Raw genomic sequence first — 115,343 nt, forward strand, 5'->3', positions numbered from 1 at the left:
GTGAGAGCGCGAAGAAGGACCAGATCCAGAAGATCAGCGCGAAACCAGCGATCAGGAAATAGCTGTGCTGGAAGCCGATCCGGTCATAGCTGATGCCGACGATCGGCGAGAGGATCGCCAGCCCCAGCGAATGGCCGAAGCTGACGCCGACCATATAGACGGTCGACGCGAAGCGCGCCTCGAAGTGGAAGGCGATATAGCGGAACAGCGAGACGGCGAGGATCGGCAGTTCGATCGCATGCGCCATCTTGCACATCGAGATGGTGACAGGGCCGATCGCCAGCCCCGATCCGGCGATGCGCAGGATCATGATCATCGCCGCCAGCAGCAGCCCGCGCGTCGCGCCGATCCGGCGGACGATCAGTGGCGCGACGAACATCCCCGCCGCCTCGACGAAGATCTGCGCGGCGTTGAGATAGCCGAACATCGCATTGCCCCGCTCGGGCGTCGGAAACAGCGACGAGAAATAGAAGGGGAATTGCTGGTCGTAGACGAGGTAGAGGTTGGTCACCCCCAGGATCAGGATCATGAAGCGCCAGAAGGCAGGTTGCGTCAGCAGCGCCAGCGTGTCGCGCGGCGTCAGCCGGTCGGCGGCGGCCTGCGCATCCGGGTCGGGCTCGATCATCGTCAGCCGGATCAGCGGCAGCAGCAGCAGCCCCGCCGCGCTGGCGAGGAAGAAGTTGATCGCCGGATCCAGGTTGTAGAGCCGGCCCGAAAAGGCCGCGGCGCTCGCGAAACCGATCGATCCCCACAGCCGCACCCGGCTATATTCGAAACCATATCTGCGGCCGACGCGATCGACATAGCTTTCCAGCGCATAGCTGCCGGCCATGAAGGTGAAGCCGAGATAGAGGCCCCCGGCGATGGCGCCGAGCGGCAGGCTCCAGCGCAGCAGCGGCGCGTAGACATAGAGGAAGAAGGGGCCGGCGAGGATGACGAGCGAAGCGATCGCGGTGGGGACGACCTTGCGGAAGCCCATCCGGTCCGAGATGAAGCCATAGGCCGGCTGCGCCAGCATCGCCCCCACCGAATTGACCGCGAACACGGTGCCGGCCTGCGTACCGTTCAGGTGCAACGATCGCGTGAGCCAGATCGACAGCAGCGAAATCGCCATCGCCTGCGCGAAAAAGAAGCAGAACATGAAGGCGCTGAGCGCGGTGTAGTTGCGCGTCCGGAGAGAGGCCACGACATCCTCGATATCTGTTATCGATATCACATATGAAGTGCCAAAAGCGGCTTGGCAAGCGCATTCGGTTGACAGCGCCGCGCGACGGGATATCGATATCAGCCGACAGAGCCCGGTCGGGCGAGAGGAGTGGAACGACGATGGATGAGGATGACACGCCGGCGGACGCCGCCAAGAGCGCGCACCGCCCCGTCGTGACCATCCACGATGTGGCGCGCCACGCCGGCGTGTCCTCGATGACGGTATCGCGGGTGATGACCGGCAAGCGCCATGTCAGCGAAGCGATGCGCCAGCGCGTCAATGCCGCGATCGCGGAGCTCGATTATTCGCCCAACCTCACCGCACGCAGTTTTTCCAGCGCGGTGCGGGTTGGGGCGATCTATTCCAACCCCGCGTCCTCCAACCTCGGCACCTTCCTGATGGGTGCGTTCCGCCAGAGCGGCGAGAGCGGTTGCCAGTTCCTGATCGAGCCGGGGCGGACGGAGGAGGAAGCGCTCGCCGGCCTCCACCGGCTGATCGAGGCACGCATCGGCGGGGTGATCCTGCCGCCGCCCTTGTGCGATTCGGAAGCGGTGCTGAAGCTCGCGGCGAAGTCGGACGTGATCCCGCTGGCCTTCGCCACCGCGATCCCGCGTGAGGGCGTCTCCGCGATCATCATCGATGACTATAAGGGCGCGTTCGACATGACGCGCTATCTGATCGGCCTTGGCCATCGCGCGATCGGCTTCGTCCAGGGCGATCCCAAACATTCGCCGTCGCAGCGGCGCGAACAGGGCTATCGCGCGGCGATGGCGGGCGCATCGCTGATGATCCGCGACGAATGGATCGCCCCCGGCCTGTTCACCTATCGCTCCGGCCTCGACGCGGCCGAACGGCTGCTCAAATCCGACCAGCGGCCGACCGCGATCTTCGCCAGCAATGACGATATGGCAGCGGCGATCACCGCGGTCGCGCACGGCATGGGGCTGAAGATCCCCACCGATCTCAGCGTCGCCGGGTTCGACGATGCCCAGATCGCCGCCACCATCTGGCCGGAACTGACGACGATCCGGCAGCCGATATCCGACATGGCCTCGCGCGCGGTCGCGCTGCTCAGCGATCAGGTGCGTGAGGCGCGCACCGGCAGCACGCCGGCGGTGAAGCATATCCGCGAGATGCTGACGCTCGTCGAGCGCGCGTCGACCGGCCCGCGACCGCCGGCCTGAGCGGCACGCGCGACACAATCTTCGGGAGAGTGACCATGACCCTGTTCGGCGCCATCGAAGCGGGCGGCACCAAATTCGTGTGCGGCATCGGCGACGCGCGCGGCGGCTCGATCGAGACCGCGGTGGTTTCCACCCGCGATCCCGATAGCACCTTCGCTGAAGTGGCCGAATTCTTCGCGCAGGCGACGCGCCAAGGCCCGATCGGCGGCATCGGCATCGCCAGCTTCGGCCCGGTCGAACTCAACCCCGCCGCGCCGCGCTTCGGACAGATCCTCGCCACGCCCAAAGCGCATTGGCAAGGGGCGGACATGCTGGCGCGCACCCGCGCGATCCTCGACGTACCGATGGTGATCGAGACGGACGTCAACGCGGCCGCGCTCGCCGAGGCCGCCGCGGCTGGCCCGGGTGTGAAGCAGCTCGCCTATGTCACCGTCGGCACCGGCATCGGCGTCGGGCTGATGAGCGAGGGGCACCCGGTGCACGGCCTCGGCCATCCCGAAGCGGGCCATATCCTACCGCGCCGCCATCCGCTGCATGACGGGTTTGCGGGCATCTGCCCCTTCCACGGCGATTGCCTGGAAGGGCTGGCGAGCGGCCCCGCGATCGCCGCAGCGTGGGGCAGTGCCGCGCAGGATCTGCCCGATGATCATCCGTTCCGCGCGGTCGAGGCCGATTATCTCTCCCAGCTCTGCATGACATTGTTCCTGATGATGGCGCCCGAGCGGATCGTGCTGGGCGGCGGCGTGATGAAGCAGGACAAGCTATTCCCGATGATCCACGCCTGCACCGCCGAGCTCCTGGGGGGCTATTTCGGCGGCGCGACCACCGCCGAGGATATGGCGGCGCGGATCGTGCCCCCGGCCTGCACCGAGCCCTCGGGCCTGATCGGCGCCTATCTGCTGGCGGAAAAAGCGGCGCGCGACGCGGCCTGATGCGCCGCGCCGCCGATCATCCGATCGGCTCGAACAGGATCGCCTGACCACCCGACGGTGCGAGGTTCAATACCATCGGCTCGCCCCGCACGACATCTTGCCGGGTGACGACCACCGGCGTACGCCGCGCCTCAGCATGCGGCGCGCCATCGGCGAAGATCGTCGCCTGCCAGCGCCCCCCGCCCAGGAAATCGGTCATGAGCTCGATGCGGCGGGCCTGCTCATTGGTCATCGCACCGAGAAACCAGCGCGCACCGCTGCGGCGCGCGACCACGATATGTTCGCCGGGTGCGCCCGAAAGCGCACAGGTTTCGTCCCAGCTTGTCGGACATTCGTCGAACCAGCGCAGCGCCGGCCACGATCCGACCGCATATTTGGCTGGCTCATCATACCAGTAGAGGAAGGTCAGCGGATTGTAATAGACCGCCGCCATCGCAAGCTGGTGCGCGTTGGTCGTCTGGTTCTTATAATGATCGTAGCAGATCGTGTAATCGATCGGCCCCGAGATCGCGCGCGTGAACGGCAAGGTCACGTTGTGCCGCGCGGTCGGGAACTGCTCATTACCGCGAACGCCTTCGAGCGCGACATAGTTGGGCAAGGTTCGTTCGAGCCCGGCGGGGCGCAGATTGTCGTGCAGGTTCACCAGCAGGCGGTTCTCGCCGCAGGTCTTCACCAGACCGTGGATGAAGTCGACATCCTCCTGCCGTCCCTCCCAGATGAAGCCGAACTTGATCCCCGCCACGCCCCAGCGGCGATAGGTGGCGACGATTTCCCGAAGCTGTCGCATCGCCGGCACGCGATCGACATAGAGGATCGTGCCGAGCCCTTTCGCGCGCGCCGCGGCGATGATGCCGGGCATGTCGAGCCCGTCGATCGGGCGCGTGGCATCGCTGGGATCGGTGCCGTCGCCATACCAGTGCGCGTCGAACTCGACATAATCGAGCCTGCGCGCGGCGGCGAAGGCGATGCCCGCTTCCGCACCGGCATTGCTGTAGGGCTTGCGGATGCGGAAAGCGCGGCCGGGCTTGATCCAGCCGCTGTCGCCAAGCTGGTTGGGCGTCGCGAGCGTCGCCACGAGCCCCGCCTTTTCCAGCAGCCTGGCGGGTTCGCGCGCGACGAGGATCAGGCGCCATGGCGTGGTGAACGGCGTATCGATCGAAAACACCGGCGCGGGGTGCGTTTCGCCCGGCCCCGAATAGCCGGTGGCGCGGCCGGGGAAGCGCATCAGATGAGTGGTGGCGGTCTGCGGATCGCTGCCGGGCGCGAACATCAGCCGCGGATAATGCAGCCGATCGGACTCGCAGACCGACAGCGCCAGCCCCTGCGGAGTCATCGCGAGCAGCGGCGTGTCGGCAAGCGGCCCCTTGTCGGTGCTGTTGGTCAATTCGGGATGCGGCGGCGGGCCGATCCGGCCTGGCGCGGAGCGGACATATTCGCCCTCGTCGCGGCTGCTCCACACCTCGGTCCCCACGGGAAAGCGGAAGTCGCACGCCTCGCCGCCCAGCATGACCTGCTTGCGGCCGCTGAGCAGCACGAAGCGCACCGCGATACCGTCGTCATGCGCCAGCAGCCGGATCGCAAAATCGATCCCCGCCTTGCGGTCGCGAAAGCGCGCCTCGATCTGGTTGGCGGTGCCGTTGTAGCGGGCGGCAATGCCATAGGGCGGCGTCCAGTCGCCATCGATCCGGCTGGTGGCATGATCGATCAAGCGCGCCTTCGCGCCGAGCAGCCTGCCGTCGCCGAGCATAAGCGCCAGCCGCGACGGTTCGAGGATCGGCGCCTCGCCGTCGCGGGCGGACCAGCGGGGCAGGGGGTTGGCGGCATCCGGCAGATGCAGGCGCACATCGATCCGGCCATTGGGCGATCGCACCGACAGGGTCTGGCCGTCCTTCGCAGCCGCGGTGGCGCGCGTGGTGGTCAGCGTCGTCGCGGCGAGGCCAAGGCCGCCCAGCATCTGGCGGCGGGTGCTCTGCATGATGATGATCGTCCCCTCCGGTCTGGCGCGGACGATCGGCGTCGTCCGTCGCGCAAGATCTTGCACGATCTTGTGATATCGATAACACGCGGCTAACACAACCCAAGGAAGAGGAGAGAGCGATGCGTCGGCGATCGGGCGGAATGAGGCTGGCAAAAGCGGGCGTGGCCGCATTGGCATTGTCTGCCGGGTCTGCCGCGCTGGCTGAGGACGGCCGCTGGTTCGCCGATCAGGGTGACGGTACCTATCGTAACCCTGTGCTGATCGGCGATTATTCCGATCCCGATGCCATCCGCGTCGGCGAGGATTATTATCTGACCGCATCCTCCTTCACCGACGTGCCGGGGCTGCCGATCCTCCATTCCCGCGATCTGGTGAACTGGACGCTGATCGGCCACGCGCTCACCCATGTGCCGCCCGAGGCGCATTATGCCACGCCGCGGCGCGGCGGCGGGGTGTGGGCACCGGCGATCCGCCATCATGGCGGCCGCTTCCTGATCTATTATCCCGATCCCGACCGCGGCATTTTCCTCACCACCGCCAGCGATCCGCGCGGGCCGTGGAGCACGCCGGTGCTGGTCGAAGGGACCACCGGCGTCATCGATCCGGCACCTTTCTGGGAGGAGGACGGCACCGGCTGGCTGATCTATGGCTATGCCCGCAGCCGTGCCGGCAAGGCCAATATCATCGGCCTCAAGCGGCTGAATGCGGATGGCACCGCGACCGAGGGCGCCGAACGGATTATCGTCGATGGCGATGCGCAGCCGCCGGTGATGTCCAGCCTGGGTCCGCGCCCGTGGCAGACGACCGAGGGCCCCAAGCTCTACAAGCGCGGCGGCTGGTATTATGTGTTCGTGCCCAGCGGCAGCGTGAAGGGCGGCTGGCAGGGCGTGTTCCGCAGCCGGTCGATCACCGGCCCCTATGAGGGCCGCGACGTGATGGACCAGGGCGCGACCGAAACCAACGGCCCGCACCAGGGCGCCTGGGTGACCAGCGCTGCCGGAGAGGACTGGTTCCTGCACTTCCAGGATCGCGACAGCTACGGCCGCATCGTCCACCTCCAGCCGATGCGCTGGCGCAAGGGCTGGCCCGTGATCGGCGCCGACCCCGATGGTGACGGGCGCGGCACGCCGGTTGCGGGCGGGCGCAAACCCGTTGCCGGCCAGCCGCGCACCGCGCCGGTGGCGGACGATGATTTCGACACCGCGCCCAACCTCGCCTGGCAGTTCGGCAGCAATCCGTCGGCGGACTGGATGACGGTCAAGGACGGGCATCTGCGCCTGAAATCGATCAGCGGCTCCCGCGATTTCTATGAGAATGGCGCGATCCTCTCGCAGAAACTGCCGGCACTCGCCTTCACCGCCACCACCCGCATGGCCTTCGCACCGCTTCGCACAGGGGAACGCGCGGGGTTGACCGTACATGGTGCCAGCTTCGCCTGGATCGGCGTGGAGAAGCAGGGCGATGGCTTGCATATCGTGCGCGAGGACAAGGCCGAAACGCGGCCCGGCGCCCCGATCACGACGCTCAACGGGCCACGGCTGGAAGGCGGCGCGGTCTGGCTGCGGCTGACCGCCCGCCCCACCACGATCACCGTCCCGCCCCCCGATTCCACCCCCTATTGGCCCTCGATGCTCCGCGAAACGCACATGCTGGTGTCGTTCAGCTACAGCCTCGACGGCACGAACTTCACTCCGCTCGGCAACGCGTTCGAGACGCGGCCGGGGCGCTGGGTAGGCACGCAGATCGGGCTCTTCGCACAGGCCGCCTCGGGCACGTCGGCGGCCGCCGCGACGACGGTCGGCCATGCCGATTTCGACTGGTTCAGGATCGAAAAATGATCCGCACCTCCGCGTTCGTGCTCGCGGCCGCGCTCGCCGCCGCCACCAGCCATGCCCAGCTTGTCATCTATGATCCGCCACCGGGCAAGGCGCTCTACACCCATCATAATGATGATTTTACCGTGCGCGTCCGCACACCCGGCGGCACATGGCAGGATCTCTACGAATATCGTGTGATGGTCGATCTCGATGCGCCGCAACGCGCCTCCATGGTCAGCTTCGCGATGCGCGGCCCCGTCGAAGTGGCGGTGAAGAAGAATAATGGCGACGTCCGCCGGGCCGAGGTCCGCCCTGGCGCAAAGCAGGTGGCGGCGCGACTGGAGGGGCGCACCGCCACCTTCATGCTGACCAAGCCCACCAATCTCTCGATCGAGTTCGACGGCGACCGGCTGCACAACCTCCACCTCTTCGCCAATCCGATCGCCGAGGCCCCGCCCGCGAAGGATGATCCGGACAGCATCTATTTCGGCCCGGGCATCCATGTGCTGCCCGAAGGCCAGACCAAATTCGCGATCGGATCGAACAAGACGGTCACCATCGCCGGCGGCGCGATCGTGCAGGGCCAGATCGACATCAGCAACGCGCATGACGTCCGCGTGATCGGCCACGGAATCCTCGAAGGCGGGAAGGAGGGGCTGACCGTGCTGTTCTCCAGCAACGTCACGATCGACGGCCCCGTCGTGCTCAACCCCCAGCATTACACGCTGATGTGCGGCCAATCGACCGGCCTCGCCATCCGCAACCTCAAAAGCTTCAGCGCCGGAAGCTGGACCGACGGGCTCGACCTGATGAGCTGTTCGGACGTCGCCATCGACAATGTCTTCCTGCGCACATCGGACGACGCCATCGCCATCTATGGCGATCGCTGGGATTATCATGGCGATGCGCGCAACTATCGCATCACCAATTCGACGCTGTGGGCAGATGTCGCGCACCCGATCAATATCGGCCTGCACGGCAGCAAGGATCAGCCGCGCACCATCGAGAAGCTGCTGTTCCGCAACATCGACATCCTCGGCCATGACGAGGACGACCGCGATTATCAGGGTGCGCTGGCGATCACCGCTGGCGACAACAACCTCGTCCGCGACGTGACCTTCGAGGACATCCGCATCGACGATATCGAAGAAGGGATGGTGTTCAACTTCCGCACTGTCTTCAACGGGAAATACAGCCTCGCGCCGGGGCGCGGCATCGAGAAGGTGGTGCTGCGCAACGTCCGCTTCCGCGGCGGCGACATCAACCGTCCGGTGCTCGCGGGCTACGCCGCAGACCGCCAGGTGCGCGACATACGCATCGAGGATGTCCGCATCGGCGACATGCCACTGCGCCACGCCGACATCGATATCGGCCGCTTCGTCACGGACATCTCCGTCACCCGCTGACACTGCCGCAACCGCAGCTCCGCGCCGCCCAGAAAAGAGTTGCGCGGCATTTCTGTTATCGATATCTGAACTGCTATCGATAACAACTCGATTCACGGCCGGGGTGCATACGCCTCGCCGGAAAGCTGATCGTGGAGGGGAAAAATGCGCTACATCCAGTTGACCGCCGCCCTGCTTGCAACCTGCGCACCGGCGCCCCTCCTTGCACAGGCAGCGCCCGAGCCTGAACAGGCACCGGTCGACGAGGAAGCGACGCAGGACATAGTCGTGACCGGCCTCAGGGCCAGCCTCAAGAACAGCGCGCAAATCAAGAAAAACACGATGGAAATCGTGGACTCGATCACCGCGGACGATATCGGCAAGCTGCCCGATCCCAACGTCGCCGAAACGCTCACCCGCGTACCGGGCGTGCAGGCCTATCGCTTCGGCGGAGAGGCGTCGTCGCCGGTCGGCAACGGCTCGGGCCTCACCATCCGCGGCCTCACCGGGCAGACCGGCTCGCGCGTCGACGGCCGCGCCTATTTCACCGCCGGCAGCCGCGAATTCAACGTCGAGGGCGCTAGCCCCGGCATGGTCGCCGGGCTCGACGTCTACAAGAATCCCTCGGCCGACCATATCGAGGGTGCGATCGGCGGCCTCGTCAACATCCGCACCCGCAAGCCCTTCGACTTCAAGGATATGGCGATCTCCGCCGCGGTCGGCGGGCGCTACAATGATCTCGGCAAGAAGCTTACGCCCGAATATTTCGGCATGCTTTCCAAGCGCTGGGATGTCGGCGATGGCGGCGAACTGGGCGTGCTCGTCGCGGGCAGCTACGCGCAGAGCTTCAACCGGGGTGACAATACGCCGTCGGTGGGCGGCACCCAATTCCGCCGTGCAATCCGTGCCGACAGCGCCGAATATGCTGCCAATGTCGGCAGCGGACTCAACCTCAACCCCGCCTTCCTCGGCCGCAACGACGTCACCTATCTGGCGGACGTCAACCCGGCGAGCCTCCCCGAAAGCCAGCGCGCCGCGCTGCTGTCATCGGCGGGCGTCCAGAACAATATCTCGCAGGAAGATTATCGGCGCACGCGCAAGGGGCTGAGCGGCGCGATCCAGTGGAAGCCGAGCCCGACGCTCGAATTCTACGCCGAGGGCAACTACAACTATTATCTCTACCACCAGAACTACCGCTTCCTGAATGCCAGCGACAGCCGCTACGCACAGGGCCTCGCCACGGAAGCCTTCACGCTCGATGAGCAACTGGCGAACCGCAACGCGAATGGCGGCGCCAACGAACTGCTTTCCGGCCAGCACATCGTCGGCGGCACCTTCCTCAACTCCACCTTCACCACCACCGGCGGCGACGAGCATCGCGAGTACAAGACCTTCGTGCTCGCCGGTGGCGTCAAGTGGCAGCCGACCGAGCGGCTCGAGGTGAAGTTCGACTTCTCCTATGTGAAGGCCGACCAGTATCAGGACAATCGCTCGGTCGTCCTCTCCTCCGCCGCCGGCCTCGCCTGGAACATCAGCCGCGATCTCGGCACTCCGCAGCGCGTCTCGATCACTGGCCCCGATCTCGCCTCGCCGAGCAGTTGGGTGTTCAACAATTATGCGAACGGCACCAATCAGGTTTGGGACGATGACGGCATCGCCGCCGCGCTCGATCTCAAATATGCCTTCGACGACTCCTTCCTGCAGGCGATCAGGGTCGGCGGCCGCTACGCGACGCAGAAGGATCGCTACAGCAATTTCAGCTTCGCCGGCCGCAACCTGACGACCAACGGGCTCGCGCTCGCGGCGGACCGGTCGAACGCGATCCCCGTCACCGCGAACGCGGATCTCGTCGAAGGATCGCCGACCAACTTCCTCGACGGCAAGGCCGGCTATAGCGGCGGCTTCCTCGTCTTCTCGCCCGATGCGCTGCTGGGTGACACTGTCCGCGGCCGCTTCCCGCTCGCCGGCATCAACCCGGAGGATGCGCTGACCGAGCTGATCCTCAACCGGCGCTATTTCAGCGAGAAGAGCTATGCCGGCTATGCGGTCGCCGATTTCGGCTTCTTCGACAATCGCCTGCGGGGCAATGCCGGCATCCGCGTGGTGAAGACGGACACCTTCGTCCGCGCGCAGATCACGCAGCCGGGCACCACCAACATCATCCCCAATGAGAGCGCTTCCTCCTACACCTATGCGCTGCCCAGCTTCAATCTGACGGGCTATATCACCCCCGACACGCTGGTGCGCTTCGGCTATGGCAAGGGGATCACCCGGCCCGATCTCGCAGCGCTCAACCCCACGCTGGTGCTCGACACCAATCTGGGCAATGGCAGCCGCGGCAATCCCGACCTGCGCCCGCAAAAGGCCGACAGCTTCGATCTCGGCATCGAGCATTATTTCTCGTCGGTGAACTATGTCTCGGCCGCGCTCTTCTACAAGAAGATCGACGGCTTCTTCAGCGGCATCTCATCCTGCCAGGCGATCGATGGCGCGCCCGCGCCGACGACCAACCAGAACTGCTCGGGCAGCCAATATTTCATCACCCAGACGGTCAATGCCGAAAAGGGCACCGCCAAGGGCATCGAGCTCGCCGCGCAGACCTTCTTCGACTATCCCTTCATGCCCGACATCCTCCACCATTTCGGTGTCGTCGGCTCCTTCACCTATGTCGAGACCAAGAACCCGCTGACGCTCAACGGCCAGCGCGTCGACACGATGCAGCCGCTGACCTCCAAATATGCCTATTCTGTCGCTGGCCTCTATGAGGATGATCTGGTCTCCGCGCGCGTCGTCTATACGTGGCGGTCGAAGGCGGTGCTGTTCGGCGTCGCCGCCAACCCGATGGACGGCCGCTACATCCGTTCGTTCGGGCTGCTCGACGCCTCGCTGAACTTCAAGCTGCCGCACAATTTCTCGCTGTCGCTGACCGCCTCCAACCTCACCAACGAGGCCGCGGACCGCTTCATCGGAGAGCCCGGCCTCGAAACCGGCATCGAGCGCCAGCACTTCGTCAACGGCCGCAACTTCGGCGCGACCCTGCGCTACAGCTTCGGCAGCTGAACGCTGCCCGAAGGGCAGAATGATTGCCGCCATCCTGTATGCCCTCCTGCTGAACTGATCGGGTCGCCATCAAAGGCCACCCGATCCCGATGTTGACCCGGTGATCATCGCTATTTCAGCCGCGCGATCGCCACGCCATGCGCGCGGACGTTGCCTTCCTGCCAGTCGCCACCCGCGGGTTCTGCCCCCGCAGGCAGCGTCACGGCATGCGCAACGTCGCCATGATTGATGATGATCAGCACGCGCTTGCCTGCGCCCGCGCGCTCGGCGATCTCCAGGTCCGGGTGGGCCCCGGCGATGACCGGCTTGATCCCGGCATCGTCGAGCAGGCGTGTCGCCAGCGCGGAAAGCGCTGCGGGCTCCAGCCAGGCGCCGACATAGGTAATGCTGCCGCGGCCTAGGCTGCGGGTGACGATCGCCGGCTTGCCGTCCAGCCAGCCGCCGGGATCCTGATAGGTCGCGATGGCCTTCGCGCCGCTGGTACCGGGGGCAAGCGCTTCCGCCCAGACATTGACCTTGCCGCTGACCGCCCCCGTCACTGCGACGGGGGCGTCGAGCGCATAATATTGCTCGACCGTCGCGCCGAGCAGCTCGGCGAGGGGTCCGGGCTGGCGCTGAGGCCACAACGCATTGTCGCCATCCTTCATGCCCGAACGCGGCCCGAGCACCAGCCGACCGCCGCTGCGGACAAAGGCTTCCAGCCGCTTGGCATCCTCGGCGGTCAGCACGTTGAGTGACGGGGCCACGACCAGCTTGTAGGCACTCAGGTCGGCACCGGGCGACAGCACATGCACGCCCTGCGACTGAACGCGGAAGGGCCGGTAGAAATCGGTGAACTCGCGGATCGGGTCGAAGTCGCGATGGTGACGCTGGAGGTCGATCGCCCAGCGGCTGTCGTAGGAAAAGAGCATCGCCATCTTTGCGGCGGGGCCGGTATCCGCGAGCAGCGGCGCGAAGCGCGTCATGTCCTGCGCGACCGCACCGATCTCTCCCGCGACCGGGTTGGGCTTGCCGTCCTGGCCAAGCACCGCGCCATGGTAGGTTTCCTGACCATTCCGGCCAGGCCGCCATTGCCAATAAAGCACGCCATCGGCGCCATGCGCGATCGACTGCCATGCGAGTTCACGCACCTGGCCGGGGTCCAGCGCGCGGTTGACCGGCACCCAGTCGACCCGGCCCGGCTGGGTTTCCATCAGCCAGAAATTGCGCTGCTTGTAGCCGCGGACGAGATCATGATTGGCACCGTTCGCCACCCAATCCGGCCGACCGTCGGGAATGTAGTTGTCCCAGCTTGCGATATCGAGATTCCGGTGCATCACGAAGTGATCGAAGCCCGCGTTCCAGAACATGGTGTTGGTCGTGATGAACGCGCGGGCGTCGATCAGCGGGCGGATCGCGCGGACCTGATCCTCGACATAATCCGTCCAGGTCGCGGTGGTGAAATGGCGGAAATCGAGCAAAAGCCCCGGATTCTGCTGGCCGGTCTGGCGCAGCGGCACCTGCTCGAATTCATTGTAGGATTGGCTCCAATATTGCGTCGTCCACCGTGCATTGAGCGCATCGATCGTGCCGTAGCGCTGTTCGAGGAACGCGTGCCAGCGCGCGACCGATTCGGTATCGAACGAGGGCGGGCCGACTTCATTGTCGATCTGCCAACCCACGACATCGGGATGCCTGCCATAGCGCTCGGCCATCTTGGCGGCGATCCGACGCGCGAAGTCGCGATAGCGTGCGCTGCCGAACGAGAAGTGGCGGCGACCGCCATGCGTCGCCTGCGCGCCATTCTCGTCGACGCGCAAAGTGTCGGGATATTTCTGGGTCAGCCAGGCGGGCGGGGCGGCGGTGGGGGTGCCGATGACGATCATAAAGCCGCGCTTGGCCGCCGCGTCGATCGCGCGATCGAGCCAGGCGAAGTCGAACTTACCTTCTTCCGGCTCCATCCGCGCCCAGGCGAATTCGGCCACGCGCACGGTGTTGAAGCCCATCGCCTTCATCATGTCGAGGTCGGTCGCCCAGCGTTCCTCGGCCCATTGCTCGGGATACCAGGCGACGCCGACTGCCATCGCGGGGCGTTCGGCAAAGGCAGTCGCGCGCTGCGGAAAGGGTGGTTTACGGGGAGTTTGCGCTGTGATCGGCATCGCCGATGCCAACAAACCGAGCGCCAAAGCCCAACCCAATGCACGCGATCTTGCCGGCATTCCGCTCCCCTTGTTATTCGTACTATGATATGTGTAATGTGCTCATGAAGGCCGGGCAAGGCACAGTTGCGAATTCAGGACGAGGGCAATGAAAGCGATCCACAATCACGACCTTTCGCGGCGCGGTTTCTTCCAGTGCGCTGCCTGCGCGGCGGCGGCGCTGGGTGCCGCTGCCGCGCCGGGCGGGGCCTGGGCGGCGGCTGCCGCCCGCGGCGCGGGGCGGGGTGCGGAGGCGGTCCACGAGTTCCCCTATGGCGCTGTCAAGCTGACCGGCGGCCGGATCAAGGATCAGTATGACCGGGTCCAGGCGCATTATCTGGCGCTGGACAATGATCGCGTGCTCAAGGTGTTCCGCCAGGCGGCCGGCCTGCCCGCGCCCGGTCCGGACATGGGCGGCTGGTATGATGCGGACGGCTTCGTTCCCGGGCTCGCCTTCGGCCAATATGTATCCGGCCTCGCACGGATCGGCGCGGCGACTGGCGACAAGGCGGCACACGCCAAGGTCGCCACGCTGGTCGACGGGTTCGGCGCGTTCCTCAAGAATGTGAAGAACCCCTATGCGGGCAAGAAAGCGCAGGATCAGTGGGCCGCCTATACGATGGACAAATATGTCGTCGGACTGGTCGACGCCTATCGGCTGAGCGGGGTGGAGCAGGCGCGCAGCCTGCTGCCGATGGTGATCGAAAAGTGCATGCCCTATATCTCGCCGGTCTCGCGCGACCGGGTGGGCAAGAAGGATCCGCCCTATGACGAGACCTACGTCATCTCGGAAAACCTGTTCCACGTCGCCGAGATTACCGGTGACGACAAGTATCGCGCGATGGCGGTGCATTATCTGCTGAACAAGGAATGGTTCGATCCGCTGGCGGCGGGGCAGGACGTGCTGCCGACCAAGCATGCCTACAGCCACACCATCGCGCTCTCCTCCGGCGCGCAGGCCTATCTAAACCTCGGCGACGCCAAATATGTCCGCGCACTGGAGAATGCCTGGAAGTTCATGGAGCCGCAGCGCTTCGCTTCGGGCGGCTGGGGGCCGGAGGAGCAGTTCGTCCATCTCGACCAGGGGCTGCTGGCGGCGAGCCTCGCCTCGTCGAAGGCCCATTTTGAAACACCGTGCGGCAGCTTCGCCGACATGAAGCTGGCCCGCTACCTGATCCGCTTCACAGGCCGGCCCGAATATGGCGACGGGCTGGAGCGCACGCTCTACAACACGATGCTCGCCACTCGCTTTCCGGACAGCGATGGCGGCTATCCCTATTATTCGAACTATGGCGCAGTCGCCGAGAAGAAATATTACCACCAGCAATGGCCGTGCTGCTCGGGCACCCTGGTGCAGGGCGTCGCCGACTATGTCCTCAATCTCTATTTCCATGATGATGACGCGCTGCTCGTCAACATGTTCGCATCGTCGGAAGTGCGATGGGACCGGCCGGGTGGGCCGGTCGAGGTGGTGCAGCACACCAACTATCCGGCGACCGACGCGGTGCGCCTGACCGTGCGCCAGCCCGGCAATGGCCGCTTCGCGATGAAGCTGCGCATTCCGGCGTGGACGCGCGACGCACGACTGACCGTCAACGGCGTTGCACAGCCGGTGCAGCCGGGCACGCTTGCGACCATCCAGCGGAGGTGGAAGGCGGGTGATACGATCGACCTTGTCGTGCCGCAGCCGCTGCGCACCCTGCCGATCGACAATCGCAACCCCAATCTTGCGGCGGTGATGCGCGGCGGGGTTATGTATGTCGGCCTCAACCCGTGGGATGGCATCGAGAAGCAGGCGATCGACCTGCCCGGCGCGCTCACCCCGATGCCAGGCCAGGATGAAGCGTATCGGACGACGGTCGATGGCCGCAACCTCGTGTTCGTGCCCTATTTCGCGGTCGATATGGAACGCTACAACACCTATTTCCGGACGGCCTGAGCATGACCGACAGGGTCTACGCGACCTACCGCGTCGAAACCGCCTTCCCGCTTACGCAAGCGGCGGAAACGATGGCCGGCGAGCAATCGACGGGCACCTTCGTGCGCGTGCCGGGCGAGACCGACGAGCTGCGCGAGGCGCATGCCGCGCGCGTCGAATCGATCGAGGAACTGGGGGAAGCGGAGCGGCCCTCGCTGCCCGGATCGGGCCTGCCGAGGCAGGGCGGCGATGGCCGTCGACGTATCGCGAAGGTGGTACTGTCGTGGCCGGTGCATAATTTCGGCCCGTCGCTGCCCAATCTCCTGGCGACGGTCGCAGGCAATCTCTCCGAATTGAAGGCTTTCTCCGCGCTCAAGCTGCTCGATCTGACGCTGCCGCCGGTGTTCCTTGACCGCTATCAGGGACCGCAATTCGGCGTTGCCGGCACGCGGCGACTGGCGGGGGTGGTAAGCCGGCCGATGATCGGCACGATCATCAAGCCCAGCGTCGGTCTCGGTCCCGAGGCAACCGCCGCGCAGGTAGCCGGGCTGCTCGGCGCTGGCATCGACTTCATCAAGGATGACGAGCTTCAGGCCAACGGCCCGGCCTGTCCGTTCACGGCGCGGGTGAGCGCGGTGATGCGCGTGATCAATGCGCATGCCGACCGCACCGGCAAGAAGGTGATGTACGCCGCCAACCTCACCGGCGACATCGACGAGATGCTGGAGCGTCATGACCATGTGCTCGCCGAGGGCGGCACCTGCATCATGGCGAGCATGAACTCGATCGGCCTGCCGGCGATGAAGGTGCTGCGCGCGCATTCCCAGCTTCCGATCCACGGCCACCGCAATGGTTGGGGCATGCTCGGCCGCTCGCCGGCGATCGGCATGGAATATGTCGCGTTTCAGAAATTGTGGCGGGTGGCGGGGATCGACCACACCCACGTCAACGGCATCGACAACAAGTTCTGCGAGACCAACGAGAGCGTGATCGCCTCGGCCCGCGAATGCCTGACGCCGATGTTCCCGGCACCCGTGCCGGGGTGCGAGGTGATGCCGGTCTTCTCGTCCGGCCAGTCGGCGCGGCAGGTGCACGCCACCTATGCGGCGCTGGGATCGACCGACCTGATCTTCGCGGCGGGCGGCGGCATCCTTGCGCATCCGGGCGGCCCGGCCGCCGGCGTCACCGCGCTGCGTCAGGCGTGGGACGCGGCCGTGGCTGGCGTTCCCCTGGAACAGGCGGCGAACGATGCGCCGGAACTGCGCGCGGCCGTAGGGGCGTTCGGCGGGTGAGACCGCTCTACGCCTATTATGGCGATGATTTCACCGGCTCCACCGACGTGCTTGAGCAACTCGCCGAAGGCGGTGTGGCCGCCATCCTGTTCCTCCGCCAGCCCGACGCGGCGCTGCGCGCGCGCTTCGCCGACGTGCGGGCGATCGGCCTCGCCGGCGACAGCCGCAGCCGTGCGCCGGACTGGATGGACGCGCATCTGCCCGCCGCGTTCGACGCGATCGGCGATGCCGACATCCTCCACTACAAGACCTGCTCGACCTTCGATTCCTCGCCCAAGGTCGGCTCGATCGGCCGCGCGATGGAGATCGGCGCACGGCGGCATGGTGGCGTCGTCCCCATTCTCGTCGGCGCGCCGCACCTGCGCCGCTATGTGCTGTTCGGCAATCTGTTCGCGGCGGCAGGCGCCGATACATTCCGCATCGACCGCCACCCGACGATGGCGCGCCACCCGGTCACGCCGATGCACGAGGCGGACCTGCGCCGCCACCTCGCCCCGCAGACTGACATGGTGATCGGCTCGATCGCGATCGACCGCCTCCAGGCGGGCGCGGCGGAGGCCGACTATGTGGGCGCGACCGGGGACGCTGTGCTGTTCGACGGTCTCGACGAGACCAGCCTGCTGGCTGCCGGGCAGGTGGTGCTGCGCCATGAAGCGCGCTTCGCCGTCGGCAGCTCGGGCGTCACCCGAGCCCTGGTGCTGGCATGGCAGGCCGCCGGGCTCGTGACCCCGCCCGAGGCACTGGCACCGGCGCTTCCGACCGACCGGCTGCTGGTGGTCAGCGGAAGCTGCTCGCCGGTGACAGCAGCGCAAATCGGCCACGCGCGAGGCGCGGGCTATGCCGGCGTTCGTGTCGATGTGCCAGCGGTCTTGCGGGGCGAGAGCCCCGAGGAGGCCCGCATCATCAAAGCCGCGGTCACTGCGCTGGAAACGGACGGGCGCTGCCTGATCTTCTCGGCGGAAGGCCCTCTCGACGAACAGGGGCAGGCAGCGGGCGACCGGCTGGGCAGTGCATTGGGCCGCATCACGCGCGCGGCGATCGAGCGCAGCGGCATCGGCCGCGTTCTGTTCGCGGGCGGCGATACGTCGAGCCATGGCGTCGCGCAGCTCGGCATCGATGCACTGTCCTGGGCGGCCCCGCTGGAACGCGGCGCCCCGCTGGTGCGGGCGCACGCCGCGTCGGCACCGATCGACGGGCTGGAACTGGTTCTGAAGGGCGGCCAGGTAGGGGCTAAGGACTTCTTCGAGACGGTGCGGCTAGGGCGCGCGCCCTCATTTCTCGACCGTGCGGAGTAGGCATCGAAGGGATGAGCCGAGAACCGAGGCAGCCTCGGGCGACCGAGATGGAGATGGACGGCCGTACTATCTGACCTTATCCACTATCCGATCCTATACCGCCCGCGCCCCCGCCACGTCCGCCTTGTGATCCAGCCCCTTCGAGCAATCCGTCAGCGCGAAGAGCCCCGCCGCGATCAGCACCATCACCGCCACGCCCTGCACCGGCAGATTATAGTTCCCGGTCCCCGCGATGACATAACCGATCACCACGGTGCACACGAAGCCGCCAAGATTGCCCGCGGTGTTCATCACGCCGCTCGCGGTGCCGCCGAAGCGACCGCCGATCGCCATGCACATCGCCCAGGCGGCGGGCAGCATCAGGTCCATCACAGCAAAGGCCGCGCCGGCGAGCACGACGATTGCCGCCTTGCCGCTGGCGAGGCTCATCGCCACTAGCAGCACGGCGGTGATCGTCAGGCAGGTGCTGGTGATCAGGCTGTAGGCGCGGCGGGCGCCGATGCGCTCCGCCAGTCGGTCGGACAATACGCCGCCGGCGAGGTTGCTGACGATGCCGAGCAGGAAGGGGATCGATCCGTAAAGCCCCATCTCCGTCACGGTGAACCCCGCGCCGTTGACCATCCAGGTCGGGAACCAGTTGAAGAAGAACCAGCTTCCGAAGGCATAGAAGCAATAGGCAAGCGCGATCAGCCAGAGCTGGGGCAGCGCCATCAGCCGCCGCCACGGCGTGCCGAGATGGCCGGCACCATCGTCGCCGCCGATCTCCGCAACCTCCTCGGCGCTGATGCCGGGTTGGTCGGCGGGACGATCCCGATACCAGCTCCGCCAGACGATCGCCCAGCCAAGGCCGACAATGCCAAGCGCCACGAACACCGCCTGCCAGCCGAAGCGCGCTTGCAGCGGCACCAGCAGCAGCGGCGCCATCGCCCCGCCGAGCCGGCTCGCAGCCCAGACGATGCCTTGGCCCCGCGCACGCTCGCGCGCCGGCAGCCAGCGATAGAGCACGCCGGTCATATTGGGATAGGCGCCGGCGGCGCCCAGCCCGAACAGGAAGCGTGCAGCGGTCAACTGATAGACGTTGCGGCACACCGCGGTGATCGCGGTGAAGAAGGACCACCAGATCGTGATCCGGGTCAGTTCCTTGCGATAGCCATGCCGATCGCCGAGCGCACCGGAGGGCACCTCGAACACCGCATAGGCGATGACATAGGCGCCAAGCACCCAGCCCCACTGGTCCGGCGTGATCGCAAGGTCGCGCTGGATCGACGGGCCGGTAACCGCGATCGCCATGCGATCGAGGAAAGTGATGACCGAAAGGGCCCCAAGCAGGCCCAGCACGGCATGGCGTTTCTTCACTTGGCGAGACCGGCCAGCACGTCGCGGGCGCGGGTCACGCCCAGTTCCGGGCTGGAAAACACCGGGGCAGCCACTGCCCCCTCTGGCAGGGTCGCCAGCACGCGCGCCATCGAGGCCTGCGCGAGCACGATCGCGTCGACGCCGTTCATCGCCTCGGTCAGCGCCTCGCCGACGATGCGGTCATGCGTCACGCCGTCGCCTGCCATCACCGCTTCGAACGCGCCTTCGCAGAGATGCTCGACGATCTCGATCGCCTTGCCCTGATCGGCCGCGACGGTGCGGACGAGGTCGGCGGTCGGCTTCAACGTCGTCCGCAGGGTCGCCATCACGCCGATGCGGCTGCCGATCGAAAGCGCCTTTTCCGCCATCGGCCGGTCCACGCGCAGCACGGGCTGGTCGTAAAGCTGCGCGGCGATGTCGATTGCTGGGCCGATCGAGGAACAGGTGACGAGCGCGACATCCGCGCCGGCATCGAAGGAGGAGCCGATGAGTTGGATCACCCGGCGCATCGTCGGCCGCTCCAGCCTGCCGGCGGCGATCGTGTTCTTGATCAGGCTTTCGTCCACGAAGTGCAGCACCCGCACGCCCGGCACGAGGCGCTGGGTGAGCTCGTTGAACAGGGGGCTGAGCGTGGGAGAAGTGTGGACGAGGGCGAGGGTCTGCATGGTCATGTCCCGGGTTAGACGGTGAAGCGATAGTCGCCCGATCCGACCTCGAACCGGGTGAGGGCGCCGTCACGGCGCAGGTTACGGATGTCGGGATGGCCGGCGAGGCCGCGGCGGCCTTCGCGCCAGCCGGTGCCGCCGGGCAGTTCGACCTCGGCGACGCAATTGGCGGGCACGGTCAGCGTCAGGCTGGTCAGCCCCTGGGCATTGCCGTCCACCTCGGTCGCGATCGTGCCGACCGCGCTCGCGTAACGTGCCGAGACCTTCCCCACCGCCGGCAACCATAAGGGGCGGACGGCAATGCGGCGGAAGCCGGGGGCAGCGGGGGCGATGCCGGCAAGGCGCCGGTAAAAGAAGCCGACCACCGCGCCCAGCGCATAGTGATTGTAGCTGTTCATCGCGATGTCGCCGACATCGCCGTTCCACCGCTCCCAAACCGTTGTCGCGCCCTTGACCGGCATATAGCCCCACGACGGGTAGCGCGTCTGGAGCAGCAAGCCGGTGACGGTCTCGATTTCCCCCGCGTCGGCGAGCACGTCGAGCAGATAGGGCGTGCCCAGGAAGCCGGTCGACAAGGTCATGTTGCGCCTGGCGATGTCGGCGGCAAGCAACCGGGCGGCGGCGGGGCGCTCGCTATCGGGCGTAAGCCCGCAATGAAGCGCCAGCACCTGGCTGGTCTGGCTGCCATTGCCCGCCTTGCCGTTCCCGCCGAGCAACTCACGCCGCGCCGCCGCGATGATCGTGCGGTTGAGCGCGGTGTAGCGCGTGGCGTCCGCATCGCGGCCGGTGGCCTTTGCCATGTCCGCCATCAATTGCGCCGACCACGCCCAATAGGCGGTGGCGCACAGGATGCGCGGCGTGGTCTCGTCATCGGGCTTGACGGCGTCCACGGACAGCCAGTCCCCCAGATCCAGCCCGCGTTCGTTACGCCAGATATGGTCGGGGTTGGTGCGGGCGACGAAAGCCATCCACGCCTCCATCGCCGCCCAATTTTCGTCGATCACCGCGGTGTCGCCGTAACGCTGCCAGAGCTGCCAGGGCAGGATGATGCCCGCCTCGCTCCAGCCCGCGGTGACGACATCCGGGAAGGACAGAGGCTGCGGCACGACGATCGGATAGGCGCCGTCTGCCCGCTGCGCAGCGCGCGCCTCGCCCAGGAAGCGGCGGATGAACGGATCCACCTCCATATTGAATGCCGCGGCGTCGAGAAACACCTGGATGTCACCCATCCAGCCCATCCGTTCGTCGCGCTGCGGGCAATCCGTCGGCACCGCGAAGAAGTTGGAGCGCTGGCTCCATTCGGCATTCTGCCAGATCTTCTGCAGCAGCGGCGCCGCGAAGCGCATCTCGCCGGTGGTGCGGCAGGCCGAATGAAGGATCACGCCTTCCACATCGGCCGGGGTCGGCCGCCCAGGGAACCCTTCGACCTGCACGTAGCGGAAGCCGAAATAGGTGAAGTGCGGCTCGAACGTCTCGCCCGCGGCATCGCCGCGCAACGTCACCCGGTGGGTCGCGCGGGCCAGCCGCAAGTTGGTCTGGTCGGCGATGCCAGTCTTGTCGAGCAGTTCGGCGAACCGCAACGTGACCGTCGTGCCCGCCGCGCCCCGCGCCTTCAGCTTCACCCAGCCCGCGAAATTCTGGCCGAAGTCGAACACGAACACGCCCGGCCGCGGTTCGGTGACGCTGGCGGCGCGACGGGTGCCCATGCGCTCGATCTGCGGCGAGGCCTGCGCGACAAGCTTGGTTTCAGGCGCCGCACCGGGTTTGGCGCGCGCCCAGCGCGAGGCATCGAAGCCCGGCATATCCCAGCCGGCGATGCGCAGCCGTGCGTCGAACGTCTCGCCATCATAGATTTCGGACATGAGGATCGGAGAGCGCGCGATCTGCCAGTCCGGCCCCGTCGTCACCCATTGCTGGCTGCCATCGGCATAATCGAGCCGCAACTGCGCACGGAAACGGCGCGGTGACGGACCGAAGCCGAAGCGCTCGAGTCGCCAGCCGAAGGGGCTGGCGTACCAGCCGTCACCCACCACCACACCGAACGCATTGTCGCCGTCGCGGATCAGGCTGGTGACGTCGTAAGTCTGGTAGAGGACATGGTCCTTCGCGACGCTGATCTCCGGCGCGAGCACCGCCTTGGCGACGCGTTCGCCATTGATGCGCGCATCATAGGCACCGAGTGCTGTGGCGTAGAGCCGGGCGGCCACGACCTTGGCGCGCGGCCGGAAGCCGGTGCGCAGCAGCACCGCCGGCTCGGAGGGTCGCGGATCGCCATGCGCGTTGGAGGTGCTGGGCACGGCGCGCTGCCAGCCGCCGGCGTCGAAGCCGGCCATGTGCCAGCCCGCAGGTGGCCCGGCGATCACCCGCCATTGCGGGCCGCTGACGATGCGATCGATCACCCCGCCGCGGCGGTGAAGACGGATCAACGCCGCAAAGGCACCGCCATCGACCGGGAAGAAGGCCTGGGTCTCCGCCTCTACCAGCGCGCAGACGCTGTTGCGGCCGGGGCGGATCGGGCCCTCGAACGGCAGCAGGGTGCCCCAGAAGGGCAGCATCGTATCCCAGCCGAGGTTGAGCGGCAGCGCATCCGGCGTGCGCGCTTCGCCGTTGATCCAAACGCCGCGCATATGATCCTTGCCGGCGAGCAGGATCTCGGCGCGTTCGATGTCGGCCGGCGCATCGAAGTCGAGCCGGAAGGCATGCGGGCGGCTGTCCAGCGCCTTCGCCGTCCAGATCCAGCCGAGACCGGCAGCGCGATCGGCGGCGGCGTCCGCATCCTCCGCCTCGATCCAGTCGGCGCGCCAGTCCGAGGGGGTGAGCAATCCGGTTTCGAACCATGAAGGTGCCGAGCGGGCGGCCCGGCCGGCGGCGTCTGTCACCTCGACCGTCCAGTGTACGCGCTGCATCGCCGCGAGCGGCTTGCCGCCCCATGCGATGTCGAACGTCACGTCCGAGGTCACCATGCCGCTGTCCCACAGGTCGGCGGCGCCCGGCTTCGATCCGGCGCGGATGCGATAGCTTTGCTGGCGCGTGCCGCGTGTCGGCGCCTCGATCCGCCACGACAGACGCGGCTTTCGCGCCTCGGTGCCGAGCAGATCGACGCTGTGCTCGGCGCGCAGGTCGACGACGGCGAGGGCGGGCGTTGCGGCGCGGGCCGGCAGGGGCGCGACCGCGGCGGCCGCCACTGCGCTGGTCGCGAGGAATTCGCGGCGGGTCGCGCTCATTTCCGGAAGCTGAGCTTGAGCGCGTAGGGCATGCCGCCGCTTGTGTCGGCGGGCAAGGTGACCGCGAGCCCCTTCCGCGTCTGTTCCCATTTTACCGCGCCGCTGCCGAGCAGTTCGATGCCGGCGATCGGATGCTCGAGATAGGGCGTGCCCTGATAGAGCGTCTTGACCAGCACTGCGCCATCCTGCGGCCGTTCGAGCCCGAGCACATAGAGCGTATCGCCCTTGGTGGTGAAGCGGATGTCCTGCGTGGTGAAGCCCTTGCGTGCGGATTCCTCGACCTGCCCGCCGACGCGGACCTGGCCGGAAAGGGTGGGGCCTTCGCCGAAATATTTGAACGGCCGCGTATCGTAGATCGCCTCGCCATTCACCTTCAGCCACGCGCCCATGCCGCGCAGCACCGTCGCGATCTCGTCGGGGATGGTGCCATCCGCTCTGGGGCCGACGTTGAGCAGCAGATTGCCGTTCTTGCTGACGATGTCGATCAGGTCGGCGGTCAGCGACTTGGGCGTCCGATAAGTGTCGTCCTTGGCATAGCCCCAGCTGTGCACGCTCACCGATGTGTCCGACTGCCACGGCGTCAGCCGCAGCGCGTCCGTCTTGCCGCGCTCCATGTCGAACAGCGCGCTGCCTTCGGCAAATTGCGAGCCCTTGTAGGCGATGATACCAGGCGCATTCTTCGCCGCCGAACGATTGTAGTAATAAGCGGCGGTGTCGCGCATCAGCGGCTCGAATTCGGGCGCCGAGGTCCACCAGTCGAAATAGATCAGCTCGGGGCTGTATTTGTCGATCAGTTCGGAGGTACGCGCCATCCAGTCGTTGAGGAACTGCTTGTTCGGCGGCATCCAGTTCTGGAGCTGGCCACTGTCTGGCCAGTTGTTCGGCTTCTCGGCGGGCAGGCCAGTCGGCGCGGCCGGGCCGTAAAGGCCGGCAAATTTCGGATCGTTGACGTCGCTGTCATAGGCGCGGCCGGCATGATACCACCACCAATGTTCGGCGCGGTGCGAGGACAGGCCGAAATGCATCCCCTGCGCACGCGCCGCCTTCGCGATCTCGCCCACCACGTCGCGCTTCGGCCCCATCTCGGACGCGTCCCAGCGGGTCACGTCGGACGCGTACATCGCGAAGCCGTCGCAATGCTCGGCCACCGGCACGACGTAGCGCGCGCCGGCTTCATCGAACAGTTTCAGCCAAGCGGCGGGATCGAACTTCTCCGCCTTGAATAGCGGAATGAAATCCTTGTAGCCGAACTTGGATTGCGGCCCATAGGTCTTCACATGATGCTCATAGGCCTTGTTGCCCGGCACATACATGTTCCGCGAATACCATTCATTGGCATAGGCCGGCACTGAATAGGGGCCCCAATGGATGAAGATGCCGAACTTGGCATCGCGAAACCACTCGGGCGTGCGGAAGCCGCGCAACGAGTCCCAGTCCGGCTTGAACGGTCCTTCGGTCACGCCCTGCTTCACCTTGGCGAGCTGCGCCTCGACCTTGGCGGGCTGATAGTCCATCGGCCATGCCTTCGCCGTGTCCGGGCTTTGCGCTGAAGCCGGCGCGGCACAGAAGGATGCCAGCGCGAGTGCGGTGGTGGCAGCGAATTTGATCTTCATTTCCTGCTCCTGCGCTGAAGAACGGCGACGCCCTGCGTGCCGAGCGTCACCGTGCTGACGGTGCCGCCTTCCAAGATGTCGGTCATGGGTTCGGGAAGCGTGACGACGCGGCTTTCGCGCGTGTGATTGATGAGGATGGAGATCGCACGGCCCTCGCCCTCGCGCGTCATCAACTCGACGCCCTTCGGCACGGCGAATGCACGCGACACGCCGGCACCGGTCATCGCCTGGTCGATCAGCGCGCCCATCACCTTGTCGTCGACGAGCGCGCCGACATAGGTGATCCGGCCCTTGCCGACGTTGCGGGAAATGACCGCTGGCTTGCCGTCCAGCCAGCCATTGGCCTTGCCGTAGCGCAGCACCACCTGCGTGTCGGGCGCGCTGGTCGAGAGATCCTCGGCCCAGATCGTCGCCTCGCCATCGCCCACCTTCACGCTTTCATCGAGCGCGTAGAATTGCTCCACACGGCCGCCGAGCAGATCGGTGAGGGGCCCCGGCTGACGTTCGGTATGGAGGCGGTTGAACCCGTCCTTCATGCCCGATCGAGGCCCCAGGATCAGATGGCCGCCGCCGCGGACATAGGCGGAAAGCCGTGTCGCCATTTCCGGCGTGATGACGTTGAGGCTGGGTGCCACGATCAGCTTGTAGGGCTCCAGCGGCGCGGCCGCCGCCTCGACGATGTCGACCGCGCCCAGTGCGTCCTTCAACGGCCGGTAATAGTCGAGCAGCACCTCGATCTGGTCATAGTCGCGATGATGCTTCTGGAAGTCGATCGCCCAGCGACTGGGATAGTCCTGCAGGATCGCGACCGGCGCCACCGGATGGGTGCCCGCGATCAGCGGGGTCGCCTTGGCCATCTCGCGGCCGATGCGGGCCGCCTCGGCATAGATCGGCAGCGGCTTGCCATCCGGCCCGATCAGCGATCCGTGCATCGTTTCCTGACCGTTCAGCGCGTTGCGCCATTGCCAGTAGAGGATGCCGTCCGCGCCATGGCCGATCGCCTGCCACGCCATCGCGCGGGTCTCGCCCGGATAGAGCATGTTGCTGACGCCGGCCCAGTTCACGAAGCCGGGCTGGATTTCCATCACCCAGAAATTCTTGCGCTTCCAGCCGCGCACCAGATCGTGCGTCGCGCCGTTGCGGTAGGGCTGGAGGTGGCCCGATCCGACATAATTGTCCCAGGAGGCGAAATCGAGATCGCGGTTGATCGCGTAGCGATCGAAGCGGTTCGCCCAGCCAAGTCCGCCGAGATTGGTGGTGACGAACTGCGATGCCGGCACATGCGCGCGCAGCACATCCGCCTGGTTCTTCTGGAACGACACCCACTGGTCGGTGATGAAGCGCTTGAGTTCAAGCATCCAGCCGGGGTTGGCGGGCTTGTCGTTGAACGGCACCTGCGACCAGTCCGAATAGACCTGCGACCAATATTGCGTCGCCCAGGCATCGTTCAGCACGTCGAGCGTGCCATAGCGCTGCTTCAGCCACGCCACCCACGCCGCACGGGCATCGGGATCATAGCTCTCGTCAGTATATTCATTGCCGATCTGCCAGCCGATGACGTTGGGCTCCCTGCCCAGCGCCTCGGCCATCTTGGTGACGATCCGGCGCGAGAAATCGCGGTAGCGCGCCGAGGAGATGGAGAATTGCCGGCGGCCGCCGTGGCCCAGCCGCTTGCCGTCCCCGTTGATCAGCAGGATGTCGGGATATCTCTCGCTCATCCACGCGGGCGGCGTGTCCGTCGGGGTCCCGACGACGACCTTGATGCCATGCTTCGCCGCCGCGCGGGTCGCGCGAACCAGCCAGTCCATGTCATAGGCGCCCTCGGTCGGCTCCATCCGCGCCCAGGCATACTCCCCGATCCGCACGACATTGGCGCCATGCGCCTTCATCAGCCGCAGATCCTCGTCCCAGCTCGCTTCCGGCCATTGCTCGGGATACCAGGCCGAGCCGAGCCAGAGCGCGTCAAACTGCACCTGGCCCTTGGGCGCGACGGTATCGGCCGCGGCCGGCTGCGCGGTGGCGAGCAGCGCGGCGCCCGTCATCGCGATCGCCAGCAGCGGCGCGCGCAGGATGGCCATCGCCCTCTTTGCCTTCCCCTCGATCACATCATCCCCTTTTGCATCATCGTCTATTCCACCGGAATCGGAGTCATCGGCTGCGTTGCCGAGCGGTAGGCCGCTTCGACCAGCGCCATCGTCTTCCAGGCATCGTCCACCCGCGTCGCCAGCACCGCATCCTCGCCGGCGGCGAAGCGCTGGAGATTGGCCATCGGCCCGACGAACGCATCGGGAAACCAGCGGCCCTCCAGCGCCACCTGCGCCCATTCGCCACCCTTTCGGACCAGCCACAGCTCGTCGGGCTCGCCGGTGGGATAGTCGAGGAGCAGGCCCAGCTTCACCTGCGCGGCGCCCTCGGTTCCTTCCACCCGGAACGAGGCATCCTGAAAGCGCCGGCCGAAATCATGATGATGGTTGATCGAGAGCGTCGCGCGCAGCACCTCGCCATAGTCGAGCAGCGCGGTGGTGCGGGTATCCGCCAGCGCGCTCGCCGGGTGGCCGAAGCTGCGCGCGAACACGCCGCGCGGATCGCCGGCCAAGGCGCGGATCGTATCGAGATAATGGATGGAGTGGGATACGATCTCGACGCGTGGGTTGGTCGCGAGATGCGGGAACAGGTGCCACGGCGTGACGAGGTTGAGATGCACCTCGATCTCGACCAGATCCCCCAACAGGCCGCGGTGGATCGCGTCGGCGAGCGCGAGCATCATCGGCGAATAACGGAGTTGGAAGTTCACCGAGGCGATGAGACGCCGTTCGTGGCAGAGCGTACGTATCTCCCGCGCGGCCTCGAGGTCGAGCCCCATCGGCTTCTGCAGCAACACCGTCGCGCCTTCGGGCAGCGCGCGCAATATGTCGGCATGGACCGCGGCGGGGGCGGCAACGTCGAACACCGCATCTGCCGCCGCGGCGTCGGCCAGGGTCGGGTATACTGTAGCGATGCCCCATTCCGCTGCCAGCGCGCGAGCACGATCCTGATCCACATCGTAGAGGCCGGCGACGGTAAAGCCCGCCTTGCGATAGGCCGGCAGATGCGCATCCTTCACGATGCCGCCGGTGCCGAGGATGGCGATCGGGCGCGGCCTGGCGGGCAGCGGCCAATGCTGTCGCAACTCGCTCATCCCAGCGCCTCCGCACGGCGCTGCGCCTCGGCGAGCAGATCGGCGGTCGTGCGATCGGTGGTGACGGCGGCAGTCATCAGATCGTCGACGACGTGCGAGATTTCGGCGAGCTGCGGGGTCAGCGGCAATTCACGGGCATGGTCGTGCAGCCAGTCGAGCCGGTGATAATAGGGGATCTGCGCGTTGATCTCCGCATCTGCCCAGGTCGAACGGCGCACGCCGATCGCGCCTTCCTGCGTGGTGATGCGATCCATCGGCGCGGTGGCGCAGTGGCGCAGAAAATCCCAGGCGAGCGCCTTGCGCGTCGAGCCCGCGCCGATCGCCAGCACCCAGAACACGTTGAGCGACACGCTGGCGCCGCCTTCTCCCGCCGGCAACGGCGCCACATCAATCAGCCCGCGCACCCGGCTCGACGGATCGCTGTCCGCGAAGGCGGCGAAGCCGAACCAGTTGGCCATCAACGCCACCTTGCCCTCGGCGAACAGCAATCCCGATTTCACGCTGTCCAATGTCCGCGCATCCGGCGCCATCGCGCTGGCATCACCTGCGAGCAGGCGGAGGAAATCGAGCGCATCATGCGCCTGGGGGGAACGGAACGCGGGGCGGCCTTCACCATCGAAGGGCTCGCCGCCGCGTGACCAGATATGGATGCAGAAGTCGTAGAAGCTGTTGTGGCCGTCAGGGAACAGCGCGAGCACCGTGCCGAAGCGCTCTTCCTGCGGCGCGTGGAGCGCGCGGGCGGCCGCGTGGAATTCCACCCAGGTCCTGGGCACGGCGATGCCCGCCGCGTCCAGCAGGTCGCGGCGATAGATCAGGCATTCGGGGCCGTCATGATAGGGCATGCCCCAGAAGCCCCCGGCGAAGCGCTGCATCGTCGTGAGCGACGGGCTCCACCCATCCGGGAAATCGGCAATGGGCGCGCGGGCGAGGTGGGGCGCAAGATCTTCGAGCAGCCCCGCACCCTGCGCTTCTGCCAGCCAGTCGGTCGCCATGAAGGCGATGTCCCAGTCGCCATTGGCGAGGCCACGATCGCCGATCAGCGTCTGGTGGAGCGGGTTGAGATCCATCATCTCCGTCACGAGGCTCGCGTCGGTGCCGGTGGTCGCGACGAAATCGGCGAACTGGCGATGGATGGCGCGCTCGAACGGATCGAAGCGGCGGACGGCGATGCGCAACGTTTCGGTCACGCGGCGGCCTCCCGAGGAGCAGCGGCGGGGGCGGGCATGGGTTTCCTGCGGCGGCGATCGGCGCCCACCGTGTAGATCGCGGCTGCTGCGACGACGACGATGCCCTCGATCAGCCCCTGATAACTCGCGCCGAGGTTGAGGATGTTGAAGCCGTTGGTCAGCGTGAACAGCAGCAGCGCGCCGACGACCGTTTTCACTACACTGCCCGCACCGCCGAACAGGGACGTGCCGCCGAGGATGGCGGCGGCGATCACGGTGAGTTCGGCGCCCTGAAGCGCGGTGGGGTTGATCGCGCCCAGCCGGCTGGCGAACAGGATGCCGGCAAAACCGGCAGCCACGCTGGACAGCACGAAGGCGCCCAGCCGATAGGCGTGGACGTTGATGCCCGAAAGCCGCGCCGCTTCCGCATTGCCGCCGACCGCATAGAGCCGCCGCCCGACGATGGTGAAGCGCAGCACGAACCACATCGCCAATGTGAACAGCGCGAGATAGATGACCGGCGCTGCCACGTCGAAGCCGGGCCCCATCAGCAGCATCGCCGCGCTGACCAGCCCGCCGCCCACCGCCATCACCGGTCGCCGGCGGACGATGCCGAAGCCGAGCAGCGCGAGGCCAAGCGCGATCAGCGGCCAGAACAAGGGCACGCGGCTGCTTTCGAAGGCCAGCATCTGCGCCAGCGCCGCGGGCTGTTCGACCATCAGCGAGCGCCCGTCGGTGAGGATCAGGACGAGCCCACGCACCGCGGTCAGCGTGCCCAAGGTGACGATGAAGGCGTTGATGCCGACGAACTGGACGATCGCGCCGTTGAGCAGCCCGATCGCGGCGGCAGTGCACAGCGCGGCGCCGGCGGCGGGGACGAAGCCGATCTGGCCGGCGAGGCCGATCAGCACTGTGGCGGCCAGTGCCGCGACCGACGCCACCGAAAGATCGAAGGCGCCGGTGATCAGCATCACCGTCATCGCCACGCCCATGATGCCGACCAGCGAGGCCTGGTAGGCGATGTTGCCGAGGTTCTGGCCGGACAGATAGGGCGGCAGCCCGCGCGAAGCCGCCAGCGCGGCGAGCACGGCAAGCAGCAGCAGGAAGGCATAGAAAACGCCCGCCTCGCGCAGGCTGAATGCGTGTCGCCAGTCGGTCATGCAGCTTCCTCGATCGGCGCGCGTCCGCCACCGGCCAAAATGATGAGATCGCTTTCGCTGGTCGTCTCAGGATTGACCTCGGCCACGTCGCGTCCATCGCGCAGCACGAGGATCCGGTCGCAGACCGCAAGCAGTTCGGAGAATTCGGAGGATATGAGGATCACCGGCAGGCCCTGATCGGCGAGTTCGCCGATCAGCCGAAGGATGTCGGTGCGCGCGCCGATGTCGATGCCGGCGGTCGGCTCGTCGAGCAGCAGCACGCGGGTTTCGGGACGCAGCCATTTGGCGATCACCACCTTCTGGGCGTTGCCGCCGGAAAGTTCGCTCGGCAGCGCATCGGGGCCCGGCGCCTTGATCGCCAGCCGGATAATCGCCGCGCGCGCCGCCTCATGCTCGCTGTCTGCATCGAACAGCAGGCGCGGGGCGTGCGGCAGCGCGATATTCTCGGCGAGGGTGAGGCTGGGCGCATAGCCCTGCGCGGCACGGTCCTCCGGCACCAGCGCGATGCCGGCCGCCACCGCCTCGTCGGTCCAGCGGCCGACCGGCCGGCCGTCGAGCAGCACCGTGCCTGTTGCCTGCGGGTTGGCGCCGAAGATCGCGTGCAGCAATTCGCTGCGCCCCGACCCCAGCACGCCGGCGACGCCGAGGATCTCGCCCGCCTTGAGGTCGAACCCCAGCGGCGCGAGCTTGCCCGGCGAAGCGAGGTCACGCACCGAGAGCACCACCTCTCCCGGCGGGTGCGGACGCCGCCGGCGCTCGAGCGCGGCAACGGCACGGCCGGCGATGGCGGCGGCGATGCGCGCCTCGTCCAGATCCCTGGTTTCGGCGTGGAGCACCGCGCGGCCGTCACGCAGCACCGTCACCTCGTCGGTCAGTGCGACGATCTCGTCGATGAAGTGGGAGACGAACAGCACCGCCTTGCCGCGCCGCGCCAGATCCCGGATCACCTCATAGACCCGCCCGCGCTCGTTGCCGGCGAGCGAGGCGGTCGGCTCGTCCATCACCACCACATCGGCGCCCGAGGCCAGCGCCTGGGTGATCGCGACCATCTGCCGCGCGCCAATCGGCAGGTCGGCGACCAGCGCATCGAGCGGGAAAGGATGACCGAGCGACGCCACGAGATCGGCGATGCGCGCACGATGCGCGTGGCGCCACCAGCCGCCCTCGTCGAGCAGGATATTCTCGATCGCACTCAACGTCGGCACCAGCGGTACATGCTGATAAATCGTCGCGACCCCGGCCGCCTTGGCATCGCGCGGGCGGGTCCATACGGCGGGTAGGCCGTCACGCAGGATCCGCCCGCCGCTGGGTGGCAGCGCACCGGCGAGGATCTTGATCAAGGTCGATTTGCCCGCGCCATTCGCGCCGAGCAGGCCGTGGACGCGGCCCGGCCGCAGCACCAGATCGACGCCGCGCAGCGCGACGGTGCCGTTCGGATAGACCTTCTCGACGGCCTCGAGGATCAGCGTCACCATTGGCCGACACACGCGTCGACATTGGCGCGGGTCACCGCGGGGATCGGGTAAGTGCGGAAACGCGCGCCGTCGCTACCGCCGTCCAGCGCCTCGAAAGCGAGCGCGCCCAGCGCCTCGGGCTTGAAGCAGACGGTGCCGTCGACCGCGCCGGCCTTGATCGAGGCGACCGCGAGCTTCGATCCGCCGACGCCGATCAGCCGCGCCTGCGACGCGGCGGCGCGCACCGCACGCGCGCAGCCGATCACCATGTCGTCCGCCTCGTTGAAGAACAGATCGATATCGGGATGCGCGGCGAGGATGTTCTGGCAGGCGGTCTCGCCGCCCTGTGGCGTCCAGTTGCCGGGCTGCGAAGCAATGATCGCATAGCGGACGCCTGCCGCGTCGAGGCCTTCGCGAAAGCCGCGCGCGCGCTGCTCCACCTCGGGAAAGCCCGCCGCGCCCTCGATGACCGCGATACGCGCGGTGCGGCCCGGCGGGAGCAGCTTCCCGGCGAGCGTACCGGCGACCCGGCCGGCGGTCACCTCATCCTGCGATGCGAGCGCGACGAGGCCGGGATAGACATCCGTCACCGCGCGCGTGCGCGGATCGCCGACCAGCGCCGCGACCGCCGCCACCGGCACGCCGGCGCGGCGCGCACGACCGACCCAGCCTTGTGCCACTACCGAATCGAGCGGCATGATCGCGATGCCGTTCACCCGCTGGGCAACGAGATCGTCGATGTCATTGGCCTGTTTCTGGACATTGCCTTGCGCGTCGAGGATCAGGGCGACCGCGCCAGCCTTGGCGGCGGCATCACTGAACCCCTTGGCGATCGCCGCGGCGAACGGATAGCTCAGCCCCACCGTCGAGAGCCCGTAGCGCGGCGCGCCGGGCGATGGCGCGGCGGGCCCCGCCACCGCCATGTCCATCCGCCCCAGTCGCACGCCGACCAGCGAGGCGATCGCGACCGCGATCACCAGCGCCGCGAAGGCGAGGGGCAGGGGACGCCAGCGCATCGTCAGGCGATCGGATCGCGGCGAACGACGAGGTAAAGATGCTCGCAGGCGAGCACCGTCTCGCCATGCTGGTTGCGGATGTCGACCGCCTCGGTGACCACGCCATGGCTGGTGCGCTTGGGATGGTCGCGCTTGTCGGCGATGCGGGTCAGCGTGGTGATGGTGTCGCCGATATGGACCGGGCGGATGAAGCGCAGCCGATCATAGCCATAGGACATCGCATGCGGGTTGATCGTCGTCGCGGTCAGGCCGATGCCGATCGAGAAGATCAAGGTGCCATGCGCAATCCGTTGGCCGAAATCCTGCGTCGCGCACCACGCGGCATCCATATGGTGCGGGAAGAAATCGCCGGTGTGGCCGGCATGGACGACGAAGTCGGTCTCGGTGATCGTGCGGCCGAAGCTGGTCCGCTCCGATCCGACGACATACTCCTCGAAATAGGTCTCGACGATCATGCGGCATCCTCCAGGATCGCGCTGTCCGCACCCAGCCGCGGCGCGGGGCGCGGGTTTTTGAGGACCGCGCCGTCGATGCGGATCGGGCAGCGGGTGAGGGTGAGCGTCTCGCCGCCGGGTGCGCGCACCTGCTGCGTCGCATCGAGCGCGGCGAAGGCGGGATCGGCGGTGAAGGCCGGCCAGTCATTGACCGGCGCCGCCCAGATCCCGGCCGGCTCCAGCCGGTCGAGCCAGTGGCGGCTGGTCTCAGTCGCGAGATGGGCGCGCAACGCCGCCTTGATCGCGTCGCGATCAGCGAACCAGCGCTCCGCCGGAACGGTGGTCAGCGGCGTGCAGTCGATCACAGCGCCCAGTCGGTCGACCGGGCACATCGCGATCGCGACATGGCCGTCGGCGGTGGCGTAGATACCATAGGGCGCCGCCAGATAGAGATTGGCATTGGCCACCGCGCTGCGCTCCGGCATCGCGCCGCCGCGGTTGAGATAGACGGCGAGATGCTCGAATTGCAGGTCGATCGCGGTCTCGATCAAGCTGACATCGACACGGCCGCCGCGCCCGGTCACGCCGCGCCGCACGAGCAGCGCGAGAATGCCCTGCGCAAGCTGCGCGCCCGCCATCATGTCAGTGATTGAAAGACCGGTGGGGGTCGGCGCGCCGCCGGCGTCGCCGGAAAGCCAGGCAATACCCGACAGCGACTGGACGAGCAGATCCTGCCCCGGCCGATCCCGCCACGGCCCGTCGGGGCCGTAGCCGCTGACCCCGGCATAGACGAGGCGCGGGTTGAGGCTGCTGACCGCATCCCAGCCCAGCCCTAGCCGCTCCATGATGCCCGGGCGGAAATTGTGGATCAGCACGTCCGCCCGCTCGATCAGGCTGCGGACGCGGGCCATGTCGTCGGGCGATTTGAGATCGGCGGCGACCGAAAGCTTGCCGCGGTTGATCGCGTGGAACAGCGCGCTGTCCTGATCGAACGGCAGATCCGCGAGGAACAGGTTGCGGCCCGCATCGCCGCCATCGGGCCGCTCGACCTTGATCACCCGGGCGCCGAGATCGCCAAGCCGCAGCGCGCAGGACGGGCCTGCAAGAAATTGACTGAGATCGAGGACAACCGCGCCGGCCAGCGGTAGCATCGCCTCGTCGATTTGGCCCGCCGCGGTCATTCGCTGCCGATCCCCTCAATTAGTATGTTTATATGATATTTCCTTGCTTCTGCTATTCGCCGTGCCTAGGCCTGTCAACCGGGAACGACCGGGAGAGCGACGACAGTGCGGGGCATGACCTGGAACCATCCGCGCGGCTATGAACCTCTTGAGGCAGCGACGCGCCTCTGGGTGGAGCGCGGCTTTGAGGATATCGACTGGGATCGCCGCTCGCTGCAGGACTTCGAGAGCGTGCCGGTCGAGGAACTCGCCCGGCGATATGATCTGATCATTATCGATCACCCGCATGTGGGCGAGATTGCCGATTCAGGTTGCCTCGTGCCGTTCGACGCTCCCGATACGGCAGCGGCGCTCGCCGCCCTCGCCGCCGGATCGGTCGGCGGATCCTATGAAAGCTACACCTGGCGCGATCGCCAATGGGCGCTGCCGGTGGATGCCGCGGCACAGGTGCAGGCGTGGGTGCCGACGCGGATCGAGGCGCCGGCGGACAATTGGCCGCTACTGATGGCGATCGCGCGGGAGAAACGCGTGGCGCTGCCGCTGCGGCCGCCGCATTCGCTGATGTCGCTGTTCACATTGTGCGGACTTATCGGCGTTCGCCTTGATCCGGCCGCCGAGGCGCTGTTCCCGCAAGCGGCGGAGCAGGCCTATGAGCGGCTGGCGGCGCTCGCCGCGCTGGTCGATCCGGCATCCTATGAAGCCGATCCGATCACTGTGCTCGAGGAGATGGCACGCGCCGATTCGCGGCTGGCGGTGGCGCCGCTGATCTATGGCTATGTCAGCTATGCGCTGGACGGGTTCCGGCCGGCGCGCATCGCCTTCGGCAATCTGCCTGCCGCCGATCCGCGCGGCTCCGCGCTGGGCGGCACCGGCATCGCCGTCTCCGCCTTCGGCACCAATCCGCAGGCGGCGCGCGACTTCGCGCTGTGGGTCGCTTCCGGCCCGGTTCAGCGAGAACTCTATGCGATGAGCGGCGGCCAGCCGGGCCATGCCGAGGCATGGGACGACGCGGCGGTCAACGCGCCGGTCGCGGACTTCTACCGCGCGACGCGCGCGACGCTCGACCGCGCGTGGCTGCGGCCCCGGCATCACGGCTATATGGCGTTCCAACACGCGGCATCGGTGCGGCTGAACGAAGCGCTGTTGTCGAACGAGCCCGCCGCATCGGCGATCGCCGCGCTCAACGCGCTCGATCGGAGGCATCGTTGACCGGCACCACCGGGCCGCTCGACGGCCTGCTCGTCATCGACATGGCGCAGTTTCTCTCCGGTCCGTCGGCAGCTTTGCGGCTGCTCGATCTCGGCGCGCGGGTGATCAAGGTGGAGCGCCCCGGCATCGGCGACATCTGCCGCACGCTCTACTTGTCAGACACGGTGCTCGACGACGCCTCGACATTGTTCCACGCGATCAACCGCGGCAAGCAGGGCATCGCGATCGACTTCAAGACCGATGCCGGGCGCGAGGCGCTGTTGCGGCTGGCCGAACAGGCAGATGTCGTGATCCAGAACTTCCGGCCCGGCGTCGCCGACCGGCTCGGCGTCGGCCCGGCGGCGCTGCGCGCGCGCAACCCGCGCCTCGTGGTCGGCACGATCAGCGGCTATGGCGAGGACGGCCCCTGGGTGGACCTGCCCGGGCAGGATCTGCTCGCGCAGGCGCTGTCCGGCGTGATGTGGCTGACCGGCGATGCCGATCATGGCCCGGTGCCGGTGGGGCTTTCGGTGGGCGACATGCTCGCCGGCCATATCCTGGTCGAGGGCATTCTCGCGGCGCTGGTCCGCCGCGGCATCGGCGGTGGCGGCACGACGGTCGAGACCAGCCTGCTGGAAGCGCTCGTCGATTTCCAGTTCGAGGTGCTGACCACCCATCTCAACGATGGCGGCCGCGCGCCGCGCCGTGCGCAGCAGCGCAACGCCCACGCCTATCTGTCCGCACCCTATGGCGTCTACCGCACCGCCGATGGCTGGATGGCGTTGGCGATGACGCCGCTCGCCAAGCTTGCGCCGCTGCTCGAAACCGAGTTGCCGGGCGACCCCTTCGTCGATCGCGACGCTTTGAAGACGCGCATTGCCGACGTCGTGGCGACGCGCCCGACCGAAGCGTGGATGGCGCGGCTGCGCGCCGAGGATGTGTGGTGCGCCCCGGTGCTCGACTGGCCGCAATTGCTGGCGACCGAGGCATTTCGCCGGCTCGACATGATCCAGCGCGGCGATGGTTTCGCGACGACGCGTGGCCCGGCGCGGATCGATGGCGCCCGTCCGCCGGGCACGGCCCGCGCGCCGGCGATCGACCAGCATGGCGATGCGATCAGAGACGAATTCGCACTGCGATAAGAATTAGGGAGAGAATGATGGCGGGTTTCACGCGATGGACGGCGGGTTGCGCGCTGCTGGCGCTGGCGGCCGGATCGGCGCCGGCCCAGCAGGCGAAGGATGGGCCGGATGCGGAGGCTTTCCGCAACCCGCCCGCCGAGGCGCGGCCGCACACGCTCTATTTTTGGATGAACGGCAATGTGACCGCGGAGGGGATCGACGCCGATTTCGCCGCAATCAAGGATGCCGGCATGGGCGGCGTGCTGATGTTCGACGGCAGCAGCGACGTGCCCAAGGGGCCGATCGACTATCTCAGCCCGCAATGGCTCGGGCTGATCGGCCATATGGCGGAAAAGGCGGACACGCTGGGGCTCAAGGTCGGGCTGCACAATGCGCCGGGCTGGTCGTCCAGCGGGGGGCCCTGGATCGCGCCCGAACGCTCGATGCAGCAGCTTGTCTGGACGGAGACGACGGTCGCCGGTGGCAAGCCGCTGACGGTGAAGCTGGCCAAACCCTATGCCAAGCTGGACTATTATCGCGACGCGAAGCTGATCGCCTTCCCGGCCTCCAATGGCGACGACGCGGCCTATATCGGCGCGGTCTCGGCGATGCAGGCGGCTGGCCCGGTGCCCGCGGACACGCTCACGGATCGCGACCTGCACTCCAGCGTGGCCGTCTCGAAGGAGGCGCCGCTGGTCGTGTCGATGCGGCAGCCCTTCACCGCGCAGGCGATCACCCTCTATGCCGAGAAGGAGGTGCCGCCCTTTTCCGCAACGCTCGAAGCCTCGGACGACGGACAGACCTGGCGGCGGATCGGCAAGGTCGCGGTGGGCGTCGAACGCGGCATTGAATCGCCCGGCGTGCTCAATTTCGATGCGGTCACCGCGCGCTATTTCCGCGTGACGCCGCCGACGACGGTGAAGCTCGCGGAGGCGATCCTCCACGCCACACCGCGCATCGACCAATGGGGGCTGAAGGCCGAGCACAGCTTCGAACTGCTGCCGGCCAAGCCGCCGGTGCGCACGGAAAGCTGGGCGCGATACGGCATCGCGCCCGCCGGCGTCGTCGACATTTCCGACAAGCTCTCCGCGGACGGCGTGCTGCGCTGGACCCCACCGGCCGGACGCTGGACGATCATGCGCTTCGGCCAGACGACGACGGGCAAGCTCAATGTCGCCGCGTCCGATTCCGGGCGCGGGCTCGAGGTGGATAAGCTCAGCACCAGCGCGGTCGATTTCCAGTTCGACAGCACGGTGGGCCGCGTCGCCAAGGCCGCCGGCGTTCATGCCGGCAAGGCGTTCGACATGGTCGAGATCGACAGTTTCGAAGCCGGCATGCAGAATTGGACGGCGGAGCTTCCCGCCGCGTTCGAGAAACGCAACGGCTATGCGATCACGCCCTGGCTGCCCGCGCTGACCGGTCGGATCGTCGGTGACCGCGAGGCATCGGACCGCTTCCTGTTCGATTTCCGCCGCACGCTCGCCGATCTGATGGCGGACAATTATTATGGCCGCATGCAGCACCGCGCCAATCAGGCCGGGCTGAAGCTGCATGTCGAGGGCTATGGCCCCGGCGCGTTCGATGCGCTGCAGGTTTCGGGCCGCGCGCAGGTGCCAATGACCGAGTTCTGGACGCGCACGCCCTGGACCGACAACCGCACCGTCAAGATGGTCGCCTCCGCCGCGCACGTCTATGGCAAGAACATCGTCGCCGCCGAAGCCTTTACCGGCGAGGCGCAGACCAGCCGCTGGCTCGACTATCCCTATGCGCTGAAGACATTGGGCGACCAGATGTTCGCACAGGGCTTCAACCAGATCTTCTTCCACCGCTATGCGCACCAGCCTAACACGCAGGCCGTGCCGGGGATGACGATGGGGCCGTGGGGCTTCAACATCGATCGCACCAACACCTGGTTCGCGCAGTCCAGGCCTTGGATGGAGTATCTGTCTCGCGCGCAATATATGCTGCGGCAAGGCGTGAATGTATCCGACGTGCTGTACTTCGTCGGGGAGGACAGCCCAAACCCGTCCGAGGCGATCCGCCCTCAGGTCTCCCCCGATGCGAATCCCAAAATCGGGCTGATCTTCGATCCGCAGGTGCCCGCCGGCTATAGCTTCGATCACGTCAATGCCGAGGTTCTGCTGAAATATGCGCGGGTGGTGGGCGGCCGCATACGCCTGCCCAACGGCGCCGAATATCGCCTGCTGGTGATCCCTGAAGGCGTGAAGGGCATGACGCCCGAACTGGCCGCTCGCGTCCGCAGCCTCGTCGATCAGGGCATGGCGGTGTTGGGCGACAAGCCGGGCAAGGCGCTGACCCGCGCCGGCAGCACCGACGAAGCACAATGGCGCGTCGACATCGATGCGCTGTGGTCCGGCGGCACCGAGAAGGATCGCTCCGTCGGCAAAGGTCGGGTGTTCGCCGGCCTGAGCGTGGGCGACGCGCTGGGCGCGCTCGGCGTCACGCCCGATGTGCGCTGCCGCACCGCGACGCCCGATGGCCAGGTCGATTGGCTCCACCGCACGCTGGAGGGGGGCGACATTTATTTCATCGCCAACCGCCAGCGCCGCGCCGAAACGGTCACCTGTCGCTTCCGCACGCCCAATGCGGCTCCTTCGCTCTGGGATGCCGAGACCGGCACGATCACGCGCCCAATGCTCTATAATGGCGACAATGAGGGCACCGATGTGCGCTTCCAGCTCAGTCCGGCGGGTTCGACCTTCGTCAAGCTCGATCGCCAGCCCGACGTGCCGGACGGCGTAACCTGGATCGCGCGCGACGGCACCCGCTTCGCAGATCTCGCCGCGGTCACGCCGGCAGTGAAGGCGCCGGCAGACAGCTTCACGATCAGCCTGTGGGCAAAGCCGGACATCGACCTGCGGCTGATGCCGGTCGAAGCGACCAAGGGGCGGATCAACGAAACCGGCAAGAATTATCTGGTCGAGGCACGTTCGGGCCGCGACATATATGGCGACGGCACGGCGGTCGCCGGCCTCGCGCTGGGCCGCAACGGCGCCTTCGTGATTGAACGGGTCTCGCCGGACGAGGCGCCGGCGGTGCTCGTCAGCGACACGCCGATTTCGGGCTGGACGCATGTCGCCCTGGTTTATGATCGGGGCACGCCGAAGCTCTACCTCGATGGCAAGCTGGTCCGCACCGGCAAGAAGAGCGGGCGGACGGTCCACGCCGGTGGCGAAGATGCGCCTGCTGCTTTGGGCGTCACCTATTTCTTCGAGGGCAATGCGACGCCGCAACGCACCGTTGCGCGCGCCCTCTCCGCATCCGAGGTCGCGGCCGAAGCCGCGTCGGGGCCGCCCGCGCCGCAGGCGGCAGCCGTGCCGGCCGAACTCTCGCGCGATGCCGATGGCGGTGTGAAGGCATTGGTGTGGGAAAGCGGACGCTACACCACCAGCGGCAAGCAGGGCTTCACCGCCAAAGTGCCGGCGCCGTTGACCATCAAGGGGGGATGGGATGTGACGTTCCAGCCCGGCCGCGGTGCGCCGGCCAGCATCCGGCTGAACCGATTGGTCTCGCTCAGCCGCCATGCCGATGCGGGCGTCCGCCACTTTTCCGGCACCGCGACTTACAGCCGGACGATCGACGTGCCTCGCTCGCTGATCCGCAAGGGCCGGCGGATCTACCTCGATCTCGGCCGCGTCGAGGTGCTGTCGAGTGTCAAGGTCAACGGCCAAGACCTTGGCGTGGTGTGGAAAGAGCCCTATCGCGTCGACATCACCGACGTCGTGAAGCCCGGTGCCAACCAAGTCTCGCTGGCGGTGACCAACCTCTGGGCCAACCGCATGATCGCCGACGCCGCGCTCCCCGAGGAAGGCAAATATGTCGAAGGCGACTGGGCGATCGGCGAGGACTGGTCCGCCGACGACAACCGCCGCACTCCGGTGATGGCCCGCAAGATCGCCGAACTGCCGGACTGGTACAAGGCCGGCGAGGCGAAGCCCGAAGGCGGGCGCGTTACCTTCTCGACGTGGAATTTCTACCGCGCGAACGAACCGCTGCTGGATTCAGGGCTGCTGGGCCCTGTGCGGCTGGTGTTCGCCGACGAAATGGCGGTGAAATGAAGTGAGCTTGCCCGCCTCTTCAGAGGAGGGGGCGGGGTGGCGCCGAGCGCAGCGAGCTTCCGGCAACGCCGGAACGGGCGCCGCCATCCCGCCGCAAAAGGGCAGGCTCATTCGCTCTCGACTGCATCAAGCAGCAGCACCCAGTCATCCCCGGCCGCCGGCGGCGTAAAGAGCCGTTCGCCGTTGTTGGCGAAGCTACCGAACGCTTCGCTCGCCCCGGTGCGCGGATCGAACCACGCCGCACGCACCTGCGCGCCCGCCAATATCCCCAACCGCATCCGGAACGGCCGACCACTATAGGCATAGGCCATCGCATAGCGCGCGCCGCGCGTCGCCAGCACGCGATCATGCCCTATCCCCGGATCGATAATCATCGACGGATCAGGCACGCGGTCGAAGAACGGGCGCGACAGCATCAGTTTCTTCAGATGCACCATCTGCGTCGCGGCCGGCGCTGTCAGCGCCGCGTCCCAGCGCAGCCGGGCATCATAGGCGCCGCGCTTGTAGCGCTCGGGCGCATGCATCTGCATCACGCTGTTCTCGCCATAAGTATGGCCGAAGGCGCCGGCGAACACCGCCCAATAGGCATAGCGGCGCGCATCGTCCGCGCCCCAGCGCGGGCCGTCATGATCGTCGAGGCCGTGCGGAATATTCTCGTAGGATGGTTCGCCGTCGATCGTCGGCTTGCGTGGCACCCGCGCCAGATCCTCCGCCACGAAACGCCAATTGTCCTCGTTGCGATAACCGGGCTGCGCAGAGCTGCGATGGCCTGATTGGAACATGTTGAAGTCCAGCCAGCGCGCGTCATGGAAGGTCCAGGCGGAATCGGTGCGGCCGATCGGGTGGAAGGTCATGAGTTGATCGGGCGCGCCGGCCTTGATCGTGCTGCCGAGCTCTTCCCACACCGCAGTCTTCCTGTGGCCGAACGTGTCGCCGCCATTCAGCCAGATGATGTTGCTGCGCTTGCCATAGCGTTCGGCGAGGAAGCGGCCATAGGTCGGCGCATTGGCCTCGGTGAGATCGCCGTGGTTGGCGAGCGAGCCCCAGGCCGGCACCAGCGCCAGATAGAGCCCGTGCGCAGCGGCGCGATCGACGACCCAGTCGAGATGGTCCCAATAATCATATTGGCCCGCCTGCGCCGGATCGCCGCCGGGCGTCGTCCGCGGGCGCGCCGGATCGCCGTCGACCAGTGCGGGCGCATCGTAGCGGTTGGTCATGCGGGCGTGATGGAGGATCATCACCTGGATCACGGTGAAGCCCTGTTCGGCGCGGGTGCGCAGATAATGTTCGGTCTCGTCACGGTCGAGCCGGCCGAGGAGCAGCCAACCGGTATCGCCCAGCCAGAAGAAGGGCTTGCCCTCCGCCGACAGATAGCGGCCGCCCTGATGTACGGTGAGCCGCGGCAACTGCCCGGCCGCGGGGCTGATGCCGGCCAGCAGTGCAGCGAGGACGACCAGCGTCCGCTTCACGCCTGTGCCTCCAGCCGGTCGCGGCCCGATCCCACCAGCAACACACTCTCTCCCGTCACCTTCCGCACAGCCCGCGCTTGCGCCAGTTAATCAGGTCGTCGGCTTCAGCCAGTTCGGTCTGGTAGCCCATCCCGGCATAGCCATAATGCGCCATGTAGAAGCGGTCGCGGCCGCGAAAAACGAGCGGCGCATTGACGAACTCGGAATCGAACGCTCTCGCTCCCCCGAATTTCTCGAGGATCGGGCGACCGAGCTTGTGCGGGGTGCGATAGGACTCCGCGTTTTCGGCATGCGCAGCGGCCGGCAGGAGCGTTGCGATTCCCGTGGCGAGCCCTGCCTGGATGATGTCACGCCGTGATGGAAAGAAAGTCCCCGCGGCAGCACCGCGGGGACCAGGGGGGAGGTCGTCAGAGCGTGAAGCGGACACCGGCCAGGACCTGGATGTCATCCTGCTCAAGATTGCCGCGCCGGGTGGGCACGGTGTAGTAAGTGTCGGTCTTCGCGCGGGTCAGGTTCTGGCCTTCGAGCGTCAGCGTGATCTGGTCGGTCACGTCGACGTTGATCGAAGCATCGAGCCAGCCATAGGCCTTGCGATAGACAGGGCTGTTGAGCGCGATCGCGCCGCTGGAATAAAGGCCGGAATAGAAGCGGTCGCGCCAGTTATAGGCGACGCGCGCCGAGATCGGGCCCTTCTCGTAAATGAGGCTGGTGTTGAAGCTGTGCTTCGACAAATTGGGCAGCGGCGTGAACAGCCCGGCGACCGAGGTCGGCGTGTTGCTGTCCACGAAGGTGTAGTTGGCCTGCACGCCGAAGCCGCTGAGCGCGCCCGGCAGGAAGTCCATAAACATCTGCCCGCCGACTTCGAAGCCCTTGATCTTGCCGTCCTCGCTGTTGGTCGGGCGCGAGATCCGATATTCGATGCCGTCGATCACCTCGATGTCGCCGGTCACGTTGCGGATAAAGCCCTTCACCTTCCGATAGAAGCCGGCGACATAGACGGAGCCGGTCCGCGAGAAATAATATTCCAGGCTGGCGTCGAGCTGATCTGCACGCAGAGGATCAAGATCCGGATTGCCCGATCCACCCGTCTGCTGCGCGGGGACGAGGGTCAGCGTCGGCGCGAGCTGTCCGAAGGACGGGCGGGTCAGCACCTTCGATGCGGCCAAGCGAAGCTGCAGTTCGTCGGTGAAGCGAATGCGCATGTTGGCGCTCGGCAGCACGCTGACATAGCTGGTGTCGACGTTCACCGGCGCGAAGCCCGTCTGCTGGAACGGCCCACCCGGAACGGGTTGCGTGAACAGGGCGCGATTGCCGACGACGTTGAGATTGGTTTTGATCACGCGCACACCGGCATTGCCGTCGATCCGCAACGGCCCCTCGATCGCGAAGGTGCCCATCGCATAGCCCGCCATCGTATCTTCGTTGATCGAATAGATGCCAAGCGGGGTAACGGCAGGCGCTGTAGTGATCCCCAAGGTCTGACGCACGCCATCGAAATCGCCGCGCAGCCGGCGATAGTCGGCAACGAGGAAGCTCTGGTCGATCGCATCGCTGCCGCTGAACATCGAGTCGAGCGGATTGCCGATGAACAGATCGGCGAACGGTGCCGCCGATCCGCCACGCGTCACGAAAAATCGGGTCGGTTCGAAATCGGTCGAGCGGTCCGCATAGCGCAGGCCGAAGCTCATGCCGGTCAGGAAAGGGCTTTCGATGTCGAAGGTCAGATCGCCCTTCACCGCCTTGAGTTCGCCCTTGTAGCGGTTCTCGTTCCGGGTCAGCGATCCGACCGCGTATGAATTGATGTTGTTGAGATCGACGCCACGAATGAGCATCGACGGTACGTCGGTGGAAATATCCTGATCCACGCGCGGCGCAATACCGGCAAGCGCGAGTTCGGAGTAGAACAGCGTGTTGGTCGACTTGGAATAATTTGCATCGACATGCAGATGGATGCCGTCACGATCGTAGCGCACGCCGCCGGAATATTGGAAATTCTCGTCATACGTATCGCGTGCAACGCCGAAGGTGTTGAAGTTGACGTTCTGATACGAGATCGACCGAATGTCGTTGGTGCCTTCGAACAGCACTGCGGTACCCGGGATCGGCGTGCGGCCGTTGGTGGGGATGTTGAGGCCGAATTGCTCCTGGATCGACTTGAAATCCTGGTAGCCGAACTGCGCATAGAATTCGAGGTCTGGGTTCGGCTTGTACTGCATCATCGCGTCGATGCCGATGCGGCGGCGATTGCCGGCGATTGCGGGCTGGTAAGAGCCGTTGGGCGTCGCGACGGTCTGGCCCGCAATGATGTCGGTCCGCGCGGCGGGCGCACCGACATTGACGATGTCGGTGGCGAAGGCGCGTTCCTGATAGGCACCCGCCACGAGGATGCCGAACTCGCCGTCACCCACATCCCATGACTTGCTGACGAGCAACGAGGCCATCGGCTTCACCTCGTCGACAAGATCCGAATAACGGGCGCGGGCGCTAGCGCTGAGCACCAGTTCCTTGCTGTCGAGCGGACGGCGGGTGCGCACGTCGATCACGCCGCCGATGCCGCCTTCGATCAGGTTGGCCGAGGGCGTCTTGTATACGTCGATGCCCGAGACGAGTTCGGCGGGCAGATCCTGCAGGTTGAAGGTGCGATCATTGCCCGCGGTGAAGATCTCGCGGCCGTTCAACGTCGTCAGCACCTGGGTAAGGCCACGTATCGCGATGCTCGAACCCTCGCCGCGGTCACGGCCGATCTGGATGCCGGACACGCGCTGGAGCGCCTCGGCCACGTTGATGTCCGGCAGCTTGCCGATGTCTTCCGCAACGATCGAGTCGACAATCTGCGTCGCGTTGCGCTTGATGCCCTGCGCGGATTCCAGGCTGGCCCGGATGCCGGTGACGATAATTTCCTGCTGCTCGGCCTCGGCGGCCGGCGAATCGGCCTGCGCATGGGCAGCCGGCGCGAGCGCCGCTGCCAGCGCCATTCCCGACACGACATGACTCAGCATGCGCAACGAACGAGTCATCAGAACACCCTCCCTGAGATATTATGCGGATATAATATGATAATATGTGAAAAGGTCAAACGCGTTTAATCAACCGGCTTCAGCGGACGATCCGGAGCCGGTAGCTGGTGGTTGCCGGCGTGCCGACCGCAAGCTCCCAGCCGGGTTCGACCATCCGCGCGCGCTGCTCGGGGCCCATCGCCCGGCCCGCACCGTCGAGCGGCATCGCGAACACGCCGAGCGCGCCATCGAGGTCGCGCAACGTCACCCAGCCGGTGATCGGTTCGATCAGCGTCGGCGCGGTGCCCCATTTGGTCAGCATCGTCCGCCGCTCGTTCCACTCCGCGCCGCTGTTCTGGGTGCGTCCTGTGAGCGTCAGCAGCATCGTATCTGACCGGTAGACTGGCTTTCCGTCCAGCGCGGTCAGGGTGATGGCGGCGAAGCGATTGGCAAGGTCGGCGCCGAGATGCGTCGTTACGACCTTGGCGTTGGCGGGCAGGAAGCCGACGAGCGCCTGGCTGAGCGGCGTGTCGATGGTGACGATGCCATCCTTGCCGTCCGCTGTCCGCCAGACCAGTTCGCCGGTATCGGCTGCGAGGACGTCGCCCGCGGGCAGCGGCGGCGCATCCCGCCGCTTGCAGTCCAGGCAGGCGACGCGGGAACCGTGGACGAGGGGCAGGCGCGGATCGAAGCCCGGCGAAAAATAGGGCATCGCCGCGCGCGGCATCCGCGCGGATTCGTCGATCTGCTCGGTCGAATAGGCGCGCCCGACGACCTGACGCGCGGGCGCGACGTCGTGGCGCAGGAACAGCGCCGCGCCGACCGGCAACTGCGCGATCTTCACCGGATCTTGGGTGATGTCGAAATGATCGCCGATCATCGGCGTAGCGACGCCGTTGAGCTTCGCCTCGAACGTGTAGAAGAAGATCCCGTCCCAATCCTGCAACGCCGCATAGGCGGCGAGGATCGGGATCATCTCGGCGCCATAATCGGCGGGGAAGGGGTGGTTGACCTCGCTGACCGTGAACGCCTTGCCGGTCATCGCGGTGCGCGCCAACTTGGTGAGGATCGACAGTTCGGGGCTGTTGACCATCGGCTCGTTGCGCTTGCCGTAGATCGCCGGATGCTGCCAGTAGACGTGCGAATCCATTACGTCGAAGCGGCTGCCCGAGCGCATCATCGGCTGGCCGGCGATGAAATAGGTGTGGTCTGCGGTGGGCATGATCACCGCCTTCACGCCCAGTTCCTCGCGCAGGAACTTCGTCATCTCCGCATGGAAGCGATATTCGACCGACGTGATGAAGCCGATCTCGGCACGATAGCGCAGCGCGGGCGCAGCGCGGAAATCGCCGCGGCGGAGGAACGGCACAGGTGCCCCGGCCGCGACGCCGGCGACGCGACGAATCTCGGCCACTTCGGCGGCGGAGCGGTTGGCCGCGAGCCATCCATTATATTGGCGGGTCAACAGCGCGGCATAATGGGGCGGCAGATCGAGCTGCAGATTCTCCGCGCCCTTCTGCCGCTCGCCACGTAGCCAGTTACGCTGCCAGAATTCGAGCAGCGAATTCTCGTTGACGATCTCGACGATCATCACCGCCGGATCGTCTGCATAGCGCATGCCGGTATAAGGGTTGCGCATGCCCAGCAGCATGCGGGCATATTCTTTCTGCCGCTCGATCAGTTCCGGGCCGAAATAGGTCACGCCCTTGGCGACGCCGATCAGATCATGATCCGGCACCCCGTCACCCGCGCGCCACATCCGCCCGACATTGAGGTTGAAGTCGACATAGATGCCGTTTTTCTTGAGTTCGGCGTAGAAATAATGGAGCCGATCGACCTGTTCGGGATCGAAATGGCGGCTGTCGCCCTTGCTGTCGTCGATCAGCCCCGAGGGCGTCTGGGTGATGGGGATGCGCGATCCGCTGCCGCCTTCGCCATCGATCTTGCGCGATCTGCGCGGCATGTCGAGGAAGTGGAGCCGCACGCAATTGACGCCGAGGCTGGCGAGCGAGCGTGCGAAGATTTCCGCCTCCGCATGCGGTGGCAGCAGCGCCGATCCCGGCGCCCAGCCCGTGATGTTGACGCCCCAGCAACGGAACCGCCGTCCATCCGGATAGGCGAAATGTCCATCGCGTACGCTGATGAATCCATGCTTGCCGGCAGGCGCGTCGAGCAGCCCGCGCATGTCGATCTGCGATTGTCCGCGTCCGGCATGGTCGACGACATAAGGGACGAGCTCAGGTGGCGCGGGTTGTGGAATCTGTGCGTGCGCGCCCGTGAGGCACGCGCTGGCGAGCAACGCCGCGACCCAGCGTGAAAAATGCATTATCCTCTCCCCTTGTCCTTATAATATTATTATATCATCAACAGGCTGTCTAGCGGTTGCGTGACGCCGGCTTGGGAGGAGAGGATAATGGGTTCGGATCACTATCCATCGGGCGACGGCGCTGCCCTGTCACGCCGCACGCTGATCGGCGCGCTCGGCGGCGTCGCTGCGTCGACGCTGCTGCCGGAACTGGCCGCCGCCGCGCGCCTCGCCAACCTTTCCCGCTTTCGCACCCCGCACAAGATCGGTCGGCTGGTACTGGCAGCGAGTGGCGATGCGGGAGCGTTCGACGAGCGGGCGGTCGATCAGCCCTTCGTCTTCAAGCATGACGGCCGCTTCTTCATGACCTTCGTCGGCTATGACGGAAAAGGCTACCAGACCGGCCTCGCCGAGTCCGACGATCTCATCCATTGGAAGCGCACCGCGCTGATCCTGCCGCGCAATCCAGACGACCCGGTCACGCGCTGGAACATCGCCACCTCCTCGCTGCTGCGCGAGAACGGGCTTACCTCGCCAGGCGCGCTGCTCAAGGTCGACGGGCGCTATCTCTGCGCATGGCATGCCTATCCCAACGCCGGCTATGAGGAAGGGCCCGCAGTAATCGGCCTCGCCTGGAGTGAGGATTTGATCCACTGGGAGCGCGAAGCGCCGATCCTCCAGCCCGATCCGGATTCAACCTGGGAAGCGGGCGGCCTCTACAAGCCGTGGATCATGAAGGAAGGCGACCGCTACTACATCTTCTACAATGCCAAGACCAAGGCGGTGCCGTGGAAGGAACAGACCGGCATGGCCTGGTCGCGCGACCTCAAGACCTGGCACCGTCACCCCGGCAACCCCCTGCTCCGCAACGGCCCGCCCGGCGCACCGGATCATCGCTTCGCCAGCGATCCGGTGGTGCTGAAGGCGGACAAGCAGTGGGCGATGTATTATTTCGGCCTCGGGCAGGACGGCAAGGCACGCGAACTGCTCGCGCTGGGCGACAGCCTGACCGGCTTCACCAAGGTGGACGAGGTGTTGATCGACGTCGGCGCGCACGGCACGGTCGACAGCGTCTATGCCCACAAGCCGGCGATCATCAGCTACGCCGGCGACCTCTATCACTATTATTGCGCGGTCAGCGGTAAATGGCCGGACGAGACGCGGGGGATTTCGCTGGCGCGATCACGGCCCTTCGAATGATTCCCGAAGGGCCGTCGCTCAGCGCGAGACCATCTGCTGGCGGGGCCCGTCCCAGCCATAGATGTCGTTGGCATAGGTGATTTTGCCGTTGGCTTCCCGCGCGGTGAGATAGGTGATGTAGACGGGCACGCCTGCGGGAAGCTGTACGAACTGCTCCGGTTCCGCCGAGGGCGCCGTCGGTTCCTTCTGCAAGAGCCAGCGCCCGAACCGCCGCGCGTCCTCCAGCCGGATGCAGCCATTGCTCAGATAGCGATCCGGCTTGGCGAACAGCCCCTTGGAAGGCGTATCGTGCAGGAAGATATCCGCGCCGTTGGCGAAGGAGAATTTGAGCTTCCCCATCGAGTTCCCCGGCCCCGGCAATTGGCGGACGCGGATCTTCTTCGTGCCTGCGACCACCGCTTTCCAGTCGACCGCGCTTGCAGGCACGACGGTGGCCTTTTCCGACCAATCCGACATCACCTGATAACCGCGCGTATTGAGATAGGACGGGCCCATCTTCAGCATGTTGGGCGCCACTGTCTTGCGGATCAGGTGATCGGGCACGTTCCAATAGGGATTGAAGGTGGTGTAATAGATCACGCTCGAGATCATCGGCGTCAACTGTTCCTTCGTGCCGACGATGACCTTCATCGAATCCACCTGCCGCCCGTTCTCGTACATCATCAGCGTCTGTGTCGCGATGTTGACGAGAGCAAAGCGGTTGACCGTCGGCAGTGAGCGCAGCCGCGCCAGATTGAGCAGTATGCGCGCGTCCGGCGTCGCCGCCGGGTTCGCGCCCATCTCTGCCCATGCCGCGTCTCGAAGCTCGGCATAGATCGGGTTGACCGTAGCGACGCTTTCCAGGTGCGTCGCGAGCGACGGGGCCGCCGCGGCCGCCGCGAGGATCTCGTCGGCGCCGGCTTGTTTGGGGGCGAGCGCGGGATAGCCGTAGATCATGTTCTGCACCGGCTTCCGGATCGCCTCGACATAGGCCACCCATGTCGTGGACAGGAACTGCTCGGCGGCGCGCCGGTCAGCGGCATTGCCCTTTGCCGCGACGGCTGCGGCGCGTTCGATCTCCGTCGCCAACTTCGGCGCTTCGGCGATCCCGTCAAGCTGGCCGCGTCGGATGATCTTCGTCAGTGCCGTGACAGATCGGCCGCCATCGCTGAACCAGGCCGGGCCGCCCCAGCGATCATAATAGGCGTTGACCGCCGCCGCTTGCGGCAACGCAGGCAGCGTGGCCGTCAGGGTGGATACCGGTGCTGGCGCGGGCGCCGCCGCGGCTTTCGGCTTGCGCTCGCGCGCGATCGCAGGCGATGCTGCAGCCAGCGATGCGGTCGCCACCAGCGCAGCGGGAAACAAGGCCTTCAACACGGTCGTCAACGCGGTCATTCCTCATCATGCCGCGGCGCCGCGGCAGCTTCATGCCCGAAGAGTGGGTTTTGCCGAGCGGTCATGCAAGCGGTACGGACACGGCTCAGCGCAGCCGCCCGCGCTGGATCAGATTGACGATGCCCAGCAGCACGATCGCACCGACGAAGGCAACGAGCAACCCGGTGAGCGAAAAGCGCTGCACGGTGCCGACGATGCCGAACTGGTTCGCGATCAGATTGCCGATCACCGAGCCAACGCAACCGACGACGACATTCCAGAAGAAGCCCATCGATGCGTTGCGGTTCATGACGATGCTTGCCAGCCATCCGGCGACGCCGCCGACGATGATGGCGATGATCCAGCCCATATCTTCCTCCCGATCAGACTATGGTCGTCACAGGATAGCACCCGCCGGAACGAAGCGCGAGGGAGGCGCCGGGCGCCTCCCTCGCTTTGATCGTTCCGCTCGCGTCAGCCGCGCTCGGGCGCCGGGGGCGGCGGGGGCGGCGGTGCCGGGCAGATTTCGGCGGCGCCGATCACCGTGCCGTCCGGGCAGGTCTGTGTTGCCGGCGGCGGGGGAGGCGGCGGCGGCGGGGGAGGGGGCGGCGGCGGGGGAGGCGGCGGAGCCGGCTCGGGTTCGCGACCGCCGAAGTTGAAGATCAGGCTGGCCAGCACGCTGTGGCTGCGCAGCTTGCCCTCGGCACCCACGCCCACATCGCCAAGCCGGTCTGCAAACGTCAGATTGCCGGTGTTGAAGTAGCGATACTTCAGGCCGAGATCGACGCTATCGGTGACCGCGACGCGCGCGCCGGCAATGAGCTGCCAAGCCCAGCTATTGTCCTTGTCACCGAACATCTTGACGCGCGCATAGCCCGCGCCACCGCCGCCATAGATGCTGAAGCCGTTCTCGTCCCCGAGATCGAGCAGCACATTGCCCATGGCCGACAGGACTTCCGTCTTGCGCGACAGCCCGACATCCTCGGCCGAATAGGGGCCATCATCCGGAAGGCCCAGATCGCCCGCCAGCGCCGGGGAGAAGAACAGGTTCTTCGTCCGCAGCCGCTTGTAGCCGAGTTCAGCCTCGGCGCGAACCGGGCCGAAGTCATAGCCTGCAATCGCATCGGCTTCCCAGCCGGGCGACTTGAACTCATTAATGACGCCGTTTTCATAACCGATGATGTCGTCGCCATCATCGATCAGCACGTCCAGCTTCGGATCCTGGCCGAAGAGCGCACCGCCTTCGATGCCAATATAAGGCTGACCATCGCGGGCCAGCGCCGGAGAGGCGAGCGTTGCCATGGCAACCGCCGCCAAAAGAATGTTACGCATTTACGTCCCCTTTGGATTGGGACGGCCCGATTCTCACATTCACTCCCGACAGCCAAGAGCCAAACGCGTTATGGCATAACATGTCAGTGAAAGTGTTGCCTATTTGCACCCCGTTACCACGATTTCCTTGAGCTTTGGCAGGCCGAAGCCGCCGGCCGAGATATTTTCGCAACAGGCGCGTGAGTTTCGGGAACAAAGATAGGTGCCGCGTGTTCCTGACTCTTTATTGGTTAGCTGGGGTTATGTGCTTTTCCGCTCGCCGGCAAATCATTGCCAATGCGCCTTTCGTGCAGTGTGTCCAATCCCTGGATTGAAGCTGTTACAGGGGTCCAACTCCCGATAGAAATCCCTGAGGGCCGGCTTCGCCTCGTATAAATGCCCTACGCCATGCTCGGCGGGATATTCCGCGCCGCGCGCGTCGAGCAGTTCGAGCATCGCATGCTCGACCGCATGCGGGTCGGCCCCCTTCTTCAGCACATAATCCTGATGAAATACATGGCAGAAGAAATGGCCATAATAGAGGCTGTGGACGATCTGGTCGGCGATCGTCGGCGGTAGCACCTCTACCCAGTCCACGCTGTTGCGCGGCAGCGCGATGTCGAGCGCGATGATGCCTTCGACCGCATCGGCGTGAACCTTGCGATACTGGATCGCGGCGCCAGCCGCAGCGAAGCGGTGGAGGAAGGCTTTTTCGCCCTCGGCGGGCGAACAGGTAAAGAAATCACCGCTGGCCGAGGGGAAGGTCGTGCCGAGATAGGCTTCCGCCTCGGCGATGCCGGCGCCGCCCATGCGCAGGATCAGGTGATGCTCATAGCGGTCGCGATAGTCGGTGAGACGGCGGGGCAGGTGCCGTGGCAACAGGCGGGCAAGACCGTGGATCAGGCGCGGCCCCAGCCGGTCCGCGCCGATGCCGATGCGGTTTGCGATCGCACCCAGCTTCGCGCCGACCGCGTAGAGCATGGGCAGCCGCTCGGTGCCCAGCAAGTTGATCGCAAGGAAAGTGCTTTTCCCATAGTCCTCGGCGATATCGAAGCAGTCACGGTGCATATATTCTGCGGCGATCGGCAGTTCGGCAAACCGCTCCAGCATCGCGCGGCGGATCGCGCCGAGTTCGGCCGGATCGTTGGTGCCGATGTAGAAGACGCGACTGTCCGCATCCTTTGGAAAGGTATCCAGCCGCACCGCGAACACCGCCAGCTTGCCCGCGCTGCCCGATGCCTCGAACAGGCATTGCGGATCGGCGTTGAACCGCGCCGGCGTGTCGGCGGCGATGTCCCTCACGCGCGTGGCATAATCATGGTCGGATGCGCGGCCGGCACCGCCCACGATGTCCGCCGCAGCGAAGGCGCCGCTGTCGAGCCGCGCCAGCATCTCCTCGGCACCGATGCCCAGATCGACGCCGAGATGATTGACCAGCCGCAGCGCACCATCCGCCTGCCGTTGCGCGAACAGCGCCAGTTCCGTGAATGCCGGCCCGCGACGGACGAGCGCGCCGCCGCTGTTGTTGCACACTCCGCCCAGCACCGAAGCGCCGATGCAGGACGATCCGATCACCGAATGGGGTTCGCGCCCATAGGGCCTCAGCGCGGCTTCCAGTTCATAGAGCGTAGCACCCGCCAGGCAGATCACCTGCCGTCCCTCGTCTATGACGTGGATCTTCGACATGGCGGTGGTGCTGATGATCACCACGTCGCGGTCATAATCGTCGCCGGACGGCGTCGATCCGCCGGTCAGGCCGGTATTTGCGGCCTGCATGATCACGATCTTATCATGCGCGATGCAAAGCTGCAGCGCGCGCCACATCTCGACCAGGCTGCGCGGCCGCACGACCGCAAGCGCTGCCCCTTCGCCGAAGCGGAATCCCATCCGATAACGGCGCGTACGGGTTGCGCCGGTCACCACGCGGTCGCGGCCGATGGTCGCGCGGAGTTGCTCGACGAAAGAGGGCTGATCAGGGGCGGCCGGCTGCCGCGCCGTTTGCGGCGGCATCCGCGTCCGCGCTCAGTCCGCCTGCGCGCGCCAGTGGGCGAGCGTCTTGATCACCTTGCGCATCGCCTCCGCCGCGCCTTCCTCGTCCCCGGCTTCGATGGCATCCACAATCAGTTCGTGGCTGTGCACATTGTGCTCATGCAGGTCGGCATCGTGGATCGGCGAGGTCATCGTGAAGGAGGCGACGAGCGCGGTCTCGATCACCGCGGCAATCGATCGCAGCAGCACATTGCCTGAAGCCGCCCCGATCGCCTTGTGGAAGAACAGGTCGGCCTCGGCGAACTGGCGCCGGGATTCCGTGGCGTTGCGCATCGCCTCGATCGCGTCGCGCAATTCCCTGATCGCGCCCGGATCGCGGCGGCGAGCGGCGAGCGCGGCGGCGCGCGGTTCCAGCGCCAGCCGGATCTCGGTCAGGTCGCCATGGAATGCCTCATCCAGCCCCTGCGACATCTTCCAGGAGAGTACGTCGGCATCGAACAAGTTCCAATGGCTGGGATCAAGCACCTTGGTGCCGACACGCGTCTTGGAAACGATCAACCCTTTGGCGGTCAGTGTCTTGAGCACTTCGCGCAACACGGTGCGCGACACGCCGAAGCGCTGGAGGATTTCGGCCTCACCGGGGATCTTGGAGCCCGGCGGGTAAACACCGTTGATGATCTGCGCACCCAGCGCGCGGGCAACCTGATCGTGGCTGGAAAGCGTTCCTTCACTGAATTTCTGGAAGCTTCCGAACGAACTCATAACCCATCCTTCTGCGCGAAGCTGAAACGCGCTGCCTGTCCTGCGACTCGATCATTTGCCGCGAGATCAGCCATAAAACATTCACGCATTGCACAAAGGCCCTAGCCCCGCGCCGCCATTCACGAACTTGCCTTCTTGACGGAAGCCCCGGTCTTTTCAATCTTCTCGCTCGATCTGCCGTCCCCCGACATCCGCTTTGATTGAATAGTAATATTTTATGCAGACGTCAATCGCGACGGGAAGCCGTGAAGGGGCCTCGGGGATGCGCGAGGGCGGGTTGGCGCGCCGGGAATACCGCCGCGCAACGGATCAGCGTGAAGCGCGCTCGAAACTGTCCATCGGCCAGAAGATCATCGTGCCGATCTGCAGCAGCATGATCAGGATGGGTGCGCCATAGTAGGACCAGCGGATCGCGCCGCGCGCGCCGTCGGTCACCGCGCCGGGTTCATAGCCGGCGACAGCGAGCGCATATGCCACAAGCGCCGTGCCGATCGCCATGCCGACCTTGGTTGACAGGCTGATGCCCGACGAGAGCAACCCCTCGTTGCGGCAGCCGAACTGCCGCTCATGATAGTCGACCGCATCGGCAGCCATCGTGAAGATCGCCGTCATCGTCAGGCTGATCAGAACGGCCGCGACCAGGAAGAGGGCCAGGAACAGCAGGTGATGCGCTTCGACCAGCGGCAGCACCGCGTGAAGCGCGATGGCGATCACAAGCGCGGCGATACAGCCCTTGCGGATGCCGGTACGCCTGAACAGCATCGGCGCGATCATCGCGCTGATGATCAGCGTGCCCGAGACCGCAGGCAGCAGGATGCCGATCATCCAGGGCGCGCGCATCACCTCGATCGCGAAGAAGGCGGTCACCGAAATGACGACGCCGAAGCGCAGGAAGTTGAACGTACAGAACAGGAAAGTGACGAGCCACGCCCGATTGCGGAGCATCTCGCCGATCGCCGGCCAGATCGCGCCACCGGCGGGCGCCGCGTCGTGATGACGCTCCCGGCAACTGAAGACGAGGTTGATCAGCGCCGCGAAGGTCAGGACGGCAAAAATCGCCGCGACATACAGGAAGCCGCGCCGCTCGTCGCCGCCGCCAAGCAGCCCGACCAGCGGCATCGTCGCCACGGTGGCAAGGATCACCGATGCCGATGTGCCGATCGCACGCGCGCTCCCCAATTGCATGCGATCGCCATGATCGGCGGTCATCATCGGCATCAGTGCCGAGAAGGGAACGGCGAGGAAGGAATAGAGGATGCCCAGCAACGTGAACGTCACATAGGCATAGGCCAGCTTGGCACCGATCGACCCATCGATCGTGGTGAAGGTCAGCACCAGCAGGATCGAGAAGGGCAACGCGGCGAACAGGAAATAGGGGCGCGTGCGACCCCAGCGCGATCGCGTGCGGTCGACCATCAGGCCGACGCCCAGGTCGATGCCGGCATCGAGGAGGCGGGACAGCAGAAACAGCGTGCCGACCGCCGCGGCCGGCAGCAGCGCGACATTGGTGTAGAAATAGAGGAGGAACGCGCCCACCGCGTTCCAGCTCAATCCGCAAGCGAAATCGCCGAGGCCGTAGCTCACCTTCTCCCACGCATCGATGCGATCGCGCTGCTCGGGCGGTACGGCTGCCGAGGCCAGGTTCGTCGCGCTTGCCGTGGCCATACTGCGGTTCCTTCCCTTCTACGCCGTCAGAGCCCGGTGGACGCGCGCGTCTGCGCAATCGATTCCGCGCTGGGAAGCGTCGGCAGATATTCGAGGCCAAATGCGCGCTGATACCCCAGTCCGCGCAACATCGCCACGGTGGCGGGCCAGTCGATCGTGCCCCTGCCCGGTTCGTTGCGGCCCGGATTGTCGGCGAACTGAATATGATGGACGAGGTGGATGCGGCCGCGCAGCACCGCTTCCATATCCTCGCCCATCACATGCGAATGGAAGACATCGTAGAGCAGGCGGAGATGGTCGCTGCCGACCTCATCGATGATGTCGAGCGCCAGCGTGGTGCTCGAAAGATACATGCCGGGGTGCGAGACGATCGTGTTGAGCGGCTCGAGAAGAAGGATGATGCCCGCCTCCTCGGCCAGCGCCGCCGCCTTGCGGAGAACCTTCACGGCCTCCGCCCGCTGCTCCTCGAAATCCACGCCGTCACGGATGAAGCCCGAAGCGACGATCAGCGGCGGGCGGCCCAGCCGCTTTGCGGTCTCGATCGTGTCGGTAACCGCCAGGATGAACTCCTCATGCTGTTCCGGATCGACGAGGCTGCGCCGCGGATCGACGCAGAAGCTCGTCAGCGGCAGGCCGGTCTCGTCGAGCGCGACCTTGATCGCGTCGATCGGCTTGTCGCGCCACAGATGGAATTCCACGCCGCCAAGCCCCGCCGCCTTCGCGGCGCGGATGCGATCGGGCAGTTCTGCTTGCTCGTCCTTGAACAGCCATTCGACGCACGCTGATATCGTCATTCTTGATCCTCGCTTGGGGGCGCTGGTGCGTCAGAACCGGAAGGTTCCGCGCACGCCGTAGGTGCGCGGCGTCCCATAGACGTAGTTGATCAGAAGCTGACCACCGGCGTTGACATAACCGGCAAAGGCATAGGGCTTGTAATTCTCGATATTGCGAACGAATCCCTGGATGCTGAAGCGGTCTCCCGGCGCCGAGTATTCGAGGGTCAGATCGGTCTGCGTAAACGCCTCCTGCATCTCGGCCATAGAATTGCTCGGCTGCAGGAAATAGGCGGACTTGAACCGGCTGAAGACGCTCGCGGTCAGCTTGTGATCGCCGAAATAGAAATCATGGTCATAACCGACGGCGATCGTCCATTTGGGCGACTGGACCGGGCGATTGCCGCTGAGGTCGAACGGCTGCAGCCCCGGCGTCGCGGGATCGCTGTCCGCGATCGTGCCGGTCAGGCCCAGCCGCGCCGCCTGGAATTGGGTGAGCTTCGCGTCGAGATAGTTGACCGTTGCGGTGAAACGGTCGTTCGGCGAGAGCAAGATGGTGGTGTCCGTCTCAATACCCCATATCCGCGACTTGCCGGCATTGACGACTTGCGATCCCACATTGGTGTCAAGGAAGATCGGGATCTGCTGATCCTTGTAGTCGTAATAGAAAGCCGCGGCGTTGAACTGGATGGTGCGACCGGCGAAGCTGTTCTTCGATCCGATTTCATATGCGGTCAGCTTTTCCGCACCGAACGCGCCGACATTGTCGAAGCCGCCAGCCTTGTAGCCGGTGCTCACCTTGCCATAGATCAGATGATCGCGGCTGGGCTTGTAATCCATGCCCAACGTGAAGGTGACCTGCTCGTCATCGAGCGGTGTCGGGTTGAAGGCGACGCGGCCCGGCCGGGTCGTGTCGTCCTGCGCGGGCGGGTTGGGGCCACGACCGAACTGCGGACCATAGTTGATGAACAGGGCGTTCTTCTTGTCCTTGGTGTAACGGATGCCGCCAGTCACGCTCAGCACATCCTCGACCAGCGGAACGGTCGCCTGCGCGAAGCCGGCGACCGACTTGTTCTTCACATAAGGGCGGTAGAAATAGTTGAGATAGCTGCCACCCGCCGCCAGCGGCAGGAACAGGCCCTGCGCCATATACTGGTCTTCATAGAAATAGAAGCCGCCGACCTGATAGACGAAACCACCATCATCGCCGCCGGACAAACGGACTTCATGGCTCTGCGTCTGCGAGTTCTTCTCGTACATCTGGATGAAGGTGGTCGGCACGAAGCCGTTGAGCGGCTGGGCGACGTCCGACTTCACGTCGCGATAGCCGCCGATATAGCTGAGCGTCCCGATCGAGCCGACATCGACGTCGAGCCGCCCGCGCACCGCATATTGCTCGATGCGCGTGTAGCCGAGATCGCCCAGCGGGAAAGAGGATTTCGGCGGATCGAACCGAAGGTTGAGCGGCACGCCGCCGCCCTCGAGTGCGGGGGTCGAGGGGATCACGTCAACGATGCCGTTGGCGAAAGCCGGATCGGCAAGCACGCCATTGTTGGCGATGACGATGCCATATTGCGCGATACCGGTGGTATCGACATCGACATATTCGCCGGCGAGATAGACGCGCACGCCCTCCAGCGGCTCGGCATAGAGCGAGATACGGGCGGCATCGGTATTGCCGGCGCTGCCACGGCCCGCGGGGGCATTGTTGAAGTAGCCGTCATGCTCGTTGTGCATCCCGCTGACGCGCACCGCCACCTTGTCGCCGAGCGGCACATTCACCGCGGCTTCGGCGGTGAAGGCGTTGAAATTGCCGTAGCTGCCGGTCGCATAGCCGGAGAAGGCGCCGAGCTTGGGCTTGGCGGCGACGATGTTGAGCGCGCCCGCGGTGGCGTTGCGACCATAGAGCGTTCCCTGCGGGCCACGCAGAACCTCGATCCGTTCGAGGTCGAAGAAGGTCGCGTTGAGCGCGATCGGGCGGTTGATATATTCGCCGTCGATGTTGATCGTCAGTGCCGGATCAGCGGTTTCGCTATGATCCTGGCTCGAAATTCCGCGCACGGTGATCTTCGTATATTGCGTGTCGTTGGTGATGCCCAGATCGGGCGCAAGCCGCGCAAGGCCGTTGACGTCGCTGACACCCGCCCTGAGTACCGCCTCATTGTCGAACGCCCGCATCGCGATCGGCGTGTCCTGAATATTACTCGCCCGCTTCTGCGCGGTGACGATGATGTCGGCGAGGCCCATGCTGGTCGGTCCATCGTCTGCCGGGGCAGTCGTGGTTTCGGCGTCCTGGGCGTAGGCCGCACTTGCCAGGGCCAGCGGCGCCGTGCTCAGCAGAATGGCGTGAAAGGCACGAAAGCGCATCATCAATCCTCCCCATCAGCCCCTCGGCGGGGGCCTTTTACGAATTACAATGATGGTTTTAATATCCGCCAGAGAGAGCGTCAACAGGATTATTAGAACCGAGATTCCGGTTATGCGAGTTTCGATCCTGCCTAAATTATGGCTTTAGATCAAAGGTATAAGCCGAAAGCTGGGGCATGTTTTGCCGCATCGCGTCGGAAATTGCTGCGCCGCAAAAGACAGAATTGCCGTTTGACAATCCGCGTCGGTGGCGGATATCGCATATAGAATATTCGTTCTATTTATCAGCCGCGAACAGAGATTCGCGAGCCATGGGGGAGGTCGTCTTGAAGCTGGATCGGCGACAGATGCTTGGGGTGGGCGCGGCGCTCGCGGGGGTGGCTGCGGCGCCTGCCAGCGCGTCAGCGGGGATGCGACGGATCGCCTGCGAAGAAGGCTTTTCGGTTCCCGAGCTGATCGACGCCGTCGACCGCTACATGGCGGGCGGGGCTGCGGACGAACCCGGAATGCGCGCGCTGATCGGCACCGGCAAATTTCCGCGCTGGCCGCGGCTGCTCGATCCCGAGATCCGGCTGAAGGACATGGCGCGCTCCAACGTTGACATGCAGATCATCATGCTCAATTCGCCCGGCGTCCAGATCTTCGAGCCCGGCGAGGCCAATGCACTCGCAACGCTGGTCAATGATCGGGCCGCCGAATGGACGCGGCGCTGGCCGGGCAAGTTTGCCGCGCTGGCCGCCATCGCACCACAGGATCCGGCCGCCGCCGCGCTGGAACTGGAACGCGCAGTTCGCCGGCTCGGCGCGAAGGGGGCGGTCATCAACTCGCACACAAAGGGCGCCTATCTCGACGAGCCCCGATTCTGGCCGATCTTCGAGGCGGCGCAGGCGCTCGACGTGCCGGTCTATATCCACCCGCGCGAACCCGCCCCGGGCGCGCTGCCGGCCTACGCCGAACGCCGACTGGAAGGAGCGATATGGGGCTATGCGGCCGAAACCGCGCTCCACTCGCTGCGGCTGATCACGGGCGGCGTGTTCGAGGCCTTTCCGCGCCTGAAGATCGTGGTCGGCCATGACGGAGAGGGGATACCCTTCTATCTCGATCGCATCGACAACCGCTACCGGACGCTCAACGGAGGCGGGCTCGGCCCGCTCAAGCGAAGCCCGGCGACGATCTTCCGTGAGAATTTCTGGGTCACCACCAGCGGTGCCAACTGGTCGCCGGCGGTGCGCTTCTGCCAGCAAGTACTGGGCGCAGATCGCGTGCTGTTCGCAGTCGATTATCCGTTCGAGGACGAGGATGCGGCCGTTGCGCAGGCCGCTGCCATCGCCATGCCCACGGAAGAGGCGGAGCTCTTCTTCCACCGTAATGCGGAGCGGCTGTTCCGGCTCGTTTGAGGTGGGATGACGGATAAGGAAGAGGGACGGGCCCGGCTCAGCCGGGCCCGTCCTTATCGGGAAAGCCGCGATCCCACAGCAGCAGACCCAGCACCATCTGAGCGCTGTAGAGCTTGAGTTCGGCCCAATCCGCCGGATCGCCGGCGGGTCCGGGGCGGGCAATGCCGATCTGGCGGGCAAAGGTGGCATAGAGCATGCGAACGGCCATGCGCACCGCGGTCTCGGGCTGCGGATGCCGGATCTCTCCACGGCACCCCATCAGGCAGCCCACAAGTTTTTCGACGAGATCGGCCTGCACCGCCCGGCCTGCGGGAACCAGCGCAGCGTTGCGCGTCGCAATCGCGATCATCGCCTGGATCGCCGCACTCTCGCGCAGCAGGAATTCGGCCAGCGCATCCACCAGCGCGATCGCGCGCATTTCAAGCCCGGTGCCGTGCGCCTCCGCGGTCGCTACGAGATTGCCATGCTCGGCCGCCAGCCGCTGCCCGATGCGTTGCTGGACGGCGCGAAGCAGTTCTTCCTTGTCCTTGAAGCGGAAATAGATCGACCCCACCGGCACGCCGGCGGCGGCGCTCACCTCGGCAATGGTCAGATCTCCGCTTGTGCGCTCCATAAGCAGCGTTTCCGCCGCACCCAGCATCCGATCGAGCGACGTCTGCGCGCGTTCCTGCTTCGGCTTCCGCCCGTGCGAGCCCTCCAACATGGCGCAGCCTTATCGCAACCGCTCCGCCGACGCCAGAAAATCACAATAGAGTATTGATTCTAGAAAACGCATTCTGTTAAGTGATGCACAAGACAACAATCCAAAATGGAGGGGAAGACATGAACCGCCTGGGTCATGCGCTACTGGCAGCGCTTACCATCACCACCGCAATTGTTCCGGCCCATGCGCAAGAAGCGGTGCCGTCTGCGGCAGATGCTGCGGCGGACGAGGCCGGATCACTGGGCGATATTGTCGTCACCGCGCAGAAGCGCGCCGAACGCATCCTCGATGTGCCCATCGCCATCCGCGCGGTGCAGGGCGAGGCGCTGGTGCGGGCCGGCGTCACCGACGTCAACGGCCTACAGAATGTCGCGCCCGACCTGAACGTGGTGACCAACACGATCTTCACCACCTTCACGATCCGCGGCGTTTCGAGCCAGGACATCTTCGAAACGAGCGATTCCGCGGTCACCGTCAACATCGACGGCGAATATCTCAACCGGCCGGTCGCGCTCAACGCGGCCCTGTTCGATCTCGATCGCATCGAGGTGCTGCGGGGGCCGCAGGGCACGCTCTACGGGCGGAACTCCACGGCGGGCGCGGTCAACATCTTCGCCAATAAACCGAAGCTTGGCCGCTTCGAAGGCAGCGCCAGCGCGAGCTATGGCAATTATGATGCGATCCAGGCGCAGGCGGCGGTCAACATCCCTGTCGGCGACACGCTGGCGATCCGCGTCGCCGGCCAGCATGCCGAACATTCCGGCTATCGCGACAACCGCCCCGCCGGCCGCGGCGATGACCAGAATGTCGAAGGCGCGCGCATCGGCCTGCAGTGGGAGCCCGACAGCCGGGTCTCGGTCTATCTCGCCGGCGAATATGTGAATGTCGATCAACTGCCGCCCAGCAGCTATGGCATCCAGGTCGGCCTGATCGGGCTGCCGGCGGGCGAGGCACCGAGCGACATCCGGTTCGACTTTCCGCGCCGCGGCTGGCCGCTGGAAAAGCTCGGCAATCTCGATGCGGACCAATATGCGGTGCGCGGAGAGATCGACATTGACCTCGATTTCGCGACATTGAGCTATGTCGGCGGCTTCCGCCGCATCGACATGCAATCGGAAGTGCCGCTGAACGGCTATGTCCCGGCCGAATTCTCGTTCCAGAACGACAAGCTCGATTCCGATACGCAAAGCCACGAATTGCGGCTGACCGGCGATCCAGCCGGTGCCTGGTTCTGGCAGGTCGGCGCCTTCTACATGCGCGAGACGCAGAGCACGCGGCGCGGCCTGTATCTCGACGGCCCCGGTGCCTTCATCGACTATAATTATCGCGATGTGATCTCGGATTCGAAGTCGCTTTTCGGCCAGGCAGTGGTGCCGATCGTCGACGGGCTGAGCGCGACGATCGGTGGCCGCTACACGTGGGATCGCAAGAAAGGCACGCTCAACAGCATCACCGGCTTCTTGCCGCAGCGTCCGCTGCCCACTGATCCGGCCGCGCAGATCACGCCGTTCGACGAGGACTGGAGCAAGTTCACCTGGAACCTCGGGCTCGACTGGAAGCCGCGCAAGGACACGCTCGTCTATGCCAAGGCGAGCAGCGGCTACAAGGCGGGCGGGCGCGACAATTCGGGGCCCTATGACCCCGAAGACCTGACCGCCTACGAAATCGGCACCAAGAACCGCTTCGATCATGGCACGCTCGAAGTCAACGCATCCGCCTTCTGGTATGATTATCGCGACCAGCAGATCCAGGTGTTCATCAATACCGCGATCGGGAATGCGACGCGCAATGCCGGCAAGTCGACGATCAAGGGCATCGAGGTCGATTTCATCAAGGCGCTTTCGGAAGCGGATCAGGTCCGCTTCACGGTCAACTATCTCGACGCGCGCTTCGATCGCTTCCTGACCGTGGAGAATGTGCTGGGTGCGCCGACGCGGCCGGTCGACCTTTCCGGCAATCGCCCGACGCAGGCGCCGCGCTGGACGATCGTCGCCGGCTACGATCATCGTCTCGAACTGGCCAGCGGAGCCAACATCAGCGCGTCGGCGCAGACGCGCTTCAAATCCGACTATTTCCTGACCGCCTATAATTGGGAGGCAGACCGGCAGAAGGCCTATACCCAGACCGATCTGTCGCTGAGCTACAATCATGTCGACGATCGCTTCTCGGTCGGCGCCTATGTCCGCAACCTCGAAGACACGATCCCGCTGACCTATTCCTCGTTCAACGGCGGCGGCATCGATCTCTACAACTTCATCTTTGGGCAGCCGCGCACCTATGGGGTGCAGGCGAGCATGAGGTTTTGACGATGACGGCTCTTCGCCTCGCGCTTGGCATCGCCTCTGCCACTCTCGTCGCCGGTCTGGCCGCCCCCCCCATGGTGACGGCGCAAGCCCCGGCGGGCATTCCCGCCGGCTGGACGGCGGACGGCATCGAGCCGGTCGGCTATGCGCGCCTGCCGGGCTCACGCCCCTTCAAGCTCGGCCTCAGGCGGGTGGGGGAACGCTGGTACCTGTTCGCCGGCGAAGGTGGCGGCGGCATGCGCGAAAACACCGGCTTCGCGGTGATCGACGTAACCGATCCGACGCAGCCGGTCACGGTCGCGCATGTCGAGGTGCCCGATGGCGACGGGCAGATCACGCTCAACGGCAATCTGCTGATCGTCGGCCGGCAACAGCCCTTCCCGCCGCCGTCGGCGGGCGGCAGCATCGAATATCCGTTCAAGGGGGTGGAGGCGCAGCCGACCCCGCTCGCCAGCTTTTACGACATTTCGGATCCGCGCCGACCGCGCAAGCTCACCGACTGGGTGGCGCGCGGCTGGGCGACGCATCGCAACGCCTACCCCGGCGGCCGCTACGCCTATATGTCGGCCTGGATCGAGGGCTATCGCGGCCAGTCCGTACTGGTGATCCTCGACGTTTCGGATCCCGCTCGCCCGCGCGAGGCGGGGCGCTGGTGGATGCCGGGGCAGAAGGAAGACGAAAGCGAAACCCTGCCGCCGGCGGGCTATCACGGCCCGCCGATCGTCAGCGCCGACGGCAAGATGCTCACGCTCGGCTTCACGCCAGCGCTGGTCAACCTCGACATTTCCGATCCCGCCCGGCCGCGGCTGATCGGCAAGCTGGTCTTCTCTCCGCTGGCGCCGGTCGGCACCCAGGCCATCCACAGCGTCGTGCCGCTCAGCGGGTCCTTGGTGCTGGTCAGCACCGAGCCCAGCGCGCCAGGATGCGACAAGGAAAGCGCCGCGTTCGCCGCGATCGTCGACAACAAGGATCCGACACAACCGCGCCTCCTCTCCTATCTTCCGCGGCCGGTGCCGGCAGCGGGCAGCGGATTGAAGAGTTTTTGCGACAAGGAAGGCCGGTTCGGCCCGCACAATGTCGTCACCGAGATGCACCAGCCCGACGTGCGCAACACCGCGCCTTTGGTCTACATGACCTATTTCAACGCGGGGCTGCGCGTGTTCGACACCAGCGATCCGCATGCGCCGCGCGAGGTCGGCTGGTTCCTGCCCCGCATCGGCCCCTGGGCCGAGCACAAGCGGGGGCCGGAGGATGTTATCGCCGATACCCGCGGCTATCTCTATGCCAGCGACGGCCGCGATGGCGGCATCTGGGTGATGCGATCCCGCCTGTCGCCGGCGCGCTGACGCAAGGCTCAGCGCGCGAGCAGCGCGCGGACCTCATCCTGTTTCGCGGACGAGACGTTGAAGCGGCTGACCGCCCAGCTCACCGTCGCACCCGCGAGCAGGATGAGGGTGATGACGAACCAGGCGAGCGCGTGGACCTTGCCGACCGGCACATCGGCGACGGCGCTGCCGGCGGGAAAGTCGATAAGGTGGAGGAAGAGTCCCGATATCAGCCCGACCAGCCCGCTGCCGATCTGCAGGCCGAGGAACATCATGCTCGCCACGAAGCCCTGCTGGGGCGATCCCGTGTTCGCTTCATGCTCGTCGCCGATGTCGTAGGTGACGGTGTTGAACGGCACGACATAAATGCCATAGGCGATGCCACCAGCAAGACGCGCGGCGAACACAAACCCACCGATCGCGGCGGAGGCGGGGGCCGGTCCCAGCCCGACCAGCGGCAGCAGCACGACGCCGGCCTGCAGCAGGAAATAGGCGGCAAGGCCGGCGATCATCGCGCGGCGCGTGCCCAGCCAGCGCATCACATGCGGCGCGAGCGCCATTGCGACCAGCGCGCCGAGCGTACCCGCCATCAGCAGGCTGCGCGTCGCCGCCGCGTCGAGCTGCCAGAAATAGGTCGCGAGGTGCAATGAGAGCTGATTGATGACCGACGTCGTGAACAACACCAGCAGTCCTACGGCGAACAGCCGCCCGACATTAGGGGTGATCCGCACCGCGCTGACGATCTGCCGCACGATTGCGAGGAGACTGGCGGCGCTCACCGGCTGCCCGGCATGCGTTTCCATCCGTTCGATCTGCGACAGGCGAGTGCGGGTGCCGACGATGCCGGTGACCATCAACGCAGCGCCGAGCACGCTGACGAACAGGCCGAAGCCCGGATAGGGTGCCGGATCGAGCTGCGGCTTCGGAAAGGCAGGGGAGGCGACGAAGAACCAGCCGAATGCGATCGCCGGCACCGTCAGCACCGCCGCCTGGTTGCCGAGGTTGCGCATCACCGCGATGATCGCGCGCTCGCGCGGATCGCGGCTGAGTTCGCCGCCCATCGCATAGGCTGGCACGGTCCAGAACGATATCCCCACCCGCGCCAGAAGACCAAACCCCACCAGCCACGCGAACATGCCGAACTGCGACAATCCGGCCGGAGGCGAGAAGACCAACGCCAGCCCGACTGCAAAGGGCAGGATCGCGGCCGCCATCAGCGTATGGCGACGCCCCAGTGGCGCGCGCCGGATGCGGTCGGACACGGTCCCGACATAGGGATCGACCGCTGTGTCGAAAACGAGAATGATGATCAGCGCGCTGCCGATCAGCCCGGCATTGAGGCCGACGACTTGTGCATAGTAGAACAGCACGAACGCGTCCCACGCGAAGCTCTTGATCAGCTCCGGCATGGCGCAGACCATGAAACCGATGCGCGTCGGCCAGCCCAGCCGCTCACGTTCTGCAGGCGCGGTCATCCTCTTCTCCCGCAAACCGAAAGGCGCACCGTTCAATCCGGACGGGCGCTCACCACGCGCTGTTCGATGCTGCCGAACGGCGATCCGCCGCCGGCCAGCGCCTGCATGCGCAGCCGGTCGCCGAAGCGCATGAATGGCGTTGCCGGCTTGCCCTGGGCGATCATCTCGATCGCGCGGCGTTCGGAAATGCAGCAGGATCCGACGCTGGCATGGTCCGCGTTGGAGATCGTGCCGGAACCGATGATCGTGCCGGCGACGAGATCGCGCGAGCGCGCCGCATGGGCGATGAGGTCGTGGAAGCCCACCGCCATCTCGCGGCCATGGGGATGGCCGAACCATGCCCCGTTCAACATCACCTCGAGCGGGAGGTGGACGCGGCCATCCTGCCATGCGTCGCCCAGCGTATCAGGCGTCACCGCGAACGGCGCGACGCTGCACGCCGGCTTGGCCTGCACCCAGCCGAAGCCGGTCTTCATCTCGACGGGCGCAATCGCCCGCAGCGACCAGTCGTTGATCAGGATGACGAGTCTGACATGCTTCAGCGCGTCGGCGGCAGTGGTGCCCATCGGCACGAAATCGGTTATGATGCCGAACTCGCCCTCGAAATCGATGCCGTCGGCCTCGTCAGGCAGCCGCACATCCTCATGGCCGCTCAGGAAGCGATGGGACATGCCCTGGTACATCAGCGGCTTGTCGGTCTCGATTGGAGGCAGCCCGAATGCCTGCTGCATGAGGTCGCCATGCGTCGGGAACGCCGAGCCGTCGAGCCATTGCCAGGCGCGCGGCAGCGGCGCGCGCAGGTCGGCCGGGTCCAGCACATCGCCTTCACCCGCCGCCAGTCGCGCATCGAGGCGGCGCAGATCGGCTTCCACGCTGCCCCACGCCTCGACGGCATATTGCAGCGTCGCCGCGATGCCGGTGGCGGCAAGCGCGCGCGCGCCGTCCGCGGAAACGACGATCAACTGACCGTCGGGGGTGCCCTTCGCGCGGGTCGCGAGCCGCATGCCGGTCTTCTCCTAGTCTTCGATGATCGCGACCGCGCGCGTCCAGCCGGCCGACGCGCCCTTGATCTTGTGCGGGAAGCAGCTGACCGTGAAGCCGTTGCCGGGCAGCGCTTCCAGGTTGTGCAGCTTCTCGAGGTGGCAATAGCCGATGTCGCGGCCGGCCTTGTGGCCTTCCCAGATCAGCGAGGTATCCCCGGTCTCCTTCACCTTCGCCGCGGTATGCGCGAAGGGTGCGTCCCAGCTCCAGGCGTCGGTGCCGGTCACGCGCACGCCCCGGCTCGTCAGGTACATGGTCGCCTCATAGCCCATGCCGCAGCCGACATTGACATAATCGGGCCGGCCCAAGGCCTTGCCCGCCGCGGTATTGACCAGCACGATGTCGAGCGGCTGCAGGTCATGGCCGATCCGGGTGAGTTCCGCCTCGACATCGGCGGCGGTCACGACATAGCCGTCCGCGAAGTGACGGAAGTCCAGCTTCACGCCCGGGCGAAAGCACCAGTCGAGCGGCACCTCGTCGATGGTGATCGAGCGTTCGCCGCCATTCATCGTCGGGTGGAAATGATAGGGCGCGTCGAGATGCGTGCCGCTGTGGGTGGTGAGCCTAACCCATTCGGACGCCGCGAAGCCGGCGCCGTCGGGGGTATCCTGTGCGGTCACACCGGGAAAGAAGATGCCGAGTTCGGGCGCGGTGTCCATGTGCGTCTGGTAGGTGATCTCCGGCTTAAGGAAGGGCGGATCGCTCACCACGTCATTGCACAGCGTGATCGACAGGTCGACGAAGCGGCGGCTCATGCTGTCTGCCCTCCCAAAGTCTCGGCGAACCAGTCGGCGATGAGGTCGCGGCCATAGGCCATGTTGTCCGCGCCGACATGCTCGACGCCGCCTTCGCGCGCGGTGAAGATCATCTTCTCGCGGCGCGGCGAATGGACGAGCTGGTCGTAGAGATCGTCTGCATAGGCAACGCTGATCTGGCGGTCGTCAGCACCGTGCGTTACGAGGAACGGCACCTTGATCCGGTCGATATGGCCGTTGAGGTTCATCGCCTCGGACTTCGCCAGGAAGTCGTCCTGGTCCTTCGCGCCGAACGCCCAGTGCACATGGGCCCAGTAATGCGGCACCGGGTTCTCGCCCTCGCGCGCCATGCGCCTGTCCTGCACCTCGCGCCAGTTGTGGTTGGCACCCCACACCGCGCCGCTTGCGAAGCGCGGCTCATAGGCGACGGCGCGCGGTGCAAAATGGCCGCCGAGCGAGATGCCGGTCATGCCGATGCGCGCAGGATCGACATCGGGCTGCGCCTCCAGCCAGTCCACGGCCTTGCTCGCCCAGCTTTCGCTGTGCGGATCGACCGGCAGCCCCTGCAGCCGCAGCGCCTCGCCCGAGCCCGGCTGGTCGACGCACAGTGTCGAGATGCCGCGCCGCGCGAGTTCCGCCGGCAGCCTGGTCCAGTAGAGCAGTTCCTTGCAGCTATCGAGGCCGTTGCAGAACACGACAACCGGGCTGGCGCCTTCACCCGGTGCACGGGTGTAGAGCGCGGGCATGGTGCCGCTTTCCAGCGGGATCTCGACACGCTCGCGGTTGAGCCTGCCGAGGGCGGTGGAGCGGTCGAACGTGCTGCGCGCCCGGGCGTAGGTCTGCTCGCGGCCGGCATGGCCATGGCCCTGCATCCGTTCCGCGGTGAAGAGGTAGAGTGCCGCACGCTCCAGCTTGTTCGAGGCCGAGAAGGCGCGGCCCTTCGCCTCGTCCTCGGCAGCCAGCTCAAGCAGCTTGTCGCCCATCGCCGACCACGCCCTCATAAACATCGGCGTGCCCGCATCCGCGCCGGTGGCGGCAGCATCGCGGATCGGCTGGCACATGTCGACGATCTCGCCGATCTGGCCGCCGCTCTCCATCGCGATCGCGACCGAGAGGTTCCAGATATAGTTGGGGAAATATTCGAACAGCGCCACGGCTCAGACCTCCACGGCCTGGAACAGCCCCTTGTCGGGCTCGGGATGCGGCATCGTCTGCGGTCCGCCGACGCCGATGCCCCACTGGTCCATCACCTTGGGACCCGGAACATGGACCTTCGCCTCGTGCGTTTCGAAATCGACGTCTTCCAGCTCGGATGTATATTCAATTGCGAAGCCCGCCGGCGTCGTGAAATAGCTGAAGGTGTTGTTGCCTGCGGTGTGCCGGCCCGGTCCCCAGCGGATGTCCGTGCCCTTCTGCTTCAGGCGGCTGATCCCCGCCATCATGTCGTCCGCGCTCAGCATGTCGTAGGCGACATGGTTGAGGCAGGGCGGTCCGGGCAGGATGGCGATGCGGTGATGCGCGGCGTTGCAGCGCAGGAAGCACATGAAGTCGCCCAGCCAGTCGCTCACCTTGAATCCCAGTACCTCGACGAACCAGCGCACCAGCGCCTGATGATCGGGTGAATGGAGGACGATGTGGCTGATCTTCTGCGGCACGCCTTCCCAGCGCGACAGGGCGCGCGGAGTACGGCTGGCGACGTCGCTGGAGATCTCGAACGGCAGGCCATCGGGCGAGAAGAAGCGGAAGCCATAGCCGCCGCCCAGCGTCTTCAGATCCCGCGGCGCGAAGATGATGCGGCAGCCCGAGGCAAGCACCTTGTCGTAGAGCGCAGCCACGGCAGCGCGATCGTCCGCGGCGAGCGCGATCACGTCGACCCGCTTCACGTCGCTTTGCCGCAGCCGCACGACATAGAGCTCCTCATCGCCCTCGGCAGCGAAATGAACCATGCCCGCCTGCTCGCCCGCCTCCACCAGCTTCCACTGCTCGGCATAGAAGGCGCGCTCGGCGGCCAGATCAGGAACGCCATAGCCGACATGACGGATTTCGGTGACGCGGCTCATAGGATTTGCTCCGGAACGGAAATGAGGGGAAGGTCGAAGGCGATGTCCTCGGCCGAGCGGCCGGCGAAGAGCTGCGGGTCGGCAATGTCGCGCCACCCCCCGTCCCACGTCTGGAGACGGCGCCGGGCGATGCTGATGCGCACCTCGCGCCGTTCGCCGGGCGCGAGATGGACTTTGGCGAAGCCGGTGAGCGCCAGTTCCGGTGCCCGTCTGTAGATCTGGATCACGTCGCTGCCGGCGCGATCGCCGCGGTTCTCCACAGTCGCGGCGATCGTCGTGGCGTCTCCCGCTTCCTCCGGCACCACGCGGGCGTCGAGCAACGCGATATCCGCATAGCCAAAGCCTGCACCCAGCGTGTGCCGCGGGTTGGCCATGCCGCGATAGCCGACGCGTGTCCCCTCACGATAATAGAGGTCATCAGCCGCGTCAGGGGTCAACGAGAGAGCCGGATAATCGGCTTCGGTGCGCGCGATCGACACCGGCATCCGTCCGCCAGGTTCGCGATCCCCCGCCAGTACCTCTGCGATCGCTTCGCCGAAGCCTTCCCCAGGATACCAGGCAACCAGCAGCGCCGCCGCCCGGTCCTCCCACGCGCAATCGAAGGCGTGGCCAACATTGGCGATGATCGCGGTGCGCGGATTGGCGGCAGTGACCGCCTCGATCAGTCGGATTTGTTCGTCGGCCAGCCGCGTATGCTGGCGATCCTTGCTCTCGACGCTGGCGTCGGAGGTTTCGCCGACGATCAGCACGACCGCGTCCGCCTCACCCGCCAGCCCGACCGCGCGCGCGAGCATCGCTTCGGGCGTATCCGGGCGGCGAACGCCGTACCACAGCCCGTGCACGCGCGCCGGCGCATAGTCGAATTCCACCTCGACCAGAATTTCCGCATCCGCGTCGAGATCGACCGAAACGCTGTTGGCATCGCCGCTCTTCAACTTGCCCATCACGTCGGACGAAGCGACCGGCTCGGTCGCCTGCAAGATGTCGCGGCCATCGATACGCATCCGCACCGGCCCGGTCGCACCGAGATAGAAACTATGCCTACCGCTCGTCTCCGCGCGGAAGATGCCGCGCGCGACAATCCGGGCCGGCCGGTCGAGCGCCGCGACATCGTCATGCACGCCCGCGAACCACACCAGCGAGTTGGTATCGCGGGTCTCGCTGGCGATCAGCCGGGCATCCCGCGACTGGCCGTCGAAATAATCGACGGTCATGCCGCTGTCGCGGCCATCGCCGAGATCGCGCGCGGGGCGGACCGGCATCGACGGCAGACGTGGCTGCGGGTCGACGCCGGGCTCGTAATCGATCCGGGCATGGCCGGCGTAGCGCGCTTGGATCGCGTCCAGCGGCCGGGCGGCATCGGGCGCGACCGCAATCTTGGCGAAGGTGCCGCCCTGATAGCAGGGGGCGGCCGCATTGGGGCCGATGATGGCGATATGCGCCTCCCGCCCCGGCACGAGCGGCAACAGCCGCGCCTCATTCTTGAGGAGCACGAAACCGGCGGCCGCGGCATCGACGAGCAGCGCATCCGCGGCAGCGCCCGCGATCGGGCTGCGCTTCGCGCCCATGAAGCGCACGGCCGCCGCCGCGACGCGCGCCGCGGCATCGGTAACGCGATCGACATCGACCAGGCCCTGGGCGACCGCTTCGGCCGCCTTATGCCCCAGGAAACGGGCGGGGCCCGGCATTTCGAGATCGAGCCCCGCGCGCAAGGTCGCCACGGTCGAATGCGTTCCGAACCAGTCGCTCATCATGACGCCGGGAAAGCGCCACTCCTGCTTGACGATGGTGGTGATCACATGATGCTGCTCGGCGCACCATGCGCCGTTGAGCCGGTTATAGGCGGTCAGCATGCCGCCAGCGCCGGCGTCGGCGCAGAGTTCGAATGGCAGCAGATAAATCTCGCGCAGCGTACGCTCGTCAACCACAGCATTCATGCGGTCGCGATCGGTCTCGCTGTCGTTGCAGACGAGATGCTTTACGACCGCACCGGTGCCCGTCGCCTGCAGTCCCGTCACCCAGGCCGCGCCGATGATGCCGGCCAGCACCGGCTCTTCCGAATAATATTCGAACGCGCGGCCGGACAGCGGGCTGCGTGCAAGGTTGACATTGGGCGCTAGCACCATGTCGACGCCCATGCGGATTGCCTCGCCGCCCACGAGCATGCCGACGCGTTCGCACAATTCGACGTCCCAGCTTGCACCGAGCGCGGTCGGGCAGGGGCTGAGCAGCGCCACATCGCGCTCGTCGACTCGACCGCTGGCGATGCCCATCGGGCCATCCGCCATCGCCAGCGAGGGAATGCCGGCGTCGGGATAGCCGACGGTCGACCACATCGTCGCGCCCGCGCTCATCGCAACACGCTGTTCCAGAGATAGTCCGGAAATCACGCCGCAGCCTCCATCATCGTGAAGCGCATGATCTGTTCGGCCTGGGCACGCACGGCGCGGCCGATCGTCTCGTCCACGATAGAGCCGTCGGGCCCGAACGGCCGCTGTTCCACCGAATTGATCGCGATCCCGACCGGCGTCGGCCAGCCGCGCATCGCATGAATGACGTCGCGCAACGCCGAAAGCGTCGTGCCGCATGCCTGCCAGCCGGCGGCGGTGACCGCCAGGCCCACCGGCCTGCCGTCGAAATAGGTGCGCGCGTCCGGCCGCAGATCTTCCAGCAGGTCGATCGCGTTCTTCACCAGCCCGGAATAACCGCCATGATAGCCGGGGCTGCCGATGACGATCCCGTCAGCACTGCGGATCGCCGCCACCAGTGCGGCCTCCTCCGGCGTGCGGTCGGGATGCTCCGGATTATAGTGCGGCAGCCGCGCGAGCGCCGGCCCGTCGAACATGATCGTGTCCGCGCCCAGCGCCGCGCATTCGGCCAGGATCGCGCGGACCATCCTTTCGCTCGACGATGCCTGCCGGAACGTGCCGCCCAGTCCGACGATGCGCCGGCGGTTGGCGGCGGGGGAGCTGGCCATCCTTCTCTCCTTATGTTGAGGGCGGCCGTCTCGGGGGCCGCTCGCCCGCAAATCGTTACTCCGCGGCCACCGATGCCGGCACCGCCGGCTTGAACGCCGGCATCACCTTTTCGGACAGGAGCCGCAGCGTCTGATCGCCCAGTCGCAGCCGCTCTTCGGTCAGCGGCCCGGTGGTGGTGCCGCACAGGATGTTGCCGATGCCGAGTTCGGCATAGGGCGCCAGATGCTCGACCACGGTTTCGGGCGAACCATAGAGACACCAGGTGCCGATCCAGTCCTCGGTCAGTGCGTTGGGCGTGCGATCGGTCTTCTTGTTGGCGTCGTCGGATTCCGCGCGGCGATTATATTCATTCTCGCGCTCGATCGCGTCCTGATAGGATCGCAGGATGACTTCCAGTTCCTCGCGCGCCTGCGCGTCGGTCTCGGCGACATGGACCACCTGATAGGTGTGTGTCGTCCAGTCGAGCGCATCGGCGATCACTTCGGGCGTGTGGCCCGCGTCCTCCAGCATGCCGCGATAGATGCCGAAAAATTTGGCGACGTGCTTCATCGGCTCGGTACCGCCGATCTGCGGCGGCGTGAAGGCGGGGATGAAGGCCGGCCAGCCGTTTTCGGCGGCGCGGCGCGCGCTCGCTTCCTTCATCGCGACCGGCATCAGGCGGGCATGGCCGGGCGTATAGGACGCCGGCGCGATCCGCTGGAGCACACGACCCTTGTGCGGGCCGTTGTCGATCTCGACCGCGGGATCCTCCATCCGCTTCGCCCAAAGTTTTTCGGCGAGCGCGAGGTTGTTGTCGGAGATTTCGCCGGCCTCGCGATAGTTGACGCCGAAGCCGATCATTTCTTCCGGGGTCGTTCCGCTGCCGACGCCGATCAGAAGCTTGCCGTCGGTCAGTTGATCGAGGATGTTGATCCTCTCTACGAAGCGGACGGGATGATGGAGAGGCACCGAAGTCACGGAAAAACCAAAATGCATCTGCGGCAGGCGCGCGGCGAGATAGGCCGCGTACATGTAGCTGTCGGACGCGATCGGCATATAGCCGTTGAAATGATGGTCCGGCAGGAAGATCGCGTCGAAACCCAGTTCTGCAGCCCTTGTGGCATGCGCCGTCAGGTCCTGGATCAGCTTGCGATCCTCGCTGGGCGCCATCGACCGCGCGTTGAGAAACACCGAAAAACGCATTGTCCCCTCCAAATCGCGCTCATTGGCGCTGCGGTGGCCGGCTTGTTTACATTGGCTCTCGATGCTTCCAGTATGATAGCATAATTAGAACCATCGTTCTTATTGGTGATAGGATTGATATGCCGCCGGTGTCAACAGAGAAAACGAAGAAGGATTCTATTTCGGTGGCAGCCGAAGTGAGCCGCGAACCCCAGCAGGGGCGCAGCCGCGCCTCCTATGAACGGATGCTGACGGCCGCCGAAAAACTGATGGTGAAGCGCGGCAATGATGATTTCACGCTTACCGAGGTCAGTAAGGCCGGCAAGGTTTCGATCGGATCGATCTATCTGCGCTTCGACAGCAAGGATGATCTGATCCGCGCCGTCCACGGCCGCGTGCTCTCCCGGATCGGCGAGGATCAGGACAGGATGATGGCCGAGGTCGCAGCGCGATCGGCGACGCTCGACGACTACACATATTATTTCGTCAACGCCTATGCGGAGCTGCTGAAGGATTACAGTCCGGTGCTGCGGCCGATCATGTTCCGCGCGATCTACGACAGTTCGATGTCGGCGCTCGGGCGCAGTTCGGCCGAGAAGCTGAGCGGAGAGGCGCAGGCGCAGATGCTGCGCTATGCCGATGAATTCGGCCGCCCCGATCATGAACGGCTGGTCGGCAACGCCTTCCGGATGATTTATTGCACGCTGGCACGCTTCCTCGGCCTCGGCTCCTCACCCGAAGCCGCAAACCAGGGCAATTGGGAAGAACTGAAGGAGGACCTGGCGATCATGTCGGCCGCCTTCCTGCGCGCGCCCGCACGCTGACGGCGGCGCGGGCGATCAGGGGACGAGGATGCGCAGCCCCGCGCCATAGAAGCGGACGACGCCCGGCCCCTCGGCCAGCACGCAGAGCTGGATGCCGAAGCGGCTATTGATCGCTGGAGCGATCGGCAGATCGCTGAGCAGCCGATGCGAGGCGGGATAAAAATGCCGCCATTGTTCCGGCGGATCGAAGGGCACCGCAGTGCCGCTAAGCGGCGTGCCGGGTTCGAACAGATGCTGGCGATGCATGCCGCCATGATGGACGCAGACCCAGTTGATCGTGGCATCGCCTTCGGTCTCCCAGAGCAGCAGCGCGCGATCCGCCGTGACCTGCGTGGGCAGCTGGAAGGGAAAATGGAACCACAGCTTCCGATCCGGCCGGATCCGGAAGCTGGACGAGAAGCCGCGGTGAAAACCCGATTGCGCCGACCAGGGCTGATCGTCGACGATGTCGAGATAGTCCGGCCCCTGTTCCTGCAACTGCACGGCCGCCGGCGAGACCCAGATTTCCTGGCTTACGCCCATGATGGTTGCCGATCCGCGCGCCACTTGATGCTGCAGCCCGCGCTGGGGCGTTGTGGAACCGGCGCGGGCCGGCCGCCGAGCAGCGCATCGACCGCCGCACGCATATCTTCGCCGGTCACCGGCAGGTCGGTGCGCAACGGCGGCAGTCCCGGCACGGGCGGGCGGTTGATCTTTGGGCGGCTCGCGTCGAACTGGCCCGCATAGAACAGGCGCCGTTCCGACCCGAACAGGAAGAAATCCGGCGTGCAGATCGCTCCGAACGCGGCGGCGACCTCCTGCGTCTCGTCGTGGAGGTAAGGGAAGGGGAGATGATGGTCGCGCGCGAAGGCCGCCATGTGCGCGGCATCGTCCTCCGGATACTCGCCCGGATCGTTCGAGGATATCGCGACCGTGGCGAGCCCGCGCGACGCATGGACGCGCGCGAAATCCGCCACGGCATCGATGATATGCAGCACGAACGGGCAGTGATTGCAGATGAACATCACCAGCAGCGCCGGCGAAGACTCGAAGTCCCCGAGCGATACCTGGCGCCCATCAGTATCCGGCAGTGTGAAATCGGACGCCTCGGAACCCAGATTCTTCATGCGCGACATGCGAAGCATCAATCGTCTCCCAGCGTTGGATGGCTTCAGGCGCCGCCGAGCAGGTGGTTCGCCTTCAGCCATACGACGAAATTGTCGATCCAGCCGTCGCTGGTCGTGCCCGGGCGTCCCAGCCCGAAGCCGTGACCGCCCGTCTGATAGAAATGGAACTCGGCAGGTCGTTTCGCGCGCGTCCACGCTTCGACCAGCCCGAAACCCTGCGCGGCGAAGAAATGATCGTCCTGCGCCAGGACGGCGAACATCGGCGGCGCATCCGCCGGCACCGGGCGTTCCACCAGCCTTCCATAGATCGGCGCGATGAACGCCGGTCGCTCGGCCGCGGGTGCATCCAAGGTCGCGCTCAAGGTCGTGAACGCGCCTGCGGAAAAGCCCATCATACCGATCCGTGCAGGATCGATCTGCCACCGCCCGGCGCGGGCACGCACCAGTGCCAGTGCCGCGCTGGCATCGTCACGCGAAAAAACCGGCGTGTCCTGTGGAGGACGAAGCGACGAGGTCTTGCCCGTCCGCCCCGCCACCATCTCACGCTCGAACGTCGCGAAATCGGCCGGGGTCGGCAGCACGCGATATTTGAGCACGAAGGCGGCGATGCCGTGATCGGCAAGCCAGCGCGCAATGGCATAGCCCTCGGTCTCGATCGCGAGACCAAGGAAGCCGCCGCCCGGCGCGACGATCACCGCAGTTCCGGTCGCCTTGTCGGCCGTCGGCAGGAAAGGGGTCAACGTCGCCGCCGAAACGTTGCGAACGTTGAGATCTCCATTCATTCGGAACCAGTTTTCCGGCGGCACGTCCGGCGCCTGTGGTCCGGTGCCGAGCGGGATCGCGTCTGGCAGAGCTGGCGTCGGCAAGGATTCGAAGGTGAAGGATGGGGCCTGTTGCGCCAGGGCGGGCGGGACCGCGCCGCCCAGTGCGGCGCAGACGATCACCGCTGTCAGCATCGCGCTTCGCATCTGATAACCCCCTCGTTGGCCACACGACCGCGACCGGCATGCGCTTTGCGCGTCCGACCTGTTGATGATTGGCGGTGTCGATCGCGGCGGCGCCCGCCGCGATCGATCGATGCGTCAGGCGGCGAGCTGAAGCTCGCGACCGGTCTTCGTGGTCGGCACGAAGGGCAGGTAGGAGACGCGCATGCGCACAGCGATCTCCACCTTGTGCGCGCCGGGTGCCAGGCCGCCAGCGCGCAGCACCGTCACCTTCGCCTTCTCGCCGAAGTTCCAGCGGTCACCATATTCGGTTTCCATCTCGTCGAGCGTCCAGCTCCGGTCACGCACCGAAAAACGCACGTCACCGCGCGCCACCGGTTCGCCATCGACGGTGAGCCCAATATCCTCGATCATCGAAAGGCCGAGACCCCGATAATAGGGCAGCCGTGCCAGCAACGCGAAGCCGATCACCTCGCCATCCTCGACGACATTCTCGAAGCCCTCGTCGCACAGCATCATCTTGTCGAACATGATCCGTATCTCCTTCAGGCGGCGAGCGCGGTGGGGGCCGGTTCGCCGATCAGGCGCTTGAGCATTTCCTGCTGGCGGCGGACCTGCTCGACGGAATCGACCTCATGGGCATCCTCGATCCAGCGATTGCCCTCATATTCGGAGCAGATATAGCCGGTGTAGCCACCCTGCTTGAGCACGCGGACAATCTCGTCATACGGGATCGACGGTTCGACCAGATCCTCGTCCATCTGGTAGAACTTGCCGTGGATGTTGTGGATGCGCGGCATGAAATCGAGCATCCGCTTCGGCTCGAACGCCGCATTGTGGCGCAGCGTTTCGGCCATGCCCAACGCCGGCCCCTCGCCGCCCATCTCGCGGACGTTCAGGATTACATATTCGCTGAGGACGCGATCCTCATAAGCCTTCTCGATGTAATCGGCGATGTTCTGAGGCACGCCGTTGCGAATGAAGCGCTCCTTCCAAACCGACGGGAACTTGAACAGGAACATGCCCATGTCGGGCAGGAAGCCCAGCGCGTCGGAGCCCGATTTCTCGAAGGCTTCGGCGTGACGGATGATCCAGGGATGGTCGAAGTGCAGCGGGGCATGGACCTCGATCAGGATTTTGATGCCCTTTTCCTCGGCATAGGGCGCCGCGGCGACCAGCACTTCCGGCGCGATCGAGACCAGCGCACGAATATATTTCATGCCCAGCCGCGCGCCGAAATCGATATCCTTGCGCACGCTCGCCACCTGCTCCTCGAACGGCATAGGCCGGTCCTTGTAGCGCTTGTAATCGAGCATGAAGTCGTGGCTGACCGGCGTCGCCCCATATTTTGCAATCAGCCCGTGCCATTCGTCGACCTTGGCATCCTCGACGCCGGCCTCGGGCCAGCCCCAGAAGGTCTGCTCGCCGATGATCTCGATGCCCAGCGCGCCCATCTCGGCGCAGGCCCGGAAGCAATCCTCCAGGCTCATCTTTCCCTGGAAGGTCTCGTGCTGGAAACTGTAGAGGCTGACGCCCCGCTTTATCTCGCTGGTCATAGTCACTCCGCGACGGCGATGGGGGAAACAGGCGCGCGCAATGTCCGCGCGGCGCCGATGACGATGGCGGCGATAACGCCTACCAGACCCGCTGCGAGGAACGCCCCCTGCATGGATCCGACGAGGGTCTCGGCCTGGTGCACCAGCCAGGGGCTGGAGAACTGGCCGAAGAAGAAGCAGGCGGTCCAAACGCCCATGCCGCGTCCGCGATGCTCGAACGGCAATCTGGTCTGCGCCCAGGCGATGATGGTCGGTACGGCCATGCCGGCACCGGTCTGCTGCACCATCAGCGCGACCACCATCCAGCGCCAGTCCGATGCGAGGCCGATGCCGGCAAGCCCGATGCCGAGCAGCAGGAAGAAGGTGGCGAGCTGAACGGCATGCGGCTTGCCGCCCATCAGGCGGAAGACCAGCGCGCCGAGCATGACGAACAGGCTGGGAATCGCGGTCAACTGGCCGATGCGTGCCGAATCCATCACGCCAATCTCGCGCCAGGCAAGCGAGCCGCTGATGATGAACACATAATAGAGCGCTGACGCGACGAGCGTGACAGAACCGATCAATGCCACCGATGCGGCGGGGAAAGGAGTGCGCACGTGCGGTTCGCGTGCGCCCGCCACGACGCCGGCCTTTTCGGGGCGGCGCGGCTCGAAAAGCCACAGCAGCATCGCAACGAAGATCGGAAAGGCGACCGCGTAGACCAGGAAGATGCCGTTCCACCGCACCGACGCGGCGGCCCCCGCCATCAGGATCACGCCGGACGCAAGGAAGGGCCCGGCGATCCCCTGCAGGAACAGCCAGTCCTTGCGGCCGCGATCGTCCCAATAATCGGCGATCAGCGTGTTGACGGTGGTCAGGATCGCGGCCTCCGCCACGCCCAGCAGCAGCCGGCACGCGATCAGCGCGTTGAGGCTATCGAGAAAGAAGGGGGCGGTGCCGACGATCCCGTAAAGCAAGGTCGCGCCGATCAGCAGCGGGCGACGGCCAAACCGGTCGACGAAAAAGCCCGCGAAGGGCGCGATCAAGGCGATGGTGAGGCCGGGCGCCGACACCATCATCGGCACCTTCCAGCGCGCGTCCGGATCGGTCGAGAAGTGGTCGATGATCGCGGGAATCGCGGGGAACATCGAGACGATGGCCAGGATGGGCAGGAAGCCGGCGATGACGATGGTGACACCCTGCGGCACCATCGACAGCCGGCGGACGAAATCGATCGGTGAACGCACGGTGCGCCGGCTCCTCTCTTTCGGACGGCTCCTTCGCCGCCTCTAATTAGAACTGGTATTCGTTTATTGATTGGGGTCAATGCTGTCAATGCGGCCGGCGACTATGTGTGCGAATTTTCCGTGCGACGCGATAGGCCGCGACACCAGCCCAACCAGCGCCTTGCCAGACGGGCCATTATACGAATAATCGTTCTCGTTCTGGAAACGAGGGGAGGACATGGGTCGGATTCTATCTGGCATGACCTGGGCGGCACAGATCCTTCTTGCGGCATTTTTCGCCTTCGTCGGCTTCATGAAGATGACGGCGCCAATGGCCGAGCTCGAACGACATCATGCATGGGTGGCGGGGCTGATCCCGCCAGTCGCGCGGGTCGTCGGCACCAGCGAGATGCTGTGCGCGCTACTTCTCGTCGTGCCTGGCCTGCTGCGAGGCCACGACCGCTGGATCGGCGGCGCAGCGGCAGCGCTGATCGCCAATCAGTGTGCGGCGATCCTTTTCCACGCGTTGCGCGGCGATCTCGCCGGCGCGATCACGCAGAACCTGGTCCTGATCGCACTTCTGGGCCTGGTCGCGACAGTCCGCCTGCGCGGCTGAAGCGCGGGAGGGCGGGGCGACCCGCACTCCCGCCGAACCTCATTTCCCGGCCGGCGCCTCACGCTCGATCGGGAAATCGCGGACATCGGTTTCCACCGGGATGCTCACCTTACCGGTCGCGGCCCATTCGGCGCCGCGTGCGATGAGGCCGCGGACACCTGGATACTGTAGCGTATCGGGTCCATGTCCCAATGGTATTGCGAAGACGCGGCCCTTGCCATAGTCGGCAGTCCACACCTGCGGATGATCGGCGTCCATGCCCTTCATCTGGCTCAGCTTTTCTGCAGTATAGGCATAGGCCGGGTATTTGGGCCCGGCCTTTTCGGGCGCATAGCTTGCTGCTTCGTCGTGCGCAGTCGCCAGCACATGGATCTTTGCCGCCGGATCGAACTTCATGTTCGTGTACATGTCGTCATTGAAGGTCCAGAAAAACTCGCGCATCCCTTTCGTCACCGGATGACCGCGGTCCACGACATGGACCATGAAGCCGCCCGGCGGCGAACGCCGGCTCTTCGCCTGCGGCCGCATGACGCCGCCGGCCAGCTTCTCGAATTCGGGCCAGCTCGGCGACCCCATGTTGAACGATGCATGGTAGACGACGATGCCACCGCCGCCCCTGACATAATCGAACATGGCTTTTTCCGCCGCGGGGCTCCAGCGTTTCTCGGTGGGATCGGCATAGTTCCAGCGGCCGAGATAATTGAGCAGGACGACATCATAGGGCTTCAGCGCCTCGAGCGTGCCATTGTCGAAATCCTCGACGATGCGCACGTCGAACCGGCCGCTTTCCTGCAACTGCTTGCGTAGCAGGTTGTTCACCCCCGTCCAGTCGTGCTCATAGCTGCTGCGACCGGTAACGATGAGCAGCTTCAACCGTTCGGCCGAAGGCGCCAGCGGCACCGCGACCGGCTGCACCGTCTCGGGCGGCCGATAAGGGGATTGCACGATCACCTGCGCCATCGCGCCCGTCGCCACGGCCAGCACCACGCTGGCACAAGCCCACCGCACCCTTTTCATGCATCACTCTCCCAAACATCCGAGCGCGAACTCTAACAAAATTATAATATCTGTTCGTATTTTATCGAATCCGGCGCTGTCAATGCTTGTCGGTGGCTTGACGGCGCGATCGCGATCGCCGATCCAGAATTATTAGAATCGTGGTTCGCTTATCGCGCGGCGGGCCGAGGGGCGGGTGGCTGTATGGGCGGAAGTGAGGAAAATCCGGCTGGGCCGGCGGCGTTGTCGGGCCGGCGGCGGACCCTGGCACTCGCGATCGTCGCGACCGCGATGGTTCTCGATCTCGTCGACATGACGATCATCAACGTTGCGATCCCAACCTTGCAGGGCCGATTCGGCGCCAGCGACGCGCAGGTCCAATGGATGGTCGCCGGCTATTCCACGCTGTTCGCGCTGCTGCTGATTACCGGCGGGCGCCTCGGTGACATCTTCGGCTACAAGCGCGCCTTCCTGATCGGGGTGTCCGGTTTCACGATCACCTCGCTCCTCTGCGGGATCGCCGCCAACCCGGACCAGTTGATCGCAGCGCGGCTGCTGCAGGGCGGGTCGGCGGCGATCATGCTGCCGCAGGTCATGTCGCTGACCCAGATCATGTACGCCCCGCATGAACGAATGGCGCCACTCGGGCTGTTCGGCGTGCTCGGCGGCCTGGCCGCGGTGCTGGGACCGGTGATCGGCGGCGTGCTGATCAGTGCCAATCTGTTCGGTCTCGAATGGCGGCCGATCTTCCTCGTCAACCTGCCCGTCGGGATCCTCGCGATCGCGTGCGCGGCGCGGATCCTGCCCGACGGGCGATCGGCCCGGCGCCCAAGCCTCGACATGGTGGGCACTCTGCTCGTGATGCTGCTCATCTTCCTGCTGATTTTCCCGCTCATCCAGGGGCCGCTATACGGCTGGCCGCTCTGGGGCTTCGCAATGCTAGCGGCAAGCGTACCCGTCGCTATGGCATTGGCGCGATACAGCATCGCCCGGATGCAGCGCGACGGATCGGCGCTGATCGTGCCGGACCTCTTCCGCGCCCGCGCATTCAGCGCCGGGCTGATGACGATATTGATGTTCCAGGTCGCAACGGGGGGCCTGATGTTTACGCTCACCCTCGCGTTGCAGCGGGGGCTCGGCTTCAGCGCCGCCGCGGTGGGGCTCGCGCATGTGCCCTATGCGTTCGGTGCCTCCTTCGCGATCGGCATGCTCTCGCGCAAGGCACTGCCGCGCTTCGGCCCGGTCATCATCAGCTGGGGGGCGCTGCTGATGGCGGCGGCGCTGGCCGGATTGCTGATGCTGATCGGGTTCGCCGGTGGCTCGCTGACCCACCCGCTCATGCTGGCGCCACCATTGCTGCTGATGGGGCTGGGCATGGGGCTGGCAGGCGGTCCGCTGCCGCCGTGCACATTGTCCGAAGTCGATGTCGGCCATGCCGGCTCGGCATCCGGCCTGCTCAAGGCGACGCAGCAGCTCGGTGCCGCGATCGGCGCCGCGGCGGTCGGCACCTTGTTCTTCACGGTCCAGGCGAGGGCGGGCGTGGACGGCTCGGCGTCGATCCGCGCTTTCATCGTCTCCGGCGGCTGCATCGTGCTTGGACTGTTCGGCGTCGCCATCAGCGCCTTTGCGATTCCGCGACGCCTGCGTATCAGGGGCGCGTCGCCGGCTGGCGAGATGCCGACATGAAGCCGTTGCCAGCCGCCGCAATCCGTGTCAGAAATAGAATTATAGTTCGTGAATGGACAAGGCGATGCGTCGCCGGGAGAGGCTATGGCAATGGAAGGCGGCGCCGCGCCGCAATCGCCGGTGGCAGATACACCGGCTAAAGGGCCCGACAGGCGACAGATCCTCGGCGGCGCGCTGGTGCTCGGGGTGTTGGGCGGCACGCCGCTGGCGATCTGGGACCGTGCGCGCGCGGCGCAGGGCGATGGCGCCACCGCCTCGGAAAAGCTGCTGCTGACGCGGCTCGCCGATCTGGTCATACCCAACACCGATACCGCCGGTGCCGTGGTGGCGGGCGTGCCCACTTTCGTTGAGACCGCGCTGATCCACGGTCTCGAAGAGACCGCTCTCGAAACGGGCGGGGACCGGAAGCGGGGCGGACTCGTGCTCCTCGACGTCGTTTCACGAGATCTCAACCGTCGCGGGCATGGCGACTTCGTGTCGCTTGCGCCGGATCGCCAATTCGCGGTTCTGGAAGCCTATGATGCGCAGGCTTTCGAGGCCGACGAGAAGGATCATCCCTGGCGCAAGATCAAGGGACTGATCCTGACCGGCTATTACACGTCCGAGATCGGGGCGAGCCGTGAGCTGCAATATGAACTGGTGCCGGGGCGGTGGGAACCGAACCTGCCCTTGCCGGCGGAGAACCGGTCCTGGTCGAGCGATTGGACAGCGGTGGATTTCGGATGAGCATGGATTTCGACGCGATCGTGGTGGGTTCGGGCATCACCGGCGGGTGGGCCGCGAAGGAACTCACCGAAAAGGGCCTCAAGGTGCTGATGATCGAGCGCGGGCGCATGATCGAGCATGGCGCCGGTTACGAGACCGAGACCAAGGCGCCGTGGGAAATGGACTTCCGCGGCGAGGGCGATGCGCGCCTCTATGCCGAGGATTATGCGGTACAGCGGCTCAATCGCCACTTCACCGAATTCACCCAGAACCATTTCGTCAACGACCGCGAAAATCCCTATGCGGTAGCGGACGGCAAGAAATTCAACTGGTGGCGCAGCTATCAGGTGGGCGGGCGTTCGCTGACCTGGGGGCGGCAGAGCTACCGCTGGTCGGACTATGATTTCGATGCCAACCGCAAGGATGGCCATGGTACCGACTGGCCCATCCGCTATGCCGACATCGCGCCGTGGTATGACTATGTCGAGGAGTTCATCGGCGTCTCCGGTGCGGCGGAAGGGCTGCCCTCGCTGCCCGACGGCAAGTTCCAGCCGGCGATGGCCCTCAACGTCGTCGAGCAACATGTCCGGGAAGTGATTTCGGCGCGCTGGCCCGACCGGCGGCTGACCGTCGGGCGCACCGCCAACCTCACACAGGCCAAGGAGGGGCGGGCGCAATGCCAGTTCCGCTCGATCTGCGCGCGGGGCTGCTCCTACGGCGCCTATTTCAGCACGCAGAGCTCGACGCTCCCGGCCGCGCAGAAGACCGGCAATCTCACGCTCATCACCGACGCAATCGTCGAGGCGGTCGATTATGATCCGACGACGAAGCGCGTGACCGGCGTGCGCACGATCGACGTCAAGACCGGCGAGCGCCGGCGCCATGGCGCCCGGATCGTCTTCCTCAACGCCGGCGCGTTCAACAGCGTCCACATCCTGCTGCGGTCGCAATCTGAAGCCTTCCCCAACGGCCTCGCCAATGGCAGCGGCGTGCTGGGAACGCACATCATGGACCATGCCTCGACCCTGTCGACGATGGCGATCATTCCGGGGTTTGACGATCGCACGACCTTCGGCAACCGGCCGACCGGGGTCGTCATCCCGCGGTTCCGCAACCTCGATCGCCGCGATGCCGCCTTCACCCGGGGCTACAGTTTCCAGGGCGGCGCGCTGCAGAGCGGCTGGACGGCTGCGAAGCGGACGGCCGGCATCGGCAAGGCGTACAAGGCACAGAATCGCAAGACCGGGCCGTGGCGCATGGTGTTCGTCGGCTTCGCCGAAAGCCTGCCACGCGCGAGCAACCGACTGACCCTCGATCCGGTGAAGCTCGACCCGCAGGGGCTGCCGCAGCTCAACGTCGATTTCGAGCATGGCGAGAATGAGCGGCTGGCGCTGGCCGATGCCAAGGCGGAAGCGGCCGCGATGATGGAGGCCGCCGGCGGCCATGTGATCATGGGCTTCGACCAGCCGGGCGTTGGCGGTTCCGCGATCCACGAGATGGGCGGTGCGCGCATGGGCCATGATCCGGCAACCTCGGTGCTCAACAAATGGAGCCAGGCGCATCAGATCGCCAACCTGTTCGTCACGGACGGCGCGCAGATGAGTTCGTCCGCCTGCCAGAACCCGTCGCTTACCTACATGGCGCTCACTGCGCGCGCTTGCGATCACGCGGTCTCGCTGCTGAAAGAGGGCGCGCTATGAGGCGGTGGATACCTGTGGCGGCCGCCCTCATCTGCCTCGCATCACCAGCCTCGGCAGAGGATAATCGCGCCACCGTGGCCGCTTTCGCGGAGCGCTTCTATCGCGATCGCGATGTCGCCGGCGCGTTCGCCGACCATGTCGCGCCCGACTATATCCAGCACAATCCCGGCCTGCCAGACGGGCGGCAGGCGGCGGTCGACGCCTTGGCGCCGATGTTCGCACGTCCCGGATCGCGCTTTGACGTGCGGCATCTGCTGGTCGATGGCGATCTCGCGCTCGTCCATCTGTTCGGACAGGGCGATCCCGCCACACCCGGAGCCGCGGTAGCGGACATCTACCGGCTGGAGAAGGGCCAGATCGTCGAGCATTGGGACGTGCTGCAGCCGATCGCCGCGGGAAGCGACCCATTGGCAGCCGCTACCCGGCCGGTCGCGCCACCAATGCGCAGCACGACGACGCACAACCGCCAGCGCTTCACCACGTTCGTCGATCTGCTCCTTAACAGGAAGCGGCCGGACGAGGCCTATTCCCGTTTCGCGGCCAGCGACATGACCCAGCACAATCAGCGGCTCGGGCAGGGACGTGACGCCACGATCGCCGCGTTGAAGACGCTGTTCGCAAACCCTGAAGCCTCCTTCACTGTCGAGCGAATCCTCGTCGACGGCGATCTCGCTGCCGTGCACTATCGGGGAAGACTATCCCGCGACGATCGCGGCGCTGCTGTCGTCGAACTCTTCCGTTTCGCCGACGGCAAGATCGTGGAACATTGGGATGTCTTTCAGCCGATGCCCGAACGGTCGCTCAACCCGCATCCGATGTTCTGATCCTTGGCTATCGCGTGACGCGATCGGCTAGGCGTGAGACCGGGTGTGCTCCGCGATTCGCGCAAAACGCCGAGGCGCCATGCCCATCACACGGCGGAAGGCGGTGTTGAACGCATTCTCGGACTCATATCCGACGGCGTTTGCTACTTGCCGCAACGGCTCTTGGCTGGCAGCCAGGCGATCGGCGGCGATCACCATCCGCCAGCGTGTCAGATAGGAAAGCGGTGTCTCGCCCAGCGTCGCGCGGAATTTGCGCGCGAACACGCTGCGTGACATGCCCGCTTCACCAGCGAGCCTCTGGAGCGTCCAGCCATGGGCAGGGTCAGCGTGCAGAGCGCCAAGCGCCCGCCCCAGCCGAGGGTCGGTCAGGGCCGCGAACCATCCAGTTCCGGCGCCCGTCTGCCGCACGAGATGGAGCCTCAGCGTCTGCACCAACATCATATGGGCCAATTGCTGGGCGATCAGCGCGGATCCCGCCTTCGCGTCCCGCAGCTCCTGCATCATCAACTCGATCGACCAGCGGAGCGTCGATTGATCCGCAGCGCCTTCAAGATGAATGATCGGCGGCAGGCTTTGAAGCAGCACGGCGGCATGGCGTCCGCTGATATCGAACCGACTGCCGACGAGCAGCACGTCGCCGCCGCCATTATAGGTGACGGTCCCACCGCTTTGGTCCGGTGTCAGCGCTTCGCTTGAAAGCGTCGGCGTCAGGGTAGGGTCGCTGCCAATGCGAACCGCACAGCCGCTCGGCAGCACGAAGCAGTCGCCGGCAACGAGCCGCACCGCCTCCTCGCCACCCTCATGCGCCAGCCAGCAGGTGCCGCGGAGAACGGCATAGCATTTGATCCGGCCGGCAAGATCGTCGAGCAGCAGGGACCAGTCGCCGCCGGCATCGAAGCCCGCCGTGATATAGCTTCGTGGTTTCAGCAGCGACAGGATCTGGGAAAGCGGGTCCATGGTCGCGATACGATGGCGAAGAAATCCGATACTGTCAGCCAGAGATGGCAGGGCCTGCATGATCTAGCTGTGCAAACGGGCGACGGCGGTTTCGTCGACCTTGTGAGGTGCAGAGATGAAAGCAGTCATTGTGCAATCGGTCGGCGAGACGCCGGTCTATGGCGATTTTGCCGATCCGGTCGCCGGCCCGGGTGAATCTGTTGTCGCGGTCCGCGCGGCTCCGCTGAGCCCCATCGTCAGGGCACTGGCGGCGGGACAGCATTATTCCGGCGGTGCGGCGGGAGGTTTCGTTCCGGGCGTCGACGGTGTCGGTATCGATCCGGCGGGAAGGCGGGTCTATTTTCTCTTTCCCAAGGCGCCGTTCGGCTCGATGGCGGAACGCGCCCTGGTGTCCGATGACATGATGGCACCTGTGCCCGACGGCATCGCGGACGCGCAGGCCGCCGCGATCGTCACAGGCGGATTGGCCTCATGGACGGCGCTCACCCGGCGGGCCCGGCTGACCCCCGGCATGTCCGTCCTCATCAATGGTGTGACGGGAGCAGCCGGCGCCATGGCAGCCCAGGTCGCGCGGCATCTCGGCGCGGGCCGGGTGATCGGTGTCGGCCGCGATCTCGACAGGCTGGCGCAGATCGCTCTGGACGGCAGCATCCCGCTCGACGACGAGGCCGACCAGTTGTTGCGTGCGGAGTTCGACCGCGGGGTCGATGTGGTGCTCGATTTCCTCTGGGGAGCGCCGGCCGCACGGATCATTGCTGCGGCAACACGGGGGCGCGGATCGCCCGCCGGTGAACCGCGCATCCGCTATGTGCAATTGGGCACGGTTGCCGGGGGCGAGGTTGCGCTGCGCGGCGATGCCTTGCGGGGTTCGGGCCTGGAACTGCTTGGCAGCGGGATCGGCAGCGTCGCGCGAGGCCAACTCATCGAAGGCGCCAGCGAATTGCTGGTGGCTGCCGGTCAAGCCGGATTCCGGGCGCCGGCGAAGCTGCTGCCGTTCCAGGCGGCGGCGGATGCGTGGAACGCGCCTCCGGGGGTTCGGTACATCCTTTCCCCTGCATCGGATACGAACATCCGCGACGGGGGAGATATCGGCTGACGTTGAACGGCAGTTGCCGCGGATGGCGCGCGTCTTGGAAACGGCGCGCGCTCGATCACGCGGCGGTCAGGACCGCGTCAGCGCCCGCGGCATCGGCACCCGTGCATCATGGCTCGGCATCGCCGGGAATTCGGGCGACGCGAGGCCCGTCACGAGATCGGCGATCTTCACCGGCTGGCCAGTCTCAAAGCAGCGGTTCGCTGCCACGCCGATCAGCACCGAGGCGGCGCCTGCGCGTTCGTCGGCGCGGCGGAGGAGGGAGTCTGCAACAGCGGTGGGATCGAAGATTTCGGCGAGCATCACCGTATCGCCACCGCCGTGTCCACCGGACCCCGTTGCCGGCGTGATGTCGCGCGGGTCGCCGCGCATGGGAATGATGCGGGTCTGGATGGCATCGCCCATGCTGCTGCCGTTCAGGCCGGAAATCCCCGCCTGTTCGATCACCACATGTTCCAGCCGCCCTTTCGTGCCATTGAACGCGATCGTATAGCCTTCCCACGCATTGAACGCGTTGAGGCTGTAGCTCAGCGTGGCGCCCCCCTGATATTTGACGATGACGTTCATCGTATCCTCGATGTCGACCGACGGCCGCCACACGCACTGGTCGCGGAAATAGCCGTCATATTTCTCGTTATCGAGATACAACGCCTTGAGGCCGGCATCCGCCTGCAGGTTCATGTGAAAGCTGCACGCATTTGCCTCAGGGCAGGTGTGGCATCGCTGGTGGGGCCTCGAAAGGCCGAAGCGACGCGCCATTTCGGGCGTGTAGAAGTCGCGCTTGCCGGTCGCTTGGACCTCTACGGGCATGTCAGACAACCACCAGTTCACAAGATCGAAATGATGGCTCGCCTTGTGGATCATCAGGCCGCCCGAGATCGCCTTGGTCGAATGCCAGCGCCGGAAATAGTCAGCGCCATGGCTGGTGTTGAGCAGCCAATGGAAATCGACCGACAGCACGTCGCCGATCTCGCCCGCCATCAGCAATTCCTTCACCTGGCTGCGGTAGGGGGCGTAGCGGTAGTTGTGCGTGACGCGGATGTGGCGGCCAGTGCGCTTCACCGCGTCCAAAATGCGCTGCGCCTTCGCCGCGGTGGTCGTCATCGGCTTTTCGGTGAGCACGTCGCAGCCCGCCTCCAGGGCCCGCACCAGGTAATCGTCGTGAAAGGAATCCGGCGTGGTGACGATGATCATATCCGGCTTCTGTTCACGGATCATCTTGTCAAAGTCGCTGGCAAGATAGGCCGCTGGTGCCGCCGCACCCTTTTCCGCTGCGAACCTGCCGACGAGCGCAAGCCGACCCGGGTTGACATCGACCGCTGCGACCAGTTGCGCATGTGCCTTGTGCGGTCCCCAGATCGCCTGCTGGTACATCCGATTTCGGCTGCCGACGCCAATCGACGCATAGCGCTTGCGCCGCGCGCCTCCGTCCGCTGCGGCGACGGCATCGAACCCTGCGACAGCCGCGCTACTCGCCGCCAGCCCGCCAAGAACCTCACGACGCTGGAACGCGGTGCCTTGCGAATCTGTCATCACATCCTCTTCTTTCATCGTAACGCCGCCATTCTCAGCGTGCGTTGCGCGGCCAGGTGCCATTCGTCCTGTGAACGAAGCGCCCCGTGATCCGCGATCACATCTTTCACGACAATGGCGGCGAGATTTCCAGAGAAAACATATGCCTGGGCCTCCTACGATCTCGTGCGCGGCGAATTGCGCTTGCGGTGGCCAGAGTGTCTCGGCGCCAGCGCAAACCCGCGCGCGATCGATCAGAAGCGCCGCTTACTGCCATCGCCAATCAGGTCGCAGGTACCGCGAAAGGCATAATCGCCGGTGCCGACCACGGTGATGCGCCCGCTGCGGCGATCGACAGTCAACCGTGGCTTGTTGAGCCCGTTGAGGCGATAGCTGGCGGTGATCGTGTCCCTGCCGACAACGACGTTGTCCAGATCCCACCAATCATCCTGCCCCCGCGAGTGGATCGGCGGGATCAGCTTCTTCGGCAGGCGGATGCGCCCGCTGGCCGGCCATAGCTGGAGCATCAGCGACGCGTCGAAATGCTCCTGCGTCAGGTCCGTGAGCGTGCCATAATCATATCGGCGGCTACGGCTGTTCCAAGTCCATTCGGAACTGCTCGCAATCTGTGGACGCTGGCCGTCGCCGAAACAGACCAGTCCGAGATCGGCCCCACCGTCATCGGCCCCGGCAGGGCCGCGATCGGCATAGCTTGGGCTGCCAACCTGCGGCGTGGAACGACGATAGACGGGGCTGGTGCGATCTTCGTCGCTCCATCGCTCATCCCGGGCGGCGCTTGAGCGCTGGCTGCAATCCGGTGCCGGTGCCGCAGTGATCGATGCATAGCGGCCGTCCAGCGTCACCACTGAGAGGCACTGTCGGCGCGCGGCGTGCCACCAATTGCTCCATTTCCGATCATCACCGGTCTCTGTGCGAATGAAAATATAGCCGCGCTGCTGCAACGCGCTCTCCCCGGCGGCGCCGCGCGCGCCGACGAGGTCGGCAACATCGGACGGCGGCTTTGCTGCGGCAGGGCTGATCGCTGCGAACATAAGCAGCAGCGAAACGTGTCGAAAGCGCATGGCCACCTCATGGACAATCTGCGCGGAACTCTATCTGGTGAACAGAAACCCGACAATCAGGAACAGGATAAAGCCTTCGATCGCGCCCAGCGCCGCGGCACCGAATGCACGGAACCAGCCGGTGCCTAATTGAGCGGCAAACCAGCGAGTTTTGACGGCCAGGAAATAGACAAAGGCCAGCACGATTATCGCCAGCCCGGCGACGTGCACGCTGCGCTGCGCAACCAGCGCAAGCGACGTGCCGATGGTAAGCGCAAGCGCGAATGTGGCGGTGGGATAGCATTGGGCGTAAAAGGGCAGCCGTAAGGTAGCGCGCGCGACCGGCGTGCCTCGGCGGCGCAGCAGCCGGAGCGCCATCACCAGGGGGAAGATGGCGAAGACCACGAGGCGCAGGAGCAGCGCACTTGTTTGATCATCCACCATCGCGGAAAGGCCATGCCGGTTGGCGATGATGGCGTCGGTCTGACCCAACGCGGTTGCCACGGCATGGGCCAGCAGCAGTGCCAGGGCAAGAAACAGCGGCGGGCTTACCGCGTCGGCATATTGGTCTTCCTCCGGCAGCGCGAGTTGCGCGTCGGCATAGGCCATCATGCCCAGCGGGCGGGTGAGCGAGCGCCACAGCGTCAGCGGAAAGAAGATCAGCCAACTCATCACCTCGAACAGCAGTTCGTCGAGCGAGTTAAGCCATTTCATGAAATCCATTCGTCCTTGTTGCCATTCCGGCGGCGACGCGCAACTGCCGACCGACAGCGACAGATCGAGCTCAGCCGTACGTGGGCTTTCAGCCCGGACGTGCCTGAAACCGTCGTTGATGTGCGAGCGCTACGCCGGTGCCGAGTTTAAGTGCGATAATATATGTTATGTTAAATCAGGACGATGGCGCTTGTGGTCGGCATGTCGTAAGCGTGGTTTGAGCACCGCGGCGCTCGTTCGTGCGACGGCCAGTAACCAGAGCCCTTACGGGTTCCCGCAACCAGCCGATTGACTTCCTGCGGCACCCACAGGTGCGGAGGACAACCGCCGAGCAACACGGCATCCAGACCGCCCTATCTGAAAACGCGTACCGAGCGCAGGTTCATCGCAGCGCTGTTCTTCTGCTCCGACGTTAAATGGCTGTCGTCCGAATCCGTCGGACCACGCATCAGGTTCGCTGATGCCGATCGCCTGAGGTGCAACTCATCAGCGGCTGACAGGCTCTGCCGTCCGCCACCCCTGCATTGCCAACGTGGAAGGATAAAGCATCAGTTCTCCGGATCCGTCCGGTAATGAGCCGTCGCGAATGCTTGAAGTAGCTGTGCAAGTTCAAGATCCCGCACCGCCTGCACGGCCTCCTCGATACTCATCCAGCGACGCTTGCGTATCGCCTTCTCGGGCCAGTTTCGCAATTGGGTGTTCACGAGCATCGGAAACGCGTGGATGATGATCTCCCGCGCGAATTCTCCGCAAACTTTCTGCTGGCGGTATACACCGGCGGGTTCGGGCTCAATCATGCCGAGAACACCCGCTTCCTCGAAAGCTTCATGAGCAGCCGAAATGTGCGGCTTCATCCAACGTTTCCGCTTGCCTTTCGGCAGCACCCATCGGCCTTTCCGTCGGGATGTAACCAGCAGAACCTCGAGCTGCTTCATATCGTTGCGGCGGTACGGAATGGCTGCAGACTGCGATATAATCATCAGATTGAATTAGGGCGCGGACTCATTAGGCGTTGCACCATAGCCTCACGCAAATGAGCTTGATGGCAGCGAGATAGTTAGCTGCGTCCTTTTCGTATCGAGTGGCGATACCGCGGAACTGTTTGATGCGATTGAAGAAACGTTCAACGAGGTTGCGCTGGCGGTAGAGCCAGGGCGAGAAACCGAAGCGTTGCTTGCGGTTGGACCGGTTGGGAATGTTTGCCCAGATGTTCCTGGCTGCAGCCGCGTCACGAATGCCGGTGCTGTCATAGCCTTTGTCGCCAAGGAGGGTGGCGCCCTCTGGAATGGTCTCGATCAGCGCTTCAGCCTCGCGGGCATCGTGAACCTGGCCGCCCGTCAGTCTCAGGCTGACTGGACGTCCATCAGCGTCGACAAGAGCATGGAGTTTGGTCGTAAGACCGCCCCGGGAACGTCCCATGCCATGATCTCTGGATCCCCTTTTTTACCCGTCGCGCCATGCTGGTGGACGCGCATACAGGTGGAATCGATCATCACCAATTCACCGTTGAACCCGGCGGAAACCGCCGCCAACAACCGGTCCCATACCCCGGCTTTCCGCCAGCGAACGAACCGATTGTAGCACGTCGTCGGTGGGCCATAGCGCTCGGGGATTTCGGCCCAGGGTGCACCTGAGCGGAAGCGCCAGAGAATGCCGTTCAGGACACGACGGTCGTCAACCCGTGGAACGCCTCGCGGCTTGTTGGGCAGCAATGGCTCAATGATCAGCCATTCCTTGTCCGTAAGTTCATACCGCCGGCGCGCCATGCTTCCTCCCTTTCCGAAGGACTCCTGAATCACGCCAACGCCAACCGCTCAACCCGATTTATGAGTTTGCGCCCTAGTCCGTTCGCTTATGAATCCAATACGGCAGAGCGGTATGGCAATCCCATCGGAATGTGAGCGGTCGCGCGGCAAAGCCACGGTGCGGCAAGTGCTGCCAGCCAGATCCAGGACTTGCGACAGAGACTGCCCGACAGCCGCTGAGGGAATCTAGCCCGAATTTACGTGGGCAGAGACGGAGCCGACACAAGCCGGCCGCAGGCTCTCCGCCAGGCCGGGCGGTGGTGGCAATCATCAGGCTCCGGCATCAAGAACTCGATCAGATCACGGGCCCTGGCGCCATCCTCATGGCGGTGCTGAGATGTTGTACCAGCAGTGACGGGGCTGTCGGCGTAGGACGGCCGGCGGCAGTGATAAGCGAGAGCGCCGACAATTCGAAAGCTGGTGGCGCGATTGGTACAAGACACAGCCGGCCGGTGGCAACTTCTTCTGCGACATCGATTTGGGTGAGAAAAGCCATGCCGACGCCATTGAGTACCAGCGACTTGATCAGGTTTATCGTGCTTGCAGTGGCAACAAAGCGCGGCGGCGCGCCGACGCTTGAAGCCCAAGCGCGATCGAGAATCTCGCGCAGTGCGTTGCCTTCGATCGGACCGATCAGCGCATGGTCGGCGCAGTCGGAAAGCGGGATCTCGGTCCGGGTCGCGATCGGATGGTCGGGCAGCACCACCGCGCCGAGCTGATAGACCAATGTCCGTTCGACGCGGATGTCGTGGCGCGCGGGTGGGTTGAAGCAGATGCCGAAATCAGCCTCCCCCGCCAGCACCAGATCAGTGACCTGCGCCGACATCGCCATACGCAGATGATAGACGATGCCTGGATAGACCCGGCTGAACGTCGCGAGGCTGCGCGTGACGAAGGCGGCGCTGCCCTCGACCACTGCGAGATTGATCTCGCCGCGGCGCAAGCCCTTCAGCGCATCGAGCTGCGATTCGGCGTTGCGCAGTTCGCGCCGCCAGTTGCGGACGACGCCGATCATCACCTCCCCCGCCGCGGTGAGCCGCAACCCCTGCGGGCGCCGCTCGAACAGGGCGGTGCCGAGTTGCTCCTCCATCTTGAGAATCTGCCGGTCGATCGCCGAGGCGGCGACGTTAAGCCGTTCCGATGCCTTGCGGATCGAGCCCGCGCGCGCGACCTCGTCAAAATAGATGGCGAAGCGTGAGAGCATCTAGAGGGCCTTCCGAAACCGAGCGTTGCCTTTTTTAGAACGCGCCCCCCCGAAAATTGAACTGGATTTGCACGCCTTCCCAGTCAACATCGCGTTCAAGGCAAAAATGCCGGCAAGTGGGGACGAACAAGTTGGACGGTCAGACGAACAGACGGGCCCTTCTGGGGGCAATGCCGGCCGCAGCCATCGGCCTTGCGCTTGCAGGATGCGAGCAGAAGGCCGCGGCCGACGGCAAGGAGAGCGGGCACCTCGGGGTCGCGCGCACCGTCGCCTGGGCGGTCGGCACCACCGGCTCCGACTTCGTAACCGAAATCTCGCTGGGCATCGCCGACGCCGCCGAGATGCTGGGCTGGCGCTTCAACCGCATCCTCAACGCCGCCGCCTCCCCGGATGCGCATATCAGCGCCATCCGCCAAGCGGTCACCTCGCGCGCGGACGTGATCATCACCGTCGACTGGTATCAGGCGGTGGTCGACGAGATCGCCAAGGGCATGAAGCAGGGCGCCCATTTCGCGCTGGTCAATTCGGCGAACAATCCGGACACGCTGGCGCCGCTGAAGGTGCCGTTCGTCGGCCAGGAACCGCGCACCACCGGCAAGTTGATGGGCGAGCGCATCGCCGAGACGCTGAAGGCCAAGGGCGTCACCAGCGGATCGGTGCTGGTCGGCAACCCCTTCCCCGGCTCGCTCAACGTCGAGGAACGCATCGCCGGCGTCGGTGAGGGGCTGGCGACGGCCGGCGGCGGGCTCAAGCTCGTCACCTTCCCGGACAATGCGGCGCAGGATTCGGCGGCGTCGGTCGGGCTCTACAAGGCCAAGATCGCCAGCACCGGCGATATCGTCGCCCACGCCGTCGCGGGCAGCGAGATGTCCGCGATCCCGCTGTCCAAGGCGCTCGCCGAACTCGGCACCAAGCCGGGGCAGACGATCGTCGGCGGCTGGGCGAGCAGCCTGAAGGTGCTCAACCTCGTCAAGGACGGCGCGATGAGCTTCGCGCTCGACGAGAATCTCTATTATCAGGGCTTCTTCGCGACCTTGCTCGCGTGGTCCGAACTCGAACGCCAGATCCCCGCGATCAATCTCAGTTCCGGCCATGTCTGGGTGACGCCCGAGAGCGTCGACGGGATGATCGAGAGCTACAACAACCGCATGAAGCGCGCGGCGGCCTATGGCCTCTCGTGACGCCACCGTCCTGCGCTTCGCGGAGCGGCCGGCGGTGAGCGCGGCCGGTATCCCGGACAAGCCCACCGTGCTCGGCATCAGCAGACTGACCCGCCATTTCGGCAGCGTCACCGCGATCGCGGACATCGATCTCGACGTCCGTGCCGGCGAAGTCACCGCGCTGCTGGGGGACAATGGCGCGGGCAAGTCGACCTTGATCTCGATGCTGTCGGGCGTCACCGCGCCGAGCGCGGGCGAGATGAGCATCGACGGCCGGCCGGTGAGCTTTGCCGATCCGGCCGAGGCGCGGGCGGCGGGCATCGCCACCGTCTTCCAGAACCTCTCGCTGATCGAAGACCGCAGCATCGCCGAGAATCTGTTCCTCGGCTGCGAACTGACCCGCTTCGGCTTCATCCTCGATCGCCGCCGCATGAATGCGGAGGCGCAGGCGGTGCTCGATCGCATGCGCGTCAACCTGCCGCCGGTGACCACCGCGGTGCGCCATCTTTCCGGCGGCCAGCGCCAGGCGGTGGCGGTGGCGCGGACGATCCTGCGCGGCGCGCGGCTGGTGATCATGGACGAGCCGACCGCGGCGCTGGGCGTGCGGGAGACCGCCAAGGTGCTCGACCTGATCCGCTCGCTGCGCGACCAGGGGTCCGCCGTGCTGCTGGTCAGCCACAATATGGACAATGTTTTCGACGTCGCCGATCGCGCGGTGATCCTGCGGCTGGGCCGCAAGGTCGCCGACCTGCGCATCGCCGCGACCAGCAAGGCCGAGGTCGTCGGCCTCGTGATGGGGACGGACGCATGAGCCGGGTCGCCGCCCTGCTCGCCAGCCGCCAGTCGGCGATGCTGGTGGTCGCGATCGCGCTCTTCGCGCTGTTCGCCACCAACGCGCCGCACTTCCTCGACGGGCAGACCCAGTTCGAGATCCTGCGGATCACCGCCTTCACCCTCATCATCGGCCTGCCGCTCACCTATCTGGTGATCGCGGGCGAGGTCGATCTCTCGATCGGCTCCAACTACGGCCTGTGCAGCGTGGTGACCGCATTGGCGATCGTCGACTGGGGCTGGAATCCGTGGGTCGCGGCGGCGCTCGGCGTGCTGCTCGGCACCGCGATCGGGCTGTTCAACGGCGTCGCGACGGTGCGGCTGCGCATCCCATCCTTCATCCTCACCATCGGCATGCTCAGCCTGCTGCGTGGGCTGGCACTGGTGCTGACGATGGGGCTCTCGATCGACATTCCGGCGACGATCGAAAGCAGCTTCTTCGCAGTTTCCGGCGGCATGATCGGCCCGGTGCCGGTGCAGGTGCTATGGGCGCTCGCGGCGTTCCTGGTCAGCGGCTTCGTGCTGCGTCACACCTTGTTCGGCGCCAGGCTCTACGCGACCGGGGGCAATGCGAAAGCCGCGCTGCAGATGGGCGTGAACCCCGGGCGGGTGAAGATCTGGACCTTCACCATCCTCGGCTTCGCCTGCGGCCTCACCGGCGCGCTCACCGCCGGCTGGCTGCGGATCGGCGCGCCGACGACGGGTGCGGGTACCGAACTGGCGATCATCGCCGCGATCATCATCGGCGGCGCCGCGCTCAGCGGCGGCATCGGCACCGCCAGCGGCACCCTGCTCGGCGCGCTGATCGTCAGCATGATGCAGACGGGCCTGATCCTGCTCGGCGTGCAGGGCAATTGGGTGCAGGTCTATGTCGGGCTGCTGATCGTGCTCGCCGCCGGCATCGAACCCTATCTGCGCCCCGATGGGGCGCTGAGCGAATGGCTGCGCGACATGAGACGACGACGAATGGCCGGCTGACCCGCCTGCCCCGCCGTCCCCGGCGCAGGACGACGACCAGAGTATCGACAGCGGCCGCCGCCCGGAAAGGGCGACGTGCCGGACGGGGCCCTGCGCCTTTCGACCCAGTGTTTTTCGAGGTGAATGATGAGTGGTGAAGCGCTGCATTATGCCGAGGCCGAAGCAATCGGGAGCGACGAGATTCCGATCATCGACTTCGGCCGCTTCCTGAACGGCGACGCCGCCGATCGCGCCGCGGTGGCGGCGGAGATCAGCGCCGCGTGCCGCCGCATCGGCTTCTTCTACATCGTCAACCATGGCGTGCCGGAAGCGTTGCGCCAGAATGTGCTGGGCGAGGCGCGGAGCTTCTTCGCGGAGCCGATGGCGCGCAAGATGGAATGCGCCCCGCTGAAGGAAGGCCAGTGGTGCGGCTTCGTCCCCTCGCGCGGGGCGATGGAAGGCTGGGAACCGGGCGGATCGTTCAAGACCGCGGATGCCGAGCGCGTCTCGGGCGGCACGCTCGAACAGTTCAACATGATGCGCGTGCTCAACGCCGACGATCCGAATTATGGCGGCATCGATCCGGTCTATCAGCGCAACCTTTGGCCGCGCTTCCAGCCCGGCTTCACCGAGACGATGATCGTCAACCAGCGCGCGGTACTGAAGCTCAGCGGCGAACTGATGGCGGCGCTGTCGATGGCGCTGGGCGTGGAGGAGGATTTTTTCGCGCGCTTCCACCGCAGCCCGCTCGCCACCTTCGGGCTCAACCATTATCCCGCGCGCACCGGCACCCAGCCTTCGGACGAGGTCGGCGTCGGCGCGCATTGCGACGCATCCTCCTTCACCGTGCTGCTGCAGGACGATGTCGGCGGGCTGGAAGTGCGCGACCCCTCGGGCCGCTGGATCGCCGCGCCCTATGTGCCCGGCGCCTATGTGATCAACATCGGTGATACGATGATGGCGTGGACCAACGGCCATTTCGTGTCGACATTGCACCGCGTCGTCAGCCGCCGCCCGGTCGATCGCTTCTCCGCGACGATGTTCATGAACCCCGATCTCGACGCCCGCGTCGCGCCGCTCGACGCCTTCCTCGGCGAAGGCGAGGCGCCGCGCTTCGAGCCGTTCAACAATGGCGATTATATGAAGAGCTTCTACCAGCGCTTCTACAATGTCTGGAAGAAGGTCTCACCGATATCCCAGTAAGGCGTGCAGAACATAAACAATAAATAATCCGTCAGAAGAACGAGAGAGGAGCCCGAAATTGAAGCCAGGGCAGGCTTGATTGCAAAGGGATATAAGAATGACGGTCAAGACCAGGGAGATTTACCGCGCCGGCCTGCTCGCCTGCGCGCTCGCTTCGTTCACCGCGTCGCCGGCCTGGGCGCAGAGCGCAGGCAGCGCCGCGCCCGCAGCCGAAGATGGGCTGGACGACGAACCCAATGTGCTGGTGGTCACCGGCGCGCGCAACAAGTCGGCGATCCTGCCGACCGAGACCAGCGCGCTCGGCCTGAACATGAGCCAGCTCGAAACGCCGCGCGCCACCTCCACCGTGTCGCTGGCGATGATCGACCAGTACAGCCTGACCACGGTGCGCGATCTGATCGCGGTGACGCCGGGTGTGTTCACCGCCAGCTTCTATGGCGTCGACGGCACGGTGAACATCCGCGGCGAATATGCCGACAATTTCTTCCGCGGCTTCAAGCGCGTCGAGAACCAGGGCACCTACGTCACCCCGATCGAATCCTTCCTTGGGCTGGACATCGTCCGCGGCATCGCCTCTCCCGCCTACGGCACCGGCCGCGCCGGCGGCTATATGAACACCACGCCGCGCGTCGACCGGTCGGACCGGTTCCGCCGCGGGCAGGCCGCCGCGGGCGAAGTCGTCGCCTCGGTCGGCACCTATGATTATTACCGCGCCTCGGCCGAATATGGCACGCCGATCAAGCTCGGTGCCTATGACGCCGGCATCGACGTTTATGTCGAAAAGGCGCAATTCTCGCAATATTTCCACGGCATCGAGCCCAAGCATACGCTGGGCCAGATCGGCTTTTCCACCGATCTGCCGGGCGGCTTCACTCTCAACGCCGGCCTGCAATATTATGATGCCAGCGGCATGCAGGGCACCGTCGGCATCAATCGCATGACGCAGGATCTGATCGACAACCGCAACTATGTGTCGGGCGGCTTCCTCGCGCAGATCGCGCAGCCGGGTGCCGCCTATATCAACCCGGCGGACATCGTCGCGATCGGCGGCGTCACCAAATATTTCGGCGCCTCCAATGCCTATTCGACGATCGATCCGGCGACGATGCAGACGGTGAAGCTCGGCCGCCGCACGATCATCACCTCGCCCTACGACTTCGGCGACTCCGAGACGACCACCGCCTATGTTGACCTGATCCATGATCTGGGGCCGGGCACGATCAAGCTGCAGGGCTTCCTCGACGATCTCAACGCCGATTCCTACAACGGCTATGGCTTCGCCAAGCAGCTCCGCGACCGTGCGGAGGAGCTTCGCCTCTCCTATCAGGCGAAATTCGATCCGGCGCCGTGGCTCAGCGCCAACATCGTCACCGGCCTCGGTTATCGCCGCTACGAGGCGGATGAGGGCTATGTGTTCGCCCGCGGCTATCTCGTGCTCGACCGGCAGGACATCAGCGTAGGCGCGACGCCGGACAGCATCTTCAACCCCGTCTATGTCAACGGCCAGCCCTTCGACCAATATTATCACTCGACGGTCGACGGCTATGGCGCCTTCCTCAACGCCGACCTCAAGCTGTTCGGCGGCCTGAAGCTGACCGGCGGCATCCGCTATGACGATTATGACGTGCAGTCGATTAACACCGGCCTGCTCGACTATTCGGTGGCGCTCAACCGGCTCTACAAGGCGAGCGAGGATGCGACGAGCTGGTCAGCGAGCATCAGTTATGTGACCCCATGGGGGATCGTGCCCTATTTCACCAAGGGCAAGTCCTACGCGCTGGAAACGCTGCAGGGCGGCGCGGTGACGCCGGGCAATGTCGCCAACAACACCTTCCTTTCCCCGACCAAGCTGACCGAAGGCGGCGTCAAGGGCTCCTTCTTCGACGACAAGCTCTTCGTCAGCGCCTCGGTCTATCGCCAGCAGCGCCGCCAGTCCGAACTGCTCACCGGCAATTTCGTCGGCGCCACCACCAAGGGTGTCGAGGCGGAGCTGCGCTGGGCGGTCAACCGCCACTTCGGCCTCTCCGCGGTGGCGACGCGGCAGAAAACGCGGATCGCCGGTTCCTCCTTCCTCGTCGTCACGCCGGACGATGTCGGGCTCGATCCGCTGCTTGGCTGGGGTTTCGTCTATCAGGCGGCCTCGGCCAGCTATGCCGGCCTCGCCACCGGCTATGTCGATCGCACGCAGCCGCGCTACGTGTTCGGCCTGTTCGGCAATTATGAGGCCGGCAACGGCTTCGGCGTGACGCTGGGCGGCAATTATGTCGATACCACCAGCGGCCACCTGCCGGGCGCGATCCAGTATCCGGATTATGTGCTGATGCGCGGCTCGCTGCACTATGACGTCGGCCGCTATCGCTTCGCGATCAACGTCAACAACATCCTCGACAAGCGCTATTACATCCCGCAGCGCAGCACCGATACCGAGAGCGTCGCGATGCCCGGGGAGGGGCGCACCGCGATCCTCAAGGTCACGGCACGCTTCTGACGCGCGGGGCGCGCCGCCCCGCCGCCGGGCAAAGGGGGCCCACAGGCGGGGCGGCGCGATCTCTTTCAGACATGGATCCCGAAGGCTGACGATGGACGATCCCGAAACCATCCCGATGATCGACATGGCGCCGCTGCTCGATGGCACGCCGGGCGGCGCCGCGCGCGTCGCGGCGGCGCTCGGCGCGGCCTGCCGCAGCACCGGCTTCTTCTACATTGCCGGCCACGGCATCGATCCGGCGCTGCTCGCCGCTGTCTATGCGGAATCCGCGCGCTTCTTCGCGCTGCCCGAGGTGGAGAAGCAGCAACTGGCGATCAGCCGCTTCGGCGACAATCGCGGCTATGCCGGCTTCGGATCGGAAAGCCTCGATCCCGACAAGCCCGCCGACGCCAAGGAAGCCTTCAACATCGGGCGAGACGAGGCGCCGGATACCAATCACTGGCCCGCCCTCCCCGGCTTCATGGATGTCATGTCGCGTTACTATGCGGCAATGCGCCGGCTCAGCGAGCAGCTCCACCAAGCGATCGCGCTCGACCTCTCGCTCGCCCCCGACTTCTTCGCGACGTACATCGATCGTCCGCAAGCGACCTTGCGGCTGCTCCATTACCCGCCCCACCCCGGCAGCTTCGATGGCGAGCGCTACGGCGCCGGCGCGCATACCGACTATGGCAATGTCACCATCCTTTCGCAGGACATGGTCGGCGGGCTCGAGGTGCGCACCCGCGACGGTCGCTGGATCGCGGCGACGCCGGTGTCCGGCACCTTCGTGTGCAACATCGGTGATTGCCTGATGCGCTGGAGCAATGACGTCTATGTCTCCACGCCGCACCGCGTGACCAATCTCAGCGGACGCGAGCGTTATTCCGTCGCCTTCTTCTTTGATCCCAACCCGGATGCGTTGGTCGAATGCCTGCCGACCTGCGCCGACGTCGATCGCCCGGCGCGTTACCCACCGATCCTAGCCGCTGACTATCTCCGCGAGCGGCTCGACGCGACCTATTTCCATCGTCGCAAAAGGCAGTCCGGTTAGGCATCCCGCCTGCAGCTTGCGCGCATCCGAGGGACGCCGCAGCGCGCCGCCTTTCTCCCGAGTTGGCACGCTCAGCAGCGGCGGCTATCATCTTCCCGCTCGTCACAGCACGCTGAAAGCGGCGACTGGTCATTCCCCAACGGAGCTTACACCCGCAGTCTTGAACACACCTGCAGCACGCGGCATTCTCGGGGCGTTGACGGCATCGTCGTCGTGCCACCTCCGGAGGCTCTTGAGATTACAAGTGCATCTTTGCGATGATTGCCAGATGATGAAGCTGTCAGACCTCGCCGCAACCTACAGAACAAACGAGCCTTCGAGACAAAAATGCAGTTGCGTGATCAAATCATCGATTTCGCTAACGCGGCATTTTGAAGCTTAGAGCGTGTTTGACAAGGGTTCCCAAGGCGGCCTTTGCGTGATTCATAGGGGGTCGGACCCGCGATGCGAGCCGACGTCCAATGCCGAAGAGGAAACCGCTCGGGAGGCGGCGTTACGATACCGACCTGACCGATGCACAGTGGGAGTTGATCGAGCCGCTGATCCCGGACGCGCGGGCGGAGGGCGACCGCGGAAGGCGAACTCGCGCGAGCTGGTCAACGCCATCCTCTATTTCCTGCGGGCAGGAGCGGCGTGGAGGCTACTGCCACATGATCTGCCGCCTTGGCAGACGGTCTACTATTACCTGCGCCGCTAGCAGGATGAGGGTGTGTGGCGTAACGTCCATCATGCGCTCGTCCTGGCTGACCGCGAACGATGTGTCGGGAAGCTTCACCTTCGGCGGCGATCCTCGACAGCCAATCGGTGCGCACCGCCGGTCAAAAGGGGGCGACAAAGGCTATGACGCGGGCAAGAAGATCACCGGGCGCAAGCGCCACATCCTGACTGACACGGACGGCAGGCTCCTCACCGTTCGCGTCCACGCCGCCGACTTTCAGGACCGCGACGGTGGCAAGTTGCCGCTCAAAGGCTCGCAGCAGCGCTACCCGTTCTTCACCCGCGTCTTCGCCGACGGCGGCTACGCCGGCCGGCTGGTTGAGTGGGCCGCCGACAAGACCTATATCACCCTTGAGATCATCCGCCGCGGCCCCCACGCTCAGGGCTTCGAGGTACTGCCAAGGCGCTGGGTCGTCGAGCGCACGTTCGCCTGGATCTTCAAAAGCCGCCGTCTGTTGCGCGACTACGAGCAGCTCACCGCCGTCGCGGAGACTCTCATCACCATTGCTGCTACAGCCACCCTGCTACGCCGATGGACATGAGCAGACGCCCTTCACAAACACGCTCTAGGGCGCCGGAACGCCAAATGTCTTAGCATATATTGAGTAAACAAACTTTCCTCGAATAGTCCCATCGTCACAAACAACATACGCAATGTGCCTGTCATCAACATTTGCAAGGCTGAATAAATAAATTGTATCGCCATTTACACCTTCGAAAACTCGGTAAATATCGATATCACTTACCATATCCGGATATGGCTTCGCATGATATAGATTTTTAAGATATTGTATAATCACAAGGTCGTCTTTAATCACAGGTCGAAGCCTATAGACAGAAAAATCGATCAAGCCACTTCGAGATGTTTTTGTAATTTGCTCTGACTTGATCGTGGCCGCAGAAGCTAGGATGAGCAGCGATGGCAATATTGCGCGGAAAGTTTTCAGGGGGTGCATCTCTTTTCCTAAATTTACCAGACGCCTTGCGCATGATCTCGTTGGCCCGACGCAGTTCCTTGACCTCGCGCTCCAGCAGCTTGAGCCGGGCTTTCTCATCAACGGCCTGTGCCGCTGGCGTTGCCCGTCGGCCAGCCTCCGTGCGGCGCCAGCGGCGCGGCATCTCAGCCGCACAGCCGATCTTCGAGGCAATCGAAGTCATCGCCTTCCACTCCGAGCCGTAATAAGCACGGTGCTCGCCAACCATACGCACTGCCCGCTCACGGACTTCAGGCGAAAATCTGTTTCCCATCTTGCTCATGCAGGACCCTCCTTCTCACGGTTCGGAGCCTCCGGAAAGCCCGGGACGCTTCACGGCGCCAGCTCGAAGAAAGTAGAGGATCGCATCGACGAGCTCGCCTTCCGAGGCCGGCCGCCGGCCCGCGCATCTTGTATCATTGGCGCGATCCGCTCCCACTGACCATCGGTCAGATTGGTACCGTAGCGCCGCCTCGCTGGCGGCTTCCTCTTCGGCGTTAGGTGTCGGCTCACATCGTTCGCCCGACGCCCCGTGAATCACATCAAAGCCGCATTGGGAAACCTTCTCAAACATGCTCTTACGAATGCCGTTTCGCCGGCGGATAAGGGAAGGCAATAGTTTTGCAGCTGCGAAACAGCCTTGCGCGCGTCGGGCGGTCTGGCATGATGAACGAACAACGCGGCGCTCCGGCGTCCTGCGAAACCAAGATGGGGGATGATGAAGTGACTCTATCCCTGCGCGCACCGCTCGCCGTAATACTCCTTATCGCTTCCGCCCTAGCCGCGCCCGCCGCCACCGCCGCCGACGGCAGCATGATTTTCCGCCAGCGCTGCCAGATGTGCCATGTCACCGTGCCCAAACAGAAGGCCGGGCTCGGCCCCAATCTGGCGGGCGTGCTCGGCCGCAAGGCGGCGAGCACCGAATTCCTCTATTCGCCCGCACTCAAGGGCACGGCGCTGAAGTGGGACAAGCCGACGCTCGACAAATTCCTCGCCGGCCCGACCAAGATGGTGCCTGGCACGCGCATGGTGATCACCGTCGGCAACCCGGCGGATCGCGCCGCGCTGATCGACTATCTGGCAACGCTGAAAAAATAGCGCGAAACGCCCTGCCCCGCCGTCACATCGTCGGCGGGGCTTCCGGATAATGGTCCAGCACTTGGCCGAGCACGTCTGCCAGCGGGCCGAGCCACGCCGCATAATGCCGCCACTGGTCGAGGCCGTCGGTGAAGATCGGCTGGCGCACCTGTTCCGAACTGGCGGTGCGCACCGCACGATCATTGTTGTAGAATTCAAGGCAGGCCTGTTCGAACGGCAGGCCGACATGATCGAGCAGCGCACGCACTTGCCGTTCTGTATCGCCCACCATCGTCTCATAGATCACGCGATGTACGGCACCCGGCGCCGCGCGATCGAAGGCGGCCATCAGCCTCACATAGTCGCAATAGTAGCGGCCGATGTCGGTAAGATCGTAGGAGAAGGTCTGCCCGCGCGCGAAATGCTGCTTCCACGCGGAAAAGCAGCAGGACATCGGATGGCGCCGTGCATCGATGATCTTTGCGTTGGGCAGGATCAGCCTGATCAGGCCGACGTGCTGCCAGTTGTTGGGCATCTTGTCGATGAACAGCGGCCGCGCGCTCTTGCGATGGATGCGGGTACGGTCGAGATATTCCTCACCCAGCCGCTGGCGATCGGCCGGCGTCAGCGCATCGATCATCGCGCGGAAATCCGGAAAATCGCCCTCGTCGACGCGGGACTGCAGGCGCCCCGCGATCATCATCATCTCGGGCAGTTCCATCGTCCCTTCCACCTGACTGTGGCTGGCGAGGATCTGCTCGATCAGCGTCGATCCGGCGCGCGGCAGGCCGACGATGAAGATCGGGTCGGGCGCGGGGCAACCGCCGGACCCGCGGGATGCGAGATAGTCGGCGGTGAACAGGTCGGCGGCGGCCGCGGCTTCGGCGGAAAAGCCCTCGGCATCATGCATGATCTGCGCGCGGCGCAACCGGTTGCCACGATCATAATGGTGGAAGGACGCGGCATGATCCTTCGCATCCTCCAGCGCCTTGCCCAGCGAGAAGTGCAGGTGGAACACATCCTCGGCCCGATCGCCTTTACCGGCCGCCAGTGTTTCGAGCGCCGCCTGCATGTCGGCAATGTCGCCCGCCCCGGGCTTCACGGTCTTGAGGTTTGCGAGGCTCCACCACGCCTCCCCCATCGTCGGCTGGCGCGTCACCGCCTCACGATAGGCCCCGATCGCCTCCGCCTGCCGGCCCAACGTCTTCAGCACATGCCCCAGATTCTGCCAGACCTGCGGCTGATCGGGCTGGTCCGCCAGCAGCCGCTCATAGATCGCCCGCGCCGCATCCTGATCGCCGAGCCGCACCAGCACCGAGGCGCGGATCAGTTCATAGCCCGGATTCCCGACCGGCGATGCCGTGAGGATTTCGGCATGCGCCAGCGCCTCGGGCAGCCGATTGGCCTGCAACAGCAGGCGGATAAGGAAGTCGCGCGCGAGATCATAGCCGGGGGCGAGCGCGACCGCGCGCTCGACCAGCGCCAGCGCCTCGCTCATGTCGCCCCGGCGCCAGTGGATCTCGGCGAGCAGGCGAATCGCCGCTGGATTGTCCGGCGTCTGGCGGAGTTCAGCGGCGAGCACCGCCTCACCCTCGTCCAATCGGCCCGCGTTCATCGCCATCGCCGCCTTGACGAGATCGGGGTCACGCGAGGAGGCATGGATGCCCGAAAGATCGGCGCGCCAGCCTTCCTCGGTATGGCCGGCCCTGCGATATTCCTTTGCCAGCAGAAACCATCCGCCGGCGACCCCCGGCCATTGCCCCGTCAGCGTTTCGAGCGCGGCGATCGCCGCCCGGCTATCTCCCGCCTCACTTGCCGCCTGCGCCAGTTCCCACCACACCGCCGGCGGCACGCGCGCTTGGCTGCGGGCAAGCGCCGCCAGCCGCCGCTGCGCCGCCTGCGTCTTGCCGAGCCGGCGCAGCGCCTGACCCGCGAGCAGTTCCGCAGGGGGAAGCCCGGGAGCGCGCGCCAGAATCGCCTCGACCTGCGCAAGGGCTTGGTCGGGACGCGAGTCGATCATTTCGGCAGCCTGCGCCAGCGCCGCTTCGAGCGTGCGCGAGGCCGCAGCCACAGCCTTGCCCATACAGCCTCATTCCCTTCGCAACTGCACAAAGAGCTATGCCGAGAATGGCGCTCCGTCGAGTCACGCCATAATAGCGGTAAGAAAAAAAGCTGCCTGAGAGTGCTTGACAGTCTCGCGGCGAATGGCAGTATTCAATCTAGGACGGTTGTTCTGATTGCTGCGTATGCGAACCGGCCGTTGAATGTATGAAGTTCGGAGCTACCCCGCGTAGCAAGGTCTTGGCGTCTCGTGATGCCAGGGACGGGATTTTGTGCTGCGCGCCGCCATCGGCCGCAAAGCGTATCTGACGCATGAAGACCAAGTTCGAAACAACAGGCAACAAGAGACCCGAAGGCGGGCAATCTTTCAAGGAGAGGCCAGAAATATGACGCGTTCTACGCGTTCAGGGGGGTATTACGCATGGCCTTTCGTCTTGGCGCGCGCGGCGCGCGAAGGATTTGCGCTCTAGCCACAAGCACATTCCTCACACCGCTCATTCTTGCCGCCCCTGCGGTTGCGCAGGCGCCACCCGCCGAACCGGAGCCGGCCGAGGAGCAGGGCCTCGGCGACATCGTCGTCACCGCGACGCGCACATCGGAAAGCGTGCAGAAGGTGCCGATTTCCATGCAGGCGCTGGGCGCCGAGAAGCTGGAACAGCGGCAGGTGAAGGGCTTGACCGATTTCGCCGCGCTGTTGCCCTCGGTTTCGTTCGAGGGCATCGGCCCGGGCCGCAACACCGCCTTCTTCCGCGGCATCGTACCCGCCGGCGGCGCCTATGCCTCGGTCGGCTATTATCTCGACGATATTCCGATCACCGGCACCGAGGTGCCAGATATCCATGCCTATGACATGGAGCGGATCGAGGCGCTGTCGGGTCCGCAGGGCACGCTCTACGGCGCCGGATCGCTCTCCGGCACAATCCGCCTGATCACTAAGAAGCCCAAGCTTGACACGGTCGAATATGGGTATGACCTGGAAGCCAATAAATATGGCAACGGCGATTTCGGCGGCCAGATCGAATCCTATCTCAACCTGCCGCTGAACGAGACGGTCGCATTGCGTGCGATGGGCTATTACCGGCGCGACGGCGGCTATATCGACAATACGCCCAACAATGGCCGGCTGAACGATGGTTCTCCCGCGGTCTACACGCTGGGCGACAACAATCCGGCGACCTTCTTCAACCTCGACAATTCTGACATCGCCAAGAACGACTACAACCCGATCAAGGAATATGGCGGCCGCCTCTCGCTGCTGTGGCAGCCGGTCGAGGATTGGGTAATCATGCCCCAGATCACCGCGCAAAAGCAAGTGGCGAAGGGCTATTTTGGCTATGATCCGCGGGTCGGAGACCTCGAGGTCCACGACTATGACCAGACCCGCAACGACGATCGCTGGTTCCAGGCGGCGCTATCGATTCATGGCCATATCGGCGACTGGGACGTCGTTTCCGCGACCGGCTATTTCAAGCGCCGCACAAAGACGCTGAACGACTATACCTATTACACCGTCACCTATGACGGCTTCGGCGCGGGCTATGAAAGCTATCTGCAATTCTTCGACAATTGCACCGGATCTGGCGCTGCGCAGCGCTGCCAGTTGATCGACCCGACACAATATTATCACGCCGACACGCACCGCAACAAGTTCACTCAGGAACTGCGCGTGACAACGCCGTCGGACTGGCCATTCGACGTGACCCTCGGCGGCTTCTACCAGCGCCAGAAGAATGAACTGAACACCTATTATGCGATCCGCGGCCTCGACAATATCGTCGGCTATACCGCGACCGGCGGCGGCGATGTGGCCGGCGGGCTGATCGGCGTTCCGGCGATGTTCGCCATCGATTATGACGATGATGGCAATCCCTATTTCACCAGCGACGTGATCAACCCCAACGGCAACCCGTTGGGCACGATGCTGCTGGGCACACAGGCCGCGAAGGCGGACGGCTATTACATCGTCGAGCAGAACCAGCTCTATCACGACACTGCGATCTTCGCTGAAGGCCATTACAACATCACGCCTACGCTCAAGATCACCGGCGGCATCCGCTATTTCTGGACGGACTATAAGGTGGTGGGCTTCGCCGGCGTCGCCGCCTCTGCACAAGGTGTCGGCTGCGAGACGCCGCTGCCCGCCGACGAGCGCCTGACCTGCGTCAACACCAATCCGCTCGCGGAAGACGGCGCCGGCCGCTACAAGGAAGATGGCGAAACCCACAAGATCGCGCTCGACTGGCAGTTCGAGCCGACCAAGATGGTCTATTTCAATTATTCAACCGGCTTCCGCCCCGGCGGCTTCAACCGGCCGCTGCGCATCCGCAGCCTCGGCCGCATTGTCACGGTGCAGCCGTTCAAGTCGGAAACGCTCGACAACTTCGAACTCGGCGTCAAGACGACCTGGAACAACATATTCCGTTTCAATGCCGCGATTTATTATGAGAAGTGGAACAACATACAGTATGGCGTGATCGTTTCAGGCGCGCAAGGCGCGGGGATGACCGGTAATGCCGGCAAGGCCGAGGTGAAGGGATTCGAATATGATGCCGACCTGAAGCTCGGCAAGGTCACGATTTCCACGTCGGGCGCCTATAACGACGCCAAGCTCAACGGCAATTTCTGCAACTTCGCGGTCGACACGACGACCTTATCGATCTCGCAGCTACCGAGTTGCGCGCTGGATCAGTTCGTGCCGGGCACCGATCCGCCCACCCCGACCGTCGCCGCCGCGGACGGGACGCGTCTGCCGCGTCAGCCGAAGTTCAAGGGCACGACCTCGATCCGCTACGACACGCTGATCGGCGAGTTTGAAGCCTATCTGCAAGGCGCGGCACTCTACCAGACCGGCGCCACGCAGGATCTGAACGTGGAGAGCAACGAGCTGCTGGGCAACACCTCCGGCTTCGTCAGCTTCGACTTCTCGGGCGGTGTGAAGAAGGACAATTGGTCGCTGACGTTGTTCCTGCAGAACGCGTTCGACCGGCGCGGACAGCTCACCCGCAACACGTTCTGCTCGATCGACTTCTGCGCAGGGTCGTCGCGCACATTCCCTATCCGGCCGCGCTTCTTCGGGATAAGGTTCGGCCAGAAGTTCTGATCTGATCTGGTTTGGAGAGGGGAAGGATGGCCATGCTTCGCACGCTCGTCGCGCGGAACATGGCCATTCGCTTTCGGCGCCGCGCCACGATCGGGCTGGCCGGCGCGCTCGCGCTGCTGGCAGGCGCGGGGCTCACGCCGCCCGCGCCCGCGCAGGAGGATCATTCGGGGCTGACCCCCGCCGCCTTCCGCCGCAAATGCCTGATGTGCCACAGCCGCGCCGCGCCCGAGGGCGTCTCACCCGAGATCCTCACCGGGCTTCGCCCCGAACCCGGATTGCGCCCCGCCGACGCGATGCCCGGCGTGCTGTGCTGGCGGCGCTGCACGACCTGCTGGGGGCCGGAGCCGGCCGACGGCGCCAGATAGCGCAGCCTCAGGCCGCGGCGCGGATGAGCGCCTCGCGAAGGCGCTGCGGGGTGATCCCGCGATCGCGCATCTGCTCGCAGGCCAGCGCCGCGAAGCCGCTCATCCGCGCGACCGCGAAGCTGACGCCCTGGAGGTTGAGTTCGGCCGGCACGCCGTCGATCGACCGCGGCACGCCCGCGGTGGAAAAGACGGTGCCCCCCTCCCCCTCTATCGCGTGATAGGTGCCGACCGGGCAGGCGCGATCGAAGGCGACGCCCAGCACCGTCGGCAAGGCGCCCGGCCAGCAGGCCATGCCATCCACTGCGTGCGCGGAGACCAGCAGGATGCCGGCATCGTCCGCCCGCGCCGCCGCGCGCGCAAAGGCATCGCGATGCGCGGGGTTGGGCGAACCGAGGCTGAGATTGATGATGTCCGCCCTCGCTTCGATCGCCCAGTCGATCGCAGCGACCAGCGCCGTGCCGGAGGACCGCAGCGCCTCCCGGAACACGCGCACGGTCAGCAGGTCCGCATCCGGTGCGCCCTGCTGGATCGCGGCGCTGACCGCAGTGCCGTGGCCGAGCCGGTCGATCGTGGCCTGGGGATCGTCCTCGATCATCCCCTCCCGCGTGATCGCGACGCCGCCACGCAATCGCGCGGCGTCGATATGCGGGTGTGCAGGATGAACACCGCTGTCGATCACGGTAATGCGCACACCACGGCCGGTCGCACCGGTAAAATCGATCCCGCTCATGGCCGCCCCACCGCCGCCGCCCGCCCGCCATCCAGCCGGATGATGAAATCGGCGCGCTCCGCCAGCGCCGGCTTGTGGGTGATGACGATCAATGTCGCGTCGGGCAGCGCCCCGCGCAGGCGATCGGCGATGCGCGCCTCGGTTTCGGCATCCAGGGCGGAGGTCGGTTCGTCGAGGATCAGCACGCTGGGACGGCGAAGCAGCGCGCGGGCGAGCGCCAGCCGCTGCCGCTCGCCCGCCGACAGCGCCAGCCCGCGTTCGCCGGTGCGCGTCTCCAGCCCTTCGGGCAGCCGCGCGACCAGCGCGTCGAGCCCCGCGGCGTGAACGGCGCGCTCGATATCCCCATCGGCCACCGCGTCGAGACCGAAGGCGATGTTGGCGCGGATGCTGTCATTGAACAGATAGGGTGCCTGATCGACCAGCAGAATCTCCCGACGGAGATCGCCCAGTCGCAGGCTGCGCACGTCCACGCCGTCGACCAGCACGCGACCGGCATCGACGTCCTGGTAGCGAACGAGCAGGTCCGCGAGCGTCGATTTGCCCGCCCCGCTCTCCCCCAGGATCGCACAGAAGCTGCCCGCCGGGATGGCGACATCGATATCGACCAGCACCGCATCGCGATCATAGCGCTTGGCGACATGATCGAAGCGCAGCCCCTCCTCGACGCGCGCCAGCGGCGCCGCATCGGCCTGCTCGACCACCTCGGCGGGCGTATCGAACAGTTCGAGTATGCGCCCCAACGACACCCGCGCGGAGGCGAGCCCCGCGCCCAGCCCCATCAGGATCTGGATCGGCCCGAACAGCCGCGCCTGATAGGCCATGAACGCCACCAATGTGCCGATCGTCATCTCGCCCGCGATGATCCGCCAGCCGCCATAAAGCACCACCGCGGAGGTAGACGCGGTGAGCAGCGCGCCGGGCAGCGCGCCCGCCATGAACGAGGTGAGCTGCATCCGCAGCATCGCCGCGATGAAGGCGTCGTTGCGCGCGCGGAAACGCCCCACCTCATGCGCGCCGGCATTGAGCGAGGTCACCACGCGCATCCCCATCACGCTGTCGACGAGGAAGCTGCCGAGATCGGCACCGCGCTCGCGCATCTTCTGCGTCAGCGCGGTCAGGCGGCGCTGGAAATGGACGAAGGCGATCACGCAGATCGGCACCAGCACGGTGCCGAGCAGGAACAGCCGCCAGTCGAGCCACAGCATCAGCCCGACGCTGCCCAGCAGGAACAGCACATTGCTCAGCACCGACAACAAGGTGTCCGCCGCGGCGCGCTGGACGTTGCTGACGTCGCTGTTCATGCGGGACATCAGGTCACCCAGCCGGAAGCCGCTGAAGAAGCGCGGAGACAGGCTCTGGAGGTGGCGCAACAGCGCGGCGCGGATATCGTAGAGCATCGCCGCCGACAGCGCGATGTAGCGATAGCTGGCGAGCGCGTTGAGCACGAAGCCAAGCACCGTCACCACCAGCAGCGCCGCGGCGATCATCCACAGCGCCTGCATGTCGCGGCGCAGCAGCGCCTGGTCGATCATCAGCTTGGAGAAATAGGGCTGCGCAAGGTTGAGCAAGGTCCCGACGAGGCTGATCGCGAGCACGAAGCACAGCCGCGGCGCATAGGGGCGCACATAGGGCCCGACGCGCCGATAGGCGTGCCAGCCGGCCGGGGGCGATGTGTCGTTCAGGAGGCCTGCCTTCGTTCGACCAGTCGATAGCCCTGCAGCATGTAGCGCGGCTCCGGCATCCCATCGAGGCGGGCGGTGCACCAGTCATGCCCTTCGGCCAGCGCATCATGCGCGGCCTGCCACCAGGCCCCCTGCCCGCCGGTGCGATAAAAGGGCGCGCAGAGTTGCAAATGGCGCCGCATCGTCGCGACCAGCATCGCCTCATGATGCGCCCGGAGCGCCTGGGCATCGCCGCCGTCGCGGATCGCGGCGAGGATCGCCGAGACGAGGATCGCCTCCCGCACCGCCTGCGCGGTGCCATCCCCACAGATCGGATCGAAGGCGATCGCCGCCGAACCGCAGCCGATCCAGTCCGCACCCGAGGACGGGCAGGCGATGCGCGGGCTGGGATCGAAGGACTGGCGCGGCGCCTCCGCCCCTATAATGCGGCGCGCGACATGGCGGCTCTGCGCCAGCGCCTCCTCCAGTTCGGCGCCGACGCTGAGCAGCCAGGCCTGCCCCGCGCCGGCAGGGATCAGGAACAGCCAGCCGGCCTCGACCGCCTCGATCCAGCAGTCACCGGCATCAGCGGGGTCGCGCAGCACCACCGACGCGGCGGTCGCGCCGCGCGCGCCGAAACGCCGCACCTCCCCCTCGGGCAAGGGCGCCGCGGCATGGATGGTGAAGTCCGTCGCCACGGCACGCGCGCTTTCGGCAACCGGCAGCAGCGCTGCGGCACCGGAAACGATGGTCGCGGCGTGCGGCATGGCGACCGGATCGCCGCCGCCCCAGGCGACGATGCGGCGGGTAATGCGCGGCAGGCCGGCGAACAGGTCGGGCTGGCCGAACAGGTCGCGGATCAGCGCCAGCGCGGTGTCGCTCAGCATCACCACGGGTGCCGGCGCGCGATCGGCGGACGCGATGGTCGCGGCGATCCCGCCCAGCCCCAGCAGATGCGCGCAGCAGGCGGCCGCAACGCCGCCCCCGCATATCATGACGTTCATGCCGGCATCGTCTCCAGCGCGGCGGAAAGGGTCAAGCCGCCGGCCGCTTATTGTGAGACAATCAGCCCGGCCATCGTCGCGTCATTGCCGATGTCCCAGGTCTTTTCGAGCTGGAGCGTCTTCGCGTCATAGACCTCGATGTCGAAGCTCGCGCCATAGATGTAGAGCTTGGCGCCATCGCCCGACATGCCGAACTGGAAGCGTGAGCGGCACGGGAACTCCGCCTTGCCCAGCACCTTGTTGCTCGCGAGATCGAAGCGCCAGAACTCGCAGCGCTTGTTGCCGAGCGTCCCGGTGGTCGCGACGGTATAGCCTTCCTTGCCATCCGGCGTGATCTGCAGCCCCGCCATCGATGCCGGTGCCGGCCCGATCGGCACGAAGCTGAAATGGCGGGAAGCGAGGTCGAAGCGCGCGAGGCCGAACACCTTGTTGTGCACATAGGGGTCCGCGGCGTTGAACAGCGACACGAACTGGCCGGGGTTGCGGATCGCCTCGACGCCACCGCCGAAGCTGACATTCTCGAAGCCCGAGACATCGGCCTTGGCGAGATCGAACCGCTCGACCGCCTTCAAATCGGCCGTCGCGACGACGATCACCTTGTCGCGGAAAACATAGAGGAACTTGCCGTCCGGCGAGATCGCATAGGCGGAGCGATAGGCGATGCCCGATGCGTCATCCTCAGCCGCAACATCGACCGCGCGGACGACCTTCTTCAGTTTGAGGTCGACGACGGTATATTGCGGCTTGCTGATCCGATAGCGGTCGATATCCTTGTCGATCCGTTCCGCCACCGTGTAGAAATAGCGGCCCGAAGGATCCGCCACGCCGCTGTAGAAGCGATAGCGCGTGGTCGGCGTATTCAGGCTGAAACTGTCGATCACCCGGCCGCTGGCGATATCATAAGTCTCGATGCCGGAGGTGGAGATCGTCGTGACATAGATCTTCTTGCGATCGCTCGATTCACGCAGCCCGGTGGGCAGGCCCGTCGCCAGCGTGATGCGTTTCGTGG

The 115,343-nt window shown here is 65.5% G+C and carries 88 protein-coding genes and 1 pseudogene (2 of these 89 cut by a window edge); 33 read left to right on the forward strand and 56 right to left on the reverse strand.

The window, feature by feature from the left end; translation table 11 throughout:
• Positions 1-1,186, reverse strand: the 5' portion of a protein-coding gene (locus FHS96_RS17305; RefSeq protein WP_429594274.1) for an oligosaccharide MFS transporter. Its footprint begins 71 nt before the window's first position; the window shows 1,186 of its 1,257 coding nt (coding positions 1-1,186); its start codon is at positions 1,184-1,186; its stop codon lies off the left edge, out of view.
• A gap of 140 nt (positions 1,187-1,326) precedes the next feature.
• On the opposite strand from FHS96_RS17305, the gene FHS96_RS17310 reads away from it, so the two are divergent.
• Both FHS96_RS17310 and FHS96_RS17315 read left to right on the forward strand, forming a co-directional pair.
• Positions 1,327-2,391, forward strand: a complete 1,065-nt coding sequence (locus FHS96_RS17310) for a LacI family DNA-binding transcriptional regulator (protein WP_429594277.1) — start codon at positions 1,327-1,329, stop codon at positions 2,389-2,391.
• A gap of 35 nt (positions 2,392-2,426) precedes the next feature.
• Positions 2,427-3,323, forward strand: a complete 897-nt coding sequence (locus tag FHS96_RS17315; protein ID WP_429594279.1) for an ROK family protein — start codon at positions 2,427-2,429, stop codon at positions 3,321-3,323.
• Between the two features lie 16 nt (positions 3,324-3,339).
• On the opposite strand, the gene FHS96_RS17320 is transcribed toward FHS96_RS17315, so the two are convergent.
• A complete protein-coding gene (locus FHS96_RS17320; protein WP_429594282.1) occupies positions 3,340-5,298 on the reverse strand; it encodes a glycoside hydrolase family 97 protein in 1,959 nt (652 codons plus the stop codon).
• 122 nt (positions 5,299-5,420) lie between these two features.
• Between FHS96_RS17320 and FHS96_RS17325 the strand changes: the two genes are divergently transcribed.
• From FHS96_RS17325 to FHS96_RS17335, 3 genes are all read left to right on the forward strand, one after another.
• Positions 5,421-7,139 (forward strand): glycoside hydrolase family 43 protein, encoded by a 1,719-nt coding sequence (locus FHS96_RS17325; RefSeq protein WP_429594285.1) that lies wholly within the window; start codon positions 5,421-5,423, stop codon positions 7,137-7,139.
• Complete coding sequence (locus tag FHS96_RS17330; RefSeq protein WP_429594288.1) at positions 7,136-8,524, forward strand: glycosyl hydrolase family 28 protein; 1,389 nt, start codon at positions 7,136-7,138, stop codon at positions 8,522-8,524. The genes FHS96_RS17325 and FHS96_RS17330 overlap by 4 nt, the downstream gene beginning before the upstream one ends.
• Positions 8,525-8,668: 144 nt before the next feature.
• A complete protein-coding gene (locus FHS96_RS17335; protein ID WP_429594291.1) occupies positions 8,669-11,563 on the forward strand; it encodes a TonB-dependent receptor in 2,895 nt (964 codons plus the stop codon).
• Between the two features lie 110 nt (positions 11,564-11,673).
• On the opposite strand, the gene FHS96_RS17340 is transcribed toward FHS96_RS17335, so the two are convergent.
• Positions 11,674-13,701, reverse strand: a complete 2,028-nt coding sequence (locus FHS96_RS17340) for a beta-galactosidase (RefSeq protein ID WP_429594294.1) — start codon at positions 13,699-13,701, stop codon at positions 11,674-11,676.
• A 148-nt stretch (positions 13,702-13,849) separates the two neighbouring features.
• On the opposite strand from FHS96_RS17340, the gene FHS96_RS17345 reads away from it, so the two are divergent.
• The 3 genes from FHS96_RS17345 to FHS96_RS17355 are packed head-to-tail and all read left to right on the forward strand — an operon-like array spanning position 13,850 to position 18,245.
• Positions 13,850-15,679, forward strand: coding sequence for a beta-L-arabinofuranosidase domain-containing protein (locus FHS96_RS17345; RefSeq protein ID WP_429594297.1), 1,830 nt, complete (start codon positions 13,850-13,852; stop codon positions 15,677-15,679).
• Positions 15,680-15,681: 2 nt separating this feature from the next.
• Positions 15,682-16,950 carry a ribulose-bisphosphate carboxylase large subunit family protein gene (locus FHS96_RS17350; RefSeq protein ID WP_429594300.1) on the forward strand — a complete coding sequence of 423 codons (1,269 nt, stop codon included), beginning with the start codon at positions 15,682-15,684 and terminating at the stop codon, positions 16,948-16,950.
• Positions 16,947-18,245 (forward strand): four-carbon acid sugar kinase family protein, encoded by a 1,299-nt coding sequence (locus FHS96_RS17355; RefSeq protein WP_429594302.1) that lies wholly within the window; start codon positions 16,947-16,949, stop codon positions 18,243-18,245. Before FHS96_RS17350 ends, FHS96_RS17355 begins: the two co-directional genes overlap by 4 nt.
• Before the next feature lie 93 nt (positions 18,246-18,338).
• On the opposite strand, the gene FHS96_RS17360 is transcribed toward FHS96_RS17355, so the two are convergent.
• From FHS96_RS17360 to FHS96_RS17415, 12 genes are read right to left on the reverse strand one after another with little or no spacing between them, the layout of a single operon-like run.
• Positions 18,339-19,601 (reverse strand): MFS transporter, encoded by a 1,263-nt coding sequence (locus FHS96_RS17360; protein ID WP_429594305.1) that lies wholly within the window; start codon positions 19,599-19,601, stop codon positions 18,339-18,341.
• A complete protein-coding gene (locus FHS96_RS17365) occupies positions 19,598-20,266 on the reverse strand; it encodes an aspartate/glutamate racemase family protein (protein ID WP_429594308.1) in 669 nt (222 codons plus the stop codon). Before FHS96_RS17365 ends, FHS96_RS17360 begins: the two co-directional genes overlap by 4 nt.
• Before the next feature lie 14 nt (positions 20,267-20,280).
• Positions 20,281-23,490, reverse strand: coding sequence for an alpha-L-rhamnosidase (locus FHS96_RS17370; protein ID WP_429594311.1), 3,210 nt, complete (start codon positions 23,488-23,490; stop codon positions 20,281-20,283).
• On the reverse strand, positions 23,487-25,103 hold the full coding sequence (locus FHS96_RS17375; protein ID WP_429594313.1) for an alpha-L-fucosidase: 1,617 nt from the start codon (positions 25,101-25,103) through the stop codon (positions 23,487-23,489). The genes FHS96_RS17370 and FHS96_RS17375 overlap by 4 nt, the downstream gene beginning before the upstream one ends.
• The gene (locus FHS96_RS17380; RefSeq protein ID WP_429594316.1) at positions 25,100-27,181 is read right to left on the reverse strand and encodes a beta-galactosidase; all 2,082 of its coding nucleotides are present in this window, start codon (positions 27,179-27,181) and stop codon (positions 25,100-25,102) included. Before FHS96_RS17380 ends, FHS96_RS17375 begins: the two co-directional genes overlap by 4 nt.
• A 50-nt stretch (positions 27,182-27,231) precedes the next feature.
• Complete coding sequence (locus FHS96_RS17385) at positions 27,232-28,281, reverse strand: Gfo/Idh/MocA family protein (protein WP_429594319.1); 1,050 nt, start codon at positions 28,279-28,281, stop codon at positions 27,232-27,234.
• Positions 28,278-29,468 (reverse strand): extracellular solute-binding protein, encoded by a 1,191-nt coding sequence (locus FHS96_RS17390; protein WP_429594322.1) that lies wholly within the window; start codon positions 29,466-29,468, stop codon positions 28,278-28,280. The genes FHS96_RS17385 and FHS96_RS17390 overlap by 4 nt, the downstream gene beginning before the upstream one ends.
• The gene (locus FHS96_RS17395) at positions 29,465-30,607 is read right to left on the reverse strand and encodes an ABC transporter permease (protein ID WP_429594325.1); all 1,143 of its coding nucleotides are present in this window, start codon (positions 30,605-30,607) and stop codon (positions 29,465-29,467) included. The genes FHS96_RS17390 and FHS96_RS17395 overlap by 4 nt, the downstream gene beginning before the upstream one ends.
• Positions 30,604-32,082 carry a sugar ABC transporter ATP-binding protein gene (locus FHS96_RS17400; RefSeq protein WP_429594328.1) on the reverse strand — a complete coding sequence of 493 codons (1,479 nt, stop codon included), beginning with the start codon at positions 32,080-32,082 and terminating at the stop codon, positions 30,604-30,606. The genes FHS96_RS17395 and FHS96_RS17400 overlap by 4 nt, the downstream gene beginning before the upstream one ends.
• Positions 32,076-33,077 carry a sugar ABC transporter substrate-binding protein gene (locus tag FHS96_RS17405; RefSeq protein ID WP_429594331.1) on the reverse strand — a complete coding sequence of 334 codons (1,002 nt, stop codon included), beginning with the start codon at positions 33,075-33,077 and terminating at the stop codon, positions 32,076-32,078. Before FHS96_RS17405 ends, FHS96_RS17400 begins: the two co-directional genes overlap by 7 nt.
• A gap of 2 nt (positions 33,078-33,079) precedes the next feature.
• The gene (locus FHS96_RS17410; RefSeq protein WP_429594333.1) at positions 33,080-33,532 is read right to left on the reverse strand and encodes a MaoC family dehydratase; all 453 of its coding nucleotides are present in this window, start codon (positions 33,530-33,532) and stop codon (positions 33,080-33,082) included.
• A complete protein-coding gene (locus tag FHS96_RS17415; protein ID WP_429594336.1) occupies positions 33,529-34,692 on the reverse strand; it encodes a CaiB/BaiF CoA transferase family protein in 1,164 nt (387 codons plus the stop codon). The genes FHS96_RS17410 and FHS96_RS17415 overlap by 4 nt, the downstream gene beginning before the upstream one ends.
• A gap of 114 nt (positions 34,693-34,806) precedes the next feature.
• Between FHS96_RS17415 and FHS96_RS17420 the strand changes: the two genes are divergently transcribed.
• From FHS96_RS17420 to FHS96_RS17430, 3 genes are read left to right on the forward strand one after another with little or no spacing between them, the layout of a single operon-like run.
• On the forward strand, positions 34,807-35,901 hold the full coding sequence (locus FHS96_RS17420; protein ID WP_429594339.1) for an extracellular solute-binding protein: 1,095 nt from the start codon (positions 34,807-34,809) through the stop codon (positions 35,899-35,901).
• The gene (locus FHS96_RS17425) at positions 35,898-37,022 is read left to right on the forward strand and encodes a CaiB/BaiF CoA transferase family protein (RefSeq protein WP_429594341.1); all 1,125 of its coding nucleotides are present in this window, start codon (positions 35,898-35,900) and stop codon (positions 37,020-37,022) included. Before FHS96_RS17420 ends, FHS96_RS17425 begins: the two co-directional genes overlap by 4 nt.
• A 17-nt stretch (positions 37,023-37,039) precedes the next feature.
• Positions 37,040-41,080 carry a glycosyl hydrolase gene (locus FHS96_RS17430; protein WP_429594344.1) on the forward strand — a complete coding sequence of 1,347 codons (4,041 nt, stop codon included), beginning with the start codon at positions 37,040-37,042 and terminating at the stop codon, positions 41,078-41,080.
• A gap of 107 nt (positions 41,081-41,187) precedes the next feature.
• Here FHS96_RS17430 and FHS96_RS17435 read toward each other — a convergent pair whose 3' ends face one another.
• The 4 genes from FHS96_RS17435 to FHS96_RS17450 all read right to left on the reverse strand — a co-directional run bounded on the left by FHS96_RS17435 (position 41,188) and on the right by FHS96_RS17450 (position 47,871).
• Positions 41,188-42,549, reverse strand: a complete 1,362-nt coding sequence (locus FHS96_RS17435) for a glycoside hydrolase family 140 protein (protein ID WP_429594346.1) — start codon at positions 42,547-42,549, stop codon at positions 41,188-41,190.
• Positions 42,550-42,604: 55 nt separating this feature from the next.
• A complete protein-coding gene (locus FHS96_RS17440; RefSeq protein WP_429594349.1) occupies positions 42,605-42,976 on the reverse strand; it encodes a hypothetical protein in 372 nt (123 codons plus the stop codon).
• Positions 42,957-45,566, reverse strand: a complete 2,610-nt coding sequence (locus tag FHS96_RS17445) for a TonB-dependent receptor (RefSeq protein ID WP_429594352.1) — start codon at positions 45,564-45,566, stop codon at positions 42,957-42,959. Before FHS96_RS17445 ends, FHS96_RS17440 begins: the two co-directional genes overlap by 20 nt.
• A gap of 79 nt (positions 45,567-45,645) precedes the next feature.
• Positions 45,646-47,871 carry a hypothetical protein gene (locus tag FHS96_RS17450; protein ID WP_429594355.1) on the reverse strand — a complete coding sequence of 742 codons (2,226 nt, stop codon included), beginning with the start codon at positions 47,869-47,871 and terminating at the stop codon, positions 45,646-45,648.
• Between the two features lie 87 nt (positions 47,872-47,958).
• Here FHS96_RS17450 and FHS96_RS17455 point away from each other — a divergent pair, with 87 nt between their 5' ends.
• Positions 47,959-49,050: a glycoside hydrolase family 130 protein gene (locus FHS96_RS17455; protein WP_429594357.1), complete on the forward strand. Its 1,092-nt coding sequence runs from the start codon at positions 47,959-47,961 to the stop codon at positions 49,048-49,050.
• 18 nt (positions 49,051-49,068) lie between these two features.
• Here FHS96_RS17455 and FHS96_RS17460 read toward each other — a convergent pair whose 3' ends face one another.
• From FHS96_RS17460 to FHS96_RS17495, 8 genes are all read right to left on the reverse strand, one after another.
• Positions 49,069-50,424: a L,D-transpeptidase family protein gene (locus FHS96_RS17460; RefSeq protein ID WP_429594360.1), complete on the reverse strand. Its 1,356-nt coding sequence runs from the start codon at positions 50,422-50,424 to the stop codon at positions 49,069-49,071.
• 85 nt (positions 50,425-50,509) lie between these two features.
• Positions 50,510-50,773 carry a GlsB/YeaQ/YmgE family stress response membrane protein gene (locus FHS96_RS17465; protein WP_429594362.1) on the reverse strand — a complete coding sequence of 88 codons (264 nt, stop codon included), beginning with the start codon at positions 50,771-50,773 and terminating at the stop codon, positions 50,510-50,512.
• A 104-nt stretch (positions 50,774-50,877) separates the two neighbouring features.
• Positions 50,878-51,735: an outer membrane protein gene (locus FHS96_RS17470; RefSeq protein ID WP_429594365.1), complete on the reverse strand. Its 858-nt coding sequence runs from the start codon at positions 51,733-51,735 to the stop codon at positions 50,878-50,880.
• A gap of 267 nt (positions 51,736-52,002) precedes the next feature.
• The gene (gene dld, locus FHS96_RS17475; protein WP_429594368.1) at positions 52,003-53,724 is read right to left on the reverse strand and encodes a D-lactate dehydrogenase; all 1,722 of its coding nucleotides are present in this window, start codon (positions 53,722-53,724) and stop codon (positions 52,003-52,005) included.
• 12 nt (positions 53,725-53,736) lie between these two features.
• Positions 53,737-54,465 (reverse strand): FadR/GntR family transcriptional regulator, encoded by a 729-nt coding sequence (locus FHS96_RS17480; protein WP_429594371.1) that lies wholly within the window; start codon positions 54,463-54,465, stop codon positions 53,737-53,739.
• 309 nt (positions 54,466-54,774) lie between these two features.
• The gene (locus FHS96_RS17485) at positions 54,775-56,130 is read right to left on the reverse strand and encodes an MFS transporter (protein ID WP_429594374.1); all 1,356 of its coding nucleotides are present in this window, start codon (positions 56,128-56,130) and stop codon (positions 54,775-54,777) included.
• Between the two features lie 26 nt (positions 56,131-56,156).
• On the reverse strand, positions 56,157-56,924 hold the full coding sequence (locus FHS96_RS17490; protein WP_429594377.1) for a hydroxypyruvate isomerase family protein: 768 nt from the start codon (positions 56,922-56,924) through the stop codon (positions 56,157-56,159).
• A gap of 30 nt (positions 56,925-56,954) precedes the next feature.
• Positions 56,955-59,273: a TonB-dependent receptor gene (locus tag FHS96_RS17495; protein WP_429594380.1), complete on the reverse strand. Its 2,319-nt coding sequence runs from the start codon at positions 59,271-59,273 to the stop codon at positions 56,955-56,957.
• 323 nt (positions 59,274-59,596) lie between these two features.
• Here FHS96_RS17495 and FHS96_RS17500 point away from each other — a divergent pair, with 323 nt between their 5' ends.
• Positions 59,597-60,667, forward strand: a complete 1,071-nt coding sequence (locus FHS96_RS17500) for an amidohydrolase family protein (protein ID WP_429594383.1) — start codon at positions 59,597-59,599, stop codon at positions 60,665-60,667.
• Positions 60,668-60,704: 37 nt separating this feature from the next.
• Here FHS96_RS17500 and FHS96_RS17505 read toward each other — a convergent pair whose 3' ends face one another.
• Positions 60,705-61,370 carry a TetR/AcrR family transcriptional regulator gene (locus FHS96_RS17505; RefSeq protein ID WP_429594386.1) on the reverse strand — a complete coding sequence of 222 codons (666 nt, stop codon included), beginning with the start codon at positions 61,368-61,370 and terminating at the stop codon, positions 60,705-60,707.
• Between the two features lie 119 nt (positions 61,371-61,489).
• On the opposite strand from FHS96_RS17505, the gene FHS96_RS17510 reads away from it, so the two are divergent.
• Entirely contained in the window at positions 61,490-63,676 is a 2,187-nt protein-coding gene (locus FHS96_RS17510) for a TonB-dependent receptor (RefSeq protein ID WP_429594389.1), read from the forward strand.
• Between the two features lie 2 nt (positions 63,677-63,678).
• On the forward strand, positions 63,679-65,019 hold the full coding sequence (locus tag FHS96_RS17515; RefSeq protein ID WP_429594392.1) for an LVIVD repeat-containing protein: 1,341 nt from the start codon (positions 63,679-63,681) through the stop codon (positions 65,017-65,019).
• An 8-nt stretch (positions 65,020-65,027) separates the two neighbouring features.
• Here the strand turns inward: FHS96_RS17515 and FHS96_RS17520 are convergent, their stop codons facing one another.
• From FHS96_RS17520 to FHS96_RS17555, 8 genes are read right to left on the reverse strand one after another with little or no spacing between them, the layout of a single operon-like run.
• Entirely contained in the window at positions 65,028-66,473 is a 1,446-nt protein-coding gene (locus tag FHS96_RS17520) for an MFS transporter (RefSeq protein WP_429594394.1), read from the reverse strand.
• A gap of 32 nt (positions 66,474-66,505) precedes the next feature.
• Positions 66,506-67,477: a fumarylacetoacetate hydrolase family protein gene (locus FHS96_RS17525; protein ID WP_429594397.1), complete on the reverse strand. Its 972-nt coding sequence runs from the start codon at positions 67,475-67,477 to the stop codon at positions 66,506-66,508.
• 12 nt (positions 67,478-67,489) lie between these two features.
• The gene (locus FHS96_RS17530) at positions 67,490-68,269 is read right to left on the reverse strand and encodes a cyclase family protein (RefSeq protein WP_429594400.1); all 780 of its coding nucleotides are present in this window, start codon (positions 68,267-68,269) and stop codon (positions 67,490-67,492) included.
• Entirely contained in the window at positions 68,266-69,423 is a 1,158-nt protein-coding gene (locus FHS96_RS17535) for an alpha/beta hydrolase family protein (RefSeq protein ID WP_429594403.1), read from the reverse strand. The genes FHS96_RS17530 and FHS96_RS17535 overlap by 4 nt, the downstream gene beginning before the upstream one ends.
• A gap of 3 nt (positions 69,424-69,426) precedes the next feature.
• Positions 69,427-70,329, reverse strand: a complete 903-nt coding sequence (locus FHS96_RS17540) for a VOC family protein (RefSeq protein ID WP_429594406.1) — start codon at positions 70,327-70,329, stop codon at positions 69,427-69,429.
• Complete coding sequence (locus tag FHS96_RS17545) at positions 70,326-72,719, reverse strand: beta-glucosidase family protein (RefSeq protein WP_429594409.1); 2,394 nt, start codon at positions 72,717-72,719, stop codon at positions 70,326-70,328. The genes FHS96_RS17540 and FHS96_RS17545 overlap by 4 nt, the downstream gene beginning before the upstream one ends.
• On the reverse strand, positions 72,716-73,306 hold the full coding sequence (locus FHS96_RS17550) for an NADPH-dependent FMN reductase (protein WP_429594411.1): 591 nt from the start codon (positions 73,304-73,306) through the stop codon (positions 72,716-72,718). Before FHS96_RS17550 ends, FHS96_RS17545 begins: the two co-directional genes overlap by 4 nt.
• Positions 73,307-73,361: 55 nt before the next feature.
• Positions 73,362-74,489: an LLM class flavin-dependent oxidoreductase gene (locus FHS96_RS17555; RefSeq protein WP_429594414.1), complete on the reverse strand. Its 1,128-nt coding sequence runs from the start codon at positions 74,487-74,489 to the stop codon at positions 73,362-73,364.
• Between the two features lie 164 nt (positions 74,490-74,653).
• Between FHS96_RS17555 and FHS96_RS17560 the strand changes: the two genes are divergently transcribed.
• Positions 74,654-75,292: a TetR/AcrR family transcriptional regulator gene (locus FHS96_RS17560; RefSeq protein ID WP_429594417.1), complete on the forward strand. Its 639-nt coding sequence runs from the start codon at positions 74,654-74,656 to the stop codon at positions 75,290-75,292.
• A 15-nt stretch (positions 75,293-75,307) separates the two neighbouring features.
• Here FHS96_RS17560 and FHS96_RS17565 read toward each other — a convergent pair whose 3' ends face one another.
• The 6 genes from FHS96_RS17565 to FHS96_RS17590 form a co-directional block, all read right to left on the reverse strand.
• Positions 75,308-75,814 carry a hypothetical protein gene (locus FHS96_RS17565; RefSeq protein WP_429594420.1) on the reverse strand — a complete coding sequence of 169 codons (507 nt, stop codon included), beginning with the start codon at positions 75,812-75,814 and terminating at the stop codon, positions 75,308-75,310.
• The gene (locus FHS96_RS17570) at positions 75,805-76,416 is read right to left on the reverse strand and encodes a thioredoxin family protein (RefSeq protein WP_429594423.1); all 612 of its coding nucleotides are present in this window, start codon (positions 76,414-76,416) and stop codon (positions 75,805-75,807) included. The genes FHS96_RS17565 and FHS96_RS17570 overlap by 10 nt, the downstream gene beginning before the upstream one ends.
• A gap of 26 nt (positions 76,417-76,442) precedes the next feature.
• Entirely contained in the window at positions 76,443-77,366 is a 924-nt protein-coding gene (locus tag FHS96_RS17575) for an alpha/beta hydrolase (RefSeq protein ID WP_429594426.1), read from the reverse strand.
• A 114-nt stretch (positions 77,367-77,480) separates the two neighbouring features.
• The gene (locus tag FHS96_RS17580; RefSeq protein WP_429594429.1) at positions 77,481-77,873 is read right to left on the reverse strand and encodes a C-glycoside deglycosidase beta subunit domain-containing protein; all 393 of its coding nucleotides are present in this window, start codon (positions 77,871-77,873) and stop codon (positions 77,481-77,483) included.
• 14 nt (positions 77,874-77,887) lie between these two features.
• The gene (locus FHS96_RS17585; RefSeq protein WP_429594432.1) at positions 77,888-78,898 is read right to left on the reverse strand and encodes a sugar phosphate isomerase/epimerase family protein; all 1,011 of its coding nucleotides are present in this window, start codon (positions 78,896-78,898) and stop codon (positions 77,888-77,890) included.
• A 2-nt stretch (positions 78,899-78,900) separates the two neighbouring features.
• A complete protein-coding gene (locus FHS96_RS17590; RefSeq protein WP_429594435.1) occupies positions 78,901-80,124 on the reverse strand; it encodes an MFS transporter in 1,224 nt (407 codons plus the stop codon).
• A gap of 238 nt (positions 80,125-80,362) precedes the next feature.
• Between FHS96_RS17590 and FHS96_RS17595 the strand changes: the two genes are divergently transcribed.
• Positions 80,363-80,719 (forward strand): DoxX family protein, encoded by a 357-nt coding sequence (locus FHS96_RS17595; RefSeq protein ID WP_429594437.1) that lies wholly within the window; start codon positions 80,363-80,365, stop codon positions 80,717-80,719.
• 39 nt (positions 80,720-80,758) lie between these two features.
• On the opposite strand, the gene FHS96_RS17600 is transcribed toward FHS96_RS17595, so the two are convergent.
• Positions 80,759-81,736 carry a ThuA domain-containing protein gene (locus FHS96_RS17600; protein WP_429594440.1) on the reverse strand — a complete coding sequence of 326 codons (978 nt, stop codon included), beginning with the start codon at positions 81,734-81,736 and terminating at the stop codon, positions 80,759-80,761.
• 183 nt (positions 81,737-81,919) lie between these two features.
• Between FHS96_RS17600 and FHS96_RS17605 the strand changes: the two genes are divergently transcribed.
• From FHS96_RS17605 to FHS96_RS17620, 4 genes are all read left to right on the forward strand, one after another.
• Positions 81,920-83,401 (forward strand): MFS transporter, encoded by a 1,482-nt coding sequence (locus FHS96_RS17605; RefSeq protein ID WP_429594443.1) that lies wholly within the window; start codon positions 81,920-81,922, stop codon positions 83,399-83,401.
• Positions 83,402-83,485: 84 nt separating this feature from the next.
• A complete protein-coding gene (locus FHS96_RS17610) occupies positions 83,486-84,127 on the forward strand; it encodes a gluconate 2-dehydrogenase subunit 3 family protein (protein ID WP_429594446.1) in 642 nt (213 codons plus the stop codon).
• Positions 84,124-85,806 carry a GMC oxidoreductase gene (locus tag FHS96_RS17615; RefSeq protein WP_429594449.1) on the forward strand — a complete coding sequence of 561 codons (1,683 nt, stop codon included), beginning with the start codon at positions 84,124-84,126 and terminating at the stop codon, positions 85,804-85,806. The genes FHS96_RS17610 and FHS96_RS17615 overlap by 4 nt, the downstream gene beginning before the upstream one ends.
• A gap of 14 nt (positions 85,807-85,820) precedes the next feature.
• On the forward strand, positions 85,821-86,630 hold the full coding sequence (locus tag FHS96_RS17620; RefSeq protein ID WP_429594452.1) for a nuclear transport factor 2 family protein: 810 nt from the start codon (positions 85,821-85,823) through the stop codon (positions 86,628-86,630).
• A gap of 27 nt (positions 86,631-86,657) precedes the next feature.
• Here the strand turns inward: FHS96_RS17620 and FHS96_RS17625 are convergent, their stop codons facing one another.
• A complete protein-coding gene (locus FHS96_RS17625) occupies positions 86,658-87,587 on the reverse strand; it encodes an AraC family transcriptional regulator (RefSeq protein WP_429594455.1) in 930 nt (309 codons plus the stop codon).
• Between the two features lie 115 nt (positions 87,588-87,702).
• Between FHS96_RS17625 and FHS96_RS17630 the strand changes: the two genes are divergently transcribed.
• Entirely contained in the window at positions 87,703-88,683 is a 981-nt protein-coding gene (locus FHS96_RS17630) for a quinone oxidoreductase family protein (RefSeq protein WP_429594457.1), read from the forward strand.
• A 66-nt stretch (positions 88,684-88,749) separates the two neighbouring features.
• On the opposite strand, the gene FHS96_RS17635 is transcribed toward FHS96_RS17630, so the two are convergent.
• The 6 genes from FHS96_RS17635 to FHS96_RS17660 form a co-directional block, all read right to left on the reverse strand.
• Positions 88,750-90,213, reverse strand: coding sequence for a Gfo/Idh/MocA family oxidoreductase (locus FHS96_RS17635; protein ID WP_429594460.1), 1,464 nt, complete (start codon positions 90,211-90,213; stop codon positions 88,750-88,752).
• Between the two features lie 233 nt (positions 90,214-90,446).
• Positions 90,447-91,274, reverse strand: a complete 828-nt coding sequence (locus tag FHS96_RS17640; protein WP_429594463.1) for a hypothetical protein — start codon at positions 91,272-91,274, stop codon at positions 90,447-90,449.
• Between the two features lie 30 nt (positions 91,275-91,304).
• The gene (locus FHS96_RS17645) at positions 91,305-91,976 is read right to left on the reverse strand and encodes a hypothetical protein (protein WP_429594466.1); all 672 of its coding nucleotides are present in this window, start codon (positions 91,974-91,976) and stop codon (positions 91,305-91,307) included.
• Between the two features lie 539 nt (positions 91,977-92,515).
• The gene (locus FHS96_RS17650) at positions 92,516-92,947 is read right to left on the reverse strand and encodes an NUDIX hydrolase (RefSeq protein WP_429594468.1); all 432 of its coding nucleotides are present in this window, start codon (positions 92,945-92,947) and stop codon (positions 92,516-92,518) included.
• Positions 92,948-92,972: 25 nt separating this feature from the next.
• Positions 92,973-93,733, reverse strand: a protein-coding gene (locus FHS96_RS17655; protein WP_429594471.1) for an IS5 family transposase whose coding sequence is annotated in 2 segments (ribosomal slippage) — positions 92,973-93,400 and positions 93,400-93,733 — 762 coding nt in all. Because the reading frame shifts where the segments join, the coding sequence is not laid out codon by codon here.
• A gap of 334 nt (positions 93,734-94,067) precedes the next feature.
• Entirely contained in the window at positions 94,068-94,976 is a 909-nt protein-coding gene (locus FHS96_RS17660; RefSeq protein ID WP_429594474.1) for a LysR family transcriptional regulator, read from the reverse strand.
• Between the two features lie 170 nt (positions 94,977-95,146).
• On the opposite strand from FHS96_RS17660, the gene FHS96_RS17665 reads away from it, so the two are divergent.
• From FHS96_RS17665 to FHS96_RS17700, 8 genes are all read left to right on the forward strand, one after another.
• Positions 95,147-96,157, forward strand: coding sequence for a substrate-binding domain-containing protein (locus FHS96_RS17665; protein ID WP_429594477.1), 1,011 nt, complete (start codon positions 95,147-95,149; stop codon positions 96,155-96,157).
• Complete coding sequence (locus FHS96_RS17670) at positions 96,144-96,947, forward strand: ATP-binding cassette domain-containing protein (protein WP_429594480.1); 804 nt, start codon at positions 96,144-96,146, stop codon at positions 96,945-96,947. The genes FHS96_RS17665 and FHS96_RS17670 overlap by 14 nt, the downstream gene beginning before the upstream one ends.
• The gene (locus FHS96_RS17675; RefSeq protein ID WP_429594483.1) at positions 96,944-97,945 is read left to right on the forward strand and encodes an ABC transporter permease; all 1,002 of its coding nucleotides are present in this window, start codon (positions 96,944-96,946) and stop codon (positions 97,943-97,945) included. The genes FHS96_RS17670 and FHS96_RS17675 overlap by 4 nt, the downstream gene beginning before the upstream one ends.
• Before the next feature lie 126 nt (positions 97,946-98,071).
• The gene (locus tag FHS96_RS17680) at positions 98,072-99,127 is read left to right on the forward strand and encodes an isopenicillin N synthase family dioxygenase (RefSeq protein WP_429594486.1); all 1,056 of its coding nucleotides are present in this window, start codon (positions 98,072-98,074) and stop codon (positions 99,125-99,127) included.
• A 97-nt stretch (positions 99,128-99,224) separates the two neighbouring features.
• The gene (locus FHS96_RS17685; RefSeq protein ID WP_429594488.1) at positions 99,225-101,615 is read left to right on the forward strand and encodes a TonB-dependent siderophore receptor; all 2,391 of its coding nucleotides are present in this window, start codon (positions 99,225-99,227) and stop codon (positions 101,613-101,615) included.
• A gap of 91 nt (positions 101,616-101,706) precedes the next feature.
• Positions 101,707-102,645, forward strand: a complete 939-nt coding sequence (locus FHS96_RS17690) for an isopenicillin N synthase family dioxygenase (RefSeq protein WP_429594491.1) — start codon at positions 101,707-101,709, stop codon at positions 102,643-102,645.
• Positions 102,646-103,165: 520 nt separating this feature from the next.
• Positions 103,166-103,342 carry a transposase gene (locus FHS96_RS17695; RefSeq protein WP_429594493.1) on the forward strand — a complete coding sequence of 59 codons (177 nt, stop codon included), beginning with the start codon at positions 103,166-103,168 and terminating at the stop codon, positions 103,340-103,342.
• 31 nt (positions 103,343-103,373) lie between these two features.
• Positions 103,374-103,904, forward strand: coding sequence for a transposase (locus FHS96_RS17700; RefSeq protein WP_429594496.1), 531 nt, complete (start codon positions 103,374-103,376; stop codon positions 103,902-103,904).
• A gap of 579 nt (positions 103,905-104,483) precedes the next feature.
• Here FHS96_RS17700 and FHS96_RS17705 read toward each other — a convergent pair.
• Positions 104,484-104,619 (reverse strand): annotated as a pseudogene (locus tag FHS96_RS17705) (IS3 family transposase); the annotation flags it as partial.
• A gap of 440 nt (positions 104,620-105,059) precedes the next feature.
• Here FHS96_RS17705 and FHS96_RS17710 point away from each other — a divergent pair.
• The gene (locus FHS96_RS17710) at positions 105,060-105,434 is read left to right on the forward strand and encodes a c-type cytochrome (protein ID WP_429594499.1); all 375 of its coding nucleotides are present in this window, start codon (positions 105,060-105,062) and stop codon (positions 105,432-105,434) included.
• A gap of 22 nt (positions 105,435-105,456) precedes the next feature.
• Here FHS96_RS17710 and FHS96_RS17715 read toward each other — a convergent pair whose 3' ends face one another.
• Entirely contained in the window at positions 105,457-107,496 is a 2,040-nt protein-coding gene (locus FHS96_RS17715; RefSeq protein WP_429594502.1) for a tetratricopeptide repeat-containing sulfotransferase family protein, read from the reverse strand.
• Between the two features lie 399 nt (positions 107,497-107,895).
• On the opposite strand from FHS96_RS17715, the gene FHS96_RS17720 reads away from it, so the two are divergent.
• Together FHS96_RS17720 and FHS96_RS17725 are read left to right on the forward strand one after the other, a co-directional pair.
• The gene (locus FHS96_RS17720; RefSeq protein WP_429594504.1) at positions 107,896-110,574 is read left to right on the forward strand and encodes a TonB-dependent receptor; all 2,679 of its coding nucleotides are present in this window, start codon (positions 107,896-107,898) and stop codon (positions 110,572-110,574) included.
• Between the two features lie 26 nt (positions 110,575-110,600).
• A complete protein-coding gene (locus FHS96_RS17725) occupies positions 110,601-110,939 on the forward strand; it encodes a hypothetical protein (RefSeq protein ID WP_429594507.1) in 339 nt (112 codons plus the stop codon).
• 7 nt (positions 110,940-110,946) lie between these two features.
• Here the strand turns inward: FHS96_RS17725 and qhpE are convergent, their stop codons facing one another.
• The 4 genes in view from qhpE to FHS96_RS17745 are tightly spaced (at most 53 nt apart) and all read right to left on the reverse strand, a layout consistent with a single transcriptional unit that may run on beyond the window.
• Positions 110,947-111,669 (reverse strand): subtilisin-like serine protease QhpE, encoded by a 723-nt coding sequence (gene qhpE, locus FHS96_RS17730; protein ID WP_429594510.1) that lies wholly within the window; start codon positions 111,667-111,669, stop codon positions 110,947-110,949.
• Complete coding sequence (locus FHS96_RS17735; RefSeq protein WP_429594513.1) at positions 111,666-113,294, reverse strand: ABC transporter ATP-binding protein; 1,629 nt, start codon at positions 113,292-113,294, stop codon at positions 111,666-111,668. Before FHS96_RS17735 ends, qhpE begins: the two co-directional genes overlap by 4 nt.
• Positions 113,295-113,347: 53 nt before the next feature.
• Positions 113,348-114,334 carry a hypothetical protein gene (locus FHS96_RS17740; RefSeq protein WP_429594515.1) on the reverse strand — a complete coding sequence of 329 codons (987 nt, stop codon included), beginning with the start codon at positions 114,332-114,334 and terminating at the stop codon, positions 113,348-113,350.
• Positions 114,335-114,381: 47 nt separating this feature from the next.
• Positions 114,382-115,343: the 3' portion of a YncE family protein gene (locus FHS96_RS17745; protein WP_429594518.1), read on the reverse strand. 136 nt of this gene lie beyond the right edge of the window; 962 of the gene's 1,098 nt are visible here — the last part of the coding sequence; the start codon falls outside the window, past its right edge; it ends in the stop codon at positions 114,382-114,384.

It is taken from the genome of Sphingomonas zeicaulis (genome assembly GCF_050433225.1).
GTDB lineage: Bacteria > Pseudomonadota > Alphaproteobacteria > Sphingomonadales > Sphingomonadaceae > Sphingomonas_D > Sphingomonas_D zeicaulis.

Coding starts and splice junctions, on each gene's coding strand:
- FHS96_RS17505 (WP_429594386.1), bottom strand. CDS start 61,370: ATGTTGGAGGGCTCGCACGGGCGGAAGCCGAAGCAGGAACGCGCGCAG.
- FHS96_RS17445 (WP_429594352.1), bottom strand. CDS start 45,566: ATGACTCGTTCGTTGCGCATGCTGAGTCATGTCGTGTCGGGAATGGCG.
- FHS96_RS17325 (WP_429594285.1), top strand. CDS start 5,421: ATGCGTCGGCGATCGGGCGGAATGAGGCTGGCAAAAGCGGGCGTGGCC.
- FHS96_RS17395 (WP_429594325.1), bottom strand. CDS start 30,607: ATGACCGACTGGCGACACGCATTCAGCCTGCGCGAGGCGGGCGTTTTC.
- FHS96_RS17615 (WP_429594449.1), top strand. CDS start 84,124: ATGAGCATGGATTTCGACGCGATCGTGGTGGGTTCGGGCATCACCGGC.
- FHS96_RS17320 (WP_429594282.1), bottom strand. CDS start 5,298: ATGCAGAGCACCCGCCGCCAGATGCTGGGCGGCCTTGGCCTCGCCGCG.
- FHS96_RS17660 (WP_429594474.1), bottom strand. CDS start 94,976: ATGCTCTCACGCTTCGCCATCTATTTTGACGAGGTCGCGCGCGCGGGC.
- FHS96_RS17405 (WP_429594331.1), bottom strand. CDS start 33,077: ATGCGCTGGCGTCCCCTGCCCCTCGCCTTCGCGGCGCTGGTGATCGCG.
- FHS96_RS17610 (WP_429594446.1), top strand. CDS start 83,486: ATGGCAATGGAAGGCGGCGCCGCGCCGCAATCGCCGGTGGCAGATACA.
- FHS96_RS17415 (WP_429594336.1), bottom strand. CDS start 34,692: ATGACCGCGGCGGGCCAAATCGACGAGGCGATGCTACCGCTGGCCGGC.
- FHS96_RS17385 (WP_429594319.1), bottom strand. CDS start 28,281: ATGAGCGAGTTGCGACAGCATTGGCCGCTGCCCGCCAGGCCGCGCCCG.
- FHS96_RS17605 (WP_429594443.1), top strand. CDS start 81,920: ATGGGCGGAAGTGAGGAAAATCCGGCTGGGCCGGCGGCGTTGTCGGGC.
- FHS96_RS17640 (WP_429594463.1), bottom strand. CDS start 91,274: ATGCGCTTTCGACACGTTTCGCTGCTGCTTATGTTCGCAGCGATCAGC.
- FHS96_RS17600 (WP_429594440.1), bottom strand. CDS start 81,736: ATGAAAAGGGTGCGGTGGGCTTGTGCCAGCGTGGTGCTGGCCGTGGCG.
- FHS96_RS17585 (WP_429594432.1), bottom strand. CDS start 78,898: ATGACCAGCGAGATAAAGCGGGGCGTCAGCCTCTACAGTTTCCAGCAC.
- FHS96_RS17575 (WP_429594426.1), bottom strand. CDS start 77,366: ATGCGAAGCGCGATGCTGACAGCGGTGATCGTCTGCGCCGCACTGGGC.
- FHS96_RS17455 (WP_429594357.1), top strand. CDS start 47,959: ATGGGTTCGGATCACTATCCATCGGGCGACGGCGCTGCCCTGTCACGC.
- FHS96_RS17550 (WP_429594411.1), bottom strand. CDS start 73,306: ATGGCCAGCTCCCCCGCCGCCAACCGCCGGCGCATCGTCGGACTGGGC.
- FHS96_RS17680 (WP_429594486.1), top strand. CDS start 98,072: ATGAGTGGTGAAGCGCTGCATTATGCCGAGGCCGAAGCAATCGGGAGC.
- FHS96_RS17665 (WP_429594477.1), top strand. CDS start 95,147: ATGCCGGCCGCAGCCATCGGCCTTGCGCTTGCAGGATGCGAGCAGAAG.
- FHS96_RS17570 (WP_429594423.1), bottom strand. CDS start 76,416: ATGCTTCGCATGTCGCGCATGAAGAATCTGGGTTCCGAGGCGTCCGAT.
- FHS96_RS17555 (WP_429594414.1), bottom strand. CDS start 74,489: ATGCGTTTTTCGGTGTTTCTCAACGCGCGGTCGATGGCGCCCAGCGAG.
- FHS96_RS17315 (WP_429594279.1), top strand. CDS start 2,427: ATGACCCTGTTCGGCGCCATCGAAGCGGGCGGCACCAAATTCGTGTGC.
- FHS96_RS17450 (WP_429594355.1), bottom strand. CDS start 47,871: ATGCATTTTTCACGCTGGGTCGCGGCGTTGCTCGCCAGCGCGTGCCTC.
- FHS96_RS17340 (WP_429594294.1), bottom strand. CDS start 13,701: ATGCCGATCACAGCGCAAACTCCCCGTAAACCACCCTTTCCGCAGCGC.
- FHS96_RS17635 (WP_429594460.1), bottom strand. CDS start 90,213: ATGACAGATTCGCAAGGCACCGCGTTCCAGCGTCGTGAGGTTCTTGGC.
- FHS96_RS17485 (WP_429594374.1), bottom strand. CDS start 56,130: ATGGCCACGGCAAGCGCGACGAACCTGGCCTCGGCAGCCGTACCGCCC.
- FHS96_RS17595 (WP_429594437.1), top strand. CDS start 80,363: ATGACCTGGGCGGCACAGATCCTTCTTGCGGCATTTTTCGCCTTCGTC.
- FHS96_RS17700 (WP_429594496.1), top strand. CDS start 103,374: ATGCGCTCGTCCTGGCTGACCGCGAACGATGTGTCGGGAAGCTTCACC.
- FHS96_RS17400 (WP_429594328.1), bottom strand. CDS start 32,082: ATGGTGACGCTGATCCTCGAGGCCGTCGAGAAGGTCTATCCGAACGGC.
- FHS96_RS17675 (WP_429594483.1), top strand. CDS start 96,944: ATGAGCCGGGTCGCCGCCCTGCTCGCCAGCCGCCAGTCGGCGATGCTG.
- FHS96_RS17520 (WP_429594394.1), bottom strand. CDS start 66,473: ATGACCGCGCCTGCAGAACGTGAGCGGCTGGGCTGGCCGACGCGCATC.
- FHS96_RS17510 (WP_429594389.1), top strand. CDS start 61,490: ATGAACCGCCTGGGTCATGCGCTACTGGCAGCGCTTACCATCACCACC.
- FHS96_RS17345 (WP_429594297.1), top strand. CDS start 13,850: ATGAAAGCGATCCACAATCACGACCTTTCGCGGCGCGGTTTCTTCCAG.
- FHS96_RS17490 (WP_429594377.1), bottom strand. CDS start 56,924: ATGACGATATCAGCGTGCGTCGAATGGCTGTTCAAGGACGAGCAAGCA.
- FHS96_RS17460 (WP_429594360.1), bottom strand. CDS start 50,424: ATGACCGCGTTGACGACCGTGTTGAAGGCCTTGTTTCCCGCTGCGCTG.
- FHS96_RS17480 (WP_429594371.1), bottom strand. CDS start 54,465: ATGAGTTCGTTCGGAAGCTTCCAGAAATTCAGTGAAGGAACGCTTTCC.
- FHS96_RS17470 (WP_429594365.1), bottom strand. CDS start 51,735: ATGCGTAACATTCTTTTGGCGGCGGTTGCCATGGCAACGCTCGCCTCT.
- FHS96_RS17715 (WP_429594502.1), bottom strand. CDS start 107,496: ATGGGCAAGGCTGTGGCTGCGGCCTCGCGCACGCTCGAAGCGGCGCTG.
- FHS96_RS17465 (WP_429594362.1), bottom strand. CDS start 50,773: ATGGGCTGGATCATCGCCATCATCGTCGGCGGCGTCGCCGGATGGCTG.
- FHS96_RS17720 (WP_429594504.1), top strand. CDS start 107,896: ATGGCCTTTCGTCTTGGCGCGCGCGGCGCGCGAAGGATTTGCGCTCTA.
- FHS96_RS17580 (WP_429594429.1), bottom strand. CDS start 77,873: ATGTTCGACAAGATGATGCTGTGCGACGAGGGCTTCGAGAATGTCGTC.
- FHS96_RS17495 (WP_429594380.1), bottom strand. CDS start 59,273: ATGATGCGCTTTCGTGCCTTTCACGCCATTCTGCTGAGCACGGCGCCG.
- FHS96_RS17365 (WP_429594308.1), bottom strand. CDS start 20,266: ATGCAGACCCTCGCCCTCGTCCACACTTCTCCCACGCTCAGCCCCCTG.
- FHS96_RS17310 (WP_429594277.1), top strand. CDS start 1,327: ATGGATGAGGATGACACGCCGGCGGACGCCGCCAAGAGCGCGCACCGC.
- FHS96_RS17670 (WP_429594480.1), top strand. CDS start 96,144: ATGGCCTCTCGTGACGCCACCGTCCTGCGCTTCGCGGAGCGGCCGGCG.
- FHS96_RS17515 (WP_429594392.1), top strand. CDS start 63,679: ATGACGGCTCTTCGCCTCGCGCTTGGCATCGCCTCTGCCACTCTCGTC.
- FHS96_RS17525 (WP_429594397.1), bottom strand. CDS start 67,477: ATGCGGCTCGCGACCCGCGCGAAGGGCACCCCCGACGGTCAGTTGATC.
- FHS96_RS17335 (WP_429594291.1), top strand. CDS start 8,669: ATGCGCTACATCCAGTTGACCGCCGCCCTGCTTGCAACCTGCGCACCG.
- FHS96_RS17330 (WP_429594288.1), top strand. CDS start 7,136: ATGATCCGCACCTCCGCGTTCGTGCTCGCGGCCGCGCTCGCCGCCGCC.
- FHS96_RS17630 (WP_429594457.1), top strand. CDS start 87,703: ATGAAAGCAGTCATTGTGCAATCGGTCGGCGAGACGCCGGTCTATGGC.
- FHS96_RS17540 (WP_429594406.1), bottom strand. CDS start 70,329: ATGAGCCGCGTCACCGAAATCCGTCATGTCGGCTATGGCGTTCCTGAT.
- FHS96_RS17410 (WP_429594333.1), bottom strand. CDS start 33,532: ATGATCGTCGAGACCTATTTCGAGGAGTATGTCGTCGGATCGGAGCGG.
- FHS96_RS17625 (WP_429594455.1), bottom strand. CDS start 87,587: ATGGACCCGCTTTCCCAGATCCTGTCGCTGCTGAAACCACGAAGCTAT.
- qhpE (WP_429594510.1), bottom strand. CDS start 111,669: ATGAGCGGGATCGATTTTACCGGTGCGACCGGCCGTGGTGTGCGCATT.
- FHS96_RS17420 (WP_429594339.1), top strand. CDS start 34,807: ATGACCTGGAACCATCCGCGCGGCTATGAACCTCTTGAGGCAGCGACG.
- FHS96_RS17685 (WP_429594488.1), top strand. CDS start 99,225: ATGACGGTCAAGACCAGGGAGATTTACCGCGCCGGCCTGCTCGCCTGC.
- FHS96_RS17725 (WP_429594507.1), top strand. CDS start 110,601: ATGGCCATGCTTCGCACGCTCGTCGCGCGGAACATGGCCATTCGCTTT.
- FHS96_RS17530 (WP_429594400.1), bottom strand. CDS start 68,269: ATGAGCCGCCGCTTCGTCGACCTGTCGATCACGCTGTGCAATGACGTG.
- FHS96_RS17650 (WP_429594468.1), bottom strand. CDS start 92,947: ATGATTATATCGCAGTCTGCAGCCATTCCGTACCGCCGCAACGATATG.
- FHS96_RS17690 (WP_429594491.1), top strand. CDS start 101,707: ATGGACGATCCCGAAACCATCCCGATGATCGACATGGCGCCGCTGCTC.
- FHS96_RS17380 (WP_429594316.1), bottom strand. CDS start 27,181: ATGGCCATCCTGCGCGCGCCGCTGCTGGCGATCGCGATGACGGGCGCC.
- FHS96_RS17370 (WP_429594311.1), bottom strand. CDS start 23,490: ATGAGCGCGACCCGCCGCGAATTCCTCGCGACCAGCGCAGTGGCGGCC.
- FHS96_RS17350 (WP_429594300.1), top strand. CDS start 15,682: ATGACCGACAGGGTCTACGCGACCTACCGCGTCGAAACCGCCTTCCCG.
- FHS96_RS17565 (WP_429594420.1), bottom strand. CDS start 75,814: ATGGGCGTAAGCCAGGAAATCTGGGTCTCGCCGGCGGCCGTGCAGTTG.
- FHS96_RS17740 (WP_429594515.1), bottom strand. CDS start 114,334: ATGAACGTCATGATATGCGGGGGCGGCGTTGCGGCCGCCTGCTGCGCG.
- FHS96_RS17430 (WP_429594344.1), top strand. CDS start 37,040: ATGGCGGGTTTCACGCGATGGACGGCGGGTTGCGCGCTGCTGGCGCTG.
- dld (WP_429594368.1), bottom strand. CDS start 53,724: ATGCCGCCGCAAACGGCGCGGCAGCCGGCCGCCCCTGATCAGCCCTCT.
- FHS96_RS17645 (WP_429594466.1), bottom strand. CDS start 91,976: ATGGATTTCATGAAATGGCTTAACTCGCTCGACGAACTGCTGTTCGAG.
- FHS96_RS17375 (WP_429594313.1), bottom strand. CDS start 25,103: ATGAAGATCAAATTCGCTGCCACCACCGCACTCGCGCTGGCATCCTTC.